This window comes from Alteromonas portus (assembly GCF_005117025.1).
GTDB classification, from domain to species: domain Bacteria; phylum Pseudomonadota; class Gammaproteobacteria; order Enterobacterales; family Alteromonadaceae; genus Alteromonas; species Alteromonas portus.
This window is the reverse complement of sequence record NZ_SWCO01000005.1, coordinates 173015-288357: the sequence shown is the minus strand read 5'-3', so window position 1 is coordinate 288357 and position 115343 is coordinate 173015. Positions and strand designations below refer to the sequence as shown.

At 44.7% G+C, this 115343-nt stretch carries 98 protein-coding genes (2 of these 98 running past the window's edge); 61 read left to right on the top strand and 37 right to left on the bottom strand.

Annotation, left to right across the window (positions count from 1 at the left end):
- Window positions 1–100 carry the beginning of a sterol desaturase family protein gene (locus E5672_RS09210; RefSeq protein WP_136781926.1) on the bottom strand. It extends 713 nt beyond the left edge of the window, so the window shows 100 of its 813 coding nt (coding positions 1–100); its start codon is at window positions 98–100; the stop codon falls past the left edge of the window.
- The gene (locus tag E5672_RS09205) at window positions 87–515 is read right to left on the bottom strand and encodes an SRPBCC family protein (protein WP_136781925.1); all 429 of its coding nucleotides are present in this window, start codon (window positions 513–515) and stop codon (window positions 87–89) included. The genes E5672_RS09210 and E5672_RS09205 overlap by 14 nt, the downstream gene beginning before the upstream one ends.
- Window positions 516–614: 99 nt before the next feature.
- Between E5672_RS09205 and E5672_RS09200 the strand changes: the two genes are divergently transcribed.
- The 5 genes from E5672_RS09200 (at window position 615) to E5672_RS19930 (ending at window position 6589) form a co-directional block, all read left to right on the top strand.
- Window positions 615–1649, top strand: a complete 1035-nt coding sequence (locus tag E5672_RS09200; RefSeq protein WP_240692198.1) for an AraC family transcriptional regulator — start codon at window positions 615–617, stop codon at window positions 1647–1649.
- A 182-nt stretch (window positions 1650–1831) separates the two neighbouring features.
- The gene (locus E5672_RS09195) at window positions 1832–2242 is read left to right on the top strand and encodes a hypothetical protein (RefSeq protein WP_136781924.1); all 411 of its coding nucleotides are present in this window, start codon (window positions 1832–1834) and stop codon (window positions 2240–2242) included.
- Between the two features lie 230 nt (window positions 2243–2472).
- The gene (locus E5672_RS09190; protein ID WP_014950514.1) at window positions 2473–3675 is read left to right on the top strand and encodes a saccharopine dehydrogenase family protein; all 1203 of its coding nucleotides are present in this window, start codon (window positions 2473–2475) and stop codon (window positions 3673–3675) included.
- Window positions 3676–3848: 173 nt separating this feature from the next.
- The gene (nspC, locus tag E5672_RS09185) at window positions 3849–4979 is read left to right on the top strand and encodes a carboxynorspermidine decarboxylase (protein WP_136781923.1); all 1131 of its coding nucleotides are present in this window, start codon (window positions 3849–3851) and stop codon (window positions 4977–4979) included.
- Window positions 4980–5233: 254 nt separating this feature from the next.
- Complete coding sequence (locus tag E5672_RS19930; RefSeq protein WP_205676483.1) at window positions 5234–6589, top strand: CsgG/HfaB family protein; 1356 nt, start codon at window positions 5234–5236, stop codon at window positions 6587–6589.
- A gap of 77 nt (window positions 6590–6666) precedes the next feature.
- On the opposite strand, the gene E5672_RS09175 is transcribed toward E5672_RS19930, so the two are convergent.
- Window positions 6667–6930, bottom strand: coding sequence for a hypothetical protein (locus tag E5672_RS09175; RefSeq protein ID WP_136781922.1), 264 nt, complete (start codon window positions 6928–6930; stop codon window positions 6667–6669).
- A gap of 105 nt (window positions 6931–7035) precedes the next feature.
- Window positions 7036–7872, bottom strand: a complete 837-nt coding sequence (gene rsmI, locus E5672_RS09170) for a 16S rRNA (cytidine(1402)-2'-O)-methyltransferase (RefSeq protein WP_136781921.1) — start codon at window positions 7870–7872, stop codon at window positions 7036–7038.
- Between the two features lie 141 nt (window positions 7873–8013).
- Here rsmI and E5672_RS09165 point away from each other — a divergent pair, with 141 nt between their 5' ends.
- The 10 genes from E5672_RS09165 (at window position 8014) to E5672_RS09120 (ending at window position 17321) form a co-directional block, all read left to right on the top strand.
- Window positions 8014–10029 carry a penicillin-binding protein activator gene (locus E5672_RS09165; protein ID WP_136781920.1) on the top strand — a complete coding sequence of 672 codons (2016 nt, stop codon included), beginning with the start codon at window positions 8014–8016 and terminating at the stop codon, window positions 10027–10029.
- Between the two features lie 4 nt (window positions 10030–10033).
- Complete coding sequence (locus E5672_RS09160) at window positions 10034–10375, top strand: YraN family protein (protein ID WP_136781919.1); 342 nt, start codon at window positions 10034–10036, stop codon at window positions 10373–10375.
- Between the two features lie 159 nt (window positions 10376–10534).
- Window positions 10535–11623, top strand: a complete 1089-nt coding sequence (locus E5672_RS09155) for a glycosyltransferase family 4 protein (RefSeq protein ID WP_136781918.1) — start codon at window positions 10535–10537, stop codon at window positions 11621–11623.
- Between the two features lie 162 nt (window positions 11624–11785).
- Window positions 11786–12382: a phosphoheptose isomerase gene (locus tag E5672_RS09150; RefSeq protein ID WP_136781917.1), complete on the top strand. Its 597-nt coding sequence runs from the start codon at window positions 11786–11788 to the stop codon at window positions 12380–12382.
- Window positions 12383–12405: 23 nt separating this feature from the next.
- Window positions 12406–12981, top strand: a complete 576-nt coding sequence (locus E5672_RS09145) for a BON domain-containing protein (protein ID WP_136781916.1) — start codon at window positions 12406–12408, stop codon at window positions 12979–12981.
- A gap of 40 nt (window positions 12982–13021) precedes the next feature.
- Window positions 13022–14383, top strand: coding sequence for an MFS transporter (locus E5672_RS09140; RefSeq protein WP_136781915.1), 1362 nt, complete (start codon window positions 13022–13024; stop codon window positions 14381–14383).
- A gap of 112 nt (window positions 14384–14495) precedes the next feature.
- Entirely contained in the window at window positions 14496–15092 is a 597-nt protein-coding gene (locus E5672_RS09135) for a DUF7010 family protein (protein ID WP_136781914.1), read from the top strand.
- A 27-nt stretch (window positions 15093–15119) separates the two neighbouring features.
- Window positions 15120–15449: a DMT family transporter gene (locus E5672_RS09130; RefSeq protein WP_071815800.1), complete on the top strand. Its 330-nt coding sequence runs from the start codon at window positions 15120–15122 to the stop codon at window positions 15447–15449.
- A gap of 16 nt (window positions 15450–15465) precedes the next feature.
- A complete protein-coding gene (locus tag E5672_RS09125; protein WP_136781913.1) occupies window positions 15466–16704 on the top strand; it encodes a sensor histidine kinase in 1239 nt (412 codons plus the stop codon).
- Window positions 16701–17321: a response regulator transcription factor gene (locus tag E5672_RS09120; protein ID WP_136781912.1), complete on the top strand. Its 621-nt coding sequence runs from the start codon at window positions 16701–16703 to the stop codon at window positions 17319–17321. The genes E5672_RS09125 and E5672_RS09120 overlap by 4 nt, the downstream gene beginning before the upstream one ends.
- 7 nt (window positions 17322–17328) lie before the next feature.
- Here the strand turns inward: E5672_RS09120 and E5672_RS09115 are convergent, their stop codons facing one another.
- From E5672_RS09115 to E5672_RS09105, 3 genes are all read right to left on the bottom strand, one after another.
- Entirely contained in the window at window positions 17329–17661 is a 333-nt protein-coding gene (locus E5672_RS09115) for a hypothetical protein (protein WP_136781911.1), read from the bottom strand.
- A gap of 51 nt (window positions 17662–17712) precedes the next feature.
- The gene (locus tag E5672_RS09110; protein WP_136781910.1) at window positions 17713–17985 is read right to left on the bottom strand and encodes a hypothetical protein; all 273 of its coding nucleotides are present in this window, start codon (window positions 17983–17985) and stop codon (window positions 17713–17715) included.
- A 127-nt stretch (window positions 17986–18112) separates the two neighbouring features.
- The gene (locus tag E5672_RS09105; protein WP_136781909.1) at window positions 18113–20377 is read right to left on the bottom strand and encodes a TonB-dependent receptor; all 2265 of its coding nucleotides are present in this window, start codon (window positions 20375–20377) and stop codon (window positions 18113–18115) included.
- A 793-nt stretch (window positions 20378–21170) separates the two neighbouring features.
- Between E5672_RS09105 and E5672_RS09100 the strand changes: the two genes are divergently transcribed.
- From E5672_RS09100 to E5672_RS09075, 6 genes are all read left to right on the top strand, one after another.
- Window positions 21171–21833, top strand: coding sequence for a GntR family transcriptional regulator (locus E5672_RS09100; RefSeq protein ID WP_136781908.1), 663 nt, complete (start codon window positions 21171–21173; stop codon window positions 21831–21833).
- Window positions 21834–21898: 65 nt separating this feature from the next.
- Window positions 21899–22774 carry a methylisocitrate lyase gene (prpB, locus tag E5672_RS09095; RefSeq protein ID WP_136781907.1) on the top strand — a complete coding sequence of 292 codons (876 nt, stop codon included), beginning with the start codon at window positions 21899–21901 and terminating at the stop codon, window positions 22772–22774.
- A gap of 260 nt (window positions 22775–23034) precedes the next feature.
- Window positions 23035–24159, top strand: coding sequence for a bifunctional 2-methylcitrate synthase/citrate synthase (prpC, locus tag E5672_RS09090; protein WP_136781906.1), 1125 nt, complete (start codon window positions 23035–23037; stop codon window positions 24157–24159).
- A gap of 17 nt (window positions 24160–24176) precedes the next feature.
- Window positions 24177–26768 carry a Fe/S-dependent 2-methylisocitrate dehydratase AcnD gene (gene acnD / locus E5672_RS09085; RefSeq protein ID WP_136781905.1) on the top strand — a complete coding sequence of 864 codons (2592 nt, stop codon included), beginning with the start codon at window positions 24177–24179 and terminating at the stop codon, window positions 26766–26768.
- 618 nt (window positions 26769–27386) lie between these two features.
- Window positions 27387–28568 (top strand): 2-methylaconitate cis-trans isomerase PrpF, encoded by a 1182-nt coding sequence (gene prpF, locus E5672_RS09080; RefSeq protein WP_136781904.1) that lies wholly within the window; start codon window positions 27387–27389, stop codon window positions 28566–28568.
- A 116-nt stretch (window positions 28569–28684) separates the two neighbouring features.
- A complete protein-coding gene (locus tag E5672_RS09075) occupies window positions 28685–29941 on the top strand; it encodes a response regulator (RefSeq protein WP_136781903.1) in 1257 nt (418 codons plus the stop codon).
- A gap of 10 nt (window positions 29942–29951) precedes the next feature.
- On the opposite strand, the gene E5672_RS09070 is transcribed toward E5672_RS09075, so the two are convergent.
- From E5672_RS09070 to E5672_RS09050, 5 genes are all read right to left on the bottom strand, one after another.
- Window positions 29952–31529, bottom strand: coding sequence for a sodium:solute symporter family transporter (locus E5672_RS09070; protein WP_136781902.1), 1578 nt, complete (start codon window positions 31527–31529; stop codon window positions 29952–29954).
- A 102-nt stretch (window positions 31530–31631) separates the two neighbouring features.
- Window positions 31632–33338, bottom strand: coding sequence for a PH domain-containing protein (locus E5672_RS09065; protein WP_136781901.1), 1707 nt, complete (start codon window positions 33336–33338; stop codon window positions 31632–31634).
- Window positions 33338–33892, bottom strand: coding sequence for a PH domain-containing protein (locus tag E5672_RS09060; protein ID WP_136782271.1), 555 nt, complete (start codon window positions 33890–33892; stop codon window positions 33338–33340). Before E5672_RS09060 ends, E5672_RS09065 begins: the two co-directional genes overlap by 1 nt.
- Window positions 33893–34064: 172 nt before the next feature.
- Complete coding sequence (gene arcB, locus E5672_RS09055; protein ID WP_136781900.1) at window positions 34065–36419, bottom strand: aerobic respiration two-component sensor histidine kinase ArcB; 2355 nt, start codon at window positions 36417–36419, stop codon at window positions 34065–34067.
- Window positions 36420–36518: 99 nt separating this feature from the next.
- The gene (locus E5672_RS09050) at window positions 36519–37454 is read right to left on the bottom strand and encodes an N-acetylmuramoyl-L-alanine amidase (protein ID WP_136781899.1); all 936 of its coding nucleotides are present in this window, start codon (window positions 37452–37454) and stop codon (window positions 36519–36521) included.
- Between the two features lie 658 nt (window positions 37455–38112).
- Between E5672_RS09050 and gltB the strand changes: the two genes are divergently transcribed.
- From gltB to E5672_RS08990, 12 genes are all read left to right on the top strand, one after another.
- The gene (gene gltB / locus E5672_RS09045; RefSeq protein WP_136781898.1) at window positions 38113–42579 is read left to right on the top strand and encodes a glutamate synthase large subunit; all 4467 of its coding nucleotides are present in this window, start codon (window positions 38113–38115) and stop codon (window positions 42577–42579) included.
- Between the two features lie 13 nt (window positions 42580–42592).
- The gene (locus E5672_RS09040) at window positions 42593–44008 is read left to right on the top strand and encodes an FAD-dependent oxidoreductase (RefSeq protein ID WP_131137574.1); all 1416 of its coding nucleotides are present in this window, start codon (window positions 42593–42595) and stop codon (window positions 44006–44008) included.
- Between the two features lie 311 nt (window positions 44009–44319).
- A complete protein-coding gene (locus E5672_RS09035) occupies window positions 44320–44742 on the top strand; it encodes a hypothetical protein (RefSeq protein WP_136781897.1) in 423 nt (140 codons plus the stop codon).
- A gap of 208 nt (window positions 44743–44950) precedes the next feature.
- A complete protein-coding gene (locus tag E5672_RS09030; protein WP_136781896.1) occupies window positions 44951–45538 on the top strand; it encodes a DUF2726 domain-containing protein in 588 nt (195 codons plus the stop codon).
- Window positions 45539–45689: 151 nt separating this feature from the next.
- Complete coding sequence (locus E5672_RS09025) at window positions 45690–46391, top strand: 5'-methylthioadenosine/adenosylhomocysteine nucleosidase (RefSeq protein WP_136781895.1); 702 nt, start codon at window positions 45690–45692, stop codon at window positions 46389–46391.
- A 1-nt stretch (window position 46392) separates the two neighbouring features.
- Window positions 46393–47340: a cobalamin biosynthesis protein CobD/CbiB gene (locus tag E5672_RS09020; RefSeq protein WP_136781894.1), complete on the top strand. Its 948-nt coding sequence runs from the start codon at window positions 46393–46395 to the stop codon at window positions 47338–47340.
- A gap of 14 nt (window positions 47341–47354) precedes the next feature.
- Complete coding sequence (locus E5672_RS09015; protein ID WP_136781893.1) at window positions 47355–48251, top strand: cobalamin-binding protein; 897 nt, start codon at window positions 47355–47357, stop codon at window positions 48249–48251.
- Between the two features lie 59 nt (window positions 48252–48310).
- Complete coding sequence (locus E5672_RS09010) at window positions 48311–48715, top strand: rhodanese-like domain-containing protein (RefSeq protein ID WP_136781892.1); 405 nt, start codon at window positions 48311–48313, stop codon at window positions 48713–48715.
- A gap of 134 nt (window positions 48716–48849) precedes the next feature.
- A complete protein-coding gene (locus E5672_RS09005) occupies window positions 48850–49251 on the top strand; it encodes a DUF2721 domain-containing protein (protein WP_071815818.1) in 402 nt (133 codons plus the stop codon).
- The gene (locus tag E5672_RS09000; protein ID WP_136781891.1) at window positions 49248–49844 is read left to right on the top strand and encodes a GNAT family N-acetyltransferase; all 597 of its coding nucleotides are present in this window, start codon (window positions 49248–49250) and stop codon (window positions 49842–49844) included. Before E5672_RS09005 ends, E5672_RS09000 begins: the two co-directional genes overlap by 4 nt.
- A gap of 29 nt (window positions 49845–49873) precedes the next feature.
- The gene (locus tag E5672_RS08995) at window positions 49874–51232 is read left to right on the top strand and encodes an FAD-dependent oxidoreductase (RefSeq protein WP_136781890.1); all 1359 of its coding nucleotides are present in this window, start codon (window positions 49874–49876) and stop codon (window positions 51230–51232) included.
- A gap of 97 nt (window positions 51233–51329) precedes the next feature.
- On the top strand, window positions 51330–51683 hold the full coding sequence (locus E5672_RS08990) for a DUF1428 domain-containing protein (RefSeq protein ID WP_136781889.1): 354 nt from the start codon (window positions 51330–51332) through the stop codon (window positions 51681–51683).
- 15 nt (window positions 51684–51698) lie between these two features.
- On the opposite strand, the gene E5672_RS08985 is transcribed toward E5672_RS08990, so the two are convergent.
- The 4 genes from E5672_RS08985 to tyrS form a co-directional block, all read right to left on the bottom strand.
- Entirely contained in the window at window positions 51699–52430 is a 732-nt protein-coding gene (locus tag E5672_RS08985) for a hypothetical protein (protein ID WP_240692197.1), read from the bottom strand.
- Entirely contained in the window at window positions 52427–52954 is a 528-nt protein-coding gene (locus E5672_RS08980) for an RNA polymerase sigma factor (protein WP_136781888.1), read from the bottom strand. Before E5672_RS08980 ends, E5672_RS08985 begins: the two co-directional genes overlap by 4 nt.
- A 65-nt stretch (window positions 52955–53019) precedes the next feature.
- Window positions 53020–53727: a hypothetical protein gene (locus E5672_RS08975; protein WP_136781887.1), complete on the bottom strand. Its 708-nt coding sequence runs from the start codon at window positions 53725–53727 to the stop codon at window positions 53020–53022.
- A gap of 381 nt (window positions 53728–54108) precedes the next feature.
- Window positions 54109–55308, bottom strand: coding sequence for a tyrosine--tRNA ligase (gene tyrS, locus E5672_RS08970; RefSeq protein WP_136781886.1), 1200 nt, complete (start codon window positions 55306–55308; stop codon window positions 54109–54111).
- 272 nt (window positions 55309–55580) lie between these two features.
- On the opposite strand from tyrS, the gene E5672_RS08965 reads away from it, so the two are divergent.
- The 5 genes from E5672_RS08965 to E5672_RS08945 all read left to right on the top strand — a co-directional run bounded on the left by E5672_RS08965 (window position 55581) and on the right by E5672_RS08945 (window position 65972).
- Window positions 55581–56906, top strand: a complete 1326-nt coding sequence (locus E5672_RS08965) for an OapA family protein (RefSeq protein ID WP_136781885.1) — start codon at window positions 55581–55583, stop codon at window positions 56904–56906.
- Between the two features lie 7 nt (window positions 56907–56913).
- Complete coding sequence (locus E5672_RS08960; protein WP_136781884.1) at window positions 56914–58116, top strand: anhydro-N-acetylmuramic acid kinase; 1203 nt, start codon at window positions 56914–56916, stop codon at window positions 58114–58116.
- Between the two features lie 344 nt (window positions 58117–58460).
- The gene (locus E5672_RS08955; RefSeq protein ID WP_136781883.1) at window positions 58461–59498 is read left to right on the top strand and encodes a response regulator; all 1038 of its coding nucleotides are present in this window, start codon (window positions 58461–58463) and stop codon (window positions 59496–59498) included.
- Window positions 59461–64686, top strand: a complete 5226-nt coding sequence (locus E5672_RS08950) for a hybrid sensor histidine kinase/response regulator (RefSeq protein WP_136781882.1) — start codon at window positions 59461–59463, stop codon at window positions 64684–64686. The genes E5672_RS08955 and E5672_RS08950 overlap by 38 nt, the downstream gene beginning before the upstream one ends.
- Before the next feature lie 164 nt (window positions 64687–64850).
- Window positions 64851–65972 carry an alkene reductase gene (locus E5672_RS08945; protein WP_136781881.1) on the top strand — a complete coding sequence of 374 codons (1122 nt, stop codon included), beginning with the start codon at window positions 64851–64853 and terminating at the stop codon, window positions 65970–65972.
- Window positions 65973–66069: 97 nt separating this feature from the next.
- Here E5672_RS08945 and E5672_RS08940 read toward each other — a convergent pair whose 3' ends face one another.
- Entirely contained in the window at window positions 66070–66516 is a 447-nt protein-coding gene (locus E5672_RS08940) for an SRPBCC family protein (protein WP_136781880.1), read from the bottom strand.
- A 201-nt stretch (window positions 66517–66717) separates the two neighbouring features.
- Window positions 66718–68529 (bottom strand): trans-sulfuration enzyme family protein, encoded by a 1812-nt coding sequence (locus tag E5672_RS08935; protein ID WP_136781879.1) that lies wholly within the window; start codon window positions 68527–68529, stop codon window positions 66718–66720.
- 155 nt (window positions 68530–68684) lie between these two features.
- Between E5672_RS08935 and E5672_RS08930 the strand changes: the two genes are divergently transcribed.
- Window positions 68685–69677, top strand: a complete 993-nt coding sequence (locus tag E5672_RS08930; RefSeq protein WP_136781878.1) for a D-2-hydroxyacid dehydrogenase — start codon at window positions 68685–68687, stop codon at window positions 69675–69677.
- 72 nt (window positions 69678–69749) lie between these two features.
- Here the strand turns inward: E5672_RS08930 and E5672_RS08925 are convergent, their stop codons facing one another.
- Window positions 69750–70322, bottom strand: a complete 573-nt coding sequence (locus E5672_RS08925; protein WP_136781877.1) for a glutathione S-transferase family protein — start codon at window positions 70320–70322, stop codon at window positions 69750–69752.
- 182 nt (window positions 70323–70504) lie between these two features.
- On the bottom strand, window positions 70505–70849 hold the full coding sequence (gene erpA / locus E5672_RS08920; RefSeq protein ID WP_014950570.1) for an iron-sulfur cluster insertion protein ErpA: 345 nt from the start codon (window positions 70847–70849) through the stop codon (window positions 70505–70507).
- 292 nt (window positions 70850–71141) lie between these two features.
- Here erpA and E5672_RS08915 point away from each other — a divergent pair, with 292 nt between their 5' ends.
- A complete protein-coding gene (locus tag E5672_RS08915) occupies window positions 71142–71975 on the top strand; it encodes a polyphosphate kinase 2 family protein (RefSeq protein WP_136781876.1) in 834 nt (277 codons plus the stop codon).
- Window positions 71976–72023: 48 nt separating this feature from the next.
- Here E5672_RS08915 and minE read toward each other — a convergent pair whose 3' ends face one another.
- From minE to E5672_RS08890, 5 genes are all read right to left on the bottom strand, one after another.
- Entirely contained in the window at window positions 72024–72284 is a 261-nt protein-coding gene (gene minE / locus E5672_RS08910) for a cell division topological specificity factor MinE (RefSeq protein ID WP_014950572.1), read from the bottom strand.
- Complete coding sequence (minD, locus tag E5672_RS08905) at window positions 72284–73093, bottom strand: septum site-determining protein MinD (protein WP_014950573.1); 810 nt, start codon at window positions 73091–73093, stop codon at window positions 72284–72286. The genes minE and minD overlap by 1 nt, the downstream gene beginning before the upstream one ends.
- Window positions 73094–73123: 30 nt before the next feature.
- A complete protein-coding gene (gene minC / locus E5672_RS08900) occupies window positions 73124–73903 on the bottom strand; it encodes a septum site-determining protein MinC (protein WP_136781875.1) in 780 nt (259 codons plus the stop codon).
- A gap of 352 nt (window positions 73904–74255) precedes the next feature.
- Window positions 74256–75629 (bottom strand): class II fumarate hydratase, encoded by a 1374-nt coding sequence (locus E5672_RS08895; protein WP_136781874.1) that lies wholly within the window; start codon window positions 75627–75629, stop codon window positions 74256–74258.
- A gap of 151 nt (window positions 75630–75780) precedes the next feature.
- Window positions 75781–76119, bottom strand: coding sequence for a hypothetical protein (locus E5672_RS08890; RefSeq protein ID WP_136781873.1), 339 nt, complete (start codon window positions 76117–76119; stop codon window positions 75781–75783).
- Window positions 76120–76309: 190 nt separating this feature from the next.
- Here E5672_RS08890 and azu point away from each other — a divergent pair, with 190 nt between their 5' ends.
- A complete protein-coding gene (azu, locus tag E5672_RS08885; RefSeq protein ID WP_136781872.1) occupies window positions 76310–76759 on the top strand; it encodes an azurin in 450 nt (149 codons plus the stop codon).
- A gap of 76 nt (window positions 76760–76835) precedes the next feature.
- The gene (locus E5672_RS08880) at window positions 76836–78071 is read left to right on the top strand and encodes a putative manganese transporter (RefSeq protein WP_136781871.1); all 1236 of its coding nucleotides are present in this window, start codon (window positions 76836–76838) and stop codon (window positions 78069–78071) included.
- A gap of 57 nt (window positions 78072–78128) precedes the next feature.
- Here the strand turns inward: E5672_RS08880 and E5672_RS08875 are convergent, their stop codons facing one another.
- On the bottom strand, window positions 78129–78836 hold the full coding sequence (locus tag E5672_RS08875; RefSeq protein WP_136781870.1) for a DUF6776 family protein: 708 nt from the start codon (window positions 78834–78836) through the stop codon (window positions 78129–78131).
- A 106-nt stretch (window positions 78837–78942) separates the two neighbouring features.
- Between E5672_RS08875 and E5672_RS08870 the strand changes: the two genes are divergently transcribed.
- From E5672_RS08870 to E5672_RS08860, 3 genes are all read left to right on the top strand, one after another.
- Window positions 78943–80619 (top strand): chloride channel protein, encoded by a 1677-nt coding sequence (locus E5672_RS08870; RefSeq protein WP_136781869.1) that lies wholly within the window; start codon window positions 78943–78945, stop codon window positions 80617–80619.
- Between the two features lies 1 nt (window position 80620).
- A complete protein-coding gene (locus tag E5672_RS08865; protein WP_136781868.1) occupies window positions 80621–81049 on the top strand; it encodes a CopD family protein in 429 nt (142 codons plus the stop codon).
- A 191-nt stretch (window positions 81050–81240) separates the two neighbouring features.
- On the top strand, window positions 81241–81432 hold the full coding sequence (locus E5672_RS08860) for a hypothetical protein (RefSeq protein ID WP_136781867.1): 192 nt from the start codon (window positions 81241–81243) through the stop codon (window positions 81430–81432).
- A gap of 60 nt (window positions 81433–81492) precedes the next feature.
- Here the strand turns inward: E5672_RS08860 and E5672_RS08855 are convergent, their stop codons facing one another.
- On the bottom strand, window positions 81493–82194 hold the full coding sequence (locus E5672_RS08855; protein WP_136781866.1) for a UPF0149 family protein: 702 nt from the start codon (window positions 82192–82194) through the stop codon (window positions 81493–81495).
- Between the two features lie 252 nt (window positions 82195–82446).
- Between E5672_RS08855 and E5672_RS08850 the strand changes: the two genes are divergently transcribed.
- The gene (locus tag E5672_RS08850; protein WP_136781865.1) at window positions 82447–83643 is read left to right on the top strand and encodes an Nramp family divalent metal transporter; all 1197 of its coding nucleotides are present in this window, start codon (window positions 82447–82449) and stop codon (window positions 83641–83643) included.
- A gap of 215 nt (window positions 83644–83858) precedes the next feature.
- On the opposite strand, the gene E5672_RS08845 is transcribed toward E5672_RS08850, so the two are convergent.
- From E5672_RS08845 to typA, 3 genes are all read right to left on the bottom strand, one after another.
- On the bottom strand, window positions 83859–85034 hold the full coding sequence (locus tag E5672_RS08845) for a MalY/PatB family protein (protein ID WP_136781864.1): 1176 nt from the start codon (window positions 85032–85034) through the stop codon (window positions 83859–83861).
- A gap of 266 nt (window positions 85035–85300) precedes the next feature.
- The gene (locus tag E5672_RS08840; RefSeq protein WP_136781863.1) at window positions 85301–85678 is read right to left on the bottom strand and encodes a response regulator; all 378 of its coding nucleotides are present in this window, start codon (window positions 85676–85678) and stop codon (window positions 85301–85303) included.
- Between the two features lie 371 nt (window positions 85679–86049).
- Complete coding sequence (typA, locus tag E5672_RS08835; protein WP_049588246.1) at window positions 86050–87882, bottom strand: translational GTPase TypA; 1833 nt, start codon at window positions 87880–87882, stop codon at window positions 86050–86052.
- A 456-nt stretch (window positions 87883–88338) separates the two neighbouring features.
- Here typA and glnA point away from each other — a divergent pair, with 456 nt between their 5' ends.
- The 4 genes from glnA (at window position 88339) to glnG (ending at window position 93243) form a co-directional block, all read left to right on the top strand.
- On the top strand, window positions 88339–89748 hold the full coding sequence (gene glnA / locus E5672_RS08830; protein WP_136781862.1) for a glutamate--ammonia ligase: 1410 nt from the start codon (window positions 88339–88341) through the stop codon (window positions 89746–89748).
- Between the two features lie 235 nt (window positions 89749–89983).
- The gene (locus tag E5672_RS08825; RefSeq protein ID WP_240692215.1) at window positions 89984–90628 is read left to right on the top strand and encodes a DUF4124 domain-containing protein; all 645 of its coding nucleotides are present in this window, start codon (window positions 89984–89986) and stop codon (window positions 90626–90628) included.
- A 130-nt stretch (window positions 90629–90758) separates the two neighbouring features.
- Window positions 90759–91844, top strand: coding sequence for a nitrogen regulation protein NR(II) (glnL, locus tag E5672_RS08820; protein WP_136781860.1), 1086 nt, complete (start codon window positions 90759–90761; stop codon window positions 91842–91844).
- On the top strand, window positions 91834–93243 hold the full coding sequence (gene glnG, locus E5672_RS08815; protein ID WP_136781859.1) for a nitrogen regulation protein NR(I): 1410 nt from the start codon (window positions 91834–91836) through the stop codon (window positions 93241–93243). Before glnL ends, glnG begins: the two co-directional genes overlap by 11 nt.
- 56 nt (window positions 93244–93299) lie before the next feature.
- On the opposite strand, the gene E5672_RS08810 is transcribed toward glnG, so the two are convergent.
- Window positions 93300–94439 carry an HD-GYP domain-containing protein gene (locus tag E5672_RS08810; RefSeq protein WP_136781858.1) on the bottom strand — a complete coding sequence of 380 codons (1140 nt, stop codon included), beginning with the start codon at window positions 94437–94439 and terminating at the stop codon, window positions 93300–93302.
- A gap of 203 nt (window positions 94440–94642) precedes the next feature.
- On the opposite strand from E5672_RS08810, the gene E5672_RS08805 reads away from it, so the two are divergent.
- From E5672_RS08805 to E5672_RS08795, 3 genes are all read left to right on the top strand, one after another.
- Window positions 94643–95368 carry a 1-acylglycerol-3-phosphate O-acyltransferase gene (locus E5672_RS08805; RefSeq protein ID WP_136781857.1) on the top strand — a complete coding sequence of 242 codons (726 nt, stop codon included), beginning with the start codon at window positions 94643–94645 and terminating at the stop codon, window positions 95366–95368.
- 32 nt (window positions 95369–95400) lie between these two features.
- Window positions 95401–95799, top strand: a complete 399-nt coding sequence (gene rraB, locus E5672_RS08800; RefSeq protein WP_136781856.1) for a ribonuclease E inhibitor RraB — start codon at window positions 95401–95403, stop codon at window positions 95797–95799.
- 112 nt (window positions 95800–95911) lie between these two features.
- Complete coding sequence (locus E5672_RS08795) at window positions 95912–96724, top strand: choice-of-anchor H family protein (RefSeq protein ID WP_136781855.1); 813 nt, start codon at window positions 95912–95914, stop codon at window positions 96722–96724.
- 56 nt (window positions 96725–96780) lie between these two features.
- Here the strand turns inward: E5672_RS08795 and E5672_RS08790 are convergent, their stop codons facing one another.
- Window positions 96781–96987: a type II toxin-antitoxin system antitoxin gene (locus E5672_RS08790; RefSeq protein ID WP_136782269.1), complete on the bottom strand. Its 207-nt coding sequence runs from the start codon at window positions 96985–96987 to the stop codon at window positions 96781–96783.
- Window positions 96988–97050: 63 nt separating this feature from the next.
- Window positions 97051–97899 (bottom strand): SPFH domain-containing protein, encoded by an 849-nt coding sequence (locus E5672_RS08785; RefSeq protein ID WP_136782268.1) that lies wholly within the window; start codon window positions 97897–97899, stop codon window positions 97051–97053.
- A gap of 185 nt (window positions 97900–98084) precedes the next feature.
- On the opposite strand from E5672_RS08785, the gene E5672_RS08780 reads away from it, so the two are divergent.
- Both E5672_RS08780 and E5672_RS08775 read left to right on the top strand, forming a co-directional pair.
- Window positions 98085–99368, top strand: coding sequence for an ABC transporter substrate-binding protein (locus E5672_RS08780; protein ID WP_136781854.1), 1284 nt, complete (start codon window positions 98085–98087; stop codon window positions 99366–99368).
- Between the two features lie 48 nt (window positions 99369–99416).
- Complete coding sequence (locus tag E5672_RS08775) at window positions 99417–102092, top strand: hybrid sensor histidine kinase/response regulator (RefSeq protein WP_136781853.1); 2676 nt, start codon at window positions 99417–99419, stop codon at window positions 102090–102092.
- A 204-nt stretch (window positions 102093–102296) separates the two neighbouring features.
- Here the strand turns inward: E5672_RS08775 and E5672_RS08770 are convergent, their stop codons facing one another.
- Genes E5672_RS08770 through pepA form a run of 3 tightly spaced genes read right to left on the bottom strand, consistent with a single transcriptional unit; the run spans window position 102297 to window position 107041 of the window.
- Complete coding sequence (locus tag E5672_RS08770) at window positions 102297–105071, bottom strand: valine--tRNA ligase (RefSeq protein WP_136781852.1); 2775 nt, start codon at window positions 105069–105071, stop codon at window positions 102297–102299.
- A 35-nt stretch (window positions 105072–105106) separates the two neighbouring features.
- On the bottom strand, window positions 105107–105529 hold the full coding sequence (locus E5672_RS08765; RefSeq protein WP_071815862.1) for a DNA polymerase III subunit chi: 423 nt from the start codon (window positions 105527–105529) through the stop codon (window positions 105107–105109).
- 6 nt (window positions 105530–105535) lie between these two features.
- Complete coding sequence (pepA, locus tag E5672_RS08760) at window positions 105536–107041, bottom strand: leucyl aminopeptidase (RefSeq protein ID WP_136782267.1); 1506 nt, start codon at window positions 107039–107041, stop codon at window positions 105536–105538.
- Between the two features lie 263 nt (window positions 107042–107304).
- Between pepA and lptF the strand changes: the two genes are divergently transcribed.
- A complete protein-coding gene (lptF, locus tag E5672_RS08755; RefSeq protein ID WP_136781851.1) occupies window positions 107305–108405 on the top strand; it encodes an LPS export ABC transporter permease LptF in 1101 nt (366 codons plus the stop codon).
- Window positions 108406–109467 carry an LPS export ABC transporter permease LptG gene (gene lptG / locus E5672_RS08750; protein ID WP_136781850.1) on the top strand — a complete coding sequence of 354 codons (1062 nt, stop codon included), beginning with the start codon at window positions 108406–108408 and terminating at the stop codon, window positions 109465–109467.
- A gap of 100 nt (window positions 109468–109567) precedes the next feature.
- On the opposite strand, the gene E5672_RS08745 is transcribed toward lptG, so the two are convergent.
- The gene (locus E5672_RS08745) at window positions 109568–110152 is read right to left on the bottom strand and encodes an RDD family protein (protein ID WP_136781849.1); all 585 of its coding nucleotides are present in this window, start codon (window positions 110150–110152) and stop codon (window positions 109568–109570) included.
- A 175-nt stretch (window positions 110153–110327) separates the two neighbouring features.
- Here E5672_RS08745 and E5672_RS08740 point away from each other — a divergent pair, with 175 nt between their 5' ends.
- The 4 genes from E5672_RS08740 to E5672_RS08725 all read left to right on the top strand — a co-directional run.
- The gene (locus E5672_RS08740; RefSeq protein WP_136781848.1) at window positions 110328–112403 is read left to right on the top strand and encodes a TonB-dependent receptor; all 2076 of its coding nucleotides are present in this window, start codon (window positions 110328–110330) and stop codon (window positions 112401–112403) included.
- Between the two features lie 157 nt (window positions 112404–112560).
- On the top strand, window positions 112561–113094 hold the full coding sequence (locus tag E5672_RS08735) for an RNA polymerase sigma factor (protein WP_136781847.1): 534 nt from the start codon (window positions 112561–112563) through the stop codon (window positions 113092–113094).
- Entirely contained in the window at window positions 113091–113828 is a 738-nt protein-coding gene (locus E5672_RS08730; protein ID WP_136781846.1) for an anti-sigma factor, read from the top strand. The genes E5672_RS08735 and E5672_RS08730 overlap by 4 nt, the downstream gene beginning before the upstream one ends.
- A gap of 206 nt (window positions 113829–114034) precedes the next feature.
- Window positions 114035–115343 carry the 5' portion of a DUF4331 domain-containing protein gene (locus tag E5672_RS08725; protein ID WP_136781845.1) on the top strand. 284 nt of this gene lie beyond the right edge of the window, so the window shows 1309 of its 1593 coding nt (coding positions 1–1309); it begins with the start codon at window positions 114035–114037; its stop codon lies beyond the right edge, outside the window.

Below are 115343 nucleotides of genomic sequence, written 5' to 3'. Positions count from 1 at the left end.
CTTTTACATTGTAAAACTGCCGTGCTTTTTTAAATTCGATAAAAACACACAGAAAAAAAACAGGGCTCAAGCCTAGCAAAATAAGTTCAACGGGGATCAAAACGTGCTCCTAACTTATCTAGACATTGCTCAATATCGTTTTGCAACAGGCGCGACAGTAACCAGTTAGGTATGTACCAGGGCGCGCGACAGGTTATACGATAAGAAACCTTTGTTGCATTTTCTCGTCGCGTAAACGCAATAGTGCCTCTGTGCGCCGTCACTGGAAAATCGTCAACCACTCTATACTCAATACCGTTTGTATCTGCGTGTACGATTTCTTCCTTAAAGCGTACACCCAGAATAGTGACTTCTCTTACGCAGCCCTTTCCGCCGCTTACTTCATTATCATTTTCTGCTTTCAAAACCTTAAACGACGCATTAAAAAAATCGCTAAGATTTTGGTGAGCAAGCAGCGTATCGCGCAGTTCTTGTGGCGTTGCAGCAATATATTTTTGGTAGTAAACGTCAACCATCTACGATATTTCCTTTTCTCATGGCTTCCAGCATAAATTGACATTCTTTTTTTATCTTGCGTTAATGCGTCAATATTTTTGTTATTTTGCGACAAGCTTATGCCTTCTGTTTCGCTAGCTTATATTCAAAGTACAGTGAGCTATTTAGAGAGCTTAGGGGTTAATAGCAATAATGTTTCACTATTTACCCAACAGCACAACTCGCTCTCAGACTCTTCACGGGTTGATATGGAAGTGTACGTCGACTTACTAAATCAAGGGGCAGAACTAACCGAAAACTCATTATTTGGATTTGAGTTGGGAAAGCATATTCAGGCTAAAGACTACGGAGTATTGGGTTACCTTGTAGAGAGTTGCGAAAACTTAGCTCAGGCCATCAGCGCGCTTACTCGCTTTGACGCACTAGTGGCTGACATTGGCACAACACACGTATTTTTTGAACCTGAAGATACCCGGGTTGAGTGGATACCTAAAAGCCCTGACTGCAAACAAATGGTATTGCGCAATACCACAGCGTGGATAGCAACTGTTTTTAAAATACTTGGTGCGGCCTGTCGGTTAAACGCCGTTACTTTTACTTTTCCATTGAGCAATTTAGAAAAAGACATGTTAAAGCAATGGTGTAATTGTGAGGTGATTGATAGTGCCACAGCTAATGCCATTATATTTCCTAAACACCTGCTACAAATTCCATTTACCAGTGAAAATAAAGCGATGTTCAGTGCGCTGGTAAAAGTCAGTGAAGAAGAACTGACGAAGTGTAGAGAAGATAAGCGACGCTCGCATTACAATCCACTTATTAAAGGTACCAGTGAAGATATAAGTCATAATGTCATTGCGCTATTAAAAGCAAACCCGACGCTGAAGGACTGTAATCAAGGGCGAGTGGCCAGTGCACTTTTTATTAGCCCACGAACATTACAGCGGAAATTGAGGCAAAGTGGTACCAGCTTTCAACATATTCTCGATACCGAACGCAAAGCTCGCCTAGACAATTTACTGAAACGCCACTCTATCGCTGACACTGCAGATTTACTGGGGTTTAAGGAGCAATCGTCATTTAACCATGCTTTCAAAAAGTGGTTCTCCACTACCCCACTGAAATACAAAAAGCAATTAGGTTCAAAACAATAACCTTTTCTGTTTTTAGTTCAAGCTACACATTTTTCTACGTTATGAATGAGCGTAAACCGCGTAAGCTTTTAGTAGTAATTGCTCGTTTTTTACTATCGCAAATAGGATTATTAAACTAATGTGACTGATAAAGCGTAGGTATTAGCAAGTGTATAGCAACGCTAACTCACAGGAGATACGCTATGATCGACCGTCCAGTTACATTGCCAACGCCATTAAACGTGCTCGTATCGAAGTCACTAAGCTTATGTGAGCTTATGTTACCCGTATGCGATGTTTTTTATCCTTTCGCGGCCATTTATGAAAATGGACGAGTTGGTTGTATCTTCAACGACGAAACGCAAGGTAAAAAGCGCGAATCGCAGCTTATTGAACAGCTTCAATGGCGAATAATCGATACAACCACAGACACTAACAGCTACAGCGTGCTGGTATATGCCGCTGCAGTAAACACCCAAGACAGTAAAACGCTTGACGCCATTGCCGTTGCTACCGCAACGCCAAATCACGAAGAGCGCCTTATTCTTTATCCTTACTACAAGGTTGACGGAAAAGTTGTTATTTCACCGCCTATCGATACCGTAACCCGTTAGCCTAGTCATCGTCTGGGACATGCTGTGTATCACATGTCCTAGTACAAACTGCCATCAGTGAGTAAAGTAGTCTTTAAAAGGCAACGTTGCGTTATGCGTACGCTACCTCTTACATTCGTTGTTACGATTAAAATTTTTTGTACTATCAAAGGCTGTCTTTGCTTGCCAAATCCCATTGGTCTGCTAGCATTCAGCCCAAAATTCATTAGCAAAATTAGGGATTAGTTATTATGTCTCGCGTTTTAATTATTGGTGCTGGCGGTGTTGCGTCGGTAACTGTGAAAAAATGTGCACGTTTACCGCAACATTTCGACGAAATTTACTTAGCAAGCCGCACGGTATCTAAGTGTGAAGCGCTACAGCAAGAAGTAGGTGCAGATCGCGTTAAGGGCGTTTTCGCTGTTGATGCTGACAACGCAAAAGAAGTTGAAGCACTTATTAACGAAGTAAAACCAGACCTAGTAATCAACCTAGCGTTGCCATACCAAGACCTTCCTATTATGGATGCATGTCTTGCAACTAACACAGATTACCTAGACACTGCCAACTACGAGCCAAAAGACGAAGCGAAATTCGAATATTCATGGCAGTGGGCTTACCAGGACAAGTTTAAAGACGCGGGCATTATGGCCCTTCTTGGAAGTGGCTTCGATCCTGGCGTAACTAACGTTTACACAGCATACGCAGCAAAACACTACTTCGACGAAATTCACTACCTTGATATCGTGGATTGTAATGGCGGCGATCACGGTCAGGCTTTTGCGACTAACTTCAACCCTGAAATCAACATTCGTGAAATTACCCAGCGCGGTCGCTATTGGGAAAATGGCGAATGGAAAGAAACAGATCCGCTTAGCGTACGCGAAGACCTAGACTATCAAAATATTGGTGTTCGTGCGTCTTACCTGATGTTCCACGAAGAGCTAGAGTCTATCGTTAAGCACTTCCCTACCCTTAAGCGTGCACGCTTCTGGATGACATTTGGTGATGCTTACCTAAACCACCTGCGTGTACTTGAAGGTATTGGTATGACTAGCATCGAGCCAGTTGAATTCCAAGGCCAGAAAATTGTACCGCTAGAGTTTTTAAAAGCAGTACTTCCTAACCCAGGCTCACTTGCCGAAGGTTATAGCGGTATGACGTGCATTGGTACTTACATTACAGGTATTAAAGATGGCAAAGAAAAAACTATCTTTATTTACAACAACTGTGACCACGCTAAATGTAACGAAGAAGTTGGTGCGCAAGCTGTATCTTACACCACAGGTGTTCCGGCGATGATTGGCGCAGCGCTTATGCTTAACGGTACGTGGAAAGAAGCGGGTGTATGGAACATGGAACAATTCGATCCAGACCCATTCATGGACATGCTTAATGAGCACGGCCTACCATGGCACGTACTTGAATGTGAAGGTAGCCCTTTCACTAAATAATTGATATTCGGGCGCTTAATTCAAGCGCCCTTTTTATTAACGCCATTATTTAAATCTAGATCAGATTACAAAAACGTAGGATACAGCGTAATTTTGAGCTACGACCTGTAATGTAATACATTAGGCGTTTGATAAATGTTGAAAGCCGTTTTATTTTTTGGAGCTTTATCCCATTGACCGATTTAACTCAACGCAGTGACATTCCCTCTCCTTGCTACGTGCTGGAAGAAGCAAAATTAATTAAAAACCTTGAGCTGATGAAACGGGTTCAAGACGAATCTGGCGCACGTATTATTTTGGCGCTTAAGGGCTTTTCTATGTGGTCTTGCTTCGACATCATCAAACAGTACTTGCAGGGAGCAACAGCCAGTTCAGTATGGGAAGCGAAACTTGCTGCAGAGATGGGTAAAGAGGTGCACGCGTACTCTCCTGCGTATAAGGTTAATGACGCGAAAGAACTGGCGGGCCTCGTTAACCACCTGTCTTTTAATAGCTTGACCCAGTGGAACGCGCACAAAGAAGTACTCGCTGATGTGTCGTTAGGCCTTCGCATAAACCCTGAGCATCAAGAAGCAGATACGCCACTGTATGACCCAGCTGCACCAGGTTCTCGCTTAGGCATACGCGCTAGTGAGCTAGAAGGCGTAGACTTATCGGGTATTGAAGGTTTTCACTGCCACAACCTTTGTGAGTGTGACTCTTTTGCCACTGCACGCACCCTTGAAGCTATTGAAAAGCGTTTTGGCAAATGGCTTGGTCAGTTAAAGTGGTTAAACCTAGGTGGCGGACACCTGATGACCCGTGAAGGGTATGATGTTGAGCACCTTATTAAAACGCTAAAGGACTTCAAGGCGCGCTACCCACATTTAGACGTGATCCTTGAGCCAGGCTCTGCTGTTGCGTGGCAAACAGGCCCTCTAATTTGCGAGGTGGTTGATATGGTGGAGAACGACGGGGATATCGCTATTTTAGATATTTCAGCCACTGCTCACATGCCTGACGTTTTAGAAATGCCTTATCGCCCTACAATTTTGGGTGCTGGAATGCCGAATGAGAAAGCATATAATGTGAAGCTTGGCGGTAACTCGTGCCTTGCCGGTGATGTTATTGATACTTACTCATTCGATGCGCCGCTTAAGGCTGGCGATCGTTTGCAGTTTGAAGACATGATGCATTACACCATGGTAAAAACCACCTTCTTCAACGGTGTAGAACACCCTGCTATCGGTATTCTGCGAGCTAATGGCGATTTTGAACTAGTTCGCGAATTCAGCTACGAAGACTTTAAAGGCCGTTTGTCTTAAAATCGAGCCTTTCATTTGCAATCTATCCCACAAGCAAATTGATCAATTTTTGATCAATTTGCTTGTCCCCGATCTGCTCTAGTGCTATTTTGTGGGTGTTGAGTAGTCAAAAGGGAATTTCGACCTACCAGCCTCATCGAGGGTGAGTCCTTAATCTCCGTCGTCTTTTGTTCAGCACCGAATTCAGGTGTTGTTTCAAACTATCAAAAATTGCCTGTCTCGGTTATATCTTATCTTTATCAGAGGAATTGATTGTGAAGAGGAATAATCTAGGCTCAAACTGTACAGAACAAGTACGCTCGATTGCCAAACCCATTGTATCTGCACTTGGTGCGTTATTTTTAACCACGGCTTGTATGTCAACCACCCCGTCTATGGGAGGTGGAAGTTCCGGCGCGGTCAGTGGTGGTGCCGGTGGGGCAAATGCATCAAACAACAACGCACAATTAGAAAGTTGTGACGAAACACTCGGTACATTGAGTGTATTCGAGGACACCAGCTTACCTTGGTGGTCAGAGTATCGCAGAACCTATCCCAAGCTCGGTAGTACTATTCCCGTCATCAGATTAATGATTCAACAATCTAACTGCTTTGTTATTGTTGAGCGCGGCCGGGCTATGAATGCAATGAACACCGAGCGTCAGCTTATGCAATCAGGGCAACTTCGCTCTGGTTCTAACATAGGGGGCGGTCAGATGGTGGCGGCTGATTATACGCTTAGCCCATCGGTGCTTTTTGCCGAGAAAACACAAGGTGGCAAAGCGATAGCCGGGGCTCTTTTTGGCACGTTAGGCTCCATAGTGGGTGGCGGTTTCAGCAAAAATGAAGCAGCAACCTCTTTATTACTCATTGATAATCGCTCTGGCGTTCAAGTTTCTTCTGCAACAGGTAGCGCAGCGAATCATGATTTTAGTTTATTTGGTGGCATGTTTGCAGGCCCAACTGCGGGGGGCGCAGGCGGCTTTTCCAAGACTCCCGAAGGCAAAATGCTAGTTACTGCTTTTGCTGACTCTTATAACCAAATGGTTGTTGCACTTCGCTCCTACAAAGCACAAGAAGTTGAAGGTGGGCTAGGAAAAGGCGGAAGATTAACTGTAGGGGGCGCTGATGATGCAATGCCCGACGCTACCGATGCTCCAGCAATTACTACCTCAACAACAACCACTGCCGTTTATGTCGACAATACACCATCTAGAGTCACCGTTTCTGATCGTCGTTCTTACAATTTTGATGTAGAAGAATATGATGAAAAAGCCTTTAACAAGTACTATGACTGGCTTAAAACTTATGGCCCGATAATGACGGCATTTGTATCCTTCGACCCGGAAAATCAGAGCCCTAGTTGGCCAGGTGGAATGTCTGTGGCGGCCGCCGCTACCATGCTTTTAACTCAGTTAGACTCTCATCGCATTGAACTGGAAGCATGGCCATATGAGGCTAGAGTTCAAGCTTGGAGAAAAATGGGAAGAAGGTTAGAAAGCCACACTGAGCTGTTTGAGCGAAACCGAGCATTAGCCCTTCGAAATGAAAAACTCGACGACGACGTACGTCACGTTATCGAAAGTATACAGGTAGTAACGAAAGAAAGTCTGTTCCCAGAAGGTATTTAACTTCTAATCTATTGAAACCAAAGCCGTAAATTGCGGCTTTGGCTCTCAATACTTTTAGTTGTATTTAGGCATCATAGTTATAACACACCACTACCCGACGCCACTTCAGACTTATCAATCTCACCTTCAGCTAGTACATCATCGTCTAATGCAATTTTAAAAGAAGTACCTGGTTTACCCTGCAGGCTGTAGCGAAAGCCGTACATCTCGCCTTCGTTTAATGAGACTTCCGTTACATCATTTGGATGAATTAAATCGTATACGCCAGAGTCGTTCGCTTGAGAGAATATATCAACTAGCCATTTGCCTTCGGACATAGTGATCTTAAGTGTCTTTGTCATTTACGCCTCCTTTAGCATTCAACCCGTTCCTCAATAATGGTTGAGGTAGATCTATTGCTTTGTATTTCGCAAATAGCGCTTAAGATCAATCTCGATTAAGACAGTTTACTCTTTTGCATCTAGCCCCGCTTGATACAGTGCATTCTTTTTCAAGTCATAATGGCTGGCAACTACGGCAGCCGCTTTCTTTAGTGGCATGTGTTCGCACAAATTATGTAGCAGTGCCATGGCTTCACTGGGAATAGCTTGTTCATTGACCTTCGCTGGGCCTATCATCACAACAAATTCGCCTTTTTGATGTGCTGCATCGGCATCGAGATAATCAATCACATCCTGAGCGCTGCCACTCACATAGGTTTCGAAGGTTTTGGTAAGCTCTTTCGCTATTACAATATGGCGTTCACCTAAAACGCGCTGAATATCGTTTACCGTGTCTAGGATTCTTCTTGGGGCTTCGTAGTATACGGTAGTGAAAGTTCTATCTAATAACGCCGAAAGCACACCTTCACGCGCCTGAGTTTTAACCGGTAGGAAACCTTCAAACATAAACTTGTCTGTTGGCAGGCCTGAGGCACTTAACGCGGTTATTGCGGCACATGGGCCAGGTAATGCGCTAACCGGAATGCCCTGCTCACGGCATTTGCGTACGAGAACAAAGCCAGGGTCACTAATAAGCGGTGTTCCAGCATCACTTATCAAGGCGACTGACTCACCACCTTTTAGACGTTCACAGAGCATAGCGGTGCGCTTGTCTTCATTATGCTCGTGAAGTGATAGGGTTTTAGTTCCAATACTAAAGTGCTGTAAGAGTCGCGCACTATGACGAGTGTCCTCAGCAGCGATCCAGCTTACTTCACTTAAAATGCGTATAGCTCTTGCGCTTATGTCATCTAAATTACCGATAGGTGTAGGAACAATATAGAGAGTGGCGGTGTCTGTCATAACAGTGGTTAAGTCTTACGTTAATTTGGGAGATTATACGACAAGTGTATCACGCCATTAGTCCAGATTATGCTGGCAAGCGTAGATTTTCACACTGGTTAAGATAAACTTGGCCTATAACGATGTAAAAGGAATGAAACTGTGCGTCATATTGGACAAGCTGGAAAAATTTTTACGCTATCAGCCATTGCTTCGGTACTGCTATTATCGGGCTGCGGAAGTACACCTAAAACTCAATCAAAGCCTGTGGTAGTGGAGCCGACTCCAATCGAAACCTCTCAGGTAGAAGAGAACGTTACGCCCGAGCACAAACTCCTTGAAGCCAAAAAATTATGGGAACGCACCCGTAATAAAGAACAGCGCGATGCACTTTTGTTGCAAGCGGCCGATCTATACCTTCAAAATCAACAGCCTGTTTTAGCCCAGCAAGTGCTGTATGAGGTAAAAGAAGACGGTATTTCAGGGGGTAATCAGTCATACTATTCCCTGTTGGTTACTAAGGCCTATGCGGGAATGCCTAACGCCTCGGCAGAAGAGCTACTGGCAATGTTAGATGGCGTTAAGGCTACAGGTGAAACCGCATTCCAAAAAGCAGAGCTTCAAACACAGCTTTTCACGCAACAGGGCAATTATGCAGCGGCTGCAAATAGCGTGCTGCTCACTAATTTATCCGACGAAGATAAAGTTCAGCAGGTATGGCAGTGGCTTACCTCTCTGCCCGCAGAATCGCTCTTTGAAGTAGGAAAGGCATATCCCGCTCTTTCTCCTTTTATCACCCTTCGCGAGTTAACTGAAAAAAATGCATCCTCTCCCGCAACTTTGGCAGTAGAGCTTCAAAAATTTCAACAAGTTTATCGCGGCCACGTATTAGAAAACACTCTGCCTAAAAGTGTCGTCGCGGCTACACAGCTTACAGACGCTGGCGCCAATGACATAGCGGTTTTGCTTCCACTTTCAGGAAGGTTGGCACGTACAGGACAAGTGGTTAAAAACGGCATAATGTCCGCCTACTATACTGATGTAGAAAAGCGCCAAGATGAACACTTGCTTCCGCGTCTTCGCTTTATCGACACGAACGGGGCCGATACTCAACATTTGCTTAATGAAATTGGCGACACTAAATTCATCGTCGGCCCACTTCTGAAAGATACCGTAGAAAGTTTAATTCCTAATTTACCGGTTGGCGTTAACGTACTGGCCTTGAACCGTCCAGAAGAAATTGCAGCCCCTGCAACGACAAACGTTATGCCAACGAATAATACATTAGCAACGTCTTCTAGCGCTTCGCTAAATGACGACTTACACAATTCTGGCGGTGCGATTGCGGCTAGTGGGGCTAAAGGAGAGTTAGCTGCTCTAGACCTTGTTACCTCACTTAACTATTTCGGCTTGGCACCAGAAGATGAAGCTAAGCAGTTGGCTGAATATGTTTTTAATAAAGGCTATCGCGCACCAATCGTTATTGCAGCTCAAAGCAGTTTATATCAGCGAATGGACGCCACATTCAAAAAACACTGGACGTTGCTTAATGATCAAGAGAACAAGCGTCGCACTAACATTACATCAGTAACATTTAACGACAGTAATTCGCTTCGCGAAGGTATTACTCAAGCCCTGGACGTTGCCCAAAGCAATGATCGTATTAATCAAATTGAGTATATGACCAACGCTGAAGTATATAACATGCCGCGCAGCAGACGTGATATAGACGCCATAGTTGCGTTTGCGTCTCCGCAAGACACTGAATTGCTTAATCCAATTATCGAGGCGAGCCTAAACCCATACGATGGTAAACAAGTACCTGTGTATGCCACATCGCGCTCGATGGATTACGACAGCGGTAAAAACCAATGGCGTGACCTCCAAAACGTGCACTTTATTGACATGCCTTGGTTGATGCCCTCACACAATTGGCAGCCTCTTCAGCAGGAAGTAGAACAGGCCTGGCAAAATCAAAATACTATGCAAAAGCGTTTGTTTGCTTTCGGTTTTGACGCTTATCAATTGTTGCCACAGCTAGGCATGCTTAACACACTGAAGTATCTCACACACGAGGGGTTAACGGGCACGCTTTCTCTTAACCAACAAGGGGAAGTGATACGCAGGCAGCCACAGGCAATTATTCGCAACGAAAAAGTACAGATGCTTTCGGAGTAAAATTATGTCAACACTGCAAGGGAATGCAGCAGAAGACAAGGCTTGTAAATATTTAACGGAACAGGGCCTTACTCTTCTTTGTCGAAACTATCACACTCGACGCGGTGAATTAGACATTGTAATGCAAGACGGGCATACCATTGTGTGTATTGAAGTTAAGTACCGAAAACGAAATCAGTTTGGTAGTGCTTTAGAATTTGTTACAGCTAAAAAGCTACAGCGAATTCAGGCTGCGTTTGGTTTCTATTTGTTAGATAATGGTCTGAATCCAGTATCTACCCCCTTAAGGATAGACGTTATCGCGATAGATGGAAGCAATCTTCAATGGTTAAGAAACGTGGGCTGAACACTGACGTTGGTTAGAAAGCGCGATATACGTGTGTTGGATGGAAATACGTTCAAGAGTTAGTGGCAACGCCTTTAGGGTAAAGGTATTCCATTTGTTTTATCTTAGATTTACAAGCTTCCATCTATTTGATGAGAGTTTCTTGGGTTCCTACATATAATGAGTCACCTCAGCAGAAAAATATCGCCTAGCAGCGCTAATAACAAAGAAATTGAATTAATAGTCGGCAATTCCAGCTCTAACTTTTCTGGCGTAACGTCGACAATGCTGCAAGTGACATCAATTCAAAAACACATGATTAATTTGCGGATAATGGGTAAGCACTTCGTTTCAGACCCATCAATGACTATCACTTTTTGGGAAGTTGCCAAAATGTGTCGACGCCCGCTAAGTAATGGAAAATGGCGAATTTTTCATGCACGTCGTGTTGACGAAATGATTCAGGGCGTAATCCTTAAATATCTTTTTCGCGCCAAAATCAAACTTGTATTTAGCTCAGCCGCTCAGCGTAAACGTTCAGCTTCTACTGTGTGGCTAAGCAATAAAATGGATGCGGTTATTGCAATGAGTAATCGCTCCGCGAAATTTCTGGATAAACCTCCCGCGAGGATAAACCTTCACGGTGTGCAGGTTGACAACTACACACCGGCAGAAAATAAGCAGGAAGCGTGGCAAGCGCTGGGCTACGGCGGAAAATATGGTATCGGGATTTTGGGTAGAGTAAGAGAGCAAAAAGGCGTTCACCTTTTTGTAGAAGCTTGCATCAATGTATTGCCTAAATATCCTGACGTAAACGCGGTAGTTGTGGGCGCCATCTCATCAAGTAATCAGGAATTTGTGAATCAGCTTAAAGAGAAAGTGTCTAAAGCGGGTTTAACTGACCGAATTATTTTTACCGGAGAGTTGCCGTTTGAACAAATTCCGAAAATATTCAGTACATTGTCTTTGGTAAGTGCTCTTAGCTATAACGAAGGATTTGGTTTAACTGTACCTGAAGCTATGAGTGCTGGCGCGGCTGTACTAGCAACACAGGCCGGCGCATGGGAAGATATTGTCAGACCAGGTATTGATGGATATATAGTACCTACCAGAGACCAGCAAGCTGTCACAGAAAAGATGGATTTACTTCTTTCAGATATGGACAAACTTGCAGAAATGGGCAAAGCCGGACGCGAACACATTGTAAAAAACTTCAAGGTTGAAGATGAAGCAAGAAACTTAGTTGAGTTTTTTCGCTCACTACAATAAATAACGCCTAACACGTAATTTTAAACGTTAATGCCAAGCTGTATTTGCAGATTAAGACAGCAGGACTTTAACAATAATTTCGCGAATACTGGGCTTATATTCCACTGCGTAATGTAACGCTGTAATGTGACCAGTAGATAGCTGAAACTAAAGAGACAACAGATGATTGAACAGATAAAAGCGAACTTTACCGAGAGCATTCAGACAAAAATTGCAGCATCGGAAATATTGCCGGAATATATTGAAAAAGCGGCTTACATGATGGTTGAAGCCTTAATAAGAGGCAACAAAGTACTGAGCTGTGGTAATGGCGGTTCTGCTGGCGATGCCCAGCACTTTTCATCTGAAATGTTAAACCGCTATGAGCGTGATCGCCCCAGCCTACCAGCAATAGCGTTGAGTACAGACACCTCAACCATTACGTCTATCGCTAACGACTATAGCTACGACGAAATATTTGCAAAACAAGTACGCGCTTTAGGTCAACCCGGCGACATACTGCTTGCTATTTCTACTAGCGGTAATTCTCGCAATGTTATTGCAGCAATGGAAGCGGCACTTTCTCGCGACATGACCATAGTCGCGCTTACCGGTAAAGACGGCGGCGAGATGGCTGGTTTTTTAAGCGAGCATGACGTAGAAATTCGCGTCCCGTCAAACCGTACCGCCCGTATACAAGAAGTACACTTGCTGGTCATACACAATTTATGTGAATGTATTGACGACAGTTTGTTCCCCGCTGAACACGGCGATGAATGATTAGATTAACAATGAGTAAACACGTGAAAAAACTAGGACTATTGGGTTCATTATTCGCTCTAATTCTTACATTACAAGGGTGCGTGGTGGCTGTTGGTGCAGCTGGCGCAATGGCTGCAAAGGTCGCTAACGACCGACGCACTGTGGGTACACAGCTTGACGATCAAAATGCCGATGCTGCGGTGTCTTATCAATGGTCAAAAAGCGAAGCGCTTAAAGAGCAGACCAACCTTCAGGTAGACGTTTATAACGGCGTTGCACTGCTCACTGGTCAAGCACCAAACCAAGGGCTTATAGACGAGGCTGTAAGCCGCGCTCAAGAAGTCAGTTACATTAAGAAAATACATAATCAAATACGAGTTGGCGAACCTATAGGTGCTGGCACACAAGCAAACGACCTCTGGCTAGCGTCAAAGGTACGCACAAAAATAGTGGCTGATGAGCGCGTGCCCGCTTTACAAGTTAAGGTGGTAGTTCAAGATTCTGAAGTATTCCTAATGGGCCGATTAACCAATTTTGAAGCTACTGCCGCTGTAGATATTGCTCGCAATATTACGGGCGTAGCGCGGGTAGTTAGAGCCTTTGAAATTGTTCAATAGAGAGTTCGCCACTGCCCTGTTGGTTGCAGGGGCGCTCTTTATGGAAATTTTAGACGCCACGGTAATTACCACGGCATTGCCTGTTATTGCTGCCGACTTCAATGTACCGGCAGCTCACCTATCTATTGGGGTGTCAGCCTACCTAGTGGCAGTCACGCTTTTTATTCCTTTAAGCGGTTATGCCGCTGACAGATTTGGCGCTCGCACCATATTCATAGCGGCGATTGCGGTTTTCACTTTCGCTTCGGTTCTTTGTGGCTTAAGTACCAGTTTATTTGAATTTACGTTATCTCGCATTCTTCAAGGTTTAGGCGGTGCTATGATGGTACCGGTTGGAAGATTAGTAGTATTGCGGGATTTGCCAAAAGAAAAACTAGTAAAAACCGTAGCCATTATTACATGGCCCGCCTTGAGTGCACCGTTATTAGGCCCAGTACTTGGCGGCTACATAGCCACACATTTTAGCTGGCAGTGGATTTTTTATATGAATATTCCACTGGGTATTATCGCGATCCTCGCCTCTCTTTACCTATTGCGAAACACCAAAGGTGATGTAGGCAAGTTTGATATTAAAGGCTTTTTGCTTACCGGCGTAGGCTTTGCACTTTTTATGGCTGGTATTGAATTTCTTGCCAGTACCAGCAACAAGCTTCTTCAGGCACTTGGTATTATCGCCATTGGCCTAGTACTCATGATATTCGCTATCCGTCATGTCAAAAAAGCCAAAGATCCACTTTTTTCCTTTGATGCCATGCAGCATAAAACCTTCAGACTTTCCGTATACGGTGGTTCTGTTGTGCGGGTGGCACTTGGTAGCGCACCGTTTCTTGTACCGCTTATGCTGCAGCTTGGCCTAGGCTACTCACCTGTAGAGGCGGGCTCCCTCTTGCTATGGCTTTTTGCCGGAAACTTGGCGATAAAGCCCGCAACAACGTGGATCATGAACACCTTCGGGTTTAAACGTGTGCTCGTGGTAAACGGCGTGCTCATCGCTCTTGGTTTTGTTGCCCTTGCGCTGGTAAATCACTCTACATCGTCATTCACTATTGCCGCTATTTTGTTTGCCAATGGCGTCACCCGCTCTATGCATTTAACCTTGTTAAACACCATAGCCTTTGCCGACGTACCGCCAAACAAAATGCGCGATGCCAATACGCTAGGCGCTATTCTAATGCAGATGAATCGCGGCCTTGGCATTACCCTTTCAGCGCTTGCTATTGCCACAGCAGCATTAATTTTAGGCCAAAGCGCCGATACGCCAAACCTACAAACCTTTACGCTATCCATGCTATTTATGGGTACTTTGGCGCTAGTAAGTATCTACGACAGTTTAATGCTTTCGAAAGAAGATGGCGACTCAGTGTTAAACAAGCGCAAAGCGAAAAAAGCCCGACAAACCTAACCTAGAGAACTGATGACAAATGTCACATGCTATTGGTGACGTTTGTGTCTAACGCAAACTAGCGCGTTTTTGCATACTTTACCTATCGACATTACAACACTAGGTAAAGCAAATGGAACACCTCCTAAATCACACTCCTGGAACCAATGTTCAGAGTTTCCCTCTTTCATTGGAAGAACAGCGTGAAGACTTCAAAAACAATAGATTCATTGCTATGCCGCTTGCAGGCACAATTGTTTGGGCCTTATTGGGAATTAGTGCACCCTTTGTATCTGAATTCACCATAACTTGGATGCTTTATATAGGCACAGGGGCAATTTTCTACCTAGGCGCAGGGTTGTCTTACCTTACTGGTGAAAGATTCTTTGCTAAAAGCGTTGCTAAAAACAGCTTCGACCGGCTTTTTTTCGTCGGCATGTTCATGAGCCTCATGGTATTTGCCATTGCACTTCCCGTTGCGGCTATAGACCACACCACGGTGCCACTCAGCATTGGTATTCTAGCAGGTCTGATGTGGATGCCTTTATCGTGGGCTATAGAGCATTGGGTTGGCTATTTTCACACTATCGCTAGAACCTTCGGCATTGTTGTAGCTTGGTACTTCTTTCCAGAAGCACGCGTAGAAGCAATTTCGTCGGTAATTGTCGCAGTTTACATTGTGTCGCTCATCACTCTTGAGCGTCGATTTCAAACACTCAAATCTCACTAAATTCACCTTAATAACAAGGAATAAACGATGACTTATTTACTTTTAGCGGTTGCAATTATCACTGAAGTTACGGCTACCATGCTGCTTAAAATGTCGAACGGATGGGAAAAATGGGCGTTCGGATACGGCGCAATATTTTTCTACACCGTGTCTGGAATGCTGTTTGCCATGGTCTTAAAAAATATGGGAATAGGCGTTGCCTATGCGATTTGGTCAGGGATGGGTATCGCGCTTATCACCGCTGCTTCAGTAGTATTCTGGAAACAAACTTTCGACATTTACGCCGTGCTGGGTATTATGTTAATTATCTCCGGCACTCTGCTTATCACTAGCAAGTCAGCTGTTGTATTTCAGTAAGGAAGAAGTACTCACCATGCGCAGCCATAACAGCATGCAAAATAACGTCGACGCAGTGCCTGCAAGGCATTTAGATGAAGGTACTGCGAATGTAGGTGAATCTACAAACCATGTAGACGACAAAGATGCCACGCAGGTTATGCCGCTGTTAGGCAGCGGGCGCAAAAAACGTTGGTCTCATGGAAGCTTGTTTTTTTCGCTGTTCTTTTTTGTGCCCCTGATTATATCTCGTCCTCTTCCTGTCGAGATATGGGTGCTTCAAACCCTAGGATACCTCAGCTTTGTTACCCTTTACGTTAAAGCGATAAGTCAGCCTGTTAAAGCACTACCTTCCTATTTATTGTTTATGTTTCTGCTTTCTGTCGGCTGCAGCTTTCAAAATCCAGGTGGCGCGACGATTATAGGTTTCATTGCATTCATCGTTGGCTATTACAACTCGGTCAAAACGGGCTTAGCAAGCATAAGCGCAATGATAATTGTGCTTTTAACACTTAACATTACGATGTTTGAAAGCGCGCATTTTCTCTTAGCCGCATCAATAATTAACAGTTTAGTATTGTTCGGTTTTGGTGTTATGGAGCGCAAAGAAACCCTTCATGCACTAAAAGAAAACCAGCAGGCGGAAGCATTACGCGTATTGTCTGCCATTGCCGAGCGTGAGCGAATTGGCAGAGATTTGCACGATGTTGCAGGTCACGCACTCAGCTCTATTTCGCTAAAAGCACAACTGGCCGATAAACTTATAAGTAAAGATAAAATTGAAGACGCCCATCGAGAGGTAAAAGCGTTGGCGCAGCTTTCTCAAGCTTTACTGAGCGATATTCGACAAGCGGTGTCAGATATTAAGCAACTCTCACTTAGCGATGAAATAGCAAAAGACAAATCACTGTTAGAAGAAAACGGCTTTAACGTTACAACCCGTATTGACGGCAGCGCTGAACAACGCTTGAACACTAAACAAGAACGTCAGCTTGCGCTTATTCTTAAAGAGCTGACTACCAATACGTTACGCTATTCCAAAGGAAGTGCAGTGTCACTTGATCTCGAAGTTAACTCGACGACCATAAAAATGACCTATAAAGATGATGGCGTTGTTGAAAACGGTGCGTCGATTAAAGAAGGAAACGGATTAATGGGAATTAGAGAACGCGTGGCGTCTATATATGCAGAAGTAGACATTTCTTTTCTCCCCCACCCTATCGTTAGTATTCAGCTTAATGTTGAGCAAGCTTCTTCGCTAAAGGCTTCCGTATGAATTCAAAAACCCTAACTACAGTTTTGATTGTTGAAGATCAGTCGCTGATCCGCGATGCCATTGCCATGCTTCTATCATTGGAAGACAACTTGACCATTGTTGGTAAGTGCAGCAATGGACAAGAGGCAATTGATTATTTAAATGATAACACCGCTCCACATATTATTTTGAGCGATATTGAAATGCCGCTGGTCTCTGGGCTTGATTTAGCTACGCACGTTAAAAATAAAAATCTCGGTGCTAAAGTGGTATTAATGACTACGTTTTCTAAACCAGGCTACATCAAGCGCGCCTTGAGTGCAGGCGTTAAAGGGTTCATTTTAAAAGAGTCTGATAGCGACTACTTGATTGATGCCATTTACAAAGTGTCCGCCGGAGAAAAGGTCATTTCGACGGAGCTTGCCATTATGGCTCTTGACGACAACAATCCTCTGTCCAAAAAAGAAATGTCCGCGCTTAAACTCGCATCAGAGGGCCTTAAAACCCAAGACATTGCTCAATCATTGTTCTTATCGGAAGGTACGATAAGAAACTACCTTTCAGAGGCTATCTCAAAGCTCGATGCGACCAACCGTGTAGATGCAGCACGCATAGCAAAACAGAAAGGGTGGCTTTGATAGAGGATTAAAACCACGTCGTAGCAATTGTTGTAGACGCCGGAATATTTAACTTTTCAGACAAGCCGACAAGCACGCGCTCAGGACCGTAAATAATACCCAAGTGCTTTGCGGTCCATACACAAGTTACGATGCTCGTCCCTTTGCGTAATTCACACTGCCATTTAGCCGTTGCTTCTGCAAGTCGCTCATAGTCATCTTCAATTTCCCAACCGGCATCAACATGGTCGACAATAAGCTGTTCAAATTGAGAGAACGGAACAGGCTGAATGATTACCCATTCATTTTTCTTAAACTTTTTTTCTAGCCGCGATTTTTTAAAACTAGTGAACAATCCCACGCCTCATCTCCGTATGATTGAAAGGCCCAACTACTTGAGAACCACGTTCTATTATTTAGACACTGTTCCCATAATTTGCCCAGAAGGTGTGGGGCAAGAGCAAGACGTTCCAACCATTTCACCGTTTGAAGTAGGGCAGACGCCATACTCTCCGTTACCGCTATAACGACATTGGTTACCGAACTCAGGTTTACTAATTGCAACCTTACCGTCTTTGTTCTTGTTACTGCCTTCATCATCGGGCAAATAAACGGTGTAAGTACACCCCAACAGGAGCGTAGAAACTATAAGTAAACTAACACCGCAAAGCGCTTTTATTTTCATAAGTAGCTATTGCACGTTTTTAGAACAGTTTTAAAACTATGCTAATAATTAAGATAACACAAGAAAAAATAAGCAAAAAAAAGCCAGTCTTCAGACTGGCTTTTACCATTATAACTTGCTGTAGCTATTAGAATTCAGTCGAGAACCTAACACCAAATTCGCTAGCGTCGTTGCTTAGAATCTGCAGGATATAGTCACCTGTGTTCAAGCGCGCATTGTCGTAACGCTCATCAAAAATGTTGCGACCGTAAAGCGCAACAGTGTAAGCGTCGTTCGCTGGCGTGTAAGCAATATCAAAGTTTACTAGCTCACGGCTATCTAGCTCAGTCATACGCTCAGGCGCTGAAGTAGGCTCGCCATACATTTCTGCACGGTACGAGTAATCAGCACGTACGCGAATTGAGTCACCACCATCAAGCTCGAAGGTATATTGCGGGCCAATCGCTAGCGTAAGATCTGGAGTAAGCGGTGCCACAGGATTGAAACCGTCTTGCTCCTCAACATCAACATCCATGTAACCAATGCTGGTCATCATGCTGAAGTTGCCGTAAGTAAACGTAGCATCAGCTTCAACACCACGAGATGTTTGTTCAACAACAAGGTTTGCTGTATCGAAACCACCCTCGCTCACGCGACTTACTTGGTAAGGTAGGTCTTCAAACTCAGTGTTAAATACCGCAACACTGATATCGAAGTAATCGTTCACACGACCTTTGATACCCACTTCATAGTTAGTCGCAGTAATGTTGTCAGACGCTGTAAAACAGTTATTTGCGCGAACGGCTGCTTGTGCGCCTTCGATATCGTCAAAGCCACCTGCACCAAAGAACTCACCAATCAAGCAGTAAGGACGTGCTGGGAATTGGCCCGACTGGTAGCCAGACTGGATTGTCGCGTAGCCTGTCATGCCATTTTCAAATGTGTAGTTAGTGGCTAGTTCCCACGTCACTTCGTCCCAATCATTTGAATCATAGATAGTACCAAGTGCTGAGAATACGTTCGCTGATGCTTCTTTTTCGTCTTTGGTGTAACGAAGACCACCAGACACACTCAGCTCGTCTGTTAAGTCATGACGCACGTTTACGTATGCGGCTTTTGATGTTGTTTCTTGGTCTAGCGCGAGTAGGTTAGGACCACCATCGAAGTTAGAGTCGTCACCTTGGCGGTTGCTACCTTCTTCGTTGAAGTAGTAAAGACCTGCTACAAAGTCTGTGTATTCGTTGATGTAGCCGTTAAGCTGAAGCTCAATTGATGTTTGATCTGCTTCACCACGCTCAGGGAATTGATCTAACGAGTAAATTGTTCCGTCATCATCAAGACCTGCTTTGTACTTCGACGTGCGCTGACTTGCAACAACCTTTGCAGTGTAGTCGTCGTTAATGTCCCACTCTGTGGTTAGTGAAAGACCGCGTGCTTCATTCGATACGCCAGTTACTGCTTCAGTACCCGTTGCGTTGTCGTAGATATCAGCGCCTTCAGGCGTTACGTCTGTGTTACGCAGCTCTACACCAAGGCCGTTGCCGCCACCAAAGTAGCGTGCTGAGCCAACTTCATCTATAAGTACAGTATACGGACGAAGGCCGCCGTCACCGTTGTTTGCATCTGCTGTTAATACCATGCGGAAGTCGTTTGAAGGCTCCCATTTTAGTGAAACGCGACCTGAAATATCTTCAGTCTCACCTACATCGTATTCAGCATTTGGCACATTAATGAATTCGCCAAGGCCATCGCGCTTGTTGAATGCCAAATTCATGTTAAACGCAACCGTTTCTGACAAAGCATGATTAACAAAAAGGTCTGCTTTTACGCGTCCACGTGTACCAAATTCGGTATTAATTTTAGTTACATCGCCTTGGTCTGGCTCTTTGGTGATAATGTTAATTGCACCACCGATAGAGTTACGACCGTAGAGTGTACCTTGAGGACCACGAAGTACTTCGATACGCTCAATGTTGTTCAAACTCCAGTTCTGACCAACCTGACGACCTAGGTAAACCCCATCAACATAAACGCTTACGCCTGGGTCAGTGGTGATAAGGTGATCTTGAAGACCAATACCACGGATAAATGGATTTACAGATGACGTATGACCGGCTGAGAACCCGGTAACGTTTAGGTTGGGTACAAACTTACCAACGTCAGTTAGGTCTGTGATACCTTGGTCAGCTAATTTATCGCCATCAAAAGCACTGATAGCAATTGGCACTTCGTAAATAACTTGAGGGCGTTTTGTCGCTGTAACGGTAATGGCTTCAAACTGTTGTTCTTCAGTTGCTTCAGCTTCCTGAGCAACGGCAATGTTTGAAAGAGCTGGAACGGTCATCGCTACTGCTAGTGCGACAGGTGAAAGCTTACTGGCGAGTGTCGTAGACACGTCAGTATTGGATTTCATGGTGTAACCCCTTTTGCGTGAGTGTTAGGTATAAATTTGTTGTTATAGGCTGCTTCAAGTTCTTCTTTGGAACTTTGAAAGACTAAACTCACTGACTAAGAGGCGCACATAACCGTGTGCTTATACTGGATTACAGGCAATAAAAAAGTAAGTCGCAATAAAACATTACAAACTTACTTTCAATAAAACTCTGCTTTAAAAGTAGTAATTACTTTTCCAGCCCTCTTGAATTCAGTACAAGAATTTAGGCTTGAAGACTGGAACGATATGTTACCGTTAGATTGCGATCTTGCAAAGTAAAATATTACACTTTTACTAAAATAAGACTTCAAAATTAGACTAATTGGTTAGATTAGACATCAACCAAAAAACTTTTAAAAAAACCATTAAAAACTTTAAATATCATTAAGATAAACAAAACCAACGCTTCACGGCGCGCAACCGAAAAAGTTAAAAGTGACCTAGACCAAACGGACAAACTTTGAACACTTGTCGCTTACCAAGACGTTTCTTAACTAAGTTTATCTACACTTAAATAAAGCCACCCAATCACTTCTTTAGTCCGTGCAGTAGCCATTACCATGGCAGTGCGATACTTATCTACAAGATTGACAGCACACCGACAGCCTATTTACGTGCGGCGTACACCATTACACATCAATCAACATAGGCTATTGACCATGACTATAAAACTCACACATTCATTGTTGTCGACAATCCTGACCTTTCAGGGTTGAAAAACCATCAAAACAGGCATATATTGTCGACATTATAATTTTTAAGATTCTATACAGTGTTAGTCAAAAGCGAACAAGCCATCACTAACGCCGACCGTACGTTCTTTCAGTTAAGAAAAGATATTGTGGAAGGCGTAATTCCAGCAGGCAGTAAGCTAAGCGAAATGGAATTGTCGACAAAGTATGAAGTTAGCCGCGCCGTTATTCGTGAAGCCATAAACCGTCTTGCCACCTGCCACCTTGTAGAACGCAAGGCTAACGTAGGTGCTCGCGTGGTTGCACTGTCTCCAGAAGGCCTAATTCAGCTATACCAAGTGCGCGAAGCGCTAGAAGGTATGGCCGCTCGCTTAGCTGCGCGCAACATGAGCGATGATGAGATTGCAGATATGCAGGCGCTGCTAGATAGCCATTTCGACAAAGTGAAAGACGGCCAAAGCTATTACCAAGAAGCCGGCGATGTAGACTTTCACTACCGAATTGTAACTGGCAGTAAGAATGATCATCTCATCAGTGTGCTTGTAGACGGGCTTTACCATTTAGTGCGCATGTATCGCGTGCAGCTCGGTATGGCAGGTCCTCGTGTGAGTACTGCGTTTGATGAACACAGACACATTGTAAATGCCATCGCTAATCGCGACGAGGAACTGGCTGAAATGTTAATGCGTCGCCATATTCTTTATTCAAAAAATAATATTGAGAAGAAGCTTAATAATGGCTAACACCACAAAGTTTTCTTCATACCTAATTCACCTCTACCCTACTTTCAAATAAGCGAGTGATTATCATGAGTGCAGGAAAGAAATTCAGAACCGCATTACAGAACAACAAACCGCTACAAATTGTCGGCACCATTAACGCCTATACAGCCATGATGGCAAAGGCTATTGGGCACCAAGCTATATATTTATCAGGTGGCGGCGTAGCGAATGCGTCTTACGGCCTACCCGACTTAGGCATGACGTCACTCAATGATGTGATTGCAGACGTTCAGCGAATTACCAGCGCATGCGACCTTCCACTAATGGTAGACATCGATACGGGTTGGGGCGGCGCATTTAACATTGCCAAAACTATTCGCGATATGGAAAAAGCGGGCGCGGCTGCAGTTCATATAGAAGACCAGGTAGCTCAGAAGCGCTGTGGTCACCGTCCTAATAAAGAAATTGTTAGCACAGAAGAAATGGTAGACCGCATTAAAGCTGCAGTTGACGCCCGAACTGACCCCGACTTTTTCATCATGGCCCGCACCGACGCGTTTGCGCAAGAAGGTTTAGAAAAAGCTATTGAGCGCGCAAAAGCCTATGTTGCAGCAGGCGCAGACGGCATATTTGCAGAAGCAGTACAAACCGAAGAGCACTACCGTGCATTTGCTGAAGCATTGGACGTACCTATTCTGGCCAACATTACTGAGTTCGGCAAAACCGAACTGTGGAACAAAGAAGAGCTTGGTGAATGGGGTGCCGACATGGTGCTTTACCCGCTAAGTGCATTCCGTGCAATGAATAAAGCGGCAGAAATGGTGTACAAATCTATACTTGAAAACGGCGACCAAAAAGCCGTTGTCGACAGCATGCAAACGCGTATGGAACTGTACGATTACCTTGGCTACCACGAGTACGAACAAAAGCTAGATGCCCTATTCGCAGAAGGCAAAAATTAGAATTAATACGACACAGCTGTAAATGAGTGGGGTGCAAGGCACCATTGGATCGGGAGCGATACGCAGGGCGTTACCACGCCGTGAACCCATCCATGGGGGCTCCGTTTCGGCATCCATGCCTCAAAGGGGTAACACCCTACGCACCGCCCCCACTCTTTCGGTGCCTCGCACCCCACTCGCATGCTGAGTTCAATGTAATTTTTATTTCTAAATTTTTAAAAAAAGTACCTTACAAATCACACAAGACCGGAGACAACAAGATGGCTAAACAGTTAAGTGGCGCGGGTTTACGCGGCCAAGTTGCAGGTAAAACAGCATTATCAACCGTAGGTAAATCAGGTTCTGGTTTAACGTATCGTGGTTACGACGTAAAAGACTTAGCGCAAAACTGTCAATTTGAAGAAGTGGCGTACCTTATACTTAAGGGCAAGCTACCTAACCAGTCTGAGCTAGACGCATATAAAACAAAACTTCGCGGCATGCGCGGCCTTCCAACAGCGCTTAAAGAAGTGCTAGAGCGCATTCCAAAAAATGCTCACCCAATGGACGTACTTCGCACGGGTTGTTCAATGCTAGGTAACCTTGAAATGGAAACCAGCTTCGACCAGCAGCAAGACGTGACAGACCGCATGTTAGCGTGTTTCCCAAGTATCATTTGTTACTGGTACCGCTTCTCCCACGACGGTGTACGTGTAGATGTTGAAACCGATGACGATTCAATTGGTGGTCACTTCCTACATATGCTTCACGGCGAAAAGCCACGTGAACTTCACGAACAGGTTATGCATGTATCACTCATTCTTTATGCAGAGCATGAATTTAACGCATCTACTTTTACTGCACGTGTTTGTGCTTCAACCTTATCTGATATGCATTCTTGTGTAACGGGTGCTATCGGCTCACTGCGTGGTCCACTTCACGGTGGTGCTAACGAAGCAGCAATGGAAATGATTGAAGGCTTTACCTCTGCTGATGACGCAGAGGAAAAAATGATGGGCATGCTTGAGCGTAAAGAGAAAATCATGGGCTTTGGTCACGCGATTTACTCTGAGTCTGATCCGCGTAACGAAATTATCAAGCAATGGTCTGAAAAACTGGCTGCTGATGTGGGTGACGACGTACTTTACCCTGTGTCCGTTCGCTGTGAAGAAGTGATGTGGCGCGAGAAGAAGCTTTTCTGTAACGCCGATTTCTTCCACGCCTCTGCGTATAACTTTATGGGTATTCCTACGCCGTTGTTCACACCAATCTTCGTAATGTCTCGTCTAACCGGTTGGGCGGCACACGTTATGGAACAGCGCGCTGACAACCGTATTATTCGTCCATCAGCAGAATACACAGGCGAAGAGCTACGCCCCGTGCCACCTATTAGCGAACGCGCTTAAGATAAGGTTGGGGTTTTATGAATATTGATTACCGTAAACCGCTTCCAAACGCGGGTATCGATTTTTTCGATACCCGTGAAGCGGTAGATGCTATTGAGCCTGGCGCCTACGCCAAGCTGCCTTACACCTCACGTGTACTGGCTGAAAACTTAGTGCGCAAATGCGCACCTGACATGCTTACTGATTCGCTTAAGCAGCTTATTTATCGCAAGCGCGACTTAGACTTTCCGTGGTTTCCTGCTCGCGTAGTGTGCCACGATATCTTAGGGCAAACGGCACTTGTAGACTTAGCGGGGCTTCGCGATGCTATTGCCGCAAAAGGCGGCGATCCGGCTAAAGTAAACCCGGTTGTGCCAACACAGCTGATAGTTGATCACTCATTAGCTGTAGAGCACGCTGGTTTTGAGAAAAACGCGTTTGAGAAAAACCGCGCTATTGAAGACAGACGTAACGACGACCGCTTTCATTTTATTAACTGGACAAAAACGGCGTTTAAAAACGTAGATGTTATCCCTCCGGGTAACGGCATTATGCACCAAATCAACTTGGAGCGTATGTCACCTGTTATTCAAGCCCGTGACGGCGTAGCCTTCCCAGACACGCTAGTAGGCACCGACAGCCACACGCCACATGTTGATGCACTTGGTGTAATTGCCGTAGGCGTTGGCGGCCTTGAAGCGGAAAGCGTTATGCTGGGCCGTGCGTCTTACATGCGTTTGCCTGACATTGTAGGTGTTGAACTTACCGGCAAACCACAGCCTGGCATTACCGCAACCGACATTGTATTAGCATTAACTGAATTCTTGCGTAAAAAGCGCGTAGTCTCTGCTTATCTTGAATTCTATGGTGAAGGTGCATCGCACCTGACGCTGGGCGACCGTGCTACTATTTCGAACATGACACCGGAATACGGCGCCACTGCAGCCATGTTTTACATTGACCAGCAAACCATCGATTACTTACGCCTAACAGGGCGTGAGGAAAAGCAAATTGCGCTAGTTGAGCAATATGCTAAGCACACAGGTTTATGGGCTGATGATTTAGAAACTGCCGAGTATGAGCGGGTGCTTACGTTCGACCTTTCTGCAGTTGGCCGTAACATGGCTGGCCCTTCTAACCCACACGCACGTTTACCTACCAGCGATTTAGAAAGTCGCGGCATTGCTGCGAAATGGGATGAAGAAGAAGGCAAAATGCCTGATGGCGCGGTTATTATCGCGGCAATCACCAGCTGTACCAATACATCTAACCCGCGCAATGTTATTGCCGCAGGCCTGCTTGCACGCAACGCAAACCAGCGCGGTTTAACCCGTAAGCCCTGGGTGAAAAGCTCGCTAGCACCAGGTTCTAAAGCGGTAAAGCTGTATCTTGAAGAAGCTAACTTAATGAGCGAGTTGGAAGATTTAGGCTTTGGCGTAGTTGCCTTCGCGTGTACTACCTGTAACGGTATGAGCGGCGCGCTAGACCCTAAAATTCAGCAAGAGATCATAGACCGCGATCTTTACTCTACAGCAGTATTGTCGGGTAACCGTAACTTCGACGGCCGTATTCACCCCTACGCGAAGCAAGCCTTTTTGGCATCACCGCCGCTAGTTGTCGCTTACGCCATTGCTGGTACCATCCGCTTTGACATTGAAAAAGACGTACTGGGCACGGACAAAGACGGCAACCCGGTAACGCTTAAAGATATTTGGCCAAGCGATGAAGAGATCGATGCGATTGTAGCCAAATCGGTGAAACCGGAGCACTTCAGAAAAGTGTACGAGCCAATGTTCGATTTAAGCGTAGACTACGGTAAAGACATTAACCCGCTTTACGACTGGCGTGAAATGAGCACCTATATTCGTCGTCCACCCTATTGGGAAGGCGCGATGGATGCTGAACGCACCATGAAAGGTATGCGTCCGCTTGCTATTTTGGGTGACAACATCACCACCGATCACTTGTCGCCTTCAAACGCTATTTTAGCCAGCAGTGCCGCCGGTGAATACCTGCATAAAATGGGCTTACCGGAAGAAGACTTTAACTCGTATGCCACGCACCGTGGTGACCACTTAACCGCACAGCGCGCTACCCTTGCGAACCCGAAAGTGTTCAACGAGATGGTGCTTGAAAACGGTGAAGTGAAGCAAGGTTCACTGGCGCGCGTTGAGCCAGAAGGCCAAGTTATGCGCATGTGGGAGGCCATTGAAACCTACATGAACCGCAGACAACCGCTTATCATTGTTGCAGGCGCCGACTACGGTCAGGGCTCGTCACGTGACTGGGCAGCTAAAGGCGTACGTCTTGCGGGTGTTGAAGTGATTGTTGCGGAAGGCTTTGAGCGTATTCACCGTACTAACCTTATTGGTATGGGCGTATTACCCCTTGAGTTTAAACCCGGCACTACACGTAAAACACTAGAGCTAGACGGTACGGAAACCTACGACGTAAGCGGCGAACCGTCACCAGGTGCAACGCTTACGCTAGTAGTAAACCGCCAAAACGGTGAGCAGCTAGAAGTACCGGTAACCTGTCGCTTAGACACAGCAGAAGAAGTCTCGATTTACAGCGCAGGCGGCGTATTACAACGCTTCGCCAAAGACTTCTTGGAAGCTGAAGCTAGCTGATTGTGATAGGAAGACCTTTCAGTGGGAGGAGGTGAATCAGTTACAGGGCACGCCGTGAATACGTCCTTGTAGGCTCCCAACTCGCATCCTTGCGAGTTGAGGGCCCTGAAACTGCCCCACCTCCCCCACTTAAGTTCGGCCAATATTGCATCAGTTTACTTAGCTGGGAGATAAGTTAGTCATAGGGCACGCCCTAAATACGTCCCTATAGGCTCCCAACTCGCATACTTGCGAGTTGAAGGCCCTGAAACTAATCCACCTCCTCCGTAGCTAGTATCAGCTAGTTTGGTTGGAAGCTGTTTGTGATTTGAAACCCTCCAGCCGCAAGGATGCGGCTGGGGAGCGCACATGGATGTGTTCACAGCGTGTTTCAAATCACGAACAACTTTACTTCTCTCCAGATAAAATGGTTTTTAGTTTAAGAGTGCGTTGAGGCACGGTTGAAACCTTCGGGGCTTAGACCTCCTCTCTCGAAAGAGTTAATTACTTTTGAGTGGAAGTTGGTTGCAATTTGAAACCTTCCAGCCGCATGGATGCGGCTGGGGAGCGCACACGGACGTGTTCACAGCGTGTTTCAAATTGCAACCAACTTCCGCACACCACAAAAAAGGAAAAAACATGACAAACTATGCGCCACAACTTCGAGTACCGGCTACCTACATGCGTGGCGGTACCAGTAAAGGTGTGTTTTTTAACTTAACCGATTTGCCAGAAACTGCGCAAAAGCCGGGGCCGGCGCGAGATGCCCTGCTTCTGCGCGTTATTGGCAGCCCCGACCCTTACGGTAAACAAACCGACGGTATGGGCGGTGCTACATCAAGTACCAGCAAAACCGTTATATTAAGCAAAAGTGAACGTGAAGGTTACGATGTCGACTACCTATTTGGGCAAGTTTCCATCGACAAGCCATTCGTCGACTGGAGCGGTAATTGCGGAAATCTAACGGCAGCCGTTGGCGCATTTGCGATAACTAATGGGCTGGTAGATAGAAGTAAAATACCAGAGAACGGCGTCGCCACTGTGAATATCTGGCAGGCCAATATCAATAAAGCCATTATCGCTAAGGTGCCCATCACAAATGGCGAAGTACAGGAAACGGGCGACTTTGAATTAGACGGTGTCACCTTCCCTGCCGCAGAAGTGGAAGTGGCCTTTGTTGACCCGGCTGACGGTGAAGGTGCTATTTTTCCAACAGGGCGGTTAGTCGACACACTGGAAGTCCCAGGCGTAGGCTCACTTCAGGCGACCATGATAAACGCGGGTATTCCGACGATTTTCATCAACGCAGAAGACATTGGCTACACAGGCACTGAACTGCAGGATGATATAAACAGCGACTTCGAGGCGCTGTCCAAGTTCGAAGCCATTCGTGCACACGGCGCGGTTCAGATGGGGCTCATCAATGATGTGGGTGAAGCTGCAAACAGGCAGCACACACCAAAAGTCGCGTTCGTTGCACCTCCAAGAGGCTATAAATCATCAAGTGGCAAAGATATTTTAGGCTCTGATATTGATGTGCTGGTTAGGGCATTGTCTATGGGGAAACTTCACCACGCCATGATGGGTACAGCGGCGGTAGCGATAGCTGCAGCAGCGGCTATTCCGGGAACCTTGGTCAACCTAGCCGCGGGTGGGAAAGACAGAGAATCGGTGACTTTTGGGCATCCATCAGGAACCTTAAGAGTAGGTGCAAAAGCGACGTTTGAAGATGACAAATGGCAAATTGAACAAGCTGTAATGAGCAGGAGCGCCCGCGTTCTAATGGAGGGAAATGTGCGTGTTCCACCTGAACAACTCTAAACCAGTGATGATAAAGACATACCTTATTTAGACATAAGTATGAAACGCCCTCTCTTTGAGGGCTTTTTCATATTTTATTAGTTATTATCACGATTCAGGTACCCAGAGTAGTTCACATGTATAAAGTTCTTGTAGTAGAAGACAGTTTAACTGTCCGTAAGATCGTCAATAAACTTATTGAGGATAACCCTCACTTTACCTGTGATCTATGCGAGGACTTAGCCGAAGCGCGAAGTGCTTTAGAAAGCGATAACGAATACTTAGCCGCTATTGTTGATTTAAACCTTCCAGATGCTCCCAACGGCGAAAGCGTTGAACTTGCGCTTTCATACAACGTTCCTACTATCGTGCTAACCGGTAATTTCGACGAATTTACTCGTGCCCAGTTACTCGATCAGGGTGTACTGGATTACATTACAAAAGAATCCCGCTACTCGTACCTACAAGTTTCTAAACTGGTTGACCGCTTGCGGAAAAATTTAACCACTAAAGTCCTTGTTGTAGAAGACTCAAAAACCAGTCGAAATCATATCTGCTCATTACTTCGCAAATTCCAGTTTCAAGTGCACGAAGCCAATGATGGCCTTGAAGCGCTTGACGTACTTGAAAATCACCGGGATATCAAAATGGTGATCGCGGATCATAGAATGCCCAACATGGATGGCTATGAGCTTGTTAAAACGATTCGACACGAAAGACGGATGCAAGACTTGGTTTTTATCGGCCTTTCAGCTACGGGGGATAGCGTGCTTACTTCTAAATTTATAAAAAGTGGCGCTAATGATTTCCTCTCTAAGCCGTTTTATCACGAAGAATTCTACTGCCGCGTAATGCAAAACCTTGAATCACAAGAAATGATTCAAACCATCCGTGACTCCGCTAATTTAGATGCGCTAACAAAGGTTTATAACCGACGTTTTTTGCATGAAAAAGCAGAAGAGCTGTTCGCCAATAAAACGTCTAGAAAAGACGTTATCGTATCTATGATTGACGCCGACAATTTTAAAAATGTAAACGATACGTACGGTCATAAAACTGGCGACATGTTACTACAGGAATTCGCAGCATTACTTAAAGATTACTTCCCTGACGACCTAATTGTGCGCTATGGCGGCGAAGAATTTACGGTGGTATCGGTAAGGCCGCCCAAGGTGTATTTATCAGCGCTTTCAGCATTTATGGATGCAGTTCGCACTACGCTGTTTACCAGCCACAAATTTAACATTACGTGCAGTATCGGCGTAAGTACCGAAGAGCACAAATGTTTAGAGTCGCAGTTAGAAAAAGCCGACGCGCGCTTGTACGAAGCAAAGCACGCGGGCAAAGATCAGATTATTCTTCGAGATTCAGTGACTAAAGCTGCTCAAGCTTGAAATATCGCTTCTATAGGAGCCAACTTGGTAACATATAGCTAATAAAAACCAGCAAGCCGAAGTAGCCAACCAACACAGTGGCAATTAATTTATCAATACGTAAATTGCCCTCATTCGAATTTGAAACCGAACCCAAGCTGCTATTATCATTTGGTGAAAAGGCAGACAGAATGATAGCGGGTACTACTGTGCCAGTGAATCCCGTGACATTCCACCAAAACCAAAACACGTCTTCTACAAAAAATGCGAGTGACAAATTAGTCAACACACCGCACAACAGTCCGATATTAACCTGCTTGGCATTTACCTTTTTCGAAAGCATTCCAAGTAAAAATACAGCTAACACTGGCCCAAAAAAAACAGAGCCCACTTTGTTCACCGCTTCTATTACCGTAGGCGCTATATCGCCAGCATTGAGCGAAAGCAGCAAAATAACCACTCCCCAAGAGAACCCGGCAAATTTAGCAGAGCTCAGGTAACCTTCAGGTTTTGTTCGCTTACCAGTGATCTTGTAATAGTCTTCTAGTGAGACTGCCGCAAGTGAGTTGATTGCCGAGCTTAATGACGACATGGCAGCGGCGAGAATAGCGACGACCAGCAAGCCGATAAGCCCATGAGGTAAATAGTTAAGAATAAACACGGGCATAAGCCAGTCTGGGTTGTCTTTAGGAATCTGAGATAGCAAGTTAGCGTCGTTAAACGCTAACGTGCCAACTACTAAACCCGCTAAACAATATAGCAGTGTTATTGGAAACCTAAAAATGCCGTTGGCTAGCATCATCTTTTTTAGATCGCCTTCCGACTTTGCTGACAACGCTCGTTGCGCCTCAGATTGGTCACAACCATAGTAAGAGGCATACAAAATCACGCCACCTAGCACCATAGGGAAAAAGCCGAAGCCGTCGCCATCAAACCCCAGAGAAGAAAAATTAAGGGTAGAAACTCGCTCGCTTGGAAGTAACTGTAAAAAAGGCTCCCAACCGCCTAATGCATTCAAACCAAAAGCAATACAAATAGCTGTACCCATTACAATAACAACCATTTGTACTGCGTCGCCGTATACAACCGCCTTCATTCCGCCTTGTAGTGAGTACAAAACGGTAATAACGCCAATAAGCAAAATTGCCTGGGTAGAAGAAACCTGCATGGTTCCTTGTAAAATAATGGATAGAGCGTACACCATTATACCGGTGGCAAATGCTCTGCTAAATTGAAACACAATACTGATGCAAATTCGGGTAGAGGTAGAGAAACGCCGCTCAAGATAGTCATAAATACTTACCACGCCACTTCGGTACAACGTAGGCAACACTGTGGTAATAAGTAAAAGCATCGCTAGGGGAACAGCCAGCTCATAAGAGAGCCATATTAACCCTCCCCCCTCACGGAAGCCGACAAATGCGGGGGCGGATATAAAACTGACTGCCGACAGTTGCGTCGCCATGATTGAGAGTAACAGGGGTTTCCAGTTTAAGCTTCTTCCTGCTAAAAAGTAGTCTTTCTTTGACTGTTGCCCACGCAAAGTAAAGCCAATGATGAGCAAGATAATGAGGTAAACCGCAATAACACTGTAATCAAGAATATCCATATAAACGCAAGGTTGTACAACTGAATACCTACCTTTACACAAACTCGTCCTATTTGCATAAAAAAACGCACAAAAAAACAGCGCAAAGAGAAACAGTGTTTATTACATCCAAGACTTTCTCGTTGACTCCACCTCAAATAACACGCTGTCTGCTAGTTTGTTAACATATTCTTCTGGCAGAAATGGTACGGTAACCGCCCCCGAAGCCAGCACGAACTTAATAGTAGCCTGCTTTCTTCGCTTCATAAATACGCTCTGCTTTACAATAACTTGCTGAGCTTTATAGGGTTCAAAGCACTGATAATCGACACCTACTCTACCTCGCCTTATGTAAACGTACTTATTGTCATAGGCTATTCCCCATCGCCACCACCTAAGCGTAAGCAAAAGCGCTACCGCACCATAGACAACGAGTGCACCAAGCATAATGTCTAGGTGGGACGACGCGGCGCCGATAGCGAAAAAGACAATAAAAGGAAGCGTCCAACCTGCAAGCAACCAAAAAGTAATAAACCGCTTACTGATAGTTTGATAGTTTCGGCTTCGTAAGTCACAGCCAGGCATCACTTCTTGGCTTAGTGCAAAGGCTTCGTTTTCAGTTACCGATGGCACAATAAGTTTATTTGGCGACATCAGTTCTTGCATTTGCTGGCCAGCCGTTGAGTTCTGCTCAAAATACAAATTGACCCGCTTTAAAATTTTATCCAGCCAATCTTGCTTCGCGGTTATCATTTGGATACGCGATGCACGCATGCTTACTTCCAGCTTATTGAGTAAGCCGCTGCGCCGGATATAGCGATCACCTGATCGTGAAAGTGTGTAGCCGTAAAAGGTGAATAGCGCGCCACCAACACTCAGTAGTGCCACTAACGCCATTAGCATCATGAGAACGACAAAGGCATACAATCCAAATTGCCACCAAGCTACCGTTTGTTCACCGACCAGCTGATTTAGCTGTAAGCCCTTATCGGCTAACCACTCTGACACAACCCCAAACACATCGTCATAAAAAGGCGCGGCGGCACCCAATATGATCCACACGCGATTATTGGTGATACCGTGAATAATAATGTCTTTCACAGACCGTCGATTAAGCACTTCTTCATTTGAATGGGAAGCGTCTATGGTTTCAGCGCGCGTTGTTTGTGTGGGGAACGATGAACTTTGGCCATCAGATATGACCTCATCACCTAAACCATTCAGAGCCCCCTCATCAAACTGAGCTTTTTCGTAAAGCACCTGCTTCTTCAGCGCTTCAGCATAATCTTCCGGAACGGCTACTATTTTGGCTTCTTCTTTACCGCTACCTGCCGTATCAAGCACCACCAACGCATACCCAAAAGGACGATAATAAAAGGGGCGCTCAATCTTAACGTTTTGAATACGCCACAACGGCAAGTTGGTATAGCGGCGCTGAAACACGCCATGATGAATCTCAACGTGTTGGTTGTGCACGCGAAACTTGTACATTAAAAAGCTTATTACGCCGCTGCCACTCGTAGATAAAAAAAGGATACCGGCACCGATCAACACTTCAGGCGACAGCAGGTTATCCCAAATATTAAACGATATGGCTAAGGCGGGGATGGTATAAATAAGTACTTGTGCCGAAGTGGTAAAATTACGAATAGTAAAGTACAAGATAGAAATAAGAGAGAGGCGCTGCCACTCATCACCCGTTTCTACTTTAAGTGCCGTTTCTTGCACAAAAGCATCTGAGCTAAGAGATTGCTGCACAGTATCTGGTTTTAGAACCTTTGACTGATTATGTTCAGATGCTTGGTTTGAAGACGTTTCAGATACTATCATTAGCGAGCACCAATATCTTTGTGAGCAAGTATAAACTCTCGTAATTGCTCAGCCCTCTCAATACTTAGCCCAGGTATTTCAAAGGTATGCATTTCACCGCCAGCCGAAAACACTTGAAGAGAGGCAAGGCCCGCCCACCTGTCAAGCGGCCCTCGATTAACCTCTACGTGCTGGACACGCAAAATAGGTTGGCACGAAAGTTTTCTAAAAATTAGCCCTGACTGTTTGCTGATGTCTTGCTCTCGAATCGCATAAAATATGCGGACATCAGCAAAGAAGTGGTACAGCGCCCATACGGAGCCTAAAGCTACGATACCTGCAACCACATACGGGTAAGCTTGCAGCAGTCCTTCAGGCAGTGACCAGAAGCTTTGGAATCGTAGTACGGTGGCAATACTTATTAGCACCAAGGCTATCAATCCAATTGAGAAAATATTTAGCGCTCGGTACTTTTTAGAAATAGGAAGTAATGCGAGCGTTTTAAGTGAAGGAATTTCCTCAACACTCAGCTGGTTATTTGAAAATACGGTCTCTTGTTGTGCGCTTATTGTCATCACATTAATTCCTTTTACCACTACATAAATAAGATAAGCCTGCCGCTTTTTTTAAGAGTAATTTGACCTCTTTGGAATACCGCACCCAAGGCTTACTCTACCGCAGTTTTTATAACAAAAAAGAGGGCAAGCCCTCTTTTTTACATTAAATATTAGAAGGCGCATGCGCAGACTAGTCATCAACCTGCTGCTCGTTTAACCAATCGTGCAGAGCCTTCATATCGTGCTGAACGGCCATTTGAAGCTCTTCCACCCAATCGTGCACATTTTCCCACCATGTTGGGTGGTCTCCCTGTTGAATTTGATTCGCAATACGCTGTACGCGAGCCAAGCCAACAGAGCCAGCGGCGCCTTTAATTTTGTGAGCCTGTGAGCACACTTCTGACTTTTCGTCAGCGCTTAGGCTTAGCTGCAGTATTTCCATGTATTCAGGCATTTTTTCTTGGAATACTTTAACGCTAGCACGCACCATCTCATCCCCTATGGTATCAACTAACATCTGTAGTAAGTCCATATCTAAAATGTTACTTAATATTTTGTTAGGTTCAGGGCGCTCTACTTCACCGTCAATTTCCAAAGGTGCAGGCGGTGCATGAAACAGTTCATTAAACACTTCAATAACGCGAGACTTTTTAATCGGCTTGGCAATAACGTCATCCATACCATTTTCAAGGTATTCATCACGCTTTTTAATGACATTTGCCGTTAGTGCTACTATGGGCGTTTGCATGACCAGATCTTCTTCGATAATCGTGCTCGCAACATCAAACCCGGTCATATCAGGTAGCTGAATATCAAGTAAGATAAGGTCGTATTGGTTTTCTCTGACTTTATCTATGGCCTCTTGCCCCGTCATAGCCACATCGACTTTTTGACCCAATTTTTCAAGTAAGGCTTTCGCTACCATAACGTTCAACTCAATATCTTCTACCAACAAGATATTAAGCCCCGTTACTTGTAGCTGCGCCACTTTCATTGGGCTGCTAGAAATTTGAACTGGCAACACAATTTCAAAACGCGTGCCCTTGCCCACTTTACTAGAAACGTGGATTTCACCTTTCATCAAGTCGACCATTTGCTTACAAATAGCCAACCCAATACCAGTACCTGTGGCCGATTGATGATCAGGGTGGTCAACCTGATAGTACATAGCAAAAATTTTATCAATTTCGCTTTCTGGGATACCTACTCCCGTGTCTTCAATCACAAACGTTACATACGCCTTATCACCATCGGGTTTAGTCGAAGAAACTGATAAGCTTACGTGACCTTTCTGGGTGAACTTCACCGCGTTAAATAGGATGTTCCACAATATCTGGCGAAGGCGCGTACCATCTATTTCAACAAGACGGGGAAGCGGTTCATTAATTGTTGTTTTAAGCTCTAGCTGTTTATCGGCGGCAAGCAGGCGAATAATGCTACTTAGTTCTTCGGTGAAGTCTTTTAACGAAATCGTTTTAAGACTCAATTCAAGCTTGTCTCTGTCTAATTTGTCTAGGTCAATAATGTCGTTAAAGATGTTACCTAGGGTGATCGCACTAGCGTAAATGGTACTAACCCAGCTAAATTGCTCGTCGCTTAACTCTGTATCACGCAACATGCGGCTTAAGCCGACAATACCGTTTAACGGTGTACGAAGCTCATGGCTTATAGTCGCGATAAAGCGGGTTTTATCTGTGCTTGCTTTCGCCGCAGCATTTTCAGCTTGTTTACGCTCGGTCATATCACGACCGAATGATAGTAGTCCCAAGCGGTTACCTTCTTTATCGAAGAACGGCACGCGCTTCATTTCAAAGTAGCGACGACGTCCATCAGCGAAGCGAAGCCATAATTCCTCTGTAATACTCGCATTGGTTTCTAATACTTCATGATCGCTCGCTACAATTTGCCTAGCTAGCTCTTCTTCGTATACATCTTTTGGCGTTAAGCCAAGCAGTTCTTGCTCAGTTTTGCCTGTCATCAACTCGGCAATGCGATTGCAACCAGCAAATCGACCTTCTTCATTACGATAGTAAATTAAGTCTGGCGAAGCATCGATGATGGAACGTAACAGTGTGGATAAGCGTCGTGCTTGTGCTTCTTGTTCGGATTTATCCTGAATTTCTTTTTCTAAATCTTTAAACAGCGCTTCACGCTCTTCTTGCGCCTGCTTTCGCTGCTCTATTTCATGGTTTAATTGGCGAATATTGCTTTGTAATTCTCGGTTAAGAAAAACATCTTCTTCCCGTAAGCTTTCTAATTGGCTAACGACTTCTTTAAGATTAGTACGCGAATTCTCTAACTGCTTTATCAATTCACTGAAAAAGTAGAGTACCCAAGGCGCAGACAACATAGTAAGGATAACTGCGCTTATGAAATCGTCGGGTTGAACTTGGCTTCCCATACTTACGCGTATCACGTAGGAACCGCCTAGCGTGAACACCAGCGAAAGAACAACAAACAAAATGCTGAGCTTTAGAGTGCCAAAACGCTGAACAAATTGAGCAAAGCGGATTGCCCAAGAATCGTTTGGTGAATCTGAATGCATGTACGTCTATTCTAAACTTATTTTGCCTGTATCCTATCAGGCTTTCCCCTTTTCGGGAATGCGGTTTGTCAAAGCGGGAATCTACCGTCCTGAACGACCTCAGGATTTGAAAGGTGACTTTTCGGTAATTTCATTTATATACCGAGTATTTACCCACCCTACTTTTGTGTAAGACACTTTCGCCCACTCTCCTTGCTTTTCCAGTATTTTAAGTACCTCTCCCTTGTTCAATCCATTTTCGATCTTTGAGAAAGTAATATCTGGTCCTTTTCTTACATTCAGTGAATTAGCACTTACGTTAGCCACTCGCTTTACTGCGCTGACACTATCCCGTTGTATTTGATCATGCGCTTCGCGTTGTGAATTCGTTTCGCTAGCTTCCGTCGCCCACTGTTCACTATTACCTTTCAAGGCGGCAGCCTTGAATTTTTGGATAGGAAAAGCGGGGCCGGGATCGACTTTTCTAGACGGCGCAATTTCATCGTGGCCAACAATAGTAGAAATATTGTAATGGCTGCACAACGCTTTGCAGAGTGAAAGCGTTCTCGAAATTTGTACTTCGGTATACTTGTGCCAGTAACCGGTTGACTGCTGATTAATATGTTGCGCAGCTAACACTTCATGCTTATCGTAAATTTCACCAAACCAACTTTCATATGCGCCGTTTCCTCTATCCTTAAGCTGGCCCGCATTGTCTAGTTCAATACCAATAGAATACCGATTTAAGCCATTGCGACCTTCATAGTAACTCTCTCCCGCGTGCCACGCTATTTTATTGGTCGAGAGCATTTGAACAATGTCGCCATTTCGCCCTATGGCAAAGTGAGCAGACACACCGCTGTCTGCATTGGTTAATACGTTTACAGAGGACTCCAGGCTACTGCCAGCCGTAAAATGTATAACGATGGTATCGGGGCTACCGCTTTGGAAATATCCAGAGGTATTTGGAGAGGGCTTAAAACTCACGTTTTCGCCGTTCAATAAATGGTCTTCTATTTCAAAGGAATAAATAGATGTTGCGTGTAGTGCTTTCATAGAATAGCCCTTATTGGCCAGATAGCATGTGCTTTCAGTGAATTTTTATTCCGTAGCTGTCACCTATACACCCTTAAAAATAAAACGAATGCCGTATCAAGTCTTGCAGTGATGAGCAATAACATTACACGCGAATAATTTTTAACCAATATAGCAAAGTACTTATGTAAGTGGAACCTTGTCTTTACAATTAAATAAAAATACAAATAAACGCCATTTGACAACATAAAACAACGATTGAATCGCATAATTATTCACTGATTAAATATAAATGAGAACCAATATCATTTGATGACGCTAAACTATCTCCATTTATTGGCTGATAACATTTTTGTTACAAACATAAATAAGAAGATGTATGCACTTGATATTTAAGGACTTAATTATATTTATACGAATTCACTATAAAGCTTATACTTTTAGCGTTTGATTTTAGTTTTTAATGTGGGTATTTTGTACGGCCCGCATCGCAATAATGCATAAAAATGCGGAAACGACTGGAATCCTCTAATAATAAATAACGACAAGAAAGGCGCACGCCGCAAGCAATACCGCTCGCAGGCTTAAAAGACGTCTAATAATGTTGTGATACGCAAACCTAGGCGCATCTACACGCAACGCATACCTTGCCCAGTCAAAAGGTTGAAGGAGTTAAGAGATGAGTTTATATAATCCCAATGATTCCCGGGACAACTGTGGGTTTGGCTTAATTGCTCACACTCATGGGGAAGCCAGTCACGAATTGGTAACGACTGCTATTCACGGTTTAGACCGTATGCAGCATCGTGGCGGTATCGCCGCCGACGGGAAAACCGGTGACGGTTGTGGTTTACTACTACAGAAACCGGATGCGTTCTTCCATGCAATCGCCGAAGAAAATGGCTGGAAACTCAGCAAAAAGTACGGCGTGGGCATGATTTTCTTAAGTCAGGACCCAGTACTTGCGCAAGCCGCGCGCGAAGTACTTAATGAAGAACTCGAAAAAGAAACACTTTCAGTAGTGGGTTGGCGCGAAGTGCCTGTCGACCGCTCAGTACTGGGTGAACTAGCGCTAACAGGTGTTCCACAAATCGAACAGGTATTTGTGAACGCACCAGCAGGCTGGAGAAAACGCGACCTTGAACGTCGTTTGTATATGATCCGCCGCCGCGCTGAAAAACGTCTTGAGAAAGATCCCGATTTTTACGTAGCTTGTTTGTCAGGCTTGGTAACGATCTACAAAGGCTTGGTAATGCCAAAAGACTTACCTGTCTTCTACCACGATCTTGCCGATGAGCGTATGCAAAGCGCAATTTGCGTTTTCCACCAACGCTTCTCAACAAACACATTACCGCGCTGGCCTCTTGCTCAGCCTTTCCGTTTCCTTGCACACAATGGTGAAATTAACACCATTAAAGGAAACCGCGACTGGGCCATGGCACGTGCAGCTAAATTTGCAACGCCACTTATTCCAGACCTTAAAGATGCAGCACCTTTTGTTAATACTGAAGGTTCAGACTCATCATCGCTGGATAACATGCTGGAGCTATTCTTAGCCGGCGGAATGGATTTATTCCGTGCTATGCGCTTGCTTGTTCCACCAGCCTATCAAAACAACAAAACCATGGACGATGACCTTCGTGCATTTTACGAGTTTAACTCAATGCACATGGAACCATGGGACGGCCCAGCGGGTATCGTTTTAACTAACGGTCGCCACGTAGCCTGTAACCTTGATAGAAATGGTCTACGTCCTGCACGTTACGTTATCACTAAGAACGGTTTCATCACCCTAGCCTCAGAAGTAGGTATCTGGGATTACGAGCAAGCCGACGTAATTGAAAAAGGCCGTGTAGGCCCAGGTGAAATGCTTGCTGTAGACACCTATACAGGCAAAATCTGGCGCTCTACTGAAATTGATGAAGACTTAAAAGCACGTCACCCTTATAAAGAGTGGCTAGACAAGCATATTCGTCGACTTACACCAATTGAAAAGCTTGATGCGTCATTAATTGGTAAACGTGTGTTTGACGACGATGCCATGGCGGTGTACCACAAGCTACACGCCTACAGCTATGAAGAAATTCAACAAGTTGTAAAAGTACTTGCGAAAGACGGTCAAGAAGCCGTTGGCTCTATGGGTGATGACACGCCAATGGCGGTTATGTCATCTCGTCAGCGTACGGTTTACGACTATTTCCGTCAGCAATTTGCACAGGTAACTAACCCGCCAATCGATCCGCTACGTGAAAACCACGTTATGTCGTTGGCAACCTGTATTGGCCGCGAGCAAAACGTATTTAGCGAAACCTCAGGTTACGCCGACCGCGTATTGTTCGACTCGCCAGTACTAATGTATACCGACCTTAAACAATTGCGCGAATTTAACCCAGACAACTACTATTCAGAAGTCGTCGAGCTTCAATATGCGCCGCAAGAAGGTTTAAAGAAAGCCATCGAGCGCGTGTGTAACGAAGTAGAAATGCTGGTTAAAAACAAGCGTGCTGCGTTCGTTATTCTGTCTGACAGAAACATTAAGCAAAATCGTTTGGTTATCCCTGCAGCTATGGCAGTTGGTGCGGTACAGCGTCGCCTAGTTGAAAAGTCATTGCGCTGCGATGCTAACGTTGTTGTTGAAACAGCAAGTGCCCGCGATCCACACCATTTTGCGGTGTTGATTGGCTTAGGTGCCACTGCGGTTTACCCATTCCTTGCATATGAAACTATTGAGCAGCTTTGTGAAAAAGGTGAGCTAGATATTTCTCCTATGCAGGCCACGTTGAACTACCGTAAGGGTATCAACAAGGGCTTGTATAAGATCATGTCGAAAATGGGTATTAGCACCGTTGCTAGTTACCGTAGCTCTAAACTGTTTGAAGCAGTGGGTATTAACAATGAAGTGATGAAGCTATGCTTCAAAGGTGTAACTTCACGCATTCAAGGTGCGGGTTTCGATGATTTCCATCAAGACCTTATCAACCTAAACCGTATTGCATGGCTTAAGCGTAAGTCTGTCGATCACGGCGGCTTGCTTAAATACGTTCACGGCGGCGAATATCACGCTTATAACCCAGACGTAGTCAGTACGCTTCAAAAGGCTGTGGTGTCGGGTAACTACGACGACTACCAGCAATATGCGAAGCTTGTTAACGAGCGTGCGCCTGCGCACATTCGCGACTTGCTAGCTATTAACCCTAATTGCGACCCTATTGATATTAGCGAAGTTGAAGCACCGGAAAACTTATTCCCACGCTTCGATACAGCAGCGATGTCAATTGGTGCACTAAGCCCGGAAGCGCACGAAGCACTGGCGATAGCCATGAACCGCCTGGGCGGACAGTCTAACTCAGGGGAAGGTGGCGAACACCCTTCTCGCTTTGGAACTGAAAAGAACTCCAAAATTAAACAGGTGGCTTCAGGTCGCTTTGGCGTAACGCCTCACTATTTGGTTAACGCTAACGTTATTCAAATTAAAGTGGCGCAGGGTGCAAAACCGGGTGAAGGTGGTCAGCTTCCAGGCGATAAGGTAAATAAGTACATCGCACAGCTACGTTTCTCTGTGCCGGGTGTAACCCTTATTTCACCGCCTCCGCACCACGATATTTACTCAATTGAAGATTTAGCACAGCTAATTTTCGATTTGAAACAGGTTAATCCAACGGCACTTATATCCGTTAAGCTAGTATCTGAGCCGGGTGTTGGCACCATTGCAACGGGTGTAGCGAAAGCCTATGCCGACCTTATCACCGTTTCAGGTTACGACGGCGGTACAGGTGCAAGCCCGCTAACATCAGTTAAGTATGCGGGTAGCCCATTTGAGCTTGGTTTATCTGAAACTCAGCAAGCGCTTATTGAAAACGGCTTACGTCACAAAGTACGCGTTCAAACCGATGGTGGTTTGAAAACAGGCTTAGACGTAGTAAAAGCCGGTATTTTAGGCGCTGAGAGCTTTGGTTTTGGTACAGGTCCAATGGTAGCTTTAGGCTGTAAATATCTACGTATTTGCCACTTGAACAACTGTGCGACTGGTGTTGCAACGCAGGATCAAAAACTGCGTGACGACCACTTCATTGGCTTACCTGATATGGTAATGAACTACTTCAAGTTTATTGCTCAAGAAGTGCGTGAGATCATGGCGTCTATGGGTATTGCTAAGTTCGACGACCTTGTTGGTCGAACAGAGCTACTTAAAGTTCTAGATGGCATTACCGCTAAGCAAAACCGTTTAGATTTGTCTCCGTTGCTAGCGCAGCCTAAAGCAGGCGACCATACGCGCTTATTCTGCTCACAAACGACTAACGCGCCTGTCGATAAAGGTGAATTGAACGCGCAGATGCTTAAAGACGGCCAGCAAGCGGTTGTTGACGGTAAATCTATTACCCTTAAATACCCAATCCGCAATACGGATCGCTCTGTCGGCGCATTGCTATCAGGTGAAATCGCTAAACACCACGGTAACCACGACTTTGAAGATACACCTATCAAGGTTGAACTTACCGGTACAGCGGGTCAGAGCTTCGGTGTGTGGAACGCTGGCGGCCTACATATGCATCTTGAAGGCGATGCCAACGATTACGTGGGTAAAGGGATGACTGGCGGTAAGCTTGTTATCCACCCGCCGCGCGATATCTCGTATGACGCCCACGACAGTGCCATTATGGGTAACACCTGCCTTTACGGTGCAACAGGCGGTAAGCTGTTTGCTGCTGGCCGTGCTGGCGAGCGCTTTGGCGTACGTAACTCTGGTGCTATTGCGGTAGTTGAAGGCATTGGCGATAACGGCTGTGAATATATGACAGGCGGTATCGTAGCTGTACTTGGTCCGGTTGGTGTTAACTTCGGTGCCGGTATGACAGGTGGTTTTGCTTATCTTATGGATGATGGCGACGACCTTGATAACCGCGTGAATGCCGAACTGGTCGATGTAATGCCAATTGAAGATAAAGCAATTCTTGCTGAACACTTACGTGGCTTAATCAATCAGCATTACGAAGAAACAGGAAGCGAGCACTCCTTGTCTCTGCTTACTGATTTCGCCGCAACGCTGAAACGCTTCAAGCTTATTAAGCCGAAAACCAGTGATGTGAAAAACTTGCTTGGTCACATCAGTCGTTCAAGTGCTGAATTACGCATTCAGGCTCAGTAGGAGGATTTAGTTTATGGCAAAGAACGTATATCAATTTGTCGATGTTGAACGTATTGATCCGCCTAAAAAGCCGATCATGGTACGTAAACATGAATTCGCGGAAATTTACCAGCCGCTAAGCCAATCTCAAACCGAAGGCCAAGCAGATCGCTGCTTGGACTGCGGTAACCCATACTGTGAATGGAAGTGCCCCGTGCACAACTATATCCCTCAGTGGTTAAGCTTGGCAAATGAAGGCCGCATCCTAGAAGCTGCGGAACTTTCTCACAAAACCAACAGCTTGCCTGAAGTATGTGGCCGCGTATGTCCACAGGACAGACTGTGCGAAGGTGCATGTACGCTGAATGATGATTTTGGCGCTGTTACCATTGGTAGTATTGAAAAATACATTACCGATACGGCATTCAAAATGGGCTGGCGCCCAGATATGTCTGACGTGGTATGGACCGATAAGAAAGTGGCGATTGTAGGTGCCGGCCCTGCGGGTCTTGCATGTGCTGATATTCTGGTTCGTAACGGTGTTAAACCTGTTGTTTACGACAAATACGAAGAAATTGGTGGTCTACTTACATTTGGTATTCCGTCTTTCAAATTAGAGAAAGATGTAATTAAGCTACGTCGCCAAATCTTTACCGAGATGGGTGTTGAGTTCGTACTTAACACTGAAATTGGTAAAGACATCCAGTTCCAGGATTTGCTTGATAAATACGATGCAGTATTTCTGGGCATGGGTACGTACAAGTCGATGCAAGGTGGTTTCGATAACGAACACGTTGAAGGCGTATATGATGCACTTCCTTTCCTTATCGCCAACACCAACCGCGTAATGGGCCTTGAAAAGGACCCCGCTGACTTTGTTGATATGAAAGGCAAGCGCGTAGTAGTACTAGGTGGTGGTGATACCACGATGGACTGTGTTCGCACGTCAATCCGCCAAGGCGCTGCACAAGTTACCTGTGCATATCGCCGTGATGAAGAAAGCATGCCGGGCTCTCGCCGCGAAGTTGTTAACGCAAAAGAAGAAGGGGTTGAGTTTAAATTTAATCTTCAGCCGCTAGACATCGCAGTAGACGAAAATGGTAAAGCGTGTGGCGTTAAGCTGGTTAAAACCGAAATGGGGCCGCCTGACGCCAATGGACGCCGCCGCCCTGTTGAAGTAGAAGGTTCAGAGCACGTACTAGAAGCTGACGCGGTAATTATCGCCTTTGGTTTCCAGCCAAGCCCTGCGCCATGGTTTGCTGACTTCGGCATTATGCTTGATGAAAAAGGCCGTGTGCGTGCGCCGTCGGCTGGCAAATTTGCATTCCAGACCTCTCACCCGCAAGTATTTGCCGGTGGTGATATGGTGCGTGGTAGTGACCTGGTTGTTACTGCTATCGACGAAGGTCGCAAAGCTGCCGAAGGTATTATGGATTACATAGGCGTTTAACCGTCGCTCTCAAGTCGCTTTATAAAAAGCTCGATAGTTTTGCTATCGAGCTTTTTTTTAAATAAAGAGATACGATTTACATTAGCCAATATAATGGAGTTGCGAATTGGTAGCTTTCACAGCGGCCTTTATATTCTGAGTCAACTGTTGACCACCTTCATTCCCAATGAATGCAGATACTAAAAAACGTAAGCAGCATACTAGAAACGTTGAAAATATACGTTAATAGACCAAGGTTTAGTTGATGTACAAGAGCAACAGCTCTAGTATTTTAAACTCAAATAAAAACTAAATTGATCAAGAGCCTATATATGAAGAACTGGGATGTTAAAAGACTCGCTATGTATCTGACCTTATTTTCAGGCATCAGTGGCTTATCTCATGCTACCTATGCTAATAGCCTTTCGGTAGAGGCAACCTCAAAAGAAGGTCTTTCCGATAAACCCAGCATAGTGTCTTGCCCTTCAGAGTTTCAGCAGGTGAAAATTGCACAAGATGCTCGTCAATGCCAGGCCTTTGACGAACCATTGACGTCTGTCATGGTGTATCATTCACCTGCCTCTCCCGACGCTATGGTCAATCTTTATCAAGTGGCGCACCCTGGATTAAAAACTCACTCACCAGTCAACGGCCGTACACTACTGTCCTCTCAAGACAAAACCGTCAGGGTTATTGTAAGCCCTGATAAGACAGGTTCTCAAATCGATATTCTGGTTACCTCGAACGCTAATTAAGCCCTACTTTCAAAGGTCAGAGTGAAACATCCTCATGTTGGCATCTGGCTTGCAAATTCATCGTAAACAACACGATGACAACCTCTGGCGTCATTTTTCTGACACCAGAGAAACGAGAGTAAACAGGCTAGTTTGCCAGACATAAGCTGGCACCGCCTTCAAACTCTACTGTCATTGGCTTTTATTCTTGATATTTGCGAGGGTTACGATGGAATTGGCAATTATTCTAATGATGTTACTTATTGTCGTTGCACTAGGTGCCATAAAATTGTCAGACGGTGGAGTCGCTTTTCCTTTCAGGCGAAAACCACAGTTGTTTACGCCAGTAGAGCACACTTTTTTAAACCTTATAGAACAGGCTATGGGGCGAGAGTTCAGGATTGTATGCCGCGTGCGTCTTAACGACCTGGTATCGGTACGTCAATCTGCCAACAAGAAGACGGCAAGCCAAGCGCTTAGCAGAGCATCAAGCAGACAACTCGACTTTGTGTTGGTCGACAAACAAGATATGAGCCCGGTAATGGCTATCGACTTAGTCCATAGCCAAGGTAAAGAAGGTTACAAAGCACAAAAGGATTGGTTTGTAACCGGTGCGCTAGATGCAGCAGGCCTTCCTCACGCACGAATTAAGGTAAAATCTGGCTACACCGTCGATGACATTCGCGAATGCTTAGAAAACAAACTTATTCCGTACCGACGCTTACAAAATAAGATGGCACAGTTACCCGTACACAACCCTGAGCCGCCTAAACGCCCAACGCGCCCAGTGCGTTCGAGCAGACCAGCGGCCGCCTGATAAGATAGTTTCACACTTCCCCTGGCCTTTGCTGCTTTACTGTTTTCTTACTCTCAAATAGTGGCAACAAAGGCATTTTTCTGTCAGTTTTTTGGTTTTCCTTATACAATTAATCCATTCGTTAAACTCCCTTAACACCCTCGGTATAGTTATGAAAAAAATTGGTATTTTAGGTGCAATGGATGAAGAAGTTGCGCTACTTAAAGCGTCACTTTGGAATGTTAAAGAAACCCAGTGGAAGCATCTTACATTTTATGAAGGCACCCTTGACGACATAGAAGTGGTGTTAGTCAAATGCGGTATTGGCAAAGTTGCAGCCGCTATCGCCACTACTGTACTCATTGAACAATATTCACCAGATGCTGTGGTTAACACGGGCTCTGCTGGTGGTTTCGACAAAAACCTAAACATTGGTGACTTAGTGATTGCCAGTCACGTTATCCACCATGATGCTGATTTGACCCACTTTGGTTATAAGCTGGGTCAATGTGCAGGAATGCCTGAAGATTTCCGTTGCGATACAACATTAATGGAAACGGCCCGTACCGCTGCGGCAGGTATAACGTCGCTTCAGTCGACCACAGGTTTAATCTGTACGGGCGATGCATTTATAGGTAGCGATGAAGCGGTAGCAGAGTTGCGTGAAAACTTCCCAGACATGAAAGCCGTCGAGATGGAAGGCGCAGCTATTGGTCAAACCTGCCATATGCTCGACACGCCATTTCTTGTCATTCGTTCGTTATCCGATATTGCTGGCAAAACATCATCGGTAAGCTTTAAAGAGTATTTAGACACTGCCGCTAAACATTCTGCACAACTTGTTATGGCAATGATTAAAGCCTTAGCAAAGTAGGATGGCAGACGTAATTAGCGACTGGCAATACCAGCCGCTATTCGTACTTTGGTTGGCTATTGCCGTAGATTCACTATGGCGCTGGCCCCAAAGTACTCACCCCTTAACGCTGATGCGCTACCTTGTTTTACAAATGGGGCGTAAAGTCGTGCCCTCCTCCAACTACGGTCCGTCTCAGCACTACATTTCAGGCACCTTAGCTGCGCTGGTACTTCTTGCACCACTTATAATTTGCTTAGCTATTTTGGTTTATATGGCGCAGTACCCCGTTTTCTTTGAAGCAGTTATTCTTGTTGCATTACTCGATTTTGGCTACCAGCGTCAGCAGTATAAAAAAGTATTGGCAAGCGTGGGCAGAAACAAAAAATCCCTCGCGCGAGAAATGGTCCAAACCATTACTGCTCGTCAATGTAATTCACTTACCGATATTGGGGTTGCCAAAGCCGCGATAGAATCGCTATGGCTCAAGTTTCTTTACCTTTATTGCGGCGTGATTTTTTACTTTGTGGTAGCGGGACCAATTGGCGCACTCATTTATCGACTACTATTGCTTACCTCTTGGCAGTGGCACCACCGCACGCCAGAAATGGCACTTTTTGCCAAACCTGTACGCAAACTTGTTTATTTACTCACCCTTCCACCAGCCGCCATCGGAGGATTGATAACGCTGCTAATAAGCCGTCCTTTAAAAGGAGTTCGCGCTATAAAGCGTTCGCCATTGAAAGATAAAACGTCGTTGTTGCTGGCACTTCTAGGTGGTGTACTTAATGTGAAATTAGGTGGCCCAGCAATTTACGCAAATAAAAAATTTCGTTACCCCCGAGTGGGTGGAGGTAATGAGGTTAAGTATTCTCATATGCTATTGGCCCAAAGTACTGTCACTCACGCCATGATAGCGGTTAGTGCTTTTGCCTCGTTAGTATTGCTTACAATGGCAACGACACTATGAAGGAAGTTGGCCTAATGAAAACCTTAATCATTGTATTTTTTTGCTATTTGCCTCTTCTTACGCTCGCTGATTCAGCGTCAGATACCGACACACTGCAGCAGACAAACGCAGATCTAGTTGACTCCGCCGACATAGCGTCTATCCCGCCATCACGCTCAGAAGCGCCCCCTAGCGAACTAAAAATAGTCAGCCTTGCTCCTCATTTAACCGAGTGGGTATTTAGTTTAGGTTTAGGTTCCAACCTTGTAGGCGTCAGCGACTATAGCGATTACCCTGAAGCAGCGAAAAGTATTGAGCGCGTCGCTGATTTCCAAGGGGCTGATATTGCTGCAATAGTGGCATTAGAACCGGATCTAATCTTGGCTTGGGAAGGTGGCAACAAACCGCAAGATATCCATAAACTTGCTTCAATGGGGCTTCGCGTATTTAAGAGTAAAGTTGAAAAGATTTCAGATATTGCGAGTGAAATAAAAAGGCTTGGTGCTCTTACCAACACGCAAAAACAAGCCACCCAGCTCACCAATGACTTTCTCGACGACTTAAACGCGCTTAAACGCGAATATGATAGTCGCCCATTGAAACCGGTTTTTTACTATTCATGGACAGCTCCACTAATGACAATCGGCCCTAATGCATGGGGCAACAAGCTTTTAAATATTTGTGGTGCACAGACTCTATTTTCAGATAGTCCCGTAGACTATCCTCAAGTCTCAATTAAAGAAGTACTTATCCGACAACCGCATGCACTTATTGCGGCATCTAAAAGCTCGCACCAAGAACTAGACATATTCTGGCGTGAACATCGGAATTTCCTTGATGCGCCTCTCGTTGTTGTCAATCCCGACGTAACAAGCCGTTTTTCGCTGCGATTAATAAATGAACTAAAATCGCTATGTGAAGGTATTAAATAAAACGCATAAGCGTTATACTTAAGTTTAAAATATCGATAAGAAGGTAAGAGCACCATTTCATGCGGATTGTTGTTGCGGGTTTTCTAGTTGTTGTCAGTATTGCATTATTTGTGTCGCTTCAGTGCACGGCAAAAGCGACTGCGCAAGCCTCGGTCGCAGCTTCCCCTTATCTTATTGAACGAGTCGCGAATAACGATTGGCTGCTTATTGACGTCCGCTCCCCCGAAGAGTTCGCCGATGGTCATATTCCCGGTGCAGTCAATATGCCCCATGAAAACATCAATGATTACCTTAGCGATTTAGAAGATCACAAAAACAAGCCTATTATAATTTATTGCCGCTCTGGCAGGCGAGCAAAATTGGCTATGAAAGTATTGGAAGAGCTCGACTTTTCTGAAGTCATGCACTTAGAAGGTGATATGTTAGGTTGGAGCGCCGCCGGCATGACAGTTGACAGAATGTAGCTGTGATCTTCAGCTAGTTTTTTTGTACCTTCCGCTGAACAAGTTTTACTGTGTTGTTGCCCCTTGGCTGATTACTGTGTGTAAATGATCCCCTGTGATACACTCTTTGTATTCGACAATTGCATGAACCTCCTATGAAAATAGATATCGCTACCCCTGCCATGTTGTTTCCGGCAATTTCTTTATTGCTTTTAGCCTATACCAATCGCTTTTTAACTCTTGCAACTATCATCAGAAACTTTTCGAAAGAAGAAAAGGACGACAATACGCAAGCACAAATAAAAAATCTTCGATTGCGTATTCAGCTTATTAAGCGCATGCAAATAGCGGGTGTGGGCAGCTTTTTTCTGTGCGTGGTATCTATGCTGGCGATTTACCTTACCTATCAACAAGTAGGCAACTGGGTATTCGCTGCAAGCTTAGTGTCGCTACTATATTCACTATGGATGTCGGTAAGAGAAATTTTGATTTCTGTGGAAGCATTAGATGTACACCTTGACGGAATGAAAAACGCTCCACAAAAAGAAAAAGTATGAAACCCTCTAACCATCTGAGCCACATAATTCAGAGTGACATTTACTACGAGCCGTTAGCGCCTGAGTTTTTTGCTGGCGTTATTTCTCTTGGTAACCTAGTGCACGGAGACAACTACCTGACCGATGCGTTGCTCGCCGATTACTACACCAAAAGTTTTGTTGGAAATACTAATGCTAGCTGGGTAGCACTATACAAAAATAAAGTGGTGGGTTTCAGGCTTACCTTTGCACATACGCAGTGGCAAACCGATGAGTGGTGTACGCCTACTCTTTGGCCCGTAGAGTCAAATACCGTATGTTATTTCAAATGCAACACTGTAGACCCCGCCATGCAGGGTTGTGGAATTGGCAGTGCGCTATTACGCAAGTCTATAAAGTGTGCGCAAGCTCAAGGTGCAGAAGCAGGTTTAGCACATATTTGGTTGGCAAGCCCTGGTAACAGCGCATTTAAGTATTTCACAAAAAATGGCGGGCAGCTTATCAAAAAGCACCCTAATAAGTGGCGCTACGCTTCTATTCACGAAGGCTACGACTGCCCTGTTTGCCACGGTTTTTGCGAATGTGAAGGAGCAGAAATGCTACTTCAATTTTAAGCATACTTTACTGCACAACGTTTTAGTCTATGATCTACGACCCCCTTATTTCCCGCGGCGTTTCATCAATGTTGCCTGCGCCCGACAGTTACTGGCACGCTACACACAAAGTGCCTACACTACCGCCGTTGAACAAAAAGGTTAATTCCGAATACCTCGTTATAGGTGGTGGCTATACGGGCCTATCCGCTGCAATCACGCTTGCTCAAGCTAAGCAAGACGTTACGTTACTTGATGCAAATTCACTCGGGTTTGGCTGTGCAGGCCGTAATGGTGGTTTTATCCTCTCAGGTAGTGGTCGACTGAGCTTAAGTGCCATAGAAGACAAATGGGGGCGTGGTATTGCAAAGGCTATGCAAGGCGAGTTTGATGGAGCAGTACACCTTCTTAAACAACGTATTGCTGACTTTAATATGCAGGTTGATGTAGTGGAAGGCCCCTATTTAAAGCTGGCTCATAACCTTAAACAAGCCAAGCAGCTTTGCGCCAGTGCGAAGCACCTTGCTACTCATTTCAATGTACCTAGCACTTTGCTTAGTAAAACAGAATTAACTGCGCGCTTAAATATTGAGGGCACTCACGGTGGTGTGGAGTTAAAAGGCGCGTGTTTACACCCACTAAAATTAGTAAGCGAATATGCAAGGGTAGCAAAGGAACTTGGCGCCACGCTTTTCTTCGACTCGCCGGCTATTCGAATCGAAAAAAGCAACAAAGGATATCTAGTTACCACTCCAAGCGGTTCTGTATCGGCCAAACATATACTTATTGCCACTAACGCTTATACACCTAAACGCTTTCACGACAGCGTGGACCATAAACAGTTTCCGGTACAATCGAGCATTTTTGTCACTGCTCCTATGAGCCATGAACAGCGCGAGCGATCAGGTTTAACAACGCCGATGAGCTTTATGGATACACGCATGATGAAATACTACTACCGTGTACTGCCAGATGGCCGGTTATTGTTTGGTGGCCGTGGTGCCGTACAAGGGAAAGATGCCAATAGAGCTTCTGAGAAACAGCGCCTATATCGCGCAATGCTAAATAGCTTTCCTTCGCTTAGCGGTATTACTATGGATTATTTTTGGAGTGGTTGGGTTAGCGTTTCGCTAGACAGTATGCCGCGAATTTTCGTCGACGATCAGCCTAGCGGCAACAATGCAAGCCGCTTTAGAGGAAATATAGGCTATGCCATGGGATACTGCGGCTCAGGTGTTTCCTTTGCTGCCTTCGCCGGGCAACGACTGGCTCAACGTATGATGGGGACTAGTGATATTGATTTATCCCTTCCCCTCTATCGCTCGCCGCTTAAAACCTACCCTTTTGCAAAAGCGAGAAGGCTTGCGCTGCATAGCTTATACCAATGGGCGAAAATTGCAGAGCGATAACCAAGTTGATATTTTCTTGTTGCAGACCATGTTAAGCATTGCATTCTGTATATAATTTAGGCTATCTTAGGTTTCACCTCTTTGACGGAGTTACCTCATGTCATACATCGATGCCTTTGCTGTAGCCGTTCCCACTGAAAATAAAGCGTTATACATTGAACACGCCAAGCTTGCTGGCGATATCTTTAAAGAATATGGCGCGACTAAAATACTCGAAGCCTGGGGTGACGATGTCCCCGACGGAGAAGTAACGTCGTTTCCTTTAGCGGTAAAAGCCAAAGAAAATGAAACCGTGGTGTTTTCTATCGCGTTCTGGCCATCAAAAGAAGTACGCGATACTGCGTGGAAAAAAGTAATGGAAGATCCACGTATGCAGGATAACGAAAACCCCATGCCTTTCGACGGTAAACGCCTTATTTACGGGGGCTTCGTACCAATGCTGGAATTATAACACTATCAGTTTCAGCTATTTCATATCTTCTATTTTCTTTAGCGCCGACGGCAAATCGGCGTTTAGCTTTTTGTACCTGCGGTATACGATATAGACGACCACGCTGTTTATCACCAGCTGCGTGCCCCACAGAGTATAGGCGTTGAACATGACTACGTTGAAAATGGCTAATACAAATAACCCACACCAAAGTACTGCACACCCATAAAGACTAATTTTCCAGTAATGTAACTGCTGCTGTAGCTGGGTTTGTTTAAATGACAGCATCGAATGCACATCTAACGTTTGAGCTTTCCACTGTTTTTGTCTTACCCGATATCCCCATACCCCAAAAGCGGCGGGGATAGGCGCCAGTGCAGTGAATAGCAAAAGTTGGTACGTGGAGAGCGGCTCAAACAATACCAAAGTCAAACACCACACTGAAACCGCAAGCCCGAGTAGCAAATCAACGGCACCTTTTAGTTTTAGTTTAAACCTCGCGCTTTTGATTTCTTTAATCAGTGAACCTGTATCTACCGAAGGGGTTGCATCCTTATAGGCACTTTGCCACTGTGAAAATTGCTTATCTAACTCGCTCATTTGCGGGCTGTTGGCGCTAGTATCTGATTCTTGGTCACGCACACCTTCTCTGTATTCGCTAACGAGTTTTTTATCCTCGCTAATGGCTTTTTTATCTTCGCTAATGGCTTCTTTATCTTCGCTAATCACTTTTTCGTTTTCGCTCATGGCTTTTTTGTTGTCGCTCATGGCTGCTGCTCCATTACCTGAGTAAGCTGTTGGCGGGCTCGATCTATTCGCTTGGCGACAGCGCCCTCGTTGATGCCCAACATATTGGCTATTTCTATCTGACTGAACCCCTCTAGCATCATAGAAAGTACCTGTCTGTACTTTATTTCTAGCTGACGTAAGCCTGTCATAAGATCCATCGCATTCTCTTGCAAGGTCGCATCACGAGATGAACCGGCGCCCGCTGCATTAGAGGGGTCAAATTCTCCGTCGTGTGTGAACTCTTTGCGTCGCTGCTCTTTAATTACGTGGTCTACCGCCTTGTTATGCGCAATTTTGGCCACAAAGGTTTTCACACTCGCCTCACCGCGAAAGCCCTTATCACTACCTTTCGAAGCTCCATCAAAGGCACGCCAGACCGCCAGTGACATTTCTTGTATCAGTTCATCTTGAAGTGATTTATTGGCCTCAAACGTTGCGGCAATACGCGCCATAAGCGGCGCGTATTCACTAAGCAGTTTTTCTATTTGAATGGTTTCTTTCACTGCAATTCCATTTTTATTCTTATTAATTCCACGCATTAAATAGCTGGTAACTTTTTTGTTGTCGATTAGCGAAACAAACGTTGGTAAGCAATAAAGCACACACAAGAAACAACAGGGCCGAACACTAACCCCGACAGGGCGAAGGTATAAGGTGCAAGTGCAACTGTTAAGAAAATCATGGCACCTATTACCAACATTGGCTTATAAGCTCCCGCTACAGTAGCAATACTATTTGAAAATGACGCTGAAAGTGAACGATGCTTTAAGATAAGCAACATAGGTACAAATAAAAGCAGTAGGTTTATTGGTGTTGCCGAGCCCATCATTAGACTTACTTTCCACGCCGGTACGTCTACCACATTACCGCTTGCTAATGCCGCTACTGGTTCTGCTCCCATTAACATAGCGCCAATTTGAAACTGGATCCATGCGATCAACGGGCCGGTTAAACTCCAAAGAGCAATGTTTGCCCATGAACGTACGGTTCCTCCCGTTAAGCTTACCTTGCCTTTTACCGCTAAATTAGCAATGGCCAACCACATTACTGTGGCTAAAAGCGGGCTTACCCATTTAGATATCCCTAAACCTACAGGACCTGCCAAAGCCTGCATGAGGCCAGCAGTAAGTAGCGTAGCAAATGAGAGCCCTAATAGTTTAAATGGCGCTTTTGCAAAAAGCTGCCAGCCCTCTTTAAGCCATGTAAGCGCTTCTTTAGCTGGAAGACTTTGGTTAACTTGTTGGTATGTTGCACGGGTTGTAGTTACAGTTGTCATCACATTATCCTTTTGCATTGCGTAAGCGTTTATTTAGAGGTCCGTTGACCTAAGTATCTTTGGAATTTCACCCCGGCTGCTACGCGTAAACTGCTCATCGTACAGTTGGGATTATTGTTTAACTTTTCCCCTATAGACGATGGCTATGACAAAAACCTGACAAACTTTTTTTAAAAAAAGTGAAGAAATTTAAATATCCAATTAAATCAATCAATTAAACCCAAAAAAGCAAATCCCTCACGCCCAAACGGGAATTACAACGCTGTTGCATATCAGCAAAAAATCCTTTTTTTAGAAAGATCGCCCTTTCTTGAACGAGATATTTAAGGCAAAAAAAAGCCCGCTTCAATGAGCGGGCTTTCAAAAAATATTAGAAAAACATTAGGCTAGCGTAATACGCGCAAACTTGCGTTTGCCCACCTGATACACGTTTTCACCTTTTTCGGTGATAACTAAACGAGTATCTTCCACTTTATCACCGTTAATTTTAACTGCGCCTTGCTTAATCATGCGCATAGCATCTGAAGTCGAACCTACAAGGTTAGCTTCTTTCAGCAAGTTACCAATGGCAATACCTTCATCGCTTAATGCAATTTCAAGCTCGGGCATGTCATCCGGAATGGCATTTTTCTGGAAACGTTGAATAAAGTCCTGATGCGCGCCTTCTGCCGCTGCATCGTCATGAAAGCGTGCAATGATTTCTTTCGCCAACATGATTTTAATATCACGCGGGTTTTCACCGTTAGCAACGCGAGTTTTAAGCTCTGCAATCTCTTCTAGCGGACGGAAACTTAGAAGGTCGTAGTAACGCCACATCAAATCATCAGAAATAGACATCACTTTACCAAACATGTCGTTTGGCGCGTCTGTAATACCAATGTAGTTGTTTAAAGACTTAGACATCTTCTGAACGCCATCTAGACCTTCAAGAAGCGGTACCATCACTATAGATTGCTGCTTTTGGCCTTGCTCTTTTTGAAGCTCACGACCCATTAGCAAGTTAAATCGCTGATCTGTACCACCTAATTCAACATCTGACTCTAGTGCAACAGAATCCCAACCTTGGACTAACGGATACAGGAACTCATGAATAGCGATTGGCTGGCCGTTGTTATAACGCTTTTTGAAGTCGTCACGCTCTAGCATGCGGGCAACGGTCTGGCTTGCCGCAAGTTTAATCATGCCTGCAGCGCCAAGGCCATCCATCCATTCTGAGTTAAAACGTATTTCTGTTTTATCTTCATCAAGGATCTTGAAGACCTGTTCTTGATACGTTTTTGCGTTATCTAATACCTGTTCTTTACTTAAAGGCTTGCGTGTTACATTTTTACCTGTAGGATCGCCAATTAGGCCAGTAAAATCGCCAATAAGAAAAACAACTTTGTGGCCTAGTTGCTGGAATGTACGCAACTTGTTGATCAACACAGTGTGACCAAGATGCAGATCAGGCGCAGTTGGATCAAAACCCGCTTTGATGGTTAGGGTTTTGCCGGATTTTAGTTTTTCAATTAAATCCTCTTCGGGGAGTATTTCATCAACGCCCCGTTTAATCTCAGCTAGCGCTGTTTGCCAATCTTTCATTTGTACGTCACACTCTTAAAAAAACTGTATATTCAATATTGGCGGGCATTTTACGCGTACAACGGAACCATTAAAAGGTTTGCGCGTCAAAAAACGGATTACAAACAGTCATGTTGTTAAACCCAACGGCTTTTAGTGCGCAATTTAAAAGCAAGTTTAAGAGCTATTGGGTATAACAATTTGCGCTAACAATATAATGAGAAAAGTTGCATTTTTGAGCAACGTATGTGAAATAGTGATGTGCACATAACATTTCTCAGGTGGGCAGTAGTATGAGAAAGAAATTAGACGCTTCAAAAGCGCTCAATTTATATAAAAAATTACCGAAACAGCACAGAACTGGGTTAGCTGTAGCTAGCTTATTTCTGGGCGGGCTTATTCTTTTTCCAAGTGAAACAGTAGAAGCGAGTCGTCATCAAGACGCACATATTTTAGATGCAGGTGTTCGCTATCCTGTAGAACTTAATATTACGCCATCGACTGATGTATTTTCGAATGAAGAAGAATCTACATGGCAAACATATCGAGTACGAAGCGGCGATACCCTTGCAAAACTATTTAAGCGCGCAGGCTTCACGTCACGAGACGTTTATAATGTTACCCAGGCGGGTGAATTAACTAAAACATTAGTTACCCTACTTCCTGGCGATGAATTATCTTTTAAGGCTAAAAAAGACGGAAGTTTCGGTGAGTTGAAGTATAAATTATCTTCAACGGAAACCCTGTTCGTGCGTCCGGATTCAACTGATGAAAACAGTAGCCTTGTCGCTGAACTAGAAAAGCGCGATGTAGACATTCGCTACAACTTCGCGCAAGGTGAAATACATTCAAGCTTTTGGAACGCAGCCAGCGATGCAGGCTTAACCAGCAACCAAATAATGAATTTGGCGGGTATTTTCGGCTGGGATATCGATTTCGCCATCGAGATCCGCTCTGGCGATACCTTCAACGTGGTATTCGAAGAGCAATACATCGACGGTGAATTTGTTGGTTACGGCGATATTGTTGCAGCGGAATTCACCAACCAAGGCGAGCATTTTAGCGCTATTCTTCACGAAGATGGCACTTACTACACGCCTGAAGGCCGCAGCATGCGTAAGAGCTTCCTGCGTGCGCCAGTGAACTTTAGATATGTAAGTTCTAACTTTACAAAAGCTCGCTTTCATCCTGTGCAAAAGCGTTGGAAAGCGCACCGCGGTACAGATTATGTTGCAGCAGTTGGTACGCCAATTATGGCTGCGGGTGACGGTAAAGTAATTAAAGCTGGATACGATAAATACAACGGTCACCATGTATTCATTCAGCATGGCGAGAAATATACGACCAAGTATCTTCATTTTAAAAAGCGTGCTGTGAAGGTAGGAGATACGGTTAAGCAAGGCCAAACCGTGGGCTATTTAGGTAGTTCAGGTATGGTTACTGGCGCCCATCTTCACTATGAGTTCTTAGTGGATGGTGTTCACCGAAACCCTCGTACGGTAGAGTTACCAAAGGCCCTGCCCATAGCTAAGGAAGAGAAAGAAAGGTTTATGGAAATAGCAGCAATACGCCAAGAGCAGCTAGATAATAACAAGCGCATTATGCTTGCAATGAAATAGCGACTGCATGGCTAAATATATTGGCCTGATGTCTGGTACTAGCATGGACGGCGTAGACGCCGTCTTATGCGACATCTCACTAAACTCTTGTACCACTTTGGCCGCCCATTCTCTTCCCTATTCTTCAGAACTGCTCAGTGCCCTCAACGCACTCTGTATTGAAGGCCCCGACGAGCTTAACAGCTTAGCTATCGCTGACCGACTGGTAGCTGAAACCTTCGCGAAGGTAACACTTGAGCTGCTCGAACAAAACGAGTTAAGCGCCTCAGATATCACAGCTATTGGTTCGCACGGCCAAACCGTACGCCATCATCCGAACTCTGATGTACTGTCAGCACATTTTGCAAAATCTTCCATACGCGGATTTACCTGTCAGATAGGCGATCCGAATACCATCGCAGTACTTACCGGTATTGATGTTATCGCCGACTTTAGGCGTAAAGATATAGCCTTAGGTGGGCAAGGTGCTCCCTTGGTGCCCGCTTTTCACAATGCGGTATTTGCCAGCGACGATAAATATCGCGCACTCGTAAATATTGGCGGTATTGCAAACATTTCATTACTTGCACCGAAGCGCGAAACTTCATCGCCGAAAGGATTTGATACCGGACCAGGTAACACCTTAATGGATCAGTGGATAAGCCTTCATTTAAATAAAAGCTTCGATAAGGATGGTATCTGGGCCGCGACTGGGCAATCTCATTCTGGACTATTAGAAAGGCTTTTATTGGATGACTACTTTGCATTGCCAGCCCCCAAAAGTACTGGCAGAGAGTATTTCAACATCAATTGGTTGAGCAATGCCCTTGCCGATTACTTCCCTTCTAGCGCAGAGCTACAAAGTGAAGAAAAGAATAATAATTTAGCGCCTGAAGACGTACAAGCAACCTTACTTTCGCTAACAGGTAGCACTATCGCTCAGGAAATTGTAAAGCATTTACCCAAAACGAATAAAGAAGGCTTAAAAAGCGAAGTGGTAGTGTGCGGCGGCGGTGCATTCAACAAGGTATTAATGCGTTATCTAAGCAGTGCATTAAGCGATTATGTCGTAACAGACAGCCATGCTCTGGGCATCCATCCACAGCACGTTGAAGGCGCAGCTTTCGCCTGGTTTGCGCACGCATATGAAAATAACATTCCGGGAAATGTGCCCGCGGTCACGGGAGCTTCTAAAGCAGCAGTCTTAGGGGCACGCTTTAAACAGATATAATCGCTCCATGATTATAGACATGTACCTATTTAGTACTTTTCAGAAGTACGTATCAGAGCACTTTATTTGCCTTTTAGTGAGCTTTTTTCCCCGATATCACAATATGATTACCAAAAGCGTCTGTTTAGCGTATTCACAAAAACGTCATTCTCACATCTTAGCATTATCATCTATATTTATTATGGCGAGATATAATAAGCGGCCGCCAAGAAAGCGCTTTCCACTGCGTTCATAATGTTGGATAATAAGTAATCACTGCTTAATTAAAAATGCTCAACCCATTCTTTTGGCACACAGCATTAAAGTATATACATGTAATAAACTTTAACTAAGGAGAGTTATCGTTGCTTGATACCGAAAAACGGACCGTTTTAGTCGTAGATGACATACCGGAAAATATTGAATTACTGTCAGCTGTTTTACGCAACGAGTACAAGGTAAAAGCCGCCCTAAATGGGGAGTTGGCGCTTAAAATAGCACGCAGTGATAACAAGCCTGATATCATATTACTTGACGTAATGATGCCTAAAATGGATGGGTATGAAGTATGTCGCCAATTAAAATTAGATGTGTCCACTGCATCAATACCAGTCATCTTTGTAACCGCTAAATCCGAAGTAATTGATGAACAGAAAGGGTTCGATTTTGGTGCTGTTGACTACATTACTAAACCTATTAGCCCTCCCATTGTTTCTGCCAGAATAAAGTCGCACTTGGCACTCTATGATCAGTCCCGACACCTAGAAAGACTCGTAGCCCAGCGTACACAAGATCTGCATAAAACCCGATTAGAAGTTATCCATAGATTGGGTAAAGCAGCTGAATATAAAGATAATGAAACGGGTATGCACGTTATCCGAATGAGCTATTTTTGTAAGTTTATGGCAGAGCGTTTAGGCATGTCCGAAGAATGGGTTGACCTTTTACACAACGCCGCGCCCATGCATGACATTGGAAAAATCGGTATTCCTGATGCTATTTTGTTGAAGCCAGGTAAGCTTGACAATGAAGAGTGGGAAGTCATGAAAAATCATGCCGCCTACGGTGGCGAAATAATTGGTGATAGCGATGAGCCATTGTTAAATATGGCAAGAGAAATTGCAGTTTGTCACCATGAAAAATGGGATGGTACAGGCTATCCTAACGGTCTTGCAGGTAAAGACATTCCTCTATCAGCCCGAATAGTGTCAATAGCTGACGTTTTTGATGCGCTTACAAGTGAACGTCCTTATAAAAAAGCGTGGAGCGAAGAAAGGGCCATTGACCTCATAAAATCCGAAGCAGGTAAACATTTCGATCCTGATCTGGTGCCACTTTTTCTGTCATGCCTTGATGAAGTAAGAAGTGTTCAAAAACGTTTTCGAGACGAAAGTTTTGACTAACCGTTGTAGAGAAAGATCCCTTTGTATAAATGCGGTCTTACTGAGCATTAGTTTTCTTTGTTATCTATCACTTACTTTCCAAGCCGCTTTAGCTTCAGAAAGGATAGAAACACTTTCGCTAAGTGATGGTTTGTTAAGCCCTCAGATATATAGCGTACAAAAAGATGCAAACGGATTTATGTGGTTTGGAACTGCTGACGGTGTCAAACGTTTCGACGGCTATAAGTTTGTTTCTTTCAGGCATGACCCTCTAGATGAAGGTTCGATTTCTAATAACAGTATTAGCACTATGTTAGTGGATAGTGCTAACAGATTATGGGTAGGAACCTGGGGAGGAGGGCTTAATTTACTTGATAAAGAAACGCAGCAATTTATTCACTATAAACATGACGCTGATAACTCCAATAGCCTTGGAGCAAATAAAGTCCAATCCCTTTTTGAATCTCGAAACGGTGACCTATGGGTAGGTACCAACGGCGCTGGTTTAAACAAGTTTGATCGCGATACTCAGCAGTTCATTCGTTTTTCAGATATAGACAAAAATATTGATAAGGCGGGAGAAAATAGAGTTTGGAGTATTGCCGAGGATAGTAGAGGTGAAATTTGGATAGGTACGTCTAACGGCCTATATAAAAAGGCGTTAAATTCCAGCGAGTTTACTCTTGAAGCATCTAATCAAAACGGATTAGATCACCTGGAGGTCCGTTCAGTTTTTGTCGATAAAAATAACCGAATTTGGTTGGCAACCCGAACGAGCTTCGGGTATTTCGACACTAGTAGTAGCCGTTACGAAATTATTCCATTTCCCGAGGGTACGATTCCAAGTATTACTCAAATATCAAAACACCAAGACTTTTTATTACTGGCTACCTTTGCTGGAGTCTACAAATATAGCCTATCACAAATGCGCTTTGTGCCTGCTGATAATGGGCGCTGGGCGTTAATGGAAAACCGAGATGTAAGACAAGTCTATGTAGATAAAACCGATATCATGTGGGCCGCCACCCGCTATTCAGGAGTAAAGAAAGTATATTTTCGCCCCCATGCTTTCAGAGGTTGGACAGACATATTGAGCGACCAACCTCTAGCGGGACTCTTTTCACAAGTGATTTCAATGTCACCTGCAGAAAATGGAGGTATATGGCTGGGTACAGGGCGCAGCCTCGTACATTTTGACGGTAACGAAAAGTTTGTACCTCACATGAGCCAAGAGAGCCTATCAAGGTTAAATAGGTTAAGAGTGAACAGTATACAAACCAGCAGAGAGGGTGTTGTATACCTAGCAACTGATTTTGGGTTATATAAAATTAGTGACTCTAATGGGACCGTTGAACAACAAGAGCTTGATTGGGCACAAAACAATAATGCGACTATTGAATGGCTAAGTATTGATAAAGACGGTTGGTTTTGGCTCAATCTCGCAGGAAATAATCACGTCACTCGCTGGGAGCCAAGCACTAATCAAGTTCAGACGTTTCTATCGGATGTTGATATTGAGTTCTCATTTATTGATAGCGAAGGCAACGTATGGGTAGGAACACATGGCGATGGCCTTTTCAAAATTGCTTATCAGACGAAAAATATATCTCACTACACAACGGAAAATACAAACACCTCTTTACTTAGCAATCATATAAATGATGCGTTTCAATCAGACCCAAGCACAATTTGGTTTGCCACCAACAGAGGTGTATCCAAATTCTCTACGTCTAGCAACAGTTTTACACCCTATCGAATCAATATAGACGGAATAGGTTTTTCAGTGGTGTCTATCATTGAAGATAAGAAAGGCATGCTCTGGCTTGCCACATCAAAGGGGATCTATCATTTAAACCCTGAGACAGGCTCTTTCCAATATTTCACCACTAATGACGGACTTCACAGTAATAGTTTTCTTCCTCGCTCGGCGCTAACTACGCCAAGCGGCTACATTTTTTTCGGAAGCATTGATGGGTTGACGGGTTTCGACCCGGCTGAAGTAGAGGTGAATGATATTGTTCCGCCTGTTGCAATAACAGGAGTGGATATTGATGGGCAAGATATTTTTCCCATTCCAAAACGTCTGTCAATTCATCAAGATTATAAACAGATATCCTTTACTTTTTCGTCTTTAGATTTCTACGCTAATGAAGATAACAGATATCGAACACGGCTGGTTGGTTATAGTGAAAAATGGGGCGACATTACCGACAAGAATTTCATTTCATTTGCAAAAATGTCGCCGGGAAGTTACCGGTTTGAAGTGATTGGCAGCAACAATCACGGTATCTGGAATAACCAGCCGCAGACTTTGGATTTTGAAATACTTCCCTCTTGGTACGAAACAATATGGTTCAAAACGCTTGGGCCTTTGCTGTGCATCTTGCTCGCTTTTATTTTTTACAATAATAGAGTGAAGCGCCATCACGCTACCGAAAAATACCTTTCTGCTCAAATAGAACAGAAAACACACGATATTTTTGTACTGAGTGATATAGGTAAAGATATTGCGGCAACAGGCGAAATGAAGAGTATTGCTAATTTGCTCTATCGACAGTTAAAGATTGCATTTAATGCCGAAACGTTCGCGATAGGTCTCTACGATAAGCAAACTCAATCGGTAAAGATCATTTTGTCTGTAGTGAAGGAAACGAGAAAAGAAAACTACGTATTACCCCTTTCGAATGTAGGTTGCGCTTTAGAGTGGACAATTGCTCAAAACAAAGAATTTGTTGCTTTAGACAAAAGCGACTGGTCTACCGCAGCAATGCCAGCAAATAAAAATATGAACGGAGAATTTACCAATTCTGTCATATGCCAACCTCTCATGTCGGGTAACAATTTACTCGGTGTGCTAACTGTTCAATCGGACAAAGTTAATGCGTTTGGCAAAGCGCAACTCCAAATTCTACGTATTGTTTCTAGCCTTGCGTCAGTGGCTATATCTAATAGCCTAACGTTTGAAGAACTAGAGATAGCGAAGGATAAAGCAGAGAGTGCTACACAAGCCAAATCAGATTTCCTTTCGAATATGTCTCATGAGATTAGAACACCAATGAATGCAATTATTGGTATGAGCTATCTAGCACTGCTTACAGAGCTTTCACCTAAGCAGCGGAATTACATAGAGAAGGTGAATAAAAGCGCTGAGTCTTTGTTGGGTATCATCAACGACATTTTAGATTTTTCGAAAATTGAGGCAGGAAAACTGAGCCTAGAAAACGTTGATTTCAATCTTGACGATGTATTCAACAACGTTACCAATGCGCTAGCAATTCGAGCAATGGAGAAAGACGTAGAGTTGTATATCGATATGGAGTCGCTCGTACCCTCTCAAGTGGTTGGCGATCCATTGAGACTACAGCAAATATTGCTAAATCTTGGAAACAATGCGGTAAAGTTCACTGATAATGAAGGCGAAGTTATATTTAAAGTTTCTGTTGAAGAGGAAACTGATTCCACAATTAAATTGCTATTTAGTGTATCTGATAACGGCATTGGAATGACGGCTGACCAGCAAGAGCAACTCTTTTCCTCATTTAGCCAGGCAGACTCTTCTATCACACGAAAATATGGCGGCACAGGCTTAGGGCTTGCCATTTCAAAAGATTTAGTAGAACTCATGAGCGGCAAAATATGGGTTGAAAGCGAGTACCAAAAAGGCAGTAGCTTTTTCTTTACCGTGAAGCTAGACGCCTCTTGCAATAACGTGTCCCTTCCACATGATGAGACTAACATCGAAGGGATCAGCGTGCTTGTGGTTGATGATAGTGAGACAGCAAGACATGTACTTCGCAACCAGTTAACAAACTTCGGTATAAAGCACGAACTGGTTGAGAGCGGTATTGATGCACTTAAAAGGCTTGAAAAGCAAACCCTAGACGCTAAGTTTGATCTGGTTTTGATGGATTGGAAAATGCCGGGTATGGACGGTATCGAAACTATAAATGCGATCAGAGAAAGCGGCACCATTACGCACAAACCAAAAATAGTGTTAGTAACCGCACATAGCTTAGACGACGTGCAAGAAATTACACAGCAACTTGATTTAGCAGACGCATTAACTAAGCCCGTTACTCCTTCCACGCTATTAAACACTATCACTGGGGTAACTAATACTAAATGCGTTAAACGGTTACCTTCCACGCCATCTGAATTAAGAGTTCAAGAAAGCGCACAACTAACAGGTCTAAACCTTTTACTTGTTGAAGACAATGATATGAACCAAGAACTGGCGTTGGAATTACTGGAAAGCGCAGGTGCTCATGTCGTTACTGCGAATAATGGTAAGCAAGCCTACGAACTTGTTCTTGAGCAGAACTTCGATGGCGTGCTTATGGATTGCCAGATGCCCATAATGGACGGATACACTGCAACCTCAAAAATTCGCGCCCATTATGATAGTGAAGCACTCCCCATTATTGCGATGACGGCCAATATTATGAAAGGAGACATTGAAAAAGTTTATGCTTCTGGCATGAACGCTCACATCGCTAAGCCAATCGATGTCCCCCTTATGTATAAAACTATTCTTGGTATTATAAAGAATAAAAAGGCGCTGGCACTAGATATCGAAAAACAAGAGGTAAAGTCTGACAACAACATACCTGCTTTACAGGGAATAGATATTTCGTTCGGGCTAAGAGCTACCAACAACAATAGTAAACTGTATAGGAAACAGCTTTCTAAATTCTATGAAAGATACAAAGACTTTCACTCATCTTTTGACACAGCAATGGGTGCTAACGACGCAGAATTAATGACACGAGAAGCCCATACATTAAAAAGCTTAGCGGGTACCATCGGGGCTAAAGCACTATATTCAAGCTCTCACGAACTTGAGCAGGCCTGCTTGGGTAAAAAAGCGGTTCATGAAGCACTCACTAAAACCTTGGATGAATTGAATATTGTATTGCAGAGCCTTTCAAGCTTATCACCTTTGCCTGAGCCAAATAACAAAAAGAACAACGATCCTCTTATATCTAGTGCTATTACAAGCAAACTCGAAGAATTAAAATCTTATCTTAATGACTATGACACCGAGGCAGTTTATGTGGTCGAAGAACTTATTTCATCGGTTGGCAATGTAGATTTCGAAAGCATGAAAAACGTAAAAATTCAGCTCGATGCTATCTCAAAAGCGCTCCAATCTTTTGACTTCGATACCGCACTCGTTCACACGTGTTCACTCCAATCCGAACTTAGTTGAGCATTCGCAAAGCAGTGTTTTTACATCTCAGCTTTGCAACGCCCCTATCAAATAAATCCAAACGAACGTTTAGTCAGTATCTACTAGCTCTCGAAGCACCTAGCTCTCAACGCGTTTAAAGGTAGTTTAAGCTAGGTTTTTAGGTAATTTATATGGGGATTGAAATGACAGACTCAGTACTTTTTAGCTCGTTTGGTTGGGCCGGTAATACATTGCAAAATCGCATGGTGTTAGCGCCAATGACAAGAGGCAGAGCAGGCGCTGATCGCGTACCTAATAAAATTATGGGCGATCATTATGTTCAGCGTGCTGATGCAGGGCTTATAATTACTGAGGCAACCGCCATTTCTGAAGAGGGCATTGGTTGGGTAGATTCCCCTGGAATTTACACTGACGAGATGGTTGAAGGATGGCGCTCGGTGGTCAACCGTGTGCACGAAGCCGGCGGAAAAATTGTTCTACAGCTTTGGCATACAGGGCGTGCATCACATAGCGACTTTCACAACGGCAACCTTCCTCTGTCGGCATCAGCAATAAAAATTGAAGGGGATGAAATTCATACTCCAAAGGGTAAAAAACCCTATGAAGTGCCCCAAGCCATGACCTATGACGATATTAAACGTACTGTTGAAGACTACAAAAGGGCAGCCATAAACGCCAAGGCAGCAGGGTTTGACGGCATAGAAGTTCATGCGGCCAATGGCTACCTTATTAACCAATTTTTAGACAGCCGAAGTAATCAGCGGAGCGATAATTATGGTGGTAGTATCGATAACCGCTATCGATTTTTAGCCGAGGTGATGGACGCCGTATTGAGCGTTTGGGCTAAAGAGCATGTAGGCGTGAGATTATCGCCTAACGGCGCGTTTAACGATATGGGAGCCGACGATTTTCGTGAAACCTTTACCTATGTAGCCCAGCAACTCAATAAGTTAGAGCTAGGCTATTTGCACGTAATGGATGGCTTGGCTTTTGGTTTTCATGAACGCGGAGAAGCAATGACCCTTGCTGAGTTTAGGGCCCTCTTCGACGGAATGCTTATTGGGAACTGTGGCTACACTAAAGAAGAAGCCGAAAAACGTTTATCTGACGGTGATGGTGACATGATTGCGTTCGGAAGACCATGGATCACAAATCCAGACCTTCCTACTCGCTTCAAGCATAACTACCCACTAACGTCATTTGACGATCCGTCTGCTTGGTACGGAGGCGGTGAAGAAGGCTACAACGATTTTGACACATACCGAGAACAAAGCGGAAAAGACGCCATGACATCGCTGACTTAAACTCGTACGGGCAGAGCTTACTTCTCTGCCCTTTTTAATAAGTGTTGCTAGCAAAATCACCATGCGCAGCGCTTATGCATTCTCTCAATTGTGAGGGCTAGCTAAACGACTTTTTCTTAGCGGCTAACACCGCAAGTTTTTCTAAACACGACATCCACGCGTAGTTGTGCTGATCGCACTCTTGCTTATTCAAAAAGCCCTGCTGAATAAGCACAAGCCGTGCGTTGTTTTCTTCGGTCTTTTCGAAATGAATGTCCACCGAAGTCATGACAGACTCTTCAATATCATCTTCCCACGCCCAAGAAAACGACAGCTGCTCGTTCGCTAGAATAGTCACATATTCACCGGTCAATGACATTTCAATACCGCTGGGCTCCATCATTTTTATTCGATAGCGGCCGCCTTCTTTGAAATCACTCATGATTTGCGTGACCGAACAATCTCCCGGTGCGAACCACTCACTAAGATATTCGGGCTCGTGAAATGCTGCAAAAACAAAGGGCAATGATGCATCTAGCGTTACATCAATTTTAAACTCGTGCATAAAGCCGCCTTAGATATTTTATATGTTAAGGGTTTATGTTTATCTTACTTTATAACAAAGGTAAAAGCGCATTAGCGCTGTTTACGTTAGCCAGAAAATAAAAAATCCCGAGCCCGCGTAAGGAAAGGCCCGGGAGAAGGAGAACATCCTCAACATTTTTTATCGACAGCCCAAAGCAACTTCTTGAGCTAAAAAATGAACCTATTCACCTTTCATCAGTGAATCCATACTGGCTTTGCTGCCAAAGTGCTGTGAACTTACTCTTTCACTCACCGATAAATAAAGATTGTCGATATCGGTGTTTGCCATGAACTTTTCGCAAAATCCGGGGGCATGCGGCTCAATGAAGTGTTTGGCTGCAAGCATAAAGTGGGCAATGAGCTGTTTAACATTGTCTGTGCCCATGGCTATTCGCATAGTGGTAAGTTCAATCCCCGCTTTTTTCTGCTCGTCGCTACTGAGTTCAGAGTGAGACGTCAACGCTGGGCACAAAATAATTGTGTTGTTTTGCCCAATACTCACTTGATGGCTAAATGCGGGTTCTAGGGCATCGAAGAATCGCACAAATACATCGCGAGCTAAGTTCGCCGGTGCCATGTCGACAGTGAACAAAGTACAGGGCCAACCGTGTGTATGCTGTTTTTCACGCAATCCAGCATTACCGTGTTCAGGCAACGCGTGGCAGTTAACGCGAATTTGATCGTGAGCATTCAAAAATGCGGTAAAAACTTCTGTATTGATTACCTTCGTCATCATACGCTGTTCAAGAGTCTTCATGCCATTTAGTACATCAAAGGCCTTTTCAGAATCTAAAAACGCGCCTTTAATGTAGTACACATCCCAGAACATGGTTTCTGACCAATCAACGCCGTTTGCTGAGCTACCTTTTGGCTGGAACATGCGGTGTCCCTCGCCTATCACAACGCCCGCGGTGGTAGCGCCACTGCCACACAAGTCTTTGGTGTAACTGTGAATGACATAGTCGGGTCGCGCGGCTTTATTTTTGTGCTGAAGCGGTTGATGCAGTACTGGCGTAGCAAGCGTAGAGTCCAACATTACTAACGCATTTTGTGCATGCGCTAGTTCACAGATCCCAGGCACATCTAATACGTAGCCATGTGGGTTACATGGCGACTCTAAATACACGTGCATTTTTGCACCGTTACTTAAGCGTGAGGCATGCTCGGCCTTGGTTTGCTGCATAAATGTAGCAAAGCTTTGCGCATCGTAACCATCAAACCACGCAATTTGAATATCCATTCGGTTGCTGCGGGCGAAATAATCATGAAGTAGCTGGTACACCCCACCGTATACGTTCCTAGAAACAATAAGTACATCGCCATGACTTAGCACATTTGATAAACAGGCATCGATTGCCGCCATGCCCGAGTTAAAGTTCCATGCTAAATATTCGGCAGCGTAAGGCCCCGCTTCCATATCTACAATGGCATTAGCAAGAGAGATATTAGTAGGGTTTAACAATCGCGAATAAATTTGGTGGGTAAACTCCTTTCCTTGAAACGCATCGTCTACCCATTCAGTACAGGCATACACATAAGTCGCGGTTCTTACTACCACGGGTGTTGCAGAAAACAGTGCCGTTACGTTGTCAAACAGCGGATAATGCCCCTGCGACCCATTACCACTGGACAAGCTTTGATATGTGGCACGAAATGGGTTCTGCAACGTATCCAATATTTTAGCAATTTGAAAAGACAAAAACTTTTTAGCGTTGAAGTAGGCTAGCCTATCTTCTTTATCCAGCCCTTGAAGAGTATTACTCGTGATGTCCCACAATTGCATAACGCTGGCCTGTGCACCATATAAGTGATGGGCGGTATTAGCGAGTGCCCTACCGTAGTCGCTTTGTGCGCTTATACCGAAGTGAGATAATTGTTCCTCAACTAACGCTTGCGTGGTTTTCGCTTGGGTTGTGTTACGCTTAGGTGAAAGCACTTTAGCGAGCGTTACATCAACATCGGTTGAGTTTTGGAATTTATTTTCTGACTGCATAGCGATTCCGTTGCAAATTGACTTCAGGTGTATGTACATAACACCAACACCGTTTACAAAAATGTAAAACTTAAATCACACTTTTAGAACAGTTTGCGCAACGATTGTGTAGCTAAACAGAGGAAAGAAAAGTTTACTTGAGGAGCGTTAAGCGAATGACAGCAAGGGATTCAAAGAGTATCGAGTTAACTATTTTAAGCGATGAAGCCAATGAAATTGCCGAAGCGCTGCAACATAAACTAGCAGATAACAACGACTTCGTAGGCCCTGACGGTCGGCCGCGCTTAACGTTAAAAAAAGTAACCCACCGCCCAGAAGAAGTTGATGCAGGAACCGTTGAAGTGATGCTTGCCGACCCCGACCTTGCATCCCGAATTATTGATAAATGTTCAGCGCTGATTTGGTGTCAGTCTACTTGGGCTGGCAACGCACCACTTCTTAATGCCAATAAAAATGACTACATACTCACTGGGCTAAAAGGAATTTTCGGAAAGCTAATGCGGGAATATGTTTTTGCGTATCTGCTTGGGCATGCCAGAAACGTAAAGGCTTTTGAGCAACACCAGCGCGCCGAACAACCTATATGGGAAGCATCAAAGCGAATGCCGCTAAATGGGCAAACACTAGGCATTGCTGGTCTAGGTAGTATTGGGCAAGCATTGATCCCCGTTGCCCAGGCATTCGGAATGAAGGTTGTGGGTTTAACCCGAAGTGGGCAAGCCGTGAAGGGTGCCCATACTGTTTACACCCCGGACACTATAGAAGCCTTTGCCAAAGCATGTGACCACGTGGTGAACTTAATGCCCGACACGCCATCTACGCAAAACCTGCTTTCTCACGAATTTTTCAATGGGCTAAAGCCCCACAGTGTTTTCATTAATGCAGGGCGAGGCAGCGCGGTTGACGACGATGCCCTTTTACAAGCCTTAGACAGCGGCGCATTGGCGCATGCAGTATTGGACGTATTTCGTAACGAGCCCCTCGATCCCGCTCATCCGTTTTGGCGACACCCCAGAATTTCGGTAACTGCGCACACTGCAGCTGAGTCACAGCCAAGCGACGTGGCTGACGTGTTTTTAGAAAATGCGCTGCGTCACATCAACGGTGAATCGCTTAATTACCAGTTTGATTTTGCAAAGGGCTATTAGCGTTTAAATAGCCCTTCCCGTCATCCATTCAAGGCTAAAATACAGCCTGTCTGTAGCTGGTTACGCTGGCGCTTAAATTCTAGGATCAGTTGCCGTTATCTCAATTCGGTCGTGGTGCTTCTCGTGAAAGGCTAACAACTGAGGATATTCCTTCATGCTGTGTAACTCGCGGAAAAGTACCCAATCAATCATGCTATACAGACAGATTTCCGGATAAGTCCAACCACTAAATCCCCCCGCTTCAAGCTGGTCTGAAAGCGCACTTAACACAGCGTCAATTCGCTCGTTTTGAAGACGGTAATACATTTTGTCTTCGCTAATATCAAAGTCTGAACGCTTCAGTAGCATAAGCTGAACAAAGGAATCGTTGGCCGCATCAATTAGCGTGAGTTGATTCTCTTCTTCCCAGCTCAAGCCGTCATGGTCAAGCTTATCTGCAAGGTAGTTATAAATAATGCGAGAATCGAAAACCATTTGGCCGTCATCTTCAAGACAAGGGACTTTAAGAGTCGGGTTACGAGAAGCAAGCAATTCGCGATCTGCACCTGAGAAGATTTGCAGATTTAAAAATTCATGTTCTGTTGACGCAAGTACGATGCGAATGCGGCGTACATAAGGAGAAGTAGTAGAGCCATATAATTTCATAAACGCTGTCCTAAACCATGATCGTTTGATGAAATCAGTGTAGCCAGAATTTGAAAATAAAAGGAAGTGTTGAAGGCAAGACAACCGACAGACATACAATATGATGCGGTGTATGCCTATCGTGTCTGCATTAAACGTTCAGTAGTAAACGCCTAAAATAAAATTCGCTTGTGACGAAAGCTCTAAACGCTAAAGCTTGCGCCACAGCCGCAGGTCGTTGTGGCATTAGGGTTTTGAACTAAAAACCGTGAACCTTCCAGACCATCTACATAATCGACGATCCCACCTACTAAGTATTGTAGGCTCATCGGGTCGACAACCATGGTTACGCTGTCTTTTTCAATGGTCATGTCGCCTTCGTTTACTTTCTCATCGAACGTAAAACCATATTGGAAACCTGAACAACCACCACCTGTTACGTATACACGCAATTTTAAATCAGGATTTTCTTCTTCTGAAACAAGGGCTTTCACTTTCGCTGCTGCAGCGTCTGAAAACTCAATTGGCAACGCCGTTTCTACAGACATACCCACCTCTACATTAACCTCGTGCTTTCGCACTTTGTGCTTAGTCGCAATTATCTAATACTTGCGGATAGTTAGCAATTATTGGGGCAAAACTTAACGATTCAAGTTATAGCCTCACCATCACAATGCCTGTAAATGGCTGGTTGAGGCAACAAACTTAACTGCACTGGGTAAGACCAAAGCCTGTGAGCTTTACTGAGCATTTTTGCAGCAGAGTCCGACACGCCGTAATATATGATTTAAACTGTAATCAATGCTTTCAAACACAGAAGTACAATTCAAGGAGCGGAAAATGAACAACCCCAACAATACCCAGTTACCTTCTTCCACTCCTTTCCTATATGACGATTTCGGACAGTCTCGTTTTGCGAGCAAGGAAGAATACAAAGAAGCGTTAACAAGACAGCAAGAACAGCTCTTTCACGTACAGCAGACTTACTTTCATCAGAAAAAGCGAGCGCTTATTGTGTTTGAAGGATGGGATGCCTCTGGAAAAGGTGGCGCTATAAGGCGTATAACAGAGAAGTTAGACCCTCGTGGCGTGAGTGTATTTCCTGTGGCAAAGCCCGCAAAAGAAGACCAAGACAAACACTTTCTCTATCGCTTTTGGCAACACATCCCCTCCCCCGGCACAATTAAAATATTTGACCGCTCACACTACGGAAGAGTGCTTGTAGAAAGAGTAGATAAGTTGGTTGATGAAGAGGTATGGCAGCGCGGTTATGAAGAAATAAACGCATTTGAAAAAACGCTGAGTGACAGCGGGGTTCGTATTATCAAACTCTTTATGCATATATCCTCTCGCGAGCAGCGCGAGCGGTTTGAAGAGCGGCTGCACAATCCTTTCAAGCGCTGGAAGTTAACCGAAGAAGATTTACATAATCGTAAGATGCGAAAGGCCTATATCGAGGCTACAAATGATATGTTTAAGCACACCCACACAGGTTATGCGCCATGGCATGTAATTAACGGGGAATTTAAGTGGCAAGCAAGGGTGAACGTACTTGACGCTGTTATCGCAAAGCTTAGTGAAGGCGTAGATATCTCTCCGCCTCCACTTGACGAGCGTTTAATAGCGCTGGCCTCCAAACAACTTGATGTTGATGAAGACCTACTGAACGACTAAGGTAAAATAACCCTGGCAGGCAGCCATAACTACTTAAGCGAATACGCCCTAGTTATTGCTGTCTGGCAAAGTCACGTTCAATTCAAGTACGCTGCAATCATCATTATTGTCTAGCTGCACCGATACTTGATCGTCAGCAATCGTCACGTATTTGCGAATTACCTGAATAATTTCCTGCTGCATCATTGGCAAGTAATCGGGCTCTGTCCGTTTCTTACGCTCATGCGCAACAATAATCTGTAACCGCTCTTTGGCTACTGCCGCAGTGCTCGGCTTTTGCTTCTTTTTGAGCAGGTCGAAAATTCCCATTACTTCCCTCCTAGCAGACGCTTAAAGAACCCTTTCTTCTCTGCCTCTAGGAAACGATGAGGAACAGTTTCGCCTAGCAGACGTTTTACAGCGTCAGCATAAGCTTGTCCTGCATTAGCTTCTTCGTCAAGAATAACCGGCTGACCTTGGTTCGATGCTTTAAGCACAGCTTCAGATTCTGGAATAACGCCCAATAGTGGAATCGCCAAAATTTCTTCAACGTCTGCAACGCTAAGCATTTCAGCGCTTTCAACACGACTTGGGTTATAGCGGGTTAGTAAAAGGTGTTCTTTAACCGGTTCGCCTTTTTCTGCACGCATAGATTTACTTTGAAGAATACCCAAAATACGATCTGAATCGCGTACAGACGACACTTCAGGGTTAGTAACCACAATGGCTTCATCAGCGAAATACAACGCCATTTGTGCGCCTTGCTCAATCCCCGCAGGCGAATCACAGATAATAAACTCAAAGTCTTTCTTAAGCTCGTCTAATACGGCCTGCACACCATCAACGGTAAGGGCGTCTTTATCGCGAGTTTGCGATGCCGGAAGAATGAAAAGGTTTTCCGTTCTTTTGTCTTTAATTAGCGCCTGTTTAAGTGAGGCCTCTTTATTAATGACGTTTACGAAATCGTAAACAACGCGGCGTTCACACCCCATGATAAGGTCAAGGTTTCGCAAGCCCACATCGAAGTCGATGACTACCGTTTTATGGCCTGCTAACGCAAGCCCCGTACTTATTGCTGCACTCGATGTAGTTTTGCCTACACCACCTTTTCCTGAGGTTACTACGATAATCTTTGCCATCTATTCTTTCCTATTAGTGCGTACAAAGCATTAAGCCAACGGCTCTATACGTAATGTTTCTTCTTCTAAATATACTTGTGCAGGTTTCTTCCAGCATTCACCCTTCACGGTTTCATGCATAATGAATTGCCCTGCAATTGAAATAAGTTCCGCGTCTAACGACTGGCAAAATACACGGGCTCCCGTATTGCCTTTTACGCCAGCTAACGCACGCCCACGCAATGTACCGTAAACATGGATATTGCCATCGGCAAGCAGTTCAGCGCCTTCGCTTACAGAAGCCGTTACCACCAAGTCACCGCCTTCAGCATAGACTTGCTGACCAGAACGTACTGGGCGGTTAATCACTTTGGCAGGTTTAAGCGATGGTGCGGCTGCAGGAGCCGTTTCAGCTTTAGGCGCAGAAGCGGTTTGCACTTGTTGTGCGGTTTGAGACGCGTTTTCGCCGCTACCATTATTGTTTTCACTTCCGCTCGCTTTGTTCGAACGAAGTGCGCTGTCTGTAAATTTGCTTTGGCTTACATCGGCTAACCCCAAATCATTGATAGTGGGCTTCAGCTCTGCCACCTCACCTTTCACGGCCATGGGCTGTAATTGCAATCGGCGACAAAGCGCCACCAGCAGCTCGAACTCTGTGGCAGATAAAGGCTTCATTAAATGCAAAATCAGTGAGGAACGGGTAAAGAACTGTGGCGCGCTCGCGACTTTCTGAGATAACTGAGCTTCAAAGTTATCTGGCTCAAAATCTATTACTTCTAACACAATACTGGTGAGCGTAGTGCCCTTCATGCGAAAGCAAGTTTCTGTCATTTTTTCTTCCCGAAAAGGCGTTACTTTTCCCATAGCAAAAGCCATGTTTTGAAGTAAAGCCTATTAGCGCTAGTGTTTGTTGCTGTCTTACGCAGCTGTACAAATAATTTATTGTGTCACTGTATCAAAAAACCCGTTCGCATACAGCAACTGTATACTGGTTAAAACACGTTTTACTCTGATAATAGACCTAGAATAAGCCAAGAACGTGCCAATCGTTGAGTGGTTTTTAATCAAGTCTGAATTGTAAAAGCACTAGGTGAGCCATATTGATTTTTATCCGCCTCTTTCAAAACAAAAAAAGTGCGATCGTAGATCGCACTTTTTTTTCATATTGGTTTTCTCACGGCGTCTAAGGCGTTGTGAGTTTTTTAGGGTCTAGTAATGATTCTAGCTCGCCTCTGGGGATATCTGTCATGGCTTCGGCCACATCTATAACGGGCTTGTTTTCTTTGTAAGCGGCTTTTGCGATTTCCGCGGCTTTTGCATAGCCAATGACAGGATTAAGTGCAGTGACAAGTACAGGGTTTCTGTAAAGCGCCGCTTCAATGTTGTCTTGATTCACAGTGAAGCCTTCTATCGCCTGCTCGCCGATAAGCGTTGCACTGTTGGTCATTAGCGACAAACTTGAAAGCAAGTTGCTAGCAATCATAGGTAGCATTACGTTTAGTTCAAAGTTACCAGACTGTCCGCCTACAGTAATGGCCGTATCGTTACCTATTACCTGTGCTGAAGCCATCGCCACCGCTTCTGGAATAACCGGGTTTACCTTGCCGGGCATAATCGATGAACCTGGCTGCAGCGCAGGCAGCGCAATCTCACCTAAACCGGCTAAAGGCCCAGAATTCATCCAGCGCAAGTCATTAGCAATTTTCATAAGGGTGACGGCTAAACTTTTTGTCGCACCGGAAAGCGTCACAGCTGTGTCTTGCGAGCCAATCAATGCAAAGAAATTGTCAGCGGGCTTAAACCCAATGTCGGTCAGCTCCCCTAGTGTATCTGAAAATGTCGTAGCAAAATTTGCATGGGCGTTTACACCTGTTCCCACCGCAGTGCCTCCTTGGGCAAGGGTTTGAATAGCTGGCTGCACAGCACGTAGGTTTTTTAGCTGCTGCTTAAGCTGAGATGCCCATGCCAGTAAACTTTGATCCATGCCCACAGGCATAGCATCCATAAGGTGAGTGCGCCCCGTTTTACAAAATTGCGCTACCGACTTTGCCTTAACTTCAATAATACTAACCAAACCTTCAATGGCCGGTATAAGCTCATTTGACAATGCAATAGCTGCGCTAACGTGAATGGTGGTAGGAATGACGTCATTTGAACTTTGCCCGTAATTCACATGATCATTAGGGTGAACCTCTTCGCCTGAATAACGAGAAGCCAATCGAGCAATGACCTCGTTGGCGTTCATGTTTGTGCTAGTACCTGAGCCAGTCTGAAATATATCAACAGGAAAGTGCTGTATTACATCATCAAGAGCCAACAGCTCATCACAGGCTCGAACTATGGCTTGGCCGCGATCGTTGCCCAGCACCTTGAGTTTCATGTTTGCTTGTGCCGCGGCTTTTTTTACAGTGATCAACGCGCGCACAAAGGCTTCTGGCATGCGCTGCCCACTTACAGGAAAGTTTTGAATGGCACGCTGTGTTTGAGCGCCGTAGAGTGCATTTTCGGGGACCTGTAGCTCGCCCATGCTGTCGCGTTCTGTGCGTGTTGCTGTCATGACTCGTTTCCTTGTGTTGGTATTACTAATTTTCAGCGTGATTAACACGCTTTCATCAGAGCCCTGTTAAGGCTGATGGCATTAAAGCACTGCACCCTAGACAGTGAATTGTAAAGAATGGGTACTAGGGCCTGTTGCTCTTTGCTGAACATCAAAGGTCAACAGGCCTTCGCGTATTCATATCTATTTTTATTCTCGCAAGCTCAATTCGATCACTCTCGTTATGCGCGTAGCATTCGGCTTTAAGCAACGGCTTGTATAAGTGATCTAAACACACCCGTCGCCATTGCCGACCAACTAGTGGATCGCACACGGTTTCATAAAGCACCTCAACCGCATTTTTATAGACCGAAAATTTATCTCTATCGCGTAGCAATAAATTAGCAACACAAGTCACGCCATCTAGATAATTTTTTAAAAACACAGTGTTCAGCACATCGTCCTTGTATCCAATTCGAACGCGTTGAGCTGTATGTCGTATCGAAGACATATGCATTCCTCATGCATCTAAAAATAAAAAGCTCGATAAATACAAAAGAGCTTGTTCTACACAATAATTTAATATAAATGATAATCGTTAGCATTTACAATGATCCGGTGCTATTCTTTTTCGTAATGAAAATTGAATCATCTAATACCTCCTGCAGGTAAAGTTAATCAACATTCAAAGGACATTTTTTATGATCAAAAAGTTACTTGGTGGCGCCACCCTTTTCCTTATGGCCTCAAGTGCATTTGCTAACGAATGCGAAGTGACTGTGGAATCAAACGATGCCATGCAGTTCAACACGTCAAATGTGGTTATTCCTGCAAGCTGTAGTGAATTTACCGTGACTCTTAAACACACAGGACAATTGCCTAAACAAGCCATGGGCCATAACTGGGTAATGACAACCAAGGCTAATGGACAAGCTGTGGCAACAGACGGCATGAGTGCAGGTTTAGACAACAATTACGTAAAGCCAAACGATGAGCGTGTAATTGGCGCGACTGACATTATTGGCGGCGGCGAGCAGACTTCCACAACCTTTTCTGTTGAAGGGTTAAGTAAGGATGAAGAATACATGTTTTTCTGTTCATTCCCCGGTCACATCGGCGTCATGAAAGGCACGGTTACCCTTTCAAGCTAGGGCGTTGCAATACCAAGGCGTGTCGTTTTCGGCACGCCTTAAAAATGAATAACAGTAAGTCGAGGGTGTAGTTGCAATGAATACGGCGTCTCACACATCAAAAAGCGCTAAGGCGGTGGTCCGGTATAAGCACTTACCTTCTATTTCTGACGCCCTATCACGAAATAGGATTATTCCTCACTTAGCAAACAAACGGCTTTTGATGCCGCTGTTTATAGCCATTCTTCTTACTTATAACAGCACCCGGGCAGTTACCTTGTCGGTGTTGTCAGATGCATTTTTTCAAGTGGCAGCGTTTGTTTATGCATCGCTTGCGCTTTATTACGTCGCCACGTTGCGCGTTTCAGCCGAAACCATTGGCAATTATATGAAAGCGCACCCTGTACATGAGGTGGGATTATCTGCCCTACTTGGTGCGCTGCCAGGCTGCGGCGGTGCTATTATCGTCGTCACTCAGTACACGCGAGGTGTAACAAGCTTCGGAGCCGTGGTAGCAGTGCTAACCAGCACTATGGGAGATGCCGCATTTCTGTTACTCGCCCAAGCGCCTTTTGATGCTTTAACCGTAATGGCCGTCGGCGTCACGGTGGGTGCAATGACGGGGTTGGTGGTCAACAAATTTCATAATTACAAAGCCCCTGAAGCCGATGGTGCGCTTCAACAATCGCAAAACTGCAATAACCCAAAAGCAGTGAGCAACAAAGCCATATCACTTTCTAAAGTATTCTGGATGATTGCGAGCTTACCCTCGTTGGCGATTGCGCTTGGCCTGGCGCTTCAACTTCCCATACACAGCTACCTTGCTATCAGTGAGAATACCCTAACGCTGATTGGCGCATCGCTATGTGTTTCGAGTCTTGCCCTGTGGTCTTTATGCGGTTCAGGAAACGGATACGCTTCGATTACAAAAGAAGATATAACTCCGCCTCCCCCTAAATGGCAAGAGAAAGCCGCCTTAGACACGCAGTTTGTCTTGGCATGGGTAGTACTCGCTTTTCTTGTGTTCGAGCTGTCTGTAGTCTGGTTTGGGCTAGACATTCCAGGGCTGCTTCAATCCATGGGTCCCGGCTTAGTTGGCTTAGCCATTGTCATCGGGTTCTTACCTGGTTGCGGTCCACAGATATTGGTAACCAGCTTATACCTTAACGGCGCAGTTCCATTTTCCGCACAACTCGGCAATGCAATAAGTAATGACGGCGACGCTTTGTTTCCCGCCATTGCCCTTTCCCCCAAAGCAGCACTTATTGCCACCGTGTACTCTGCTATTCCTGCGTTTCTTGTGGGTTATGGCTACTGGTATTTGTTTGAATAAGGCTTTCGACGCTTTAAAGTTTAAATTACCGGCTAAAGTAGTGTCGCTTCACAACCATTACTCTAATTCGACAGAGAGTGCTTCATTCCACGGCACGCTTATCTCATAGTTTCCTTTACGAGTTTTATATTGATAGACAGTGGTTGAAAAGGCAATGGACTCGACGTCTATGTTTTCTTCGATAGTGAGGGTTACATTTACCGCTTGGAAAAAGCGAAAACGGTATTTAACGTCTTCAGCAAGTACGTTCGACTCACCGGATTTAAGCGTAATGGGCTTACCGTTTCGTGTACCCACAACCGCGATATCTAAATTGCCATTTATCACTGCTTTTTTCTGTTTAGATTGCAGTAAAACCAACCTGAGTTGATAAGTATTTTCGCTTAATTTAAAAACCTCTACCCCTTCAATAGCAAAGCCGTCGTCGGTTTTCTCTGGTGCCATGACCCTTTCGTAGAAACTTAAAAGCTCTTGCTGGGCCTCAAGCTCTTTTTTCTGTTCACTTAACGTATTAGTAATATTCTCTGCTTCAAGTTTGGAAAGCTCCATGGCGACTTCAAGCTGATTTACTTTTGTGGTTAACGCATTGTTTTCTTCTGATAATAAGGCAATCGTTTCTTGCTGAGCCTGTACTCTTTTACTGTCGCCTTCATCAAGAATTCGCGCTAACTTGTAGCCAAACCCAACCATGGCAAACATGATAAACGCCACTAACAGTGTCCATTTGTAGTTGCCTAATACTTCTTTTAATTGATCTGTCGTCATGATTTCTACTTCAACAAAAAACACCACGCGCTAAGGCGCTCTAAACATTATGAATTTTAGGTGTTTATGGTAAGCTTCTCTTTACGTTAATCTACTGTACCACAACATGCGCTTGCAGGCTTTAAGAGAGGAAGTAGCTCATCCACGCACATCCATTCAGTTGTGCATGCTGGGCATTGTAGGGGGAACCTGTGCGGCGTTTATCATTATACTGTTTCGGCTGTGCGTAGAATGGCTACAAGAAACGGGCGTTACGTCGCTTCAATCGGTTCTAGCCTACGACTGGTTAGTTTGGCTTATCATGCCTTTTATCAGTGTAGGATTAATTTTATTTATCGCCTTTCTTACCGGCTTCAAGCACTACCGTTTGGGCATTCCCTTTGTTATTCACAGAGTGAAGTACTATTACGGTCATATCCCATTTAGAACCACCATTAACCAATTCTTTGGAGGCATGCTAGCTCTTGCCGGCGGTTTCGTTGTTGGTCGAGAAGGCCCCTCCGTTCATTTGGGGGCATCAGGCAGTAGTTTCCTAGGGCAATGGCTTCGCTTACCTTATAACAGCATTCGAATTCTTGCCGGCTGCGGCATTGCAGCGGGGATTTCGGCATCATTCAATACACCTTTTGCTGCTGTAATTTTCGTTATGGAGGTGGTGCTTAGAGAGTACAAAATACATATTTTTGTTCCCGTTATGCTAGCAGCTGCTTGTGGCTCTGTACTCACTCGCATTGTCTTTGGAGAGATAAACGAGCTGTCATTTTTATCGTTTAATGCATTTAGCCAGTGGATGTATTTCTATTTAGTGTTATTAGGCATTCTTCTAGGCATGTTGGCGGTCTTATTTAATAGCCAATTAATGCGCGTAATGACGTGGTTCAGGCCGGTTTCTATGGTGTGGCGCTTAATACTTGCTGCGCTAATTACAGGCACCATCGGAATGTTTATACCTGAAGCCCTTGGCGCCAACTTTATTGATGTTGAGCACTTATTTGATAGCTCGCCCGGAGCGCTTTTGTTGGTTTCTACCTTGGTGTTTAAAGTTATCTTGGCAGTGTTTGCTATTGGCCTTGGTATTCCGGGCGGGATTATTGGCCCAGTTATGGTCATTGGCATGCTCGCTGGCGCTGTACTTCTATTGCCATTGTCGTACTTCGTTAATGTACCCGAATTTACCAACAGCTTCGCCTTATTGGGCATAGCTGGCATGTTGACTGCCGTATTGCATGCCCCTCTTGCGGCGCTTTCTGCAGTTATGGAGCTGTCGTACAGCCCTCAAATCATTCTGCCAGCCATGCTGGTAATTGTGCCCGCATACGTAACTTCGACACAGTTTTTTGGCAACCGTTCCATTTTCATACGTCAGCTTGACTATCAGAACCTCCCGTATGCTATCTCATCTATTCGTGAAGCCCTTGAAAAGACAGGTGTGCTTGCGGCAATGAATACAGATTACAAGCTATTTCACGATGCGCCAGAACAGGCTTTAATCAATTACTTAGAAAGCGATCCGACAAAAATTGTCATTCAGAAGTCAAAATTTGAAATAGATGTGCAGTATAAGCTGGTCCAATACAATGTAAGTTTAGAACACGATGCAACAGCGTTAAACTATTATGAAATGGAAGGCATTGATGCGCAGTCTACTTTGCATGAAGTGTACGAACATCTTAAAAATTCGCGCTCTGGCGCAGTTTATATTTACGATCAGGAGCTTAACGATATCATTGGCGTAGTGACGTGGAATATCTTACAAAGCTTCTTACAGAAGGCTCATTATTAGTATGTACATATTATGGTTTAAAGCACTGCACATCTTTTTTATGTTAGCTTGGATGGCAGGGCTTTTCTATTTACCGCGACTTTTCGTTTACCATGCAACGACCAAGTCTCAAGTGGTAAAAGACGAATTTAAGGTCATGGAACGCCGACTTTGGTTCTTTGTAACTCCATTCGCCTTATTAACTTTGGTGTTCGGCGTTGCCCTTATTGTCAGCTATGGTGGTACTTGGTTTAAAATGTCGGGGTGGCTTCATATAAAGTTGCTGCTATTGCTTGCTATTTACGGTTACCACTTCTATTTGTTTAAGTTAATGAAGCAATTCGCACGGGATGAAAATAGACACACTCCGCGCTTCTACCGTTTTTTAAATGAAGCCCCAGTGTTGATTATCCTGGCTATCGTATGCTTGGCCGTAGTAAAACCGTTATAAGTTAACAACGAACCAAACTTAACCGGCAAGCGTAAATAAATTAGGAAGTCAGTACTGAAGGAATTTGTACTGCAGTGTGATGTAAAAAGTTTTTGAAAAGTAATGTAGAGCGTGTTGTAGGCATTGCACATAGCCGCCCGAAGTTTGCTGTACTTCGGGTTTATTGAATTGTTTTTATCGGAATATTCACCATGGATGACAGTAATCAACACCTCAAGCACTTGTTAAGGCAAACCGATATAGCCTTTAAAGCGCTTATGAGAGAGCCTGCTTCGCGGCTACTTAATGAGCAATACGAAAAAGCAAAGCTAGAGCTAGATAGCTACACCGCTTCGCTTAAACACACGTTGAATCAACGCCACCAACAGCAGAGACAACGCTAAAATTGGTTTAGCGTTGTGTGGTTTATTTTTCCTTTCAGTTCAATGGCGCTCAGTTAGTCACTAAGTTATTTTGTTAAAGGTTTCAAATTGATTGGGTAATGCACCTGCAAGCTCCCCTGATAACTTAGTGTAATCTGCCAACATTGCAGGAATTTGTTTAACAAGCATATTTATATTGCGTTCAAGCTGATCAGCTTGATTATCGTTTCTGTAAGACAAGGCCAGCTCAAAATTAGCGAGCGTTGAGAAAAGCTTTAAACATCGAGACAAACGAGCTTCTGCTGGCTCTGTATGTTCAGTTTCGTCATTATTGCGCTCGTTCTTGTTCGCCTTGTTTTTTTCTATATGTTTTTCCCAATGGTTCCATGCATTTTGCCACACTGGCTCTAATTGCTTGTGCACGTGTAAAAGCCCGTTTAGCCAGCTTTCTAATTCTTTTGAAGGCCTCGTCGCACCTTGTACCTCTATCGCAACGGTTAATTCACTGGGTATGGGCGACTTTTCCTGACGCATAAAATCTAAATGCGCCCGCAAGCCATTCATTAAGGTGTCGGCAAGCCTATCTACGTCTTTGTCTACAAGGTGGCTATCACTTGACTGTATGAGCCAAGGCATCCACTGTTCGGGCATGGGAATTTCTGGTGCGGAGGCAACGGCAAAGATCATTCCATCTACGTAATAAGCATCCGGAAGCACATTTTCGAAACTGGGATGCGAAACAATATCGCTGATTGTGTTTATTGGAAACCCATCTTTCACCATTACCATCCTATTTTAATTTGCGTTCTCTTTTATGAAGCGGTAGTCTGCGCGGCCACTTTGTAGAGGCATGTTTTGTAACCTTTTATCTACCCAAAATAATGGGAAATAAGGTAAAGAGTAAACAACAAACTTCTAAACTGGGTACGCGACAATAGGTTTAAAACCAATCTGTTACTGTATTGGTTTAGCGGTACTGTTGCGTGCTCGCCTACCTATTGTCATGATAGCAAAACTTAACTAAGAGTCGTTGCAATGGCAAAAGATAAATCAGGATACATCATCGCGGCCGCCTTTATTGGCCCTGGAACAGTAACTACGGCAAGTCTGGCAGGTGCAAACTTTGGCTTTCACCTAGTATGGGCGCTCCTTTTCTCCATATTCGCAACCATAGTATTGCAAGACATGGCAGCGCGTTTAGGTGTGGCCAGCGGCCAAGGCCTAGCCAGTGCAATGAAAGATATGGCTTACAAGCCATGGCTTAAGAACGCCTTTATCGTTCTTATTGTCAGTGCTATTGGTATTGGTAATGCTGCGTACGAGTCAGGTAACTTAACCGGCGCTGCAATCGGCCTAGACGCATTTATCAACATAGGTATAGGCCCTTGGGCCAGCATTTTGGGTACTATTGCTATTGTTCTACTTTGGTCGGGCAGCTATAAGTGGATAGAGACAGTACTAGTGTATCTGGTCTTTATCATGGCTGGTGTGTTTTTAGTGACGCTGTTGGTAGCCAAACCTGATATTGCTGCCATGTTTAGTCAATTCACCTCACCAAAACTAGATGCAGATGCTATTACGACGGTTCTTGCCCTCATTGGTACCACCATAGTGCCTTACAACTTGTTTCTTCACGCTAGTCTGGTAGCAAAATCATCGAAAGACCAAGATAAACAAGAAGCAGTTGTGGCGTGCCGAAACCAGTCAGCTAAAGCTATTAGCATGGGTGGGCTTATTACGCTTATTGTAATGGCAACAGCAATGATGGCGTTCTTCAATCAGGCTGCCACTATGGACGCTTCAAACATGGGCGAGCAGCTTAAACCTGTGTTAGGTGACAAAGCCCAGTGGTTCTTTGCACTAGGATTGTTCGCCGCAGGCTTGACCAGCGCTATCACTGCTCCACTAGCTGCCGCTTATGCGGTAACAGGAGCGCTGGGGCTTTCTGACGATATGCAAAGCAAGGGCTTTAAAGCGGTATGGTTTATCATAATTATTGTAGGTGTAAGTGTTGCAGCACTTGGCTTTAAGCCCCTACCCGCCATCTTGTTTGCTCAAGCGACTAATGCACTTTTACTGCCAATCATTGCCATATTTCTACTGGTCGTTATGAATAAAAGCACCGCCTTGGGTGAATTTAGAAACACATGGAAAAGTAACCTAGCAGGCTTTCTAGTAGTGGGTACTGTAATTGGACTGGGTTTGTATAAATTAATCGGCGTATTTAGCTAATCTCAAAAATGGCAAAAATGGGGTCAGAGTAACTTTCTTCCTTTGTATAGCTTTGCAGTGTGCACTCGCAGGTAACAGTGAAATTTCGTTACTAACAAAATAACTGCATATGAGAAGGGCCAAAGTAATACTTTGGCCCTTTTTAATAGAAAGCGTAGTTACAAAAAGTACTCTGACCCCATTTTGGGGCTGAAAAAGTACTCTGACCCCAATTTTTAGCTGGCGAGGCGTTGAAGAATATCTTGGAGCATCGCTTTACTGCAGCCAAAGTTAATTCTGAAATGATCTGCCTTGTGAAAGTCGATGCCTGGTGAGGGACCTACGCCCTTCTCTTCGGCCCACTGCTGAACGTTTTCTACACCTAGCCCGCTGGCGTCGACCCACGCAAGGAACGTCGCATCAGCCTTTAGCATTTTAAGGCCGTCAATGCTGTTTACTGTGTTAAACACCATGTCTCTGTTTTCACGCAAGTAGGTAAGTTGCTGCTGATGCCACTCGTCACATTGTGTGAATGCTGCTTCTGTTGCCGCTAACCCCAATACAGTAACCCAAGGTACGATGCCCGCGGCGGCGTTGGTAAATGCCTGACGCAGTTGACGATTAGGAATAATGGCAAAAGACGTACCTAAGCCAGCAATATTAAATGTTTTACTGGCAGCCATTAGCGTAACGCTATTTTCAGCAAGATTGGACTCGCGGCCCGCCGGTATGTGCTGTTTGCCATCTTCTAGAATAAGGTCGCAGTGAATTTCATCAGAGCAAAGCTTAACGTTGTTCGCGTTACAAATCTCAGCAATGCGATCTAATTCAGCTTTACTAAGCACCGAACCTACCGGGTTCATCGGGTTACAAAGAATAAATAGCTTACATTTAGGATCGGCAGCTTCTCTTTCTAACGCCTCAAAATCTAACGTATAGCGCGCACCTTCTACACCTGAAATATTATCAGAACTCGTGCCGTCGGCATTTTGCACTACCGTGCCTATATCTACTCGTTCAAGACCATTTAATCTTGGGGCAGCCAGTAGAGGCGGATAATTAGGTGTTTGAATAAGTACTTTATCACCGGGTTCACAATACGCTTTACACGCTACGTTAAACGCTGGCACAACGCCAGGAGTCCACACTAGCCACTCGGGTTGAATTTCCCAACTATGCTTATCTTTAAGCCACCTCACTACAGCCTGAATGGCACCTTCGTGATGTGCGGGCAGTATGTAACCCATGTTGCCATGTTCAACCTGACCCGAAATGGCGTCTAGAATTGGCTGCGCGCAACGAAACTCGGTATCAGCAACCCACGCAGGAATGATGTCTTTTCCTTTGTACTTTTGCCATTTAAACGAAAACGTGTCTTTTCTAGGTGGGGTATTATCGAATAAGGCGCTCACATTACATCCTGTTGCATAAAAACTTATGCCAACAGTGTAGAATTTTAGCGCCTCATAAACTAGGGGCGTGAGATGAATTAACTCGAATTTGCTATATCGAAATGTACTTAATTAGAGATAAAGTAACACTTCAATAAAATCAAAGATATTACGTACTTTGCTGTACCTATCGCGTTTTACATCGATAGAATTAACTCCAAAGTCGATTTTGACCCACATGCATACATTTAACGTGCGATACATCAAATGTGAAACAACCTGTAGGCTTAGCTGGCGTGCGACACCGCCTCTTTCGATTTTTGAACTAGCTCTTCCATATTGAGTGGCTTAGCCAAAAAACCGGTGACTTGCAGCTTACGCGCTTCTATCACTAACTCTTTATTGGGGTCGGCAGTAATGAGTAAAAATGGAACATTTAAACCCGACGACTGACAAGTTTTTAGAAGACTCAGTCCATCATAATCCGGCATTACTTGGTCACTGATGATCAAGCTGATAGATTCCGCGGTTTGTTGCAGCAAAAAATCCCTTGCAAACTTACTACGCGTGAACGGATATACGGTAGCGTCTAACTGCGTTTCCAACGCGTCAGTGATAAGGTCAAGCGTGATAGGATCATCTTCTACTACTGCTACAGAAAACACTACCCTTCCCCTTTTTGTTAGGTCATTAGATGTAAATATTACAACGACTTAGCTTGCGTGTTAAGGCATCAGTCAATTATACCAATCCGCATAGATAAATGCTCACTCTCGCTGAGCGAGTATTGATCTATACGGACTGATATTTTCAAGCATAGAGTCTCTGAACGCTTTTAACCACTAACCTTTGGTCGATATTTAAACTTTTTATAACGTTTCGATGATAATGCTAAAAAGCAGCTTTTTTAATAGGAGTGGCGGTGTGTAAGTTGTTACACGATTTGAAAATTTTCAGGCAAAATTCTTCAGGAAATAAAATAAAAAATGCCAGCAGAAGCTGGCATTTTTAAAATCGATTTAAGTCTTAGAAAAAATTAAGACTTAGGCGCACGTGATGCACGCTTACGCTCGTTTTCTGTAAGAAGCTTCTTACGAATACGGATAGACTCAGGCGTAACTTCTACTAGTTCGTCGTCATCGATGAACTCAAGCGCTTGCTCAAGTGACATTCTGATAGGCGGAACAAGTGTTTGCGCTTCGTCAGTACCTGATGCACGAACGTTAGTAAGCTGCTTACCCTTAAGCGCGTTTACAGTAAGGTCGTTGTCACGGCTGTGAATACCGATAACCATACCTTCATAAACTTCAACACCGTGACCGATAAATAGGCGACCGCGTTCTTGAAGGTTAAACAGCGCGTTAGTTAGTGCTTTACCATTTGCGTTGGCAATAAGTACACCGTTCTTACGCTTACCAATGATACCGCCTTTGTACGGACCATAGTGATCGAATGTGTGGTATAGCAAACCAGAACCTGACGTCAACGTCATGAACTCTGTTTGGAAACCAATTAGACCACGGCTTGGAATGATAAAGTCGATACGTACACGACCTTTACCATCTGGAGACATATCAGTCATTTCCGCTTTACGCAGACCAAGCTGCTCCATGATTGAACCCTGGTGCTGCTCTTCACAGTCGATAGTCAAGGTTTCATATGGTTCTTGCGTTGCGCCGTCAACTTCTTTCAGAATTACTTCTGGACGTGACACTGCAAGCTCGTAACCTTCACGACGCATGTTCTCGATAAGAATACCAAGGTGAAGTTCACCACGACCAGATACGCGGAACTTGTCAGGATCAGGCATTTCTTCAACGCGAAGTGCAACGTTATGAACTAGTTCGTCTTTAAGGCGCTCAAGGATGTTACGTGAAGTTACGTACTTACCTTCTTTACCTGCAAACGGTGACGTATTTACCTGGAACGTCATGGTTACTGTAGGCTCGTCAACCGTTAGTGGAGGAAGCGCTTCTACTGTGTTCACGTCGCAGATTGTGTCAGAGATCTTAAGCTCGCCAAGACCTGTAATTGCAATGATGTCACCCGCGTGCGCAGATTCAACTTCGTGACGAGCAAGACCAAGATAACCATATACCAAGCCAACTTTACCGTTGCGCTTCTTGCCATCGGCAGTAACAACCGTTACTTGTTGGTTAGGCTTAACAGAACCACGCTTAACACGACCTACGCCGATTACACCCACGTATGAGTTGTAGTCAAGCTGAGAGATCTGCATTTGGAATGCGCCATCGATATCTGCATCAGGTGGAGAAACTTGGTCAACGATAGTTTGGAACAACGCCGTCATATCGTCTTCTTTAGTATCTGCGTCTAGTGATGCCCAACCGTTAAGTGCAGACGCATAAACAACTTGGAAATCTAGCTGTTCGTCAGTTGCACCTAGGTTGTCGAATAGGTCGAAAACTTGATCCATAACCCAGTCAGGACGCGCACCAGGCTTGTCGATTTTGTTGATAACAACAATTGGCTTAAGACCTTGAGCAAATGCCTTTTGCGTAACGAAACGAGTTTGTGGCATCGGACCTTCTTGCGCATCTACAAGTAGAAGTACAGAGTCAGCCATCGACATTACACGCTCTACTTCACCACCGAAGTCAGCGTGTCCTGGAGTATCTACGATGTTAATACGGTAGTCGTTCCAGTTAATCGCTGTGTTCTTAGCTAGGATGGTAATGCCACGTTCTTTCTCGATGTCGTTCGAGTCCATTACGCGCTCTTCTTGCTCGCCTCGAGATTCAAGGGTGCCAGACTGCTGTAACAGTTTGTCTACCAGGGTGGTTTTACCGTGGTCAACGTGGGCGATGATTGCGATATTACGCAATTTATTAATATCAGTGGTATTCATGCTTATATAGAGCCTGTGTAAATCAACGTCTACTTCAATTCAGTGGAAAGGAGTATGCGTTAGATTTGTTGCAAAAAAATGCAGATAGAGAAATTTGCGCGGATTGTACAGAAAAACCACGACGTTTGCGCATCTTTTTTTTAATGGAAACGAGTTTTATTGGTTTTCCAACACTTGATTAACAAATAGACAATGCTATTGCACTGAATTGATCATAATAGGTGGCTATACATTACAAAGTAATCTAGGCTGATTGACGTACAACTGAGCAAAAACACCACAATGGTGCACCACTGCATCATTGTGGTGCATTTTATTTCAAATGGAAGTGATAGATGGCCGTCTATGCCACAGAAATCGGCACACATATAGATGGCATGATAATCGCTTTCACTTTTGCCACTGTTGGAGTGAAGCTGATCATTCCGCATTTTTACATTAAACCTGGAGGACACGATGTCAGTAGAAAAGGCATTAGAGCTGATTAAAGAAAGTGAAGCGAAGTTTGTAGATTTACGTTTTACCGATACCAAGGGTAAAGAACAACACGTATCTATCCCTGCGAGCGTTGTTGATGAAGAGTTTTTCGAAGAAGGTAAAATGTTCGACGGTTCTTCAATCGCTGGCTGGAAAGGCATCAACGAATCAGACATGGTTCTTCTTCCAGATGCTGACAGCTGCGTAGTTGACCCTTTCGCTGAAGAAACTCAAGTAAATATCCGCTGTGACGTGGTTGAGCCTTCTACAATGGAAGGTTATGAGCGTGACCCACGTTCAGTTGCTCGTCGTGCTGAAGAATTCCTAAAATCAACTGGCATCGGTGACACATGTTTCTTTGGCCCAGAGCCAGAGTTTTTCCTTTTTGATGACGTACGCTTTCACACTGACATGGCGGGCTCTTTCTACAAGATCGACGCTGCTGAAGCTAAGTGGAACTCGGGCGAAGAGTTCGAAGGCGGCAACATGGCACACCGCCCTGGCGTTAAAGGCGGTTACTTCCCAGTGCCTCCAGTAGACTCTGCTCACGATATCCGTGCTGCAATGTGTCTAGTTATGGAAGAGATGGGCCTTGTTATCGAAGCGCACCACCACGAAGTAGCAACTGCTGGCCAAAACGAAATTGCTTGCCAATTCAATACGCTAGTTAAGAAAGCTGACGAAATCCAAGTTTACAAGTATGTTGTTCACAACGTTGCACATGCATACGGTCAAACAGCTACCTTTATGCCTAAGCCGCTTGTTGGCGATAACGGTTCTGGTATGCACTGTCACCAATCTATCTCTAAAGATGGCGTAAACATCTTTGCAGGTGACAAGTACGCAGGTCTTTCTGAAGAAGCACTTTACTACATTGGTGGTATCATCAAGCACGCGCGTGCAATCAACGCGTTTGCTAACGCTTCTACTAACTCATACAAGCGTCTAGTTCCTGGATTCGAAGCACCGGTAATGCTTGCATACTCTGCACGTAACCGTTCTGCGTCTATTCGTATTCCTCACGTAACTAGCGATAAAGCACGTCGTATTGAAGTACGTTTCCCTGACCCAACAGCTAACCCATACCTAGCGTTCACCGCTATGCTTATGGCAGGTATCGACGGTATTAAGAACAAGATCCACCCTGGTGATTCAATGGATAAAGACTTGTACGACCTACCGCCAGAAGAAGCTGCTGAAATTCCAACAGTTGCAAGCTCGCTAGAAATGGCGCTTGAAGCTCTTGATAACGACCGTGACTTCCTTAAAGCCGGTGGCGTTATGACTGACGACATGATTGATGCATACATCGACCTTAAGTCTGAAGAAGTAACTAAACTTAACATGACTACTCACCCTGTTGAGTTTGACATGTACTACAGCGTGTAATTTCACTCTGTATAGCGATTTATACTAAAGCCCGCAATGCGGGCTTTTTTTATGCGCGCTAATTATCTACTATGTCCTTATTCATTATTAAGAAGTACTTACAAAGATTACGTTTTCGGTATATTTCATTGCATGCTACATCTATTCTGAATTAGCCAATCACATATGCGATAAGCCATGGTAATCAGTTAGCACCCTTCAAAACAGGTTAATTAGGTAATAACACGTGCAAAAGATGACGCGAAACTTCTGCTTAATTTCACTGCTATCAGTTAGTTGTTATGGGTTGCTTTCACCACAAGCCGCTGCGCTTAATCAAGATAGCGAACGACAGATTACGCTGCAGGAAACACAAAAAGACTCACAAAATAATGTAGCACCACAGAGTGCTAGCACCCCTACCGCTGCAACCTCTTCTTCTAAAATGACAATCTATAAGGTAATTGGAAAAGACGGCGTAGTGACTTACACCGATAAGCCACAGAGAAATGCAGAGCCATTAGCGTTCGATGGTAAGACACAAAATGTCGTAACCGCGCCTAAGGTTTCCCCACTTCCGTCACCCAAGCCTGTAGCACCAAAACCGAATTATCGCGTAGTAATAAAATCTCCTGCACCAGAAGCGACAATTCGAAATAATTTGGGTGAAATCACAATCTCTGCCGCACAACCTGGTGCACAGAAAGCGCCAATCTACCGATTAATATTTGATGACGCCCCATTAGTTAGCAATAGTTCAGGTGTTTTTAAACTATCTGGTATCCATCGTGGGGCACACACTTATAAAGTTGAACTAACCAACAATACGGGCAAGACTCTTGCATCGTCTCCAGTACAAACCCTTTACCTACATCAGGCATCGGCGTTAATTAATAACTAATAGCGTGCAACCATTGTTATGTATGCGCACCATAGAGGTTCAGTGAACATTTCTTCTTGAGCTCTTTATTCGCGTAACGCAGCATTGCAAGCTACAATGCACAATTATAGTGCAAAGGAGACGAGCTCGGATGCATTCCACCGAGTTAGAAACACAACAGCTTATTAATAGCCTTAATACCGCATTGGTGATGGTAGACAATAAACTTACTATTGTTTATGCCAACCATGCGGGCGAAGCTCTATTTGAAACGGGGTTGAAGCAACTTATTGGGCACCCACTTCAAGACTTTTTCCTGCCTGGCACAATTGAGACCACTCGCCTTAAGGCCGCCATCAGGAAGGGGGAGGATTTCACAGAAAATGAAATCAAATTGGCATTTAGAGATAACCGTTATGTCTCCGCCGACTTAACCGTCACAAATTTACACTTTGAAGACGGTCCCAGGCTGTTGTTTGAAGTAAAAAAGATTGACCAGCAAAAACGAATTTCTCGAGAGAATTTACAAAACGCACAGCATTATGCTGCACGAGAGTTAGTAAGGGGTTTAGCCCACGAGATAAAGAATCCACTAGGCGGGATTCGAGGCGCAGCCCAGCTATTAGAAAAAGAGCTATCAGAAGATCACAAAGAGTTTACGCGCATGATCATCGAGCAATCGGATCGTTTACGAAACTTAGTTGACCGCCTACTAGGTCCAAATTCGTTGCCTCGGTTTGAAGAAAGTAATGTGCATCAAGCGCTTGAAAAAATACGCAGCTTAATGCGCTTTGACTCAGACAATCCTATTACTATAGTTCGCGATTACGATCCGAGTATTCCACCGCTCATGCTAGACCCAGACATGATCCAGCAAGCGGTACTCAATATTGTGCGAAACAGCGTTCAGGCATTAACCGAAAGCCAAACCCCTAACCCACAAATTAAGTTAATAACGCGAATAGAACGCCAAATGACAATTCAAACGAAGCGTCATGCACTAGTAGCTAAAATTAAAATTATTGATAACGGCCCGGGCATTCCAGCTGAAATAAAAGACACGCTTTTCTATCCCATGGTCACGAGTAAGCAAAATGGCTCTGGGCTGGGTTTGTCTATCTCACAAACCCTTATTAATCACCACGGCGGCAAAATAGATGTAGATAGCTACCCTGGTCACACTGAGTTCGTAATTTACATACCAATAGATCGTAAGGAGACAGACGATGACGAATGAGTCTGTGTGGATTGTCGATGACGACAGTTCTATTCGTTGGGTGCTGCAAAAGGCCTTACAAGCAGCCGATATCAGCTGTTTGAGTTTTGAAAACCCTGAAGATTTATTGCTTCAACTTCAAAGCGGTCAAGCCCCTGAAGTCATCATTTCAGATATAAGAATGCCACAAATGGACGGCATGACGTTACTGAACGAAGTACATGCATCTCACCCACTGCTGCCTGTTATTATTATGACGGCGCATTCAGATTTGGACAGCGCGGTGAATGCTTATCAAAAAGGGGCATTCGAATATTTGCCAAAGCCTTTTGATATTGACGAGGCGGTAACCTTAACGCAGCGCGCGCTTGCTCACGCAAGAGAGCAGTCAACCGTTTCTAAAGCACAAGTTGAAGATGTAGTAACGGAAATTATTGGTGAAGCACCTGCCATGCAGGAAGTGTTTCGTGCCATAGGTCGCCTGTCTCGATCTTCAATTAGCGTGCTTATCAACGGGCAATCGGGTACGGGTAAAGAACTTGTGGCGCACGCGCTACACAGGCACAGCCCTAGAGCAAGTAAACCCTTCATTGCGCTAAATATGGCCGCTATTCCCGCCGATTTAGTAGAGTCTGAACTATTCGGACATGAAAAGGGCGCGTTTACCGGAGCCCAGGCTGCTCGTCAGGGCCGCTTTGAGCAAGCCGATGGCGGTACTTTATTCTTAGACGAAATCGGTGATATGCCGCTAGATGTGCAAACCCGCCTACTGCGCGTGCTCGCAGACGGTCAGTTTTATCGCGTTGGTGGACATCAGTCGGTGAGTGTAGACGTACGTATCATCGCTGCAACTCACCAAAACTTAGAGCAGAGGGTTGCTGAAGGTAAGTTTAGGGAAGACTTATTCCACCGCTTAAACGTTATTCGTGTGCATCTGCCATCGCTTAACGAGCGCCGCGAAGACATACCATTACTCACTCGTCATTTCCTGCGTCGAGCAGCTAAAGAACTCGATGTAGAGGCCAAAAGCATATCGAAAGACGCTGAACGCGTCATGTCGCAACTTCCATGGCCGGGTAATGTTCGACAGCTTGAAAACGTGTGCAGATGGTTAACCGTAATGGCAAGTGGGCAGGAAGTTCTGCCAAGCGATCTGCCACCGGAAATTCATAGCGATAGCAGTATTGAAAAGCCTACAGCAGAGTCTGGTGATTGGCCTGACTTACTCGCAAGCTGGACCGACAAACAGCTTCGCGACGGCCATCACAACATTCTAAATGACGCGATGCTTACGTTTGAGCGCGTTATGCTTGAACGTGCGCTTCAGCACACACACGGCCACAAGCAAGATGCTGCTAAACGTTTAGGATGGGGAAGAAACACGCTTACAAGAAAATTAAAAGAATTAGGTGTTAACTAAGCCTATGCGTTTTCCAGATAGCAGAGAAAGCCCTCTGCTATCTGATACTCTTTTAATCAATGCCCTTTGGTTAAAAGCGCTGTCATAGCCTGATTAAACAGTCGTACCCACTTCATACTAAACTGCCCTTTGGCACTACGGTTGATCTCAATTACCGCTTCTTTTTTAGAAAGCACATTATCTTCATTGTGCGCTCTTGGATGCGTCATTGCATCGTAGGTGTCAACAATTGCGAGCAGTTTGGCACCCTCACAAATATCGTCTTCCTTGATCCCCAGTGGATAACCTGTTCCATCTGTGCGTTCGTGATGCTGCATCACTATTTTACGGGCCATATCCCACTGATCTAAATGCTCTAGAAGACGTGCACTTTTATACACATGAGAACGCATCAGGTTGAATTCGATATCGCTTAACTCATCGCCTTTGTGCAATAGCTTTAACGGCATAAACGCCATACCGAAATCGTGAACATAACTAGCGACTGCCAGTTGATCTTCGTCAATTGGCTTTTCAGCAACATCGTTGATGTACATAGCCAACTTGGCAATGCGGTCGCCTCTTCCGGCCCAATAATTAGAGCGACGTTCGATGGTTTGCATCAAGTCACGGAAGAACAAAATATCTTGTTTTTTCTCGCTACTAATATCTTTCGGTATACCCGTGGCCGCTAATGTGGGTGGCTTTATCTGCACACTTTGTGGGTCGTCATCATCAGCAACAATATCTAACGCTGGATTTAACAGTAACACAGCTTCAGTAAGGCGTTTTTCATGCTCAGCGGTATTATCTGGTGTCACGCGACCAATTGCTAACACCAGTTGATTGTGAAGGTTATCGTCATATTCAGCCTTACCGTCCGCCATCACAGCTTCTACAAAGGCCTTCACTCTATCCATGGTTAGTAGCACCAAGTCGCTCATGGTACTGGTATACGCTACCTGTCCTTTACGTAAATAATCGAGTAAATCTTCAACATGCTGCAAAAGCGGGATCATGGGAGAGAAGTTCACTAAGCCCAAGTCACCCTTAATGGTGTGGATTGAGCGAAACAGAGCACGCTGTAATTCGTTGTCTTCGGGGCGAAGCTCTAGTTCAATCAAGGTTTGTTCACTCGATTCGTAGAGTTCGTTTATTTCCTCCATAAGGTCAGCAAGAATATCTTCTTCTAGGTCGTCTGGAGTAAATGTCTGCATGTAGTGGTTACCGAGTTAGGTTCGATTAAACTATTTATTATTGTAATTCGGTATCGGCAAAATTTCCTCATACTAAAGGCGATAAAGAAAGAACTTTCACAAGGGGCGCGCCTATTTAGTTTCGGCGCTGTAAAAACTCATCGGACAAGTGTACGCTGAAACTTCATCTATACTGCGCGCGTCAATTGTATCTAGGAGTTGTTTTGATCGCTTTATTTCGCATACCGGCACTGTTTATCGCCTTTTTATTAATCAACATTATTTTGCTGATCATTTGTATTGTGCGCCCTTTTCACAAGGATAACGTGCATGCCGCCGGTAGTTTGTATTCGCTTATGGCTAAAATAGTGGGCCTCAAAATTGTTATACAAAGAGACCCCGCTGTAAAAACGAACGAGCCTTATGTTTTTATCGCTAATCATCAAAACAGCTTTGATGTAATTACAATTTGTAAAGCAGCGCTTCCCGGCGTGGTCACTATTGGTAAAAAAAGTTTGAAGTGGATCCCTATCTTCGGCCAAATTTATTGGCTATCTGGGAATATCATGATCGATAGAAAAAACTCTGGGAAAGCCAGAAACACCTTGGATATTGCCGCTAATCGCATTGCCAAAAAGAAAACATCTGTATGGCTTTTTCCTGAAGGCACGAGAAGTTATGGCAGAGGTATTCTACCTTTCAAACAAGGCGCATTTCGTTTAGCCAAAACCACTAATGAGCCGATTGTCATGGTAACGGCTAGCAATTTACACAACAAAGTGAAGTGGAATCGTTGGAACAACGGTATTGTACTGATTGATATTTCTGCGCCTGAACCGCTAATGGAAGAGCGTTCGATCAAAGAGTGGATGGCCTATTTCAATGATGAAATGAAACAAAAGTTTGATGCGCTCAATACACAGGTCGATGAACTGGAAAAAAGCAGGTAAACTTGCGCCTAAATTGCTAACGAGTGTTTATTATGACCCAGTTCGATGAAAGAGAAGAGTGGTACGAGTTTAACCAAGAAACTATTGATGCCCTTCTAGAAGATGGCAGTCAAGCAGATGCCGACTACACCATTGAGCACCATTTCGCCAGCACCGACTTCGACGTGTTAGAAAAGGCAGCCGTTGATGCGTTCAAAGCCGGTTTTGAAGTGACAGATGCCGAAGAGCTTATTCTAGATGATGGCGAGACCATTTTTTGCTTCGATGCCGTGGTAGAAAGAAAGCTAGATATTGAAAAGCTTAATGCTGATTCAGACACTTTGCTAAAAATTGCAGACAAGCACGACGTGACCTACGATGGATGGGGTACGTACTTTGAACCACGTGAGGAAGGTGAATACGAAGAAGAAGACCATTTCTTCGACGACTAAACCTAACCGCCTATTTTACAAGCTGAGGGGTCATTAAGTTACTCTTCAGCTTTTGTTCATCTTTTTTGGTTAACAATGACCCTGTCATTATCGATTGGAAAAGGATGGACAGATGAAAAACTTAGTATTAGCACTTACCGCATACTCTGCTATCGCCACATTACAGCTGGCTCTTTTATCACCTGCACATGCAAATTCTGATAGTAAATCAGAAGATAAACACGTTACCTCAAACGAATTCCGTTACGACAAACCCTTCGTAGCTTCTGAATCACTTTTACCTAAAACAACAGGCGAGCTGGCAAGTGACAGCCTGGTTGAACAGTCTGCCGATAGCACTGTCGCACAACAAAATACAGTTAGTGAAACGAACAAACATCAGCAACATCTTGGTGTAAACAAATCATCAAGCGACATAGTGGTAAGCAGCGTTAACGAATTTTGGATTTATGAAAGTTGGGTAACGCTTGAGCAAGATATTGACTACGACGGTTATCACTCTACATTTTCAATCGAGTTTGACGCCGACACAATTTTTACACGAGCGCCTGTATACGCTGTTTTGTATTTAGGTAAAGAGGGTGTTTACGATGCAATTCACGTATCGTCTGAATTTTATATTTATTCAGAAGATTCAACTGATACATTCACCATCGAAAGTTCATTAGTATCTGGATTTCCACCTAGCGAATACGACATTTTGTTGGAGCTTTACGATGCCGACACTGAAGAGCTAGTGGCTTTTACCGATGCCTATGACGACAGCGCTCTGGCCTATCTTCCTCTTGAAAGTGAAAACAACGAGTACATTGTAGAAGATACGGTAGTAATAGTAGAGGAACACGGTGGTGCTTGGTCGTTACTTCCATTGTTTTTACTAGGTGGCATTGTACTGGTGAGACACTCTCGCCAACGCAACATTTAATTACTGATTGACTTGAAGCATCTCGAAAAGTTAACTGATGATTTGCACGTTCAACATCAGTTAACTTTTGAACCAAGCTCTATTTCTTCAACTTCCACCACTACCTTCTCTACAAGTTTGACTCTGCCTTGCTTCACAAGCGCTTGTCTTAATACATACTCAATTTGTGCATTAACACTACGCAAATCATCAGCGGCCCACCTTTCCATAGCGGCAAGTACATTTTCATTAATCCGAAGTGGATACGCTTTTTTCTTCGCCAAAATAAAAACCTTATGTGCCACAGAGCGCCTCTGCGGCACCAAAATTAGAAACTCAAAACTTTACTAATAAATTGTACCTGTATTAATAACAGGCTGCGTTGATTTATCACCGCACAGCACGACTAGTAGGTTACTGATCATGGTCGCTTTGCGCTCTTCATCTAGCTCAACAACCCCTTTTTCGTTTAGTCGTTGAAGGGCCATTTCAACGGTTCCCACAGCACCATCCACAATTTGCTTACGCGCAGCGACAATCGCTGAGGCCTGTTGACGCTGTAGCATAGCACTTGCGATTTCTTGCGCGTAGGCAAGGTGGCTAATACGAGACTCTAATATGGTGATCCCTGCTTTTGCTAAACGGGCTTGTATTTCTTCTTGTAACCGCTCTGATATCTCTATTGGGTGACTACGAAGGGCCACTTCAGCTTGTTCGTCATCGCGAGGGTCGTAAGGAAAACTACTCGCCATATTACGAATAGCAGACTCACTTTGAATGCGAACAAAGCTTTCATAATCGTCTACGTCAAATACAGCTTCAGCAGTATCCGTTACTTTCCACACTACAATTGACGCTATTTCAATGGGGTTACCCTGGTTATCATTTACCTTTATTTTAGCGCTTTCGAAATTTCTTATGCGAAGTGAAATGTTGGTTCGGCGAAATAATGGAATTGTCCAACGTAAACCTACATCAGAGACAGTACCGACATAGCTTCCGAAAAAAGTCATTACTTTGGCTTGATTTGGTTGCACCATAAAGTACCCCATCCACAGGGCACCAACCAGAAGACTCAATATAATTCCACCCTCTGGACTCCCTCCAACGGCATAGAAAAAAGCCGCAGCCTGTGCAACCAATAAGACACAAATCATCAAATATCCGTTTACTGAAAAACCGTTCTTTTCTTGCATACCCATTACCTTTGATATCATTTTGATATCTTTATAATGGAATCGTAATTACTTTGCCATAAGCTAAGTGTTACCAGATATGTCCAAAACACGATTGCATTAAATTAACTTCAAACATTTTTTGGTAACTCTCTGAAATAGATGCCAGAATGTTACAAAGGATATTTCTTATACGGACTTTGATAATGTCTACTAAGCCTTGCAACACTAGTAACGCCTCTACATCACGCCGCACTTTGTTAAAAGGCGGGCTAGCGCTTGGACTGACAGCCGGCATTACCCCCTTTGCTATTGGTAAAACAAAACCAACCTTGCGGGTTATGGGAACGCACGTCACTTTGCAAGAAGCTATTCGACAGCGCGCTATTGAAGATCTAGGCATTAACATAGAGTTTGAACCTGGCGGAAGTGCTACTGTATTGCAAAAAGCCTCTATGAACCCTTACTCTTTTGATTTGTACGAGCAATGGTCAAATAGTATCAACGTACTGTGGCGTGCAAAGGCTATTCAACCTATACAAAAAAAGCGCCTTCACTATTGGGAAGAAATAAACGACTTAAGCAAAACCGGTAAGCTCACCAAAAACGCTCGTATGGGAGCAGGCGACGCCCCCCACAAAATTCTCAATGTCCAAGGAGATGGCTCGTTGGGTGAGAAGCACACCGATACCATCAGCTTTTTACCCTACGTGCACAATGTAGACTCATTTGGTTATGACACGTCTACGCTACCTGCTGAACTACAGGGACAGGAAGAAAGCTGGGGGTGGTTGTTAGATCGTCATTTTTCTGGAAAAGTGGGGATTGTAAATGACCCTACCATCGGATTATTCGATTTAGCGTTAGCCGCGCAAGCAAAAGGGTTTATTACTTTTAAAGATATTGGCGCCATCACCGAATACGAACTAGACGACCTGTTCAATCTGCTAATAGAGTTAACCCAGCTCAACCACTTTAGTGGTTTTTGGACATCGGTGCCCGAGTCTGTTGAATTTATGAAAAGCGGCCGTGTTGCCATTGAAAGTATGTTCTCCCCCGCTGTCTCGGCACTGAATGGTCAAAATATTCCGGTGACATTCGCGGCCCCTAAAGAGGGCTATCGAGGTTGGCACGGGGTAATGTGTCTTTCTTCTGCTACTCAGGGCAGAATAAAAGATGTAGCTTATGAATACATGAACTGGTGGCTGTCGGGTTGGCCTGGTGCATTTATAGCTAGGCAAGGATATTACATTTCAAACCCTCTCCGCTCCGCCGAGTATTTATCACAAGCTGAATGGGACTATTGGTATAAAGGCGAAGTTGCCTCTGAACCTCTAAAAGGTCCAGATGGCAAAGTGAGTGTACAAAAAGGCGCACAGCGAACAGGTGGCAGTTACGAAGAACGCTTTAGCAATGTTGCAGTTTGGAATACTGTTATGCCAAGCTATGAATATAGCTTACAAAAGTGGTACGAATTTATCACCGCATAAACCAATGTAATACCACGTCTTCAATGGAATAAGGTTCTTTAAGCTCATATGTTATCGTCAATTCGGGTACAGCTTATAACAGTATTACTTGCGTTAATCGCACTCATACTTGCACAAGGCTACGTGGCGCGAAAAAACCAAGAGGTTTTAAGTAAAGGCGTGGCGTCTGCATCTAAAGCCGTCATTGATGTAAGTATTGTTAAAGAGCTCGAGCGTGACGTTGTCGATTTACAGCGCAATGTTTTAATCTTCAAAGAAAACGCGAGTAAGTCTGCCATAACTCGCTTTAGTCGCCTTATGGTTACCATTAACAGTAAGCTTGATAAGCTTGCGGAGGTAAACGAGCATTCCAATCTACAAGACGATAGCAATCAAATTCTTAGTAGAATGAGAGAACACCTAAACGCCTATCAAGAAAACTTCTCTCAGGTTGTCGATGCTCGCTCAGAAAGAGATAACCTTATCGATCAAGGCACCATGTCTGATATCACTTTACTTGAAAGCGTACTTGATAAGGCCCTTGCCAAACAGGAAATTTCCCCCGCTTATGTCGAGGATGCTAAGGTCATCCTTATTCGCACAGAAAACGCGATGTTAAAGTACTTAATGAAGCCCGACATGAAATTCATTAAGTCATTTAATGACTCTATTGATGCTTTAAAACGTTTGCCTTCCCCCGTTAATACTGACCTACAACAGCGTATTGAGCGCGTTGTTGATAGAATTAAAAACGACTTTTTTAAGTTGACTCAAATAACGCAAGGCAACCTCTTTCTGGTTAATGTGGTTATGGCTGGCTCTGCTAACGAGTTTCTTTATTTGAGTGGCGAGTTGGCGAAAAAAGTCAGTAATGATTCTGAAGTTATTGCTCAGCGCACGTATCAAATAGCTGAAAACACACAACGTAACGGAGAGCTGTTCTCTTTATTTGCCATTTTACTTGCGATGGCAGCCGCGTTGTTTTCAATATTCCGTATCCTTGGTCCCATCCGCTCCATCACAGAAGTGTTCAATAAACTCGCTGAAGGCGTGCAAATCTCTAATATTCCAGGCAGTAACCGAAAAGATGAAATAGGAAAACTAGCAAAAGCAGCGCTTGTATTTAGTGACAAAAACCGTGAAACAGAAAAGCTGCTAAATGAAGCGAGAACGATGAACTCTCAGCTAGAAAACTTAAATAAGGTCATTACTGAATCTAAAGTTAAAGCCGAGCAAGCTACCGCATCTAAAAGTATGTTCTTGGCAAATATGAGCCACGAAATTCGCACGCCTATGAACGGTATTTTGGGGCTTATAGAGCTGGCACAGCAGCAAGAGCTTTCTACTTCTGTTAGAGGCTACTTGGATAAAGCTGCCTATTCAGGGCAAATATTGCTGAGTGTAATAAACGATATACTCGACTTCTCTAAAATTGAGGCCGGTAAGCTAAAAATAGAAGAAGTGAGCTTTTCATTACACTCGCTGTTTGACAACCTCATTGCCGTGATTGCACTACGTGCAAAGGAAAAGAACTTATCTGTTCACTTTACAGTTAACCCTGAGATACCGCCTCAGGTCATAGGCGACCCGCTACGTATTGCCCAAATCATTATGAATATTGGTAATAATGCTGTGAAGTTCACCGAACAAGGGCGTATAGATATTGAATTTGACGGTAGCTTAAATGAAAAAGGTAACCTGCTTAACCTCACCATGCGAATTACCGATTCGGGTATAGGTATGAGCGCTGCGCAACTCGATAAAATATTTAAGCCCTTTACTCAAGCGGATGGTTCAACCAACCGTAAATACGGCGGCACCGGACTAGGCCTAGCAATTGTCAGCCAACTTACTGAGCTTATGAACGGACGACTCGATGCAACGTCTACTATGGGTAAAGGCAGCACATTCGTGGTTGAGCTTCCACTCAAAGCATTCAAAAATCAGCCAGGGGTGTTACAGAACTCACCACAGTTACCTAATAACAGCCTTTACATTACCGAATCACCGTTACTTCCCGAGGCTTATTGCAGTCAAATTCAGCTGTCGACAACAGCTATTATGTCAATCGACGACGCTAAGAATGCAACAACCCTCCCCGATCATATTGTTGTTGATGTTCATGAGTTTAGTTTCTTTAGGAAAAATATTAGCTGGCTGAATAGTTTATTTGAAAGCGGAAAATCCGTGGGCTTAGTAATGGAAAGTGCAGGTAGTGCTCTGCAAGCTAAATATGACTCGCTCTGGAAAGGCCCTTTAATAATGCATCCCTTTACGCCCGCCCAGTTTGAGCGTTTTGTGCACCAGATAATTACAAAAGATGCCAGCTATGAAGGACAACATTATAAAGATGAGGCTGAAGAAACGGCGCTTGAAGGGCACATATTGCTAGTTGAAGATAATAACATTAACCAACTGGTGACGGGCGAAATGCTAACTAGTCTTGGACTCACTTTCGATCTTGCCGAAGATGGTAAACAAGCAGTACAAAAGGTAGAGAATGCCCCACAATACGACCTTGTATTAATGGATGTACAAATGCCGGTAATGGACGGATATGAAGCCACTACCATGCTACGTGAGAAAGGATTTACTGCCTTACCAATCATTGGTCTTTCTGCCAATGCAATGAAAGAAGACAAACAGAGTGCAATGGATGCCGGTATGAATGATTATCTTACCAAACCGATAAAGCAGAAATCGCTCGTTGGTATGCTTCGACAATATTTAGGCAAACATGTCTAAATTCATACTTAGCGAAGCGCATTAATAGCAGCGCTTGAGTTTAACTAGGCCGTGCTTTTGATAGAAAGTTACAGTGTTAGTCTTTCGAGTCAATCAGCGCTTATGCGAATGTGCGCTGATGCCTTATTCGAGAGCCAATAAAAAAGGGCTACCTTTCGGTAACCCTTCTAATTTTTATCGATAAACCCCGTTCTAGGGCTGCACTTAAAGCGCTTTAATGGTCTCGAACTGCTCTTTAAGTTTGGCTAGAGCTTTTTCACCCTCTTCCAACTTAGCGCGTTCTTTTTCAATTACCGCTTCAGGCGCATTGCTTACAAACTTCTCGTTACCCAACTTGCCACGAGTACGAGAAACATCTTTCTCGATTTTCTCCATGGCTTTAGTAATACGAGCAAGCTCTGCGTCTTTATCGATAAGCCCTGCCATTGGGATAAGAATTTCCATCTCGCCCACTAGCGCTGTGGCGCTGGCTGGCGCTTCTTCACCGTCTTTCAAAATAGTTACGGTTTCAAGCTTAGAAAGCTTATCTAGGAATGCCTTAGCCGCATCAAGACGACGCGCGTCTTCGTCGCTTACGTTTTTAAGTAGCGCATTAAGCGGTTTGTTTGGCGAGATATCCATTTCACCACGGATATTACGAATACCCACGATAAACTTCTTCACCCACTCGATATCAGCAAGTACTTTGTCGTCTTGTTTCGCTGCATCAACTTCAGGGAATGCCTGAACCATAATGCTTGCGCCCTCTTCTACCTTAAGCGCACTTAGTGGCACAACGCGCTGCCAAATAGTGTCGGTGATAAATGGCATAAGCGGGTGCAACAAGCGAAGCAGGCTTTCAAGCACGTTAATAAGGGTATGACGTGTACCACGCTTTTCAGCTTCAGTGCTGGCGTCATTGTTAAGCACTGGCTTAGTAAGTTCTAGATACCAGTCGCAGAACTGGTTCCAGGTGAACTCGTAAACGGTTTGTGCTGCAATATCGAAACGATAGTCTTCAAGCGCTTTTTCAAACTCAACCAGCGTTTGTTGGAACTTAGCCCAAATCCAGCGATCGGCCATGCTAAGCACCATTTCGCCGCCGTCACGACCGGTATCGTGCTCTTCTGTGTTCATCAATACGAAACGCGATGCGTTCCAAATTTTGTTACAGAAGTTGCGGTAGCCTTCAACACGGGACATATCAAAGTTGATATCGCGGCTGGTTGACGCCATAGCTGCAAACGTAAAGCGCAGTGCATCTGTACCGTAGGCCTGAATACCATCAGGGAACTGTTTACGGGTACGCTTAGCAATCTTTTCAGCCAGCTGAGGCTGCATCATGCCCGCGGTGCGTTTAGTGACTAGTGACTCAATATCAATACCGTCAATCAAATCGATTGGGTCAAGCACGTTGCCCTTCGACTTTGACATTTTATCGCCGTTCTCATCGCGGATAAGACCAGTAATGTAGATGTCTTTAAACGGAATTTTGCCCGTGAACTTCTTGGTCATCATGATCATTCTGGCAACCCAGAAAAAGATGATGTCAAAGCCGGTTACTAGCACTGAAGAAGGCACGAAGGTTTCTAGATCTGGCGTTTCTTCTGGCCAGCCCATGGTGGCGAACGGCCATAGTGCGCTTGAGAACCAGGTATCTAGTACATCGTCGTCTTGTGAAAGGGTTACGTCACTGCCAAGGCCGTGCTTTTCACGCACTTCTTCTTCGGTACGGCCAACAAAAACCTTGCCGTTTTCGTCGTACCACGCCGGAATGCGGTGTCCCCACCACAGCTGACGTGAAATACACCAGTCTTGAATGTTGTGCATCCACTGGTAGTAAGTCTTGTTCCAGTTCTCTGGCACAAAACGAATTTCGCCGCTTTCAACCGCTTCAATTGCAGGCTTAGCAAGCGACTCAACGGCAACATACCACTGGTCAGTTAGATATGGTTCGATAACTGCGCCAGTTCTGTCGCCACGTGGCACTTTAAGCTTGTGCGGCTCAATCTTAACCAATGCGCCTTGTGCGTCTAAATCAGCAACAATTTGCTTACGGGCGTCGAAGCGATCTAAACCGCGATACGCTTCTGGCGCATCATCATTAATTTTCGCATCGTCGGTAAGAATGTTGATCATAGGCAAGTTATGACGCTTACCCATATCGTAGTCGTTAAAATCGTGAGCAGGCGTAATCTTAACGCAGCCTGTACCGAATTCTTGATCTACATAATCATCGGCGATAACCGGAATTAAACGGCCAGTAATCGGTAGCTTAATTTCTTTGCCGATAAAGCCTTGATAACGCTCGTCATCTGGGTGTACCGCAACCGCGGTATCACCTAGCATAGTTTCAGGGCGCGTTGTTGCAACCACTAGTTCACCGCTACCATCTGCAAGTGGGTAGCGCATGTGCCACATGTGGCCGTCTTCTTCTTCGTTTAGTACTTCAAGATCAGATACTGCAGTGTGAAGCACTGGATCCCAGTTAACCAAACGCTTACCACGGTAAATAAGCCCTTCTTCGTGTAATTTCACGAACACTTCAGTTACAGCTTTAGACAGATCTTCATCCATGGTGAACACTTCACGAGACCAGTCAGGTGACGTACCTAGACGGCGCATTTGACCGGTGATCGTTCCGCCACTGTGCTCTTTCCATTCCCACACTTTTTTGATGAAGTCTTCGCGACCTAAATCGTGGCGCGTCTTGCCTTGTGCGTTAAGTTGGCGTTCTACCACCATTTGGGTAGCAATACCGGCGTGGTCAGTACCCACTTGCCAAAGCGTATTATCACCCTTCATGCGATGATAACGGGTTAAGGCGTCCATAATGGTTTGTTGGAAACCATGGCCCATGTGAAGGCTACCGGTAACGTTTGGTGGCGGAAGCAAAATACAATAAGGGTCGCCGCTACCTGAAGCTTTAAATAAACCCGCCTCTTCCCATGACTTGTAGCATTGCTGCTCGATGGACTGCGGTTCGAAGGTTTTATCCATTACACACTCTCAAATTGAAGCTAAACGCGAATGACTTATGCAGATTTGAACTGCATGTTGCATCCAGCTTGCTGATAGTTTTTGTATCTTACCCGCGCGGCCTGTTTGGCGTTCTCGTCCACGGGTACAAAATCGATGATTTGACGATGCTGGTTGGGTGAAGGCACCATACCGGAACCCACATTAACCACCATTTGTCGTCTGGCTACCTGCTCTGGCCGCCAACAAATTTCCACCGGCGTTCCCGATTGTGGCCCTTCACCATAAAGGTTATGGGGAACAAAGCGGTCAGCCGGCAGCTGCCACAACAATTCATCAACGTCTTCAGCCTGCGCCTGTGTATCGCACAGCACGCTAATCTTTTGCTTATTAGCAAACGCTGAGGCAATAACTTCGCTGGCGCGGCCTGCCACACCATTGTCACTGCTGGTAAGTTGATAAAATATCACTTGTGGCATGAATGATTAGTCCTCTAACTTGATATCAGCGCGGTTCATTAAGAACTGAGACAGCATAGGCACTGGACGGCCTGTTGCACCTTTGTTCTTACCACTGCGCCATGCCGTACCGGCAATATCAAGGTGAGCCCAGTTGTACTTCTTAGTGAAGCGCGACAAGAAACAACCCGCCGTAATTGACCCTGCTGGGCGACCACCTAGGTTCGTCATGTCGGCAAATGGGCTTTCAAGCTGCTCTTGGTAATCGTCCCATAGCGGTAAACGCCATGCGCGATCTGAGCTTTGCTCTGACGCATTCAGTAGTTCGTGAGCAAGCGGGTTGTGCGTGCTCATTACCGCTGTTGCATGGTGACCAAGCGCGATAATCGCTGCGCCAGTTAGGGTGGCTACGTCAATCACTAGCTCTGGCTCAAAACGCTCGACGTAAGTTAGCGCGTCGCACAATACTAAACGGCCTTCGGCATCAGTGTTTAGCACTTCAACGGTTTGACCCGACATAGTCGTTAGAATGTCACCTGGACGGTACGCTTTGCCATCGGGCATGTTTTCACAGCCTGCCAATACGCCAATAACATTAATGGGTAGATTCAGTGCTGCGATAGTGTGCATAGTACCAAGTACGCCTGCAGCACCACCCATGTCGTACTTCATCTCATCCATGGCTTCGCCAGGCTTAATTGAAATACCGCCAGAATCGAACGTAAGGCCTTTACCTACAAGCACAATTGGCGCTTGATCAGCAGGACCACCGCGGTGATGCATAATACTCATCATGCTTTCGTTGTCTGAACCACGACCAACAGCCAAATACGCTTGCATACCAAGCTCGGCCATTTGGGTTTCATCAACGACTTCAGCGGATACGCTGTCGTACTGGCTGGCAAGTTCTTGCGCCTGCTGCCACAGGTACGCTGGGTTACAGATGTTTGGCGGCATGTTAGCCACATCTTTGGTCACTTTCGCACCACGAGCAACCGCTAAACCATGCTCAACTGCACGTTCACCGACGGTAAGTTCACGGCGTGTAGGTACGTTAAATACAATTTTACGCAGTGGGCGACGTGGCTCACCTTTCTTGGTTTTAAGCTGCATAAAGGTGTAAAGCGTGTCTTCAGTTGCTTCAACTGCCTGACGTACTTTCCAGTAGGTATCGCGACCTTTAACGTGAAGTTCGGTAAGGAAACATACCGCTTCCATCGAGCCTGTTTCATTCAATGTTTGAATGGTTTTGGCAATAATGTTTTTGTACTGACGCTCGTCTAATTCGCGCTCTTTACCACAACCGACTAGAAGCACGCGCTCGCTTAGTACATTTGGCACGTTGTGTAGCAACAACATTTGGCCTGCTTTACCTTCAAGGTCGCCACGGCGTAACAAGTTGCTGATATAACCTTCACTGATTTCGTCTAGTTGTTCAGCCACTGCCGTTAGGCGGCGCGGCTCGAAGACACCCACAACAATACATGCGCTGCGTTGTTTTTCAGGACTGCCACTTTTTACACTAAACTCCACGATATCACCTCGCTTTTCGTCGTTTATGGTTTGCACGATGACTAAAATCACGTAACGTTTCGCGCTGCTTTATGTTTTAATACGCAGCATAACTTTTTAGTTCGCTGCAATTCACGCTTAAAGACCTATTGAATATAGGTTAAATTTGCGTCAAAACACCATGCAAACGGTTTATGATTGCAGGCAAAACTTGTAAAAACGGTAAGTTTAAACAAAATTGTGCTTTCTTTCACTAAAATTCCTAATTTTCCGGAAGGGCTGAGATGCTGATATTCCGCTATTTACTTAAGGAAACGCTGAAATCTCAGTTAGCGATTTTCTTTATCCTAATGGCAATTTTTGTCACCTTGCGATTTGTGCGCGTGTTGGGCGATGCGTCAGACGGTGATATCCCCGCTGGGCTAGTGCTTGGCTTCCTAGGTTTATATGCCCCTATCCTCTCTTCATTGGTGCTGCCTATTAGTGCTTATCTGGGTATTATGCTGGCACACGGCAGGCTGTATGTAGACAGTGAAATGACCGTAATGCGTGCCTGTGGTATCAGTGAATGGTACGTTACGCGGGTAATGCTGTTCTTGTCTGTTCTTATCATGATAGTCACAGGCGCGATTACCTTATATTTCGCGCCATTAGCTGCAGAGAACGAATACCAGTTGCGAGAAAAAGCCCGCAATGAAGCTGGGCTTTCTGCTCTTATGCCAGGTAGATTCCAGCAAACGGGTAACGAAAAAGCCGTTATTTTTGTTCACGAAGTAGACAACAACGATAAGCTGCAACGAGTGTTTTTGTCGCAAAATCAAACGGACGACAGCGAAGGCGACGTGCGCGTTGTGTATGCACAAACTGGTGAAGTGGCCAATAACCCTGACGGTACGCGAAACCTTGTGTTGAAAGAAGGGGTACAGTACGAAGGTAAGCAATCGGAAAAGGCTTTCCGCAAAGTAGAATTTGACGAATACCAAATTCAGATTGCCGACAAACCCGCCGACGAAACCCGTCGCAAGGTAAGCGTGCTGCCTACTAACGAACTGTGGGAAGACGACAGTATTGAAGCCAGAGCCGAACTTCAATGGCGTATTGCTATACCCCTTTCTATTCCATTTTTAGTACTGATTGCTGTGCCACTAAGCGCAGTCGATCCGCGGCAGGGTCGCTTTGGTAAAATGTTCCCTGCCATCCTGCTTTATCTGGGATACTTCTTGTTGCTACTGGCAAGTAGACGTGTATTAGAAGACGGCAAAATGCCACCTCAGCTTGGCTTATGGTGGGTGCACACCATCATGCTGATCATTGGTGTCATGTTGATTGTGCGAGACAGAAAAACCGGCACAGAACTGCGCGCTTGGATATTGGGGAAAAAGTAGATGTTTAAGATCCTCGATTTTTATATCGCCCGTACGCTGTTAGGTACTATTACCGTTACGCTTAGCGTACTTATTGGCTTAAGCGCGCTCATTAAATTTGTAGAACAGCTACGTAAAATTGGCGAAGGCGACTATGACATGCTGGTCGCTTTTATCTACGTATTGCTAAGCTTGCCTCGCGACCTAGAGCAGTTCTTTCCTATGGCAACATTGCTAGGCGGCCTTATTGGTATGGGCGTACTGGCTAGCAATAGCGAATTGGTAGTGATGCAAGCCGCAGGTATGAGCCGCTGGAACATCATAAACTCAGCCATGAAATCCACCCTAGTAATGATTCTATTAGTGATGGCTGTTGGTGAGTGGGTCACTCCTTATAGCGAAACCAAAGCAAAACAGATAAGAACCGAGGCTATTTCAGGTGGTAGCTTGTTTTCTTCCGACAAGCTGGTGTGGGCAAAGGATGGCGACCGATTTGTAAGCATAGGCCAAGTTCTCAGCCAAGACTCTCTCAAAGATGTGAGCATATTTAGTTTTAACCCTGACTTGTCGCTAGAAAGCATTACTCACGCTAAAAACGGGGCCTTCGACGGCGACGGTTGGTGGCTAAGCGACGTTGAAGTAACCAAGTTTACAGAAACGAATGTTACGGTTGATGAAAATAATCGCATGCGTTGGAACTCAACGCTTACGCCTGACAAGCTAGGGATTGTTGCCGTTAAGCCAGAGGCTTTATCCATCACTGGGTTGCTAGATTACGTAAACTATCTAGATAACAACGACCAAGATCCCTCGCGCTATGAGCTAGCGCTTTGGCGAAAAATCTTTCAGCCTATTTCTGTTGGCGTAATGCTGTTAATGGCACTGTCGTTCATCTTTGGACCGCTGCGAAGCGTTACCATGGGCGCAAGAGTTATTATGGGCGTACTCACAGGCTTCGGGTTCTTTATTCTTAACGAAGTATTTGGGCCAGTGAGTTTAGTCTATCAGCTACCTCCGTTCTTAGGGGCTCTGCTACCAAGCTTGCTGTTCGCGGCCATTGCAGGGGTAATGTTGAGGCGTTGATCACCTATCAGCATTCATCTCACTCAACAGTCAAAACTAATGAAAAAGAGGCGTTACAACCTCTTTTTTTTGCGATTTTTTAGCACCTTACAAAGCACCTTTACCAGCTCTTGTGGTCGTTCGCTTCTTTGGTCAGCTTCAACACTTCCGTCTTTGCCAGTCGGTCTTGCAGTGATTGTTTATTTTTAAAATCAAATAGAACAAGTAAGGTACCTAGACCACCTAGCGATGCTATAAGGCGAATGAACAAGCGCGGCCAGGTCATTGGTTCTTCAACCGTGCTATAAATTCGTAAACGCCATGCACGCATGCCTAGGGTTTGCCCGCCCCTGCGCCAGAACCACAAGAAAAAACCAGCTATCCACAAGCCCACCCACGTTTGAATAAGCAACTTATAACCAAAAGATGCCTGGATAAGGTCGGCAGGTTCAGCATAGCCTTGCAGGTCAAGGGCACCGTTTTTCAGCATAACCACCAGCGTTACTATCATCACCATGGCCGCACACATACCTACAGCAGTGGCTACTAGTGTATCGTAAATCATTGCCAACAAACGTCTAACGAATCCAGCTCGCTCTAGCGATGAACTGTCTGATTCTGAGTTAGGCGCGTTTTTATCATCCTTCGCTTTTAAGTGATTAGATGATGAGGACTTATTCTTGGCTTTTCTGTCGTGTCTCGCCACGGGTATCTCTTCGCTTCATTAACAACAGCGTTTATTTTGACACAAGCGCCACATCGCTTAAACAACATAAGCCTTAGTTAACGGCATTTAATAGTGCAATAAGCAAAGAAAAATGATTTCCTCCTTTTTGCATCCATTAACCATTGTTAATCGTTATTGTTATAACAGACGGATAATGGACGCAAATACGGTGACAACAAAAACTCTGCTAACAACGCTTATCGCTAGCTCATTTTCACTTGGTATGGGCACTGCATATGCGCTCGACGACCCCGAAAGTGATATTGAACATATTCGAGTTCGAGGTGACTCTTCAGTAAAAGATGGTGAATTTATCTCGGCTTCTCAGGGATGGGTGTCTGGTGACACCTTGATTGAGCGCCCTATGTTACGAGCCGGCGAAATACTTGAATTTATCCCGGGCATGATGGTGACCCAACACAGCGGCTCGGGTAAAGCCAACCAGTACTTTTTGCGTGGATTTAACCTAGACCATGGTACTGACTTCACGGTGAGTGTAGACGGTATGCCAGTGAATATGCGAAGCCACGGACACGGTCAAGGCTACAGTGACCTTAACTTTATTATCCCCGAATTTATTGACAACCTTAGCTATTTCAAAGGCACCTATTACGCCAACATAGGCGATTTTTCTAGCGCTGGCGGTGCGTTCTTCAACTTGCGAGACTCCCTTGAACAGAACCAATTGTTTTTAGGCCTAGGTGAATATGGATTCAAGCGCGCTGTTGCATTAAACCATTTTGAGGCTGGTGAGAGCCGTGTCGTTACCGCCTTTGAATATCAAACCTATGACGGCCCGTGGACTGACGTAGACGAAGACGTAAAAAAGAAGAACGCACATATCCGTTACATTACGCCCTTGCTAGACGGCCAACTTACTGTAACGGGAATGGCTTACGACAACAGCTGGAATGGCGCTGATCAAGTTCCAGAACGCGCTATTCAAAGCGGCTTAATAGACCGCCTTGGCTCTATCGATACCCAAGTTGGCGGTGAATCCTCTCGGTATAGTTTATCTGCAAACTACACCAGTGATACATGGAATGCTTCGCTTTATGTCATAGATACCGAACTTAGTTTGTTCTCTAATTTTACCTATTTCCTTGATAATCCTGAGCGAGGCGATCAGTTCGAACAAGCTGACGACAGAAAAATATACGGTGGCGAGATATTCACTACCCTGCCCTTGGCAATAACAAACGGGAGTAGTATTACCCTAGGTGGCCAGTGGCGTTTCGACGATATCGATAATGTGGGGTTGTATCGGACCCAAAACTTAACCCGCTTTGGCACTATACGAGAAGACGAAATAGACAGTAACAGCTATGCACTTTTTGCCCAGTCAAACATTGTGCTAAGTGACGCATTAAGCCTTTCATTAGGAGGTAGATACGATTACTTAGATGTAGACGCTACCAGCAATCTTGGTGCTAATTCAGGAAGCGAAAGTGACGGTTTATTTACCCTTAAAGCAGGCTTGAAGTACAGTGTATCAGACCAACTTACCGCATTTGCCAACGTTGGGCAGGGCTTTCATTCCAACGATGCACGGGGAGCAACCATTAGTATAGACCCGGTAAGTGGTGACGCCACCGAAGCTGCTCCCTTGTTAGTAAAGAGCCTTGGCTATGAAGCGGGTGTTAACTACACCGACAATAAAACCTATAACCTGTCTGCTGCCCTGTGGCGCTTAGAACTTGATAGCGAGCTGGTATATGTTGGTGATGCAGGCTTTACTGAGGCTAGTCGTCCCTCCGAGCGACACGGCATTGAAGTGAGTGCCTACTACTGGATAAGCCACCACCTTACCGCAGACATTGAAGCAGCGTGGACCAAAGCACGATTTAGCGACAGCGTTGAAGGCGAAGGCCGTCACATTGATGGCACCGTGCCAGGTGTGGTGAGTGCAGGACTAACCTACTATCAAAGAAGTAACCAACTAGGTTTCAGCTATACCCTACGAGGCCGCTACTTAAGTTCTCGCACCGTAGAAAGCTTCGATGAAATTTCACCGCCGTCAACATTTTTAGTGAATGCTCAAGTTGCCTATCGCCAGCCAACATGGGACATAACATTAGAAATGCTCAACGCCTTAGACAGTGACGATCACGATATAGATTACTTTTACGCATCTAGACTTCCTGGTGAGTCAGAGGAAGGGGTTGAGGATTTACATTATCACCCTGTCGAGCCGAGAAATGTGCGCCTTACATTTTCAGTGAAATATTAAAATACCGAGGCTTAGTTTACTCACTGAAAAAACAGTTGGGTTTAATTCTGCAACCATTCAGGCAGTTGTACATAAAGCATGCTACTTTAAAAGTAGCTGCCTAACACTTAAGCAATACACAAATGGCTGCGCCATAACGATAATAATAGGAGCAACAATGGAACACGAAACTCTGTTTCCTCTGCTGTGTAAAACTGTAGACGGCGACAAAAAAGCGTTTGCAGAGCTTTATAATATAACCAGTCCACAGCTCTACGCTGTTGCTTTAAGGCTTTTGAAGCGCCCTGAACTTGCAGATGAAGCTACCCAAGATGCCTACATAAAAATTTGGCATAACGCTGGTAACTACCAGCGAGGCAAAGGCACCGTCCTTACATGGATGGTGAGTATCGCTCGTTATCGCGCGCTCGATTTGATTCGCTACCACAACGTAAGAAATGAAGTTGAATTAAGCGATGACGCACCTTCAGATGTCGAGAGCGCACAAACAATAAAACTTGGCGCGGAGCAGGCTAAGCTAGCCTCTTGTTTAGATGAGTTAGACGGCCCACAGCGCCAGGCTATCCATTTAGCCTATGTGAATGGTATGTCGCACCAAGAGGTCGTTACTCACTTGGCATCACCACTTGGAACTATTAAAAGCTGGATAAGACGAGGCTTGCAAAGCTTGCAGAGGTGCCTATCACTATGAATTATTTAAAAGAAGAGCGATTAAATGCCCTCGCCGCAGAATATGTAGTTGGAACGCTACGAGGAAAAGCGCGCACGCGCTATCAAAAGCTAATGATGCAGTATCAGGCTGTTAGCGATGCAACCTCACAATGGGAGCAATACCTAACGGGCTTTGCAGAAACTTTACCGCCGGTAACACCACCTGAAAAAGTGTGGGAGAACATCCAAGTAAAACTTGGCCATAAGGCCACCAACGATGCTGAATTTATCGATAAAACGACTAACGTTAAAACAAGTAGCGACAATGTTCTTGATTTCGAAAAAGAGAAGCAGAAACGCTGGAAGAACTTATCGTTTATATCCACCGCTGCGGCAATGGTGTTGGCCGTATTGCTTTTCGTTATGCAACCTGTGCCTACCCCAGAGGTCTCCCATATTGCCGTAGTCAATAATGCTGATAACACGCCATTGTGGGTGATAGAAGTTTCTGACACGACCATGAATGTTAAGGTTACCGATGCATTCGTGGCTTTAGCAGACAAAGACTATGAACTGTGGATGGTTCCGGCAAACGGTGAAGCGCCAATTTCCCTCGGTTTGATGCCTGAAGCCAATGGCGATACTCGAGCGACCCCAGATATTTTGCTAGATCAAAGCATCGCGGCGTTAGCAGTAAGCTTAGAAGCACCTGGCGGCTCGGTTACAGGAGCTCCAACGGAGGTACTTTATATAGCACCGATTGTTTCCGTATAAATTCAATCACTTATGCACTTAGTCAAAAGGCCACATTGCGTGGCCTTTTTGCGATTTATACTTATCGCTTTTTTAAAAAAAGCCTTTCAGACAGTACACTTTTACTTTTCATAAAAATTTTATTTTAATTTTTTAAACATTTTTGCATCTAAGTTGAAACTTCAATCGTTTGGTCTTTTGAACTCATAAAAACAGAGAGACCCAACATGATCCAATTCAAACGCAAAACTCTAACACTGGCTATTGCCGTGACATGCGCAGCCGTAACTGCGGGCGCAATAGCGTCAAGTCACCGTGAAGCACCTAATATTACCCGTCACCCAGCCTTAGATAGCACCGACTTTTATGCTTTTAACAGCTATGAGCAAGGGCGTGAAGACTACGTGACGTTTATCGCAAACTATATCCCACTTCAAGACGCCTACGGCGGCCCTAACTACTTTGCAATGGACCCGAACGCACATTATGCCATTCATATTGATAGCGATGGCGATGCGGTTGAAGACTTAAGCTTTGTTTTCCAATTTAACAACATGCTTGCTGCTGATAATGAAGGTATTGCCCTGCCAATTGGCCCAGAAGGCGAGCAGAAAATGGTAAAAGTGCCGCTTAAAAATGTAGGCGGTATCAGCGCAGACGATTCAAGCGCAGCTAATTTCTCAGAGATGTACAGCCTTACTATGGTAAGTGGCGACATGCAGACAGGCACGCGCACCACCCTTACACCCACTATGGGCGATATGTTTAAAAAGCCGCTTGATTACATCGGTAATAAAACCTTTACCAGTGAAGCGGAATACGCACGCTATGCTGAAAGCTTTATTTATTCGTTCAGCATCCCTGGGTGCGATGACATGGCCAAAGTATTTGTTGGTCAGCGTAAAGACCCCTTCGTTGTTAACTTAGGCAAAACATTCGACTTGGTAAATTATGTACCTGTTGAGGGCGACAGCGCACCGGGCGCAGGCGATGGTGAAGGTTTTCCTGGCGGTATAACGCAAAGTGCCATGAATGATGACTTAGCCGATAAAAACGTGACAGCCCTATCCATTGAAGTTCCAAAAGCGTGTGTTACCGGTGAAGGCAATGGCGTAATTGGTAGCTGGACCACGGCAAGTTTACCGCAAGCTCGTATTCTGAACCCAGATGCCACTTTTGCTAAACCCGAAACTAACGGCGGTGCAATGACCCAAGTGTCTCGTTTAGGTAGCCCGCTAGTAAATGAGCTTGTTATTGGTATTGGCGATAAAGACAAATTCTCTAGCTCTCATCCAAGTGCAGATGGTCAATTTGCTGATTATGTAACTCACCCTTCTTTGCCAGAGCTACTGAACATTCTGTTTAAAGATGCAGTGAATACGACACTGGGTACGGATATTGAGACCCTTGCGCCAACTAATTTCCCGCGTATGGACTTAGTTACGGCGTTCCTTACTGGCTTCCCAGGCGTTAACCAGCAAGCCACTGTAACTGCATCAGAAATGCTGCGCCTGAACACGGGTATTCCAGCAACGC

Coding starts and splice junctions, on each gene's coding strand:
- E5672_RS09205 (WP_136781925.1), bottom strand. CDS start 515: ATGGTTGACGTTTACTACCAAAAATATATTGCTGCAACGCCACAAGAA.
- E5672_RS09200 (WP_240692198.1), top strand. CDS start 615: ATGCCTTCTGTTTCGCTAGCTTATATTCAAAGTACAGTGAGCTATTTA.
- E5672_RS09195 (WP_136781924.1), top strand. CDS start 1,832: ATGATCGACCGTCCAGTTACATTGCCAACGCCATTAAACGTGCTCGTA.
- E5672_RS09190 (WP_014950514.1), top strand. CDS start 2,473: ATGTCTCGCGTTTTAATTATTGGTGCTGGCGGTGTTGCGTCGGTAACT.
- E5672_RS09175 (WP_136781922.1), bottom strand. CDS start 6,930: ATGACAAAGACACTTAAGATCACTATGTCCGAAGGCAAATGGCTAGTT.
- rsmI (WP_136781921.1), bottom strand. CDS start 7,872: ATGACAGACACCGCCACTCTCTATATTGTTCCTACACCTATCGGTAAT.
- E5672_RS09160 (WP_136781919.1), top strand. CDS start 10,034: ATGTCAACACTGCAAGGGAATGCAGCAGAAGACAAGGCTTGTAAATAT.
- E5672_RS09155 (WP_136781918.1), top strand. CDS start 10,535: ATGAGTCACCTCAGCAGAAAAATATCGCCTAGCAGCGCTAATAACAAA.
- E5672_RS09150 (WP_136781917.1), top strand. CDS start 11,786: ATGATTGAACAGATAAAAGCGAACTTTACCGAGAGCATTCAGACAAAA.
- E5672_RS09140 (WP_136781915.1), top strand. CDS start 13,022: ATGGAAATTTTAGACGCCACGGTAATTACCACGGCATTGCCTGTTATT.
- E5672_RS09135 (WP_136781914.1), top strand. CDS start 14,496: ATGGAACACCTCCTAAATCACACTCCTGGAACCAATGTTCAGAGTTTC.
- E5672_RS09130 (WP_071815800.1), top strand. CDS start 15,120: ATGACTTATTTACTTTTAGCGGTTGCAATTATCACTGAAGTTACGGCT.
- E5672_RS09125 (WP_136781913.1), top strand. CDS start 15,466: ATGCGCAGCCATAACAGCATGCAAAATAACGTCGACGCAGTGCCTGCA.
- E5672_RS09120 (WP_136781912.1), top strand. CDS start 16,701: ATGAATTCAAAAACCCTAACTACAGTTTTGATTGTTGAAGATCAGTCG.
- E5672_RS09110 (WP_136781910.1), bottom strand. CDS start 17,985: ATGAAAATAAAAGCGCTTTGCGGTGTTAGTTTACTTATAGTTTCTACG.
- E5672_RS09105 (WP_136781909.1), bottom strand. CDS start 20,377: ATGAAATCCAATACTGACGTGTCTACGACACTCGCCAGTAAGCTTTCA.
- prpB (WP_136781907.1), top strand. CDS start 21,899: ATGAGTGCAGGAAAGAAATTCAGAACCGCATTACAGAACAACAAACCG.
- prpC (WP_136781906.1), top strand. CDS start 23,035: ATGGCTAAACAGTTAAGTGGCGCGGGTTTACGCGGCCAAGTTGCAGGT.
- acnD (WP_136781905.1), top strand. CDS start 24,177: ATGAATATTGATTACCGTAAACCGCTTCCAAACGCGGGTATCGATTTT.
- prpF (WP_136781904.1), top strand. CDS start 27,387: ATGACAAACTATGCGCCACAACTTCGAGTACCGGCTACCTACATGCGT.
- E5672_RS09075 (WP_136781903.1), top strand. CDS start 28,685: ATGTATAAAGTTCTTGTAGTAGAAGACAGTTTAACTGTCCGTAAGATC.
- E5672_RS09070 (WP_136781902.1), bottom strand. CDS start 31,529: ATGGATATTCTTGATTACAGTGTTATTGCGGTTTACCTCATTATCTTG.
- E5672_RS09065 (WP_136781901.1), bottom strand. CDS start 33,338: ATGATAGTATCTGAAACGTCTTCAAACCAAGCATCTGAACATAATCAG.
- E5672_RS09060 (WP_136782271.1), bottom strand. CDS start 33,892: ATGACAATAAGCGCACAACAAGAGACCGTATTTTCAAATAACCAGCTG.
- arcB (WP_136781900.1), bottom strand. CDS start 36,419: ATGCATTCAGATTCACCAAACGATTCTTGGGCAATCCGCTTTGCTCAA.
- E5672_RS09050 (WP_136781899.1), bottom strand. CDS start 37,454: ATGAAAGCACTACACGCAACATCTATTTATTCCTTTGAAATAGAAGAC.
- gltB (WP_136781898.1), top strand. CDS start 38,113: ATGAGTTTATATAATCCCAATGATTCCCGGGACAACTGTGGGTTTGGC.
- E5672_RS09040 (WP_131137574.1), top strand. CDS start 42,593: ATGGCAAAGAACGTATATCAATTTGTCGATGTTGAACGTATTGATCCG.
- E5672_RS09035 (WP_136781897.1), top strand. CDS start 44,320: ATGAAGAACTGGGATGTTAAAAGACTCGCTATGTATCTGACCTTATTT.
- E5672_RS09030 (WP_136781896.1), top strand. CDS start 44,951: ATGGAATTGGCAATTATTCTAATGATGTTACTTATTGTCGTTGCACTA.
- E5672_RS09025 (WP_136781895.1), top strand. CDS start 45,690: ATGAAAAAAATTGGTATTTTAGGTGCAATGGATGAAGAAGTTGCGCTA.
- E5672_RS09020 (WP_136781894.1), top strand. CDS start 46,393: ATGGCAGACGTAATTAGCGACTGGCAATACCAGCCGCTATTCGTACTT.
- E5672_RS09015 (WP_136781893.1), top strand. CDS start 47,355: ATGAAAACCTTAATCATTGTATTTTTTTGCTATTTGCCTCTTCTTACG.
- E5672_RS09010 (WP_136781892.1), top strand. CDS start 48,311: ATGCGGATTGTTGTTGCGGGTTTTCTAGTTGTTGTCAGTATTGCATTA.
- E5672_RS09005 (WP_071815818.1), top strand. CDS start 48,850: ATGAAAATAGATATCGCTACCCCTGCCATGTTGTTTCCGGCAATTTCT.
- E5672_RS09000 (WP_136781891.1), top strand. CDS start 49,248: ATGAAACCCTCTAACCATCTGAGCCACATAATTCAGAGTGACATTTAC.
- E5672_RS08995 (WP_136781890.1), top strand. CDS start 49,874: ATGATCTACGACCCCCTTATTTCCCGCGGCGTTTCATCAATGTTGCCT.
- E5672_RS08990 (WP_136781889.1), top strand. CDS start 51,330: ATGTCATACATCGATGCCTTTGCTGTAGCCGTTCCCACTGAAAATAAA.
- E5672_RS08985 (WP_240692197.1), bottom strand. CDS start 52,430: ATGAGCGACAACAAAAAAGCCATGAGCGAAAACGAAAAAGTGATTAGC.
- E5672_RS08975 (WP_136781887.1), bottom strand. CDS start 53,727: ATGACAACTGTAACTACAACCCGTGCAACATACCAACAAGTTAACCAA.
- tyrS (WP_136781886.1), bottom strand. CDS start 55,308: ATGAAAGATTGGCAAACAGCGCTAGCTGAGATTAAACGGGGCGTTGAT.
- E5672_RS08965 (WP_136781885.1), top strand. CDS start 55,581: ATGAGAAAGAAATTAGACGCTTCAAAAGCGCTCAATTTATATAAAAAA.
- E5672_RS08960 (WP_136781884.1), top strand. CDS start 56,914: ATGGCTAAATATATTGGCCTGATGTCTGGTACTAGCATGGACGGCGTA.
- E5672_RS08945 (WP_136781881.1), top strand. CDS start 64,851: ATGACAGACTCAGTACTTTTTAGCTCGTTTGGTTGGGCCGGTAATACA.
- E5672_RS08940 (WP_136781880.1), bottom strand. CDS start 66,516: ATGCACGAGTTTAAAATTGATGTAACGCTAGATGCATCATTGCCCTTT.
- E5672_RS08935 (WP_136781879.1), bottom strand. CDS start 68,529: ATGCAGTCAGAAAATAAATTCCAAAACTCAACCGATGTTGATGTAACG.
- E5672_RS08930 (WP_136781878.1), top strand. CDS start 68,685: ATGACAGCAAGGGATTCAAAGAGTATCGAGTTAACTATTTTAAGCGAT.
- E5672_RS08925 (WP_136781877.1), bottom strand. CDS start 70,322: ATGAAATTATATGGCTCTACTACTTCTCCTTATGTACGCCGCATTCGC.
- erpA (WP_014950570.1), bottom strand. CDS start 70,849: ATGTCTGTAGAAACGGCGTTGCCAATTGAGTTTTCAGACGCTGCAGCA.
- E5672_RS08915 (WP_136781876.1), top strand. CDS start 71,142: ATGAACAACCCCAACAATACCCAGTTACCTTCTTCCACTCCTTTCCTA.
- minE (WP_014950572.1), bottom strand. CDS start 72,284: ATGGGAATTTTCGACCTGCTCAAAAAGAAGCAAAAGCCGAGCACTGCG.
- minD (WP_014950573.1), bottom strand. CDS start 73,093: ATGGCAAAGATTATCGTAGTAACCTCAGGAAAAGGTGGTGTAGGCAAA.
- minC (WP_136781875.1), bottom strand. CDS start 73,903: ATGACAGAAACTTGCTTTCGCATGAAGGGCACTACGCTCACCAGTATT.
- E5672_RS08895 (WP_136781874.1), bottom strand. CDS start 75,629: ATGACAGCAACACGCACAGAACGCGACAGCATGGGCGAGCTACAGGTC.
- E5672_RS08890 (WP_136781873.1), bottom strand. CDS start 76,119: ATGTCTTCGATACGACATACAGCTCAACGCGTTCGAATTGGATACAAG.
- azu (WP_136781872.1), top strand. CDS start 76,310: ATGATCAAAAAGTTACTTGGTGGCGCCACCCTTTTCCTTATGGCCTCA.
- E5672_RS08880 (WP_136781871.1), top strand. CDS start 76,836: ATGAATACGGCGTCTCACACATCAAAAAGCGCTAAGGCGGTGGTCCGG.
- E5672_RS08875 (WP_136781870.1), bottom strand. CDS start 78,836: ATGACGACAGATCAATTAAAAGAAGTATTAGGCAACTACAAATGGACA.
- E5672_RS08870 (WP_136781869.1), top strand. CDS start 78,943: ATGCGCTTGCAGGCTTTAAGAGAGGAAGTAGCTCATCCACGCACATCC.
- E5672_RS08865 (WP_136781868.1), top strand. CDS start 80,621: ATGTACATATTATGGTTTAAAGCACTGCACATCTTTTTTATGTTAGCT.
- E5672_RS08860 (WP_136781867.1), top strand. CDS start 81,241: ATGGATGACAGTAATCAACACCTCAAGCACTTGTTAAGGCAAACCGAT.
- E5672_RS08855 (WP_136781866.1), bottom strand. CDS start 82,194: ATGGTGAAAGATGGGTTTCCAATAAACACAATCAGCGATATTGTTTCG.
- E5672_RS08850 (WP_136781865.1), top strand. CDS start 82,447: ATGGCAAAAGATAAATCAGGATACATCATCGCGGCCGCCTTTATTGGC.
- typA (WP_049588246.1), bottom strand. CDS start 87,882: ATGAATACCACTGATATTAATAAATTGCGTAATATCGCAATCATCGCC.
- glnA (WP_136781862.1), top strand. CDS start 88,339: ATGTCAGTAGAAAAGGCATTAGAGCTGATTAAAGAAAGTGAAGCGAAG.
- E5672_RS08825 (WP_240692215.1), top strand. CDS start 89,984: ATGACGCGAAACTTCTGCTTAATTTCACTGCTATCAGTTAGTTGTTAT.
- glnL (WP_136781860.1), top strand. CDS start 90,759: ATGCATTCCACCGAGTTAGAAACACAACAGCTTATTAATAGCCTTAAT.
- glnG (WP_136781859.1), top strand. CDS start 91,834: ATGACGAATGAGTCTGTGTGGATTGTCGATGACGACAGTTCTATTCGT.
- E5672_RS08810 (WP_136781858.1), bottom strand. CDS start 94,439: ATGCAGACATTTACTCCAGACGACCTAGAAGAAGATATTCTTGCTGAC.
- rraB (WP_136781856.1), top strand. CDS start 95,401: ATGACCCAGTTCGATGAAAGAGAAGAGTGGTACGAGTTTAACCAAGAA.
- E5672_RS08795 (WP_136781855.1), top strand. CDS start 95,912: ATGAAAAACTTAGTATTAGCACTTACCGCATACTCTGCTATCGCCACA.
- E5672_RS08785 (WP_136782268.1), bottom strand. CDS start 97,899: ATGCAAGAAAAGAACGGTTTTTCAGTAAACGGATATTTGATGATTTGT.
- E5672_RS08780 (WP_136781854.1), top strand. CDS start 98,085: ATGTCTACTAAGCCTTGCAACACTAGTAACGCCTCTACATCACGCCGC.
- E5672_RS08775 (WP_136781853.1), top strand. CDS start 99,417: ATGTTATCGTCAATTCGGGTACAGCTTATAACAGTATTACTTGCGTTA.
- E5672_RS08770 (WP_136781852.1), bottom strand. CDS start 105,071: ATGGATAAAACCTTCGAACCGCAGTCCATCGAGCAGCAATGCTACAAG.
- E5672_RS08765 (WP_071815862.1), bottom strand. CDS start 105,529: ATGCCACAAGTGATATTTTATCAACTTACCAGCAGTGACAATGGTGTG.
- lptF (WP_136781851.1), top strand. CDS start 107,305: ATGCTGATATTCCGCTATTTACTTAAGGAAACGCTGAAATCTCAGTTA.
- lptG (WP_136781850.1), top strand. CDS start 108,406: ATGTTTAAGATCCTCGATTTTTATATCGCCCGTACGCTGTTAGGTACT.
- E5672_RS08740 (WP_136781848.1), top strand. CDS start 110,328: ATGGACGCAAATACGGTGACAACAAAAACTCTGCTAACAACGCTTATC.
- E5672_RS08735 (WP_136781847.1), top strand. CDS start 112,561: ATGGAACACGAAACTCTGTTTCCTCTGCTGTGTAAAACTGTAGACGGC.
- E5672_RS08730 (WP_136781846.1), top strand. CDS start 113,091: ATGAATTATTTAAAAGAAGAGCGATTAAATGCCCTCGCCGCAGAATAT.